Origin of the sequence: Pseudomonas sp. Irchel 3A18 (genome assembly GCF_900187465.1) — a bacterium.
Lineage (GTDB): Bacteria > Pseudomonadota > Gammaproteobacteria > Pseudomonadales > Pseudomonadaceae > Aquipseudomonas > Aquipseudomonas cichorii.
This window is the reverse complement of the sequence record NZ_FYDI01000007.1, coordinates 107178-222520: the sequence shown is the minus strand read 5'-3', so window position 1 is coordinate 222520 and position 115343 is coordinate 107178. Positions and strand designations below refer to the sequence as shown.

Annotated in this window: 71 protein-coding genes (2 of these 71 cut by a window edge); 34 read left to right on the top strand and 37 right to left on the bottom strand. The window is 59.9% G+C overall.

Going from position 1 to position 115343, the window contains the following annotated elements; genetic code table 11:
• From CKW23_RS16380 to CKW23_RS16355, 5 genes are all read left to right on the top strand, one after another.
• A protein-coding gene (locus CKW23_RS16380) for a helix-turn-helix transcriptional regulator (RefSeq protein ID WP_025260217.1) crosses the window boundary here: on the top strand, positions 1-536 show its 3' portion. 259 nt of this gene lie to the left of the window's left edge; 536 of the gene's 795 nt are visible here — the last part of the coding sequence; the start codon falls outside the window, past its left edge; it ends in the stop codon at positions 534-536.
• A gap of 354 nt (positions 537-890) precedes the next feature.
• The gene (locus CKW23_RS16370; RefSeq protein ID WP_025260218.1) at positions 891-2078 is read left to right on the top strand and encodes an acyl-CoA dehydrogenase family protein; all 1188 of its coding nucleotides are present in this window, start codon (positions 891-893) and stop codon (positions 2076-2078) included.
• A 261-nt stretch (positions 2079-2339) separates the two neighbouring features.
• The gene (locus CKW23_RS16365) at positions 2340-3266 is read left to right on the top strand and encodes an aliphatic sulfonate ABC transporter substrate-binding protein (RefSeq protein ID WP_176767554.1); all 927 of its coding nucleotides are present in this window, start codon (positions 2340-2342) and stop codon (positions 3264-3266) included.
• On the top strand, positions 3266-4108 hold the full coding sequence (locus CKW23_RS16360; protein WP_095067973.1) for an ABC transporter permease: 843 nt from the start codon (positions 3266-3268) through the stop codon (positions 4106-4108). The genes CKW23_RS16365 and CKW23_RS16360 overlap by 1 nt, the downstream gene beginning before the upstream one ends.
• Before the next feature lie 29 nt (positions 4109-4137).
• Positions 4138-4845, top strand: coding sequence for an ABC transporter ATP-binding protein (locus CKW23_RS16355; RefSeq protein WP_025260221.1), 708 nt, complete (start codon positions 4138-4140; stop codon positions 4843-4845).
• 72 nt (positions 4846-4917) lie between these two features.
• Here the strand turns inward: CKW23_RS16355 and CKW23_RS16350 are convergent, their stop codons facing one another.
• The 8 genes from CKW23_RS16350 to CKW23_RS16315 all read right to left on the bottom strand — a co-directional run bounded on the left by CKW23_RS16350 (position 4918) and on the right by CKW23_RS16315 (position 16365).
• Positions 4918-6129 carry an acyl-CoA dehydrogenase family protein gene (locus tag CKW23_RS16350; protein ID WP_025260222.1) on the bottom strand — a complete coding sequence of 404 codons (1212 nt, stop codon included), beginning with the start codon at positions 6127-6129 and terminating at the stop codon, positions 4918-4920.
• Between the two features lie 14 nt (positions 6130-6143).
• The gene (locus CKW23_RS16345; protein WP_025260223.1) at positions 6144-7853 is read right to left on the bottom strand and encodes an ABC transporter ATP-binding protein; all 1710 of its coding nucleotides are present in this window, start codon (positions 7851-7853) and stop codon (positions 6144-6146) included.
• On the bottom strand, positions 7850-8713 hold the full coding sequence (locus CKW23_RS16340) for an ABC transporter permease (RefSeq protein WP_095067972.1): 864 nt from the start codon (positions 8711-8713) through the stop codon (positions 7850-7852). The genes CKW23_RS16345 and CKW23_RS16340 overlap by 4 nt, the downstream gene beginning before the upstream one ends.
• Complete coding sequence (locus CKW23_RS16335) at positions 8710-9702, bottom strand: ABC transporter permease (RefSeq protein ID WP_038400406.1); 993 nt, start codon at positions 9700-9702, stop codon at positions 8710-8712. Before CKW23_RS16335 ends, CKW23_RS16340 begins: the two co-directional genes overlap by 4 nt.
• Positions 9699-11297 carry an ABC transporter substrate-binding protein gene (locus CKW23_RS16330; protein ID WP_236249416.1) on the bottom strand — a complete coding sequence of 533 codons (1599 nt, stop codon included), beginning with the start codon at positions 11295-11297 and terminating at the stop codon, positions 9699-9701. The genes CKW23_RS16335 and CKW23_RS16330 overlap by 4 nt, the downstream gene beginning before the upstream one ends.
• Positions 11298-11522: 225 nt before the next feature.
• Entirely contained in the window at positions 11523-12935 is a 1413-nt protein-coding gene (locus tag CKW23_RS16325) for an LLM class flavin-dependent oxidoreductase (RefSeq protein WP_025260227.1), read from the bottom strand.
• Positions 12936-12956: 21 nt separating this feature from the next.
• On the bottom strand, positions 12957-14222 hold the full coding sequence (locus CKW23_RS16320; protein ID WP_025260228.1) for an acyl-CoA dehydrogenase family protein: 1266 nt from the start codon (positions 14220-14222) through the stop codon (positions 12957-12959).
• 31 nt (positions 14223-14253) lie between these two features.
• Positions 14254-16365: a TonB-dependent receptor domain-containing protein gene (locus tag CKW23_RS16315; RefSeq protein ID WP_025260229.1), complete on the bottom strand. Its 2112-nt coding sequence runs from the start codon at positions 16363-16365 to the stop codon at positions 14254-14256.
• 598 nt (positions 16366-16963) lie between these two features.
• Between CKW23_RS16315 and CKW23_RS16310 the strand changes: the two genes are divergently transcribed.
• Both CKW23_RS16310 and CKW23_RS16305 read left to right on the top strand, forming a co-directional pair.
• Entirely contained in the window at positions 16964-18988 is a 2025-nt protein-coding gene (locus CKW23_RS16310; RefSeq protein ID WP_236249410.1) for a TonB-dependent receptor domain-containing protein, read from the top strand.
• Positions 18989-19219: 231 nt separating this feature from the next.
• Entirely contained in the window at positions 19220-20044 is an 825-nt protein-coding gene (locus tag CKW23_RS16305) for a class I SAM-dependent methyltransferase (RefSeq protein ID WP_025260231.1), read from the top strand.
• A 40-nt stretch (positions 20045-20084) separates the two neighbouring features.
• Here the strand turns inward: CKW23_RS16305 and CKW23_RS16300 are convergent, their stop codons facing one another.
• From CKW23_RS16300 to CKW23_RS16280, 5 genes are read right to left on the bottom strand one after another with little or no spacing between them, the layout of a single operon-like run.
• Positions 20085-20840 (bottom strand): ABC transporter permease, encoded by a 756-nt coding sequence (locus CKW23_RS16300; protein WP_038400412.1) that lies wholly within the window; start codon positions 20838-20840, stop codon positions 20085-20087.
• A gap of 5 nt (positions 20841-20845) precedes the next feature.
• Entirely contained in the window at positions 20846-22045 is a 1200-nt protein-coding gene (locus tag CKW23_RS16295; protein WP_025260233.1) for an ABC transporter substrate-binding protein, read from the bottom strand.
• The gene (locus CKW23_RS16290) at positions 22011-22856 is read right to left on the bottom strand and encodes an ABC transporter ATP-binding protein (RefSeq protein WP_025260234.1); all 846 of its coding nucleotides are present in this window, start codon (positions 22854-22856) and stop codon (positions 22011-22013) included. The genes CKW23_RS16295 and CKW23_RS16290 overlap by 35 nt, the downstream gene beginning before the upstream one ends.
• The gene (locus tag CKW23_RS16285) at positions 22853-23923 is read right to left on the bottom strand and encodes an acyl-CoA dehydrogenase family protein (RefSeq protein WP_025260235.1); all 1071 of its coding nucleotides are present in this window, start codon (positions 23921-23923) and stop codon (positions 22853-22855) included. Before CKW23_RS16285 ends, CKW23_RS16290 begins: the two co-directional genes overlap by 4 nt.
• 22 nt (positions 23924-23945) lie before the next feature.
• On the bottom strand, positions 23946-24506 hold the full coding sequence (locus tag CKW23_RS16280; protein WP_025260236.1) for a carboxymuconolactone decarboxylase family protein: 561 nt from the start codon (positions 24504-24506) through the stop codon (positions 23946-23948).
• 103 nt (positions 24507-24609) lie between these two features.
• On the opposite strand from CKW23_RS16280, the gene CKW23_RS16275 reads away from it, so the two are divergent.
• Positions 24610-25521, top strand: coding sequence for an AraC family transcriptional regulator (locus CKW23_RS16275; RefSeq protein ID WP_025260237.1), 912 nt, complete (start codon positions 24610-24612; stop codon positions 25519-25521).
• A 506-nt stretch (positions 25522-26027) separates the two neighbouring features.
• On the opposite strand, the gene CKW23_RS16270 is transcribed toward CKW23_RS16275, so the two are convergent.
• A complete protein-coding gene (locus tag CKW23_RS16270) occupies positions 26028-27116 on the bottom strand; it encodes a GNAT family N-acetyltransferase/peptidase C39 family protein (RefSeq protein ID WP_025260239.1) in 1089 nt (362 codons plus the stop codon).
• Between the two features lie 117 nt (positions 27117-27233).
• Between CKW23_RS16270 and CKW23_RS16265 the strand changes: the two genes are divergently transcribed.
• Positions 27234-28790: a RimK family protein gene (locus CKW23_RS16265; protein WP_236249409.1), complete on the top strand. Its 1557-nt coding sequence runs from the start codon at positions 27234-27236 to the stop codon at positions 28788-28790.
• Positions 28791-28816: 26 nt separating this feature from the next.
• Entirely contained in the window at positions 28817-29752 is a 936-nt protein-coding gene (locus CKW23_RS16260; protein WP_025260241.1) for a magnesium transporter CorA family protein, read from the top strand.
• Between the two features lie 68 nt (positions 29753-29820).
• Here CKW23_RS16260 and CKW23_RS16255 read toward each other — a convergent pair whose 3' ends face one another.
• Together CKW23_RS16255 and CKW23_RS16250 are read right to left on the bottom strand one after the other, a co-directional pair.
• Positions 29821-31515: a cyclic peptide export ABC transporter gene (locus CKW23_RS16255; RefSeq protein WP_025260242.1), complete on the bottom strand. Its 1695-nt coding sequence runs from the start codon at positions 31513-31515 to the stop codon at positions 29821-29823.
• Positions 31516-31675: 160 nt separating this feature from the next.
• Positions 31676-32704, bottom strand: coding sequence for a TauD/TfdA family dioxygenase (locus CKW23_RS16250; RefSeq protein WP_038400415.1), 1029 nt, complete (start codon positions 32702-32704; stop codon positions 31676-31678).
• A gap of 354 nt (positions 32705-33058) precedes the next feature.
• On the opposite strand from CKW23_RS16250, the gene CKW23_RS16245 reads away from it, so the two are divergent.
• From CKW23_RS16245 to CKW23_RS16235, 3 genes are all read left to right on the top strand, one after another.
• Positions 33059-35146, top strand: a complete 2088-nt coding sequence (locus CKW23_RS16245; protein WP_095067969.1) for an amino acid adenylation domain-containing protein — start codon at positions 33059-33061, stop codon at positions 35144-35146.
• 18 nt (positions 35147-35164) lie between these two features.
• Positions 35165-36109 carry a syringomycin E biosynthesis L-threonyl-[L-threonyl-carrier protein] 4-chlorinase SyrB2 gene (gene syrB2, locus CKW23_RS16240; RefSeq protein WP_025260245.1) on the top strand — a complete coding sequence of 315 codons (945 nt, stop codon included), beginning with the start codon at positions 35165-35167 and terminating at the stop codon, positions 36107-36109.
• A gap of 66 nt (positions 36110-36175) precedes the next feature.
• Positions 36176-37384: an alpha/beta fold hydrolase gene (locus CKW23_RS16235; protein ID WP_025260246.1), complete on the top strand. Its 1209-nt coding sequence runs from the start codon at positions 36176-36178 to the stop codon at positions 37382-37384.
• 262 nt (positions 37385-37646) lie between these two features.
• Here the strand turns inward: CKW23_RS16235 and CKW23_RS16230 are convergent, their stop codons facing one another.
• Positions 37647-38255, bottom strand: coding sequence for an aspartyl/asparaginyl beta-hydroxylase domain-containing protein (locus CKW23_RS16230; RefSeq protein ID WP_025260247.1), 609 nt, complete (start codon positions 38253-38255; stop codon positions 37647-37649).
• A gap of 430 nt (positions 38256-38685) precedes the next feature.
• Between CKW23_RS16230 and CKW23_RS16225 the strand changes: the two genes are divergently transcribed.
• The 3 genes from CKW23_RS16225 to CKW23_RS16215 all read left to right on the top strand — a co-directional run bounded on the left by CKW23_RS16225 (position 38686) and on the right by CKW23_RS16215 (position 68897).
• Positions 38686-54843 (top strand): non-ribosomal peptide synthetase, encoded by a 16158-nt coding sequence (locus tag CKW23_RS16225; protein ID WP_095067968.1) that lies wholly within the window; start codon positions 38686-38688, stop codon positions 54841-54843.
• 1 nt (position 54844) lies between these two features.
• Positions 54845-68449, top strand: coding sequence for a non-ribosomal peptide synthetase (locus tag CKW23_RS16220; protein ID WP_095067967.1), 13605 nt, complete (start codon positions 54845-54847; stop codon positions 68447-68449).
• A gap of 73 nt (positions 68450-68522) precedes the next feature.
• A complete protein-coding gene (locus CKW23_RS16215) occupies positions 68523-68897 on the top strand; it encodes a cupin domain-containing protein (protein ID WP_025260250.1) in 375 nt (124 codons plus the stop codon).
• 47 nt (positions 68898-68944) lie between these two features.
• Here the strand turns inward: CKW23_RS16215 and CKW23_RS16210 are convergent, their stop codons facing one another.
• Positions 68945-69970: a hypothetical protein gene (locus CKW23_RS16210; protein WP_025260251.1), complete on the bottom strand. Its 1026-nt coding sequence runs from the start codon at positions 69968-69970 to the stop codon at positions 68945-68947.
• Between the two features lie 344 nt (positions 69971-70314).
• Between CKW23_RS16210 and CKW23_RS16205 the strand changes: the two genes are divergently transcribed.
• A complete protein-coding gene (locus CKW23_RS16205; protein ID WP_074569138.1) occupies positions 70315-70530 on the top strand; it encodes a hypothetical protein in 216 nt (71 codons plus the stop codon).
• 118 nt (positions 70531-70648) lie between these two features.
• Here CKW23_RS16205 and CKW23_RS16200 read toward each other — a convergent pair whose 3' ends face one another.
• The 8 genes from CKW23_RS16200 to CKW23_RS16165 form a co-directional block, all read right to left on the bottom strand.
• On the bottom strand, positions 70649-71650 hold the full coding sequence (locus tag CKW23_RS16200) for a Rieske 2Fe-2S domain-containing protein (RefSeq protein WP_025260253.1): 1002 nt from the start codon (positions 71648-71650) through the stop codon (positions 70649-70651).
• A complete protein-coding gene (locus tag CKW23_RS16195; RefSeq protein WP_025260254.1) occupies positions 71647-72786 on the bottom strand; it encodes a hypothetical protein in 1140 nt (379 codons plus the stop codon). Before CKW23_RS16195 ends, CKW23_RS16200 begins: the two co-directional genes overlap by 4 nt.
• Entirely contained in the window at positions 72783-73937 is a 1155-nt protein-coding gene (locus CKW23_RS16190) for a hypothetical protein (RefSeq protein WP_025260255.1), read from the bottom strand. The genes CKW23_RS16195 and CKW23_RS16190 overlap by 4 nt, the downstream gene beginning before the upstream one ends.
• Positions 73925-75283: a F390 synthetase-related protein gene (locus CKW23_RS16185; RefSeq protein ID WP_025260256.1), complete on the bottom strand. Its 1359-nt coding sequence runs from the start codon at positions 75281-75283 to the stop codon at positions 73925-73927. The genes CKW23_RS16190 and CKW23_RS16185 overlap by 13 nt, the downstream gene beginning before the upstream one ends.
• Complete coding sequence (locus CKW23_RS16180; protein WP_025260257.1) at positions 75273-76127, bottom strand: MBL fold metallo-hydrolase; 855 nt, start codon at positions 76125-76127, stop codon at positions 75273-75275. Before CKW23_RS16180 ends, CKW23_RS16185 begins: the two co-directional genes overlap by 11 nt.
• Positions 76124-77131, bottom strand: a complete 1008-nt coding sequence (locus CKW23_RS16175) for an NAD(P)-dependent oxidoreductase (RefSeq protein WP_025260258.1) — start codon at positions 77129-77131, stop codon at positions 76124-76126. The genes CKW23_RS16180 and CKW23_RS16175 overlap by 4 nt, the downstream gene beginning before the upstream one ends.
• Positions 77131-78150, bottom strand: a complete 1020-nt coding sequence (locus CKW23_RS16170) for a 3-oxoacyl-[acyl-carrier-protein] synthase III C-terminal domain-containing protein (protein ID WP_095067966.1) — start codon at positions 78148-78150, stop codon at positions 77131-77133. Before CKW23_RS16170 ends, CKW23_RS16175 begins: the two co-directional genes overlap by 1 nt.
• An 88-nt stretch (positions 78151-78238) precedes the next feature.
• On the bottom strand, positions 78239-78628 hold the full coding sequence (locus CKW23_RS16165; protein ID WP_025260260.1) for a hypothetical protein: 390 nt from the start codon (positions 78626-78628) through the stop codon (positions 78239-78241).
• Positions 78629-78915: 287 nt separating this feature from the next.
• Here CKW23_RS16165 and CKW23_RS16160 point away from each other — a divergent pair, with 287 nt between their 5' ends.
• Both CKW23_RS16160 and CKW23_RS16155 read left to right on the top strand, forming a co-directional pair.
• On the top strand, positions 78916-81663 hold the full coding sequence (locus CKW23_RS16160) for a DUF2339 domain-containing protein (RefSeq protein WP_371856573.1): 2748 nt from the start codon (positions 78916-78918) through the stop codon (positions 81661-81663).
• A 2-nt stretch (positions 81664-81665) separates the two neighbouring features.
• Positions 81666-83042 carry a DUF3999 domain-containing protein gene (locus tag CKW23_RS16155; RefSeq protein ID WP_095067965.1) on the top strand — a complete coding sequence of 459 codons (1377 nt, stop codon included), beginning with the start codon at positions 81666-81668 and terminating at the stop codon, positions 83040-83042.
• A gap of 73 nt (positions 83043-83115) precedes the next feature.
• Here CKW23_RS16155 and CKW23_RS16150 read toward each other — a convergent pair whose 3' ends face one another.
• From CKW23_RS16150 to CKW23_RS16120, 7 genes are all read right to left on the bottom strand, one after another.
• Positions 83116-83511, bottom strand: coding sequence for a hypothetical protein (locus CKW23_RS16150; protein ID WP_025260263.1), 396 nt, complete (start codon positions 83509-83511; stop codon positions 83116-83118).
• A gap of 17 nt (positions 83512-83528) precedes the next feature.
• A complete protein-coding gene (locus CKW23_RS16145) occupies positions 83529-85148 on the bottom strand; it encodes a DUF2300 domain-containing protein (protein WP_095067964.1) in 1620 nt (539 codons plus the stop codon).
• A gap of 1 nt (position 85149) precedes the next feature.
• Positions 85150-89724, bottom strand: coding sequence for an alpha-2-macroglobulin (locus tag CKW23_RS16140; RefSeq protein WP_095067963.1), 4575 nt, complete (start codon positions 89722-89724; stop codon positions 85150-85152).
• Positions 89721-90386, bottom strand: a complete 666-nt coding sequence (locus tag CKW23_RS16135; RefSeq protein ID WP_051427733.1) for a DUF1175 family protein — start codon at positions 90384-90386, stop codon at positions 89721-89723. The genes CKW23_RS16140 and CKW23_RS16135 overlap by 4 nt, the downstream gene beginning before the upstream one ends.
• On the bottom strand, positions 90356-92131 hold the full coding sequence (locus tag CKW23_RS16130) for a DUF2138 domain-containing protein (RefSeq protein WP_025260267.1): 1776 nt from the start codon (positions 92129-92131) through the stop codon (positions 90356-90358). The genes CKW23_RS16135 and CKW23_RS16130 overlap by 31 nt, the downstream gene beginning before the upstream one ends.
• A 36-nt stretch (positions 92132-92167) precedes the next feature.
• Positions 92168-92938 (bottom strand): YfaP family protein, encoded by a 771-nt coding sequence (locus CKW23_RS16125; RefSeq protein ID WP_038399870.1) that lies wholly within the window; start codon positions 92936-92938, stop codon positions 92168-92170.
• Positions 92939-93017: 79 nt separating this feature from the next.
• Entirely contained in the window at positions 93018-93560 is a 543-nt protein-coding gene (locus tag CKW23_RS16120) for a hypothetical protein (protein ID WP_025260269.1), read from the bottom strand.
• A 433-nt stretch (positions 93561-93993) separates the two neighbouring features.
• On the opposite strand from CKW23_RS16120, the gene CKW23_RS16115 reads away from it, so the two are divergent.
• The 5 genes from CKW23_RS16115 (at position 93994) to CKW23_RS16095 (ending at position 99889) form a co-directional block, all read left to right on the top strand.
• Positions 93994-95625, top strand: coding sequence for an ABC transporter substrate-binding protein (locus CKW23_RS16115; protein ID WP_025260270.1), 1632 nt, complete (start codon positions 93994-93996; stop codon positions 95623-95625).
• Positions 95622-96572: an ABC transporter permease gene (locus tag CKW23_RS16110; RefSeq protein ID WP_025260271.1), complete on the top strand. Its 951-nt coding sequence runs from the start codon at positions 95622-95624 to the stop codon at positions 96570-96572. The genes CKW23_RS16115 and CKW23_RS16110 overlap by 4 nt, the downstream gene beginning before the upstream one ends.
• Before the next feature lie 4 nt (positions 96573-96576).
• Entirely contained in the window at positions 96577-97494 is a 918-nt protein-coding gene (locus CKW23_RS16105) for an ABC transporter permease (RefSeq protein ID WP_025260272.1), read from the top strand.
• A complete protein-coding gene (locus CKW23_RS16100) occupies positions 97491-99131 on the top strand; it encodes an ABC transporter ATP-binding protein (protein ID WP_025260273.1) in 1641 nt (546 codons plus the stop codon). Before CKW23_RS16105 ends, CKW23_RS16100 begins: the two co-directional genes overlap by 4 nt.
• Positions 99132-99271: 140 nt before the next feature.
• The gene (locus CKW23_RS16095; protein ID WP_025260274.1) at positions 99272-99889 is read left to right on the top strand and encodes a glutathione S-transferase family protein; all 618 of its coding nucleotides are present in this window, start codon (positions 99272-99274) and stop codon (positions 99887-99889) included.
• 26 nt (positions 99890-99915) lie between these two features.
• Here the strand turns inward: CKW23_RS16095 and CKW23_RS16090 are convergent, their stop codons facing one another.
• The gene (locus tag CKW23_RS16090) at positions 99916-100731 is read right to left on the bottom strand and encodes a glycoside hydrolase family protein (protein ID WP_236249415.1); all 816 of its coding nucleotides are present in this window, start codon (positions 100729-100731) and stop codon (positions 99916-99918) included.
• Positions 100732-101364: 633 nt separating this feature from the next.
• Here CKW23_RS16090 and CKW23_RS16085 point away from each other — a divergent pair.
• Complete coding sequence (locus CKW23_RS16085; protein ID WP_038400420.1) at positions 101365-101604, top strand: hypothetical protein; 240 nt, start codon at positions 101365-101367, stop codon at positions 101602-101604.
• A 53-nt stretch (positions 101605-101657) separates the two neighbouring features.
• The gene (locus CKW23_RS16080; RefSeq protein WP_038400421.1) at positions 101658-104357 is read left to right on the top strand and encodes a glycoside hydrolase family 3 protein; all 2700 of its coding nucleotides are present in this window, start codon (positions 101658-101660) and stop codon (positions 104355-104357) included.
• A 16-nt stretch (positions 104358-104373) separates the two neighbouring features.
• Here the strand turns inward: CKW23_RS16080 and CKW23_RS16075 are convergent, their stop codons facing one another.
• The 3 genes from CKW23_RS16075 to CKW23_RS16065 form a co-directional block, all read right to left on the bottom strand.
• A complete protein-coding gene (locus tag CKW23_RS16075; protein WP_025260277.1) occupies positions 104374-105024 on the bottom strand; it encodes a TetR/AcrR family transcriptional regulator in 651 nt (216 codons plus the stop codon).
• A gap of 138 nt (positions 105025-105162) precedes the next feature.
• Positions 105163-105354, bottom strand: coding sequence for a hypothetical protein (locus tag CKW23_RS16070; RefSeq protein ID WP_025260278.1), 192 nt, complete (start codon positions 105352-105354; stop codon positions 105163-105165).
• Positions 105355-105454: 100 nt separating this feature from the next.
• Complete coding sequence (locus CKW23_RS16065; protein ID WP_095067961.1) at positions 105455-107446, bottom strand: sigma-54-dependent Fis family transcriptional regulator; 1992 nt, start codon at positions 107444-107446, stop codon at positions 105455-105457.
• Positions 107447-107638: 192 nt separating this feature from the next.
• Between CKW23_RS16065 and CKW23_RS16060 the strand changes: the two genes are divergently transcribed.
• From CKW23_RS16060 to eboE, 8 genes are all read left to right on the top strand, one after another.
• Positions 107639-108661, top strand: a complete 1023-nt coding sequence (locus CKW23_RS16060) for a Gfo/Idh/MocA family oxidoreductase (protein WP_025260279.1) — start codon at positions 107639-107641, stop codon at positions 108659-108661.
• A complete protein-coding gene (locus CKW23_RS16055; protein WP_095067960.1) occupies positions 108658-109449 on the top strand; it encodes a TIM barrel protein in 792 nt (263 codons plus the stop codon). The genes CKW23_RS16060 and CKW23_RS16055 overlap by 4 nt, the downstream gene beginning before the upstream one ends.
• A 60-nt stretch (positions 109450-109509) precedes the next feature.
• Entirely contained in the window at positions 109510-110430 is a 921-nt protein-coding gene (locus CKW23_RS16050) for a sugar ABC transporter substrate-binding protein (protein ID WP_095067959.1), read from the top strand.
• 384 nt (positions 110431-110814) lie between these two features.
• The gene (locus CKW23_RS16045; protein ID WP_025260282.1) at positions 110815-112698 is read left to right on the top strand and encodes a 3-dehydroquinate synthase; all 1884 of its coding nucleotides are present in this window, start codon (positions 110815-110817) and stop codon (positions 112696-112698) included.
• Positions 112695-113579 (top strand): UbiA family prenyltransferase, encoded by an 885-nt coding sequence (locus tag CKW23_RS16040; RefSeq protein ID WP_025260283.1) that lies wholly within the window; start codon positions 112695-112697, stop codon positions 113577-113579. The genes CKW23_RS16045 and CKW23_RS16040 overlap by 4 nt, the downstream gene beginning before the upstream one ends.
• Positions 113576-114331 carry an EboA domain-containing protein gene (locus CKW23_RS16035; protein ID WP_038399872.1) on the top strand — a complete coding sequence of 252 codons (756 nt, stop codon included), beginning with the start codon at positions 113576-113578 and terminating at the stop codon, positions 114329-114331. The genes CKW23_RS16040 and CKW23_RS16035 overlap by 4 nt, the downstream gene beginning before the upstream one ends.
• 53 nt (positions 114332-114384) lie before the next feature.
• Positions 114385-115269 carry a TatD family hydrolase gene (locus CKW23_RS16030; protein ID WP_025260285.1) on the top strand — a complete coding sequence of 295 codons (885 nt, stop codon included), beginning with the start codon at positions 114385-114387 and terminating at the stop codon, positions 115267-115269.
• A protein-coding gene (gene eboE, locus CKW23_RS16025) for a metabolite traffic protein EboE (RefSeq protein WP_025260286.1) crosses the window boundary here: on the top strand, positions 115266-115343 show its beginning. Its footprint extends 1149 nt past the window's final position; only the first 78 of its 1227 coding nucleotides appear in the window; it begins with the start codon at positions 115266-115268; its stop codon lies off the right edge, out of view. Before CKW23_RS16030 ends, eboE begins: the two co-directional genes overlap by 4 nt.

Genomic DNA, 115343 nt, shown 5'->3' with positions numbered 1-115343 from the left:
TCCTGCAGAATGTCATGCAGATGGACGCACCACTGCTGATCCAGCTCAAGGTCCCCTCGAACACGCAGAATCCGCAGTACACGATTCACCAGTGCAATCTGGTTTCGAGCCGTGGTGAGCAGCGATGGATCATCTGCTTCTATCGCCTGCCGACCTTGCGACCGTTCTCACTGAGCGAGTTGTCACTGCTCAAGAGCCTGTCCGACACACTGCTGCCGCTGGTCGAGCACCATGCACAACTTCTCGCGCAACCCGTCACTCGCGTAGCAAGCACGGCACGTGTCGAACCCGAGCAGGAAGCAGAAGCCGCCTCGATGCACCAGGCTTTCAGCGGTCGCCTGGCACAGGATGCCATCATTTTGTCTGCACGCGAACAGGAAGTCTGCCTCGGCCTGCTGACCGGGGGCACCGTGCCGGAGATGGCGCAACGACTGCGAGTCAAGGCCAGCTCGGTGGAAACCTACCTCAAGCGAGCCACTGTGAAGCTGGGCATCAGTGGACGGCATGGCTTGGCAAGGTGGATGGCGGGGGCCTGATTCACTAATACCCAGTGGGAGCGCCGCCCGATCCGCTCTCACTGGGCAATCTCCACATCAAACAGCCACTGTTGCCCCGCCAACACCTGAACAACAGAGCACGCCCTCAAACAACATCGCCACTGCACCTCCATTCATAAACCCCATATAAATCAGCCCATTACACTCTGGCACAGGACTTGCCACCTGAGCGATGCAGCTCTGATCACGGAGCCTCATCACAAAGGAATCGAACATGAGTGGACTATTGAAGGTCATCGCTGTTTCAGGTGGGGCCTCTCTCCCTTTTATCCCGACAGCCTGCCCGATGCTGCCAGACAACGGGCTTGAGTCTGTCTGCGCAGGAGGATGCCTGTGACCTCTCCTCTGTCCGCTTCCTTCGCTTCACCTCTGTTACTGGCCCGCAATCTGGCGACGGATTTCGCCAGTAACGCTGCCGAACGCGACAAGAACGGTGGAACGCCACTGGCCGAACGCGATGCCCTGCGCCGCAGCGGGCTACTGGCCCTGAGTATCCCGACCCGCTTTGGTGGCCTGGGTGCCAACTGGCAGGAAACCTTCGACGTGGTACGTGAGTTCGCCAGGGTCGACAGTTCCATTGCCCATGTCTTCGGCTTCCACCACCTGATGCTGGCCACGGTCCGGTTGTTTGCCAGCCCCGAGCAATGGCACCCGTGGTTCGAGCAGACAGCCCGGCAGAACTGGTTCTGGGGTAACGCGCTGAACCCTCTGGACACCCGAACCGTGATGAAGACCTTTGACGGCTGGCGTGAGTTTTCCGGGCGCAAGAGTTTCTGCTCCGGGGCCAGCGACTCGGAAATGCTCATCGCGTCGGCGGTGGATGAGAATGCCGGTGGCAAGCTGGTGATTGCCGCGATTCCCAGCGGTCGCACCGGCATTACCCTGCACGACGACTGGGACAACATGGGCCAGCGTCAGACCGACAGCGGCAGCGCAACCTTCGAGCGGGTGCGTATCGAAGAATCGGAACTGCTGCTCGATCCGGGCCCGCTGAGCACCCCGTTTGCCTGCCTGCGTCCGCTGATTGCCCAGTTGCACTTCACCAACCTGTTCCTGGGCATCAGCGAAGGTGCCTTCGAGGAAGCCCGGCAGTACACCCTCAAGGAAAGTCGCCCGTGGTTCACCTCCCTGACCCGGGACATCAGCGAAGATCCTTATGTCTTGCGCCATTACGGCGAATTCTGGGCGGCTCTTGAAGGTGTGCGTGCCCTGGTGGAGCGCGCCTGCATACAACTGGACGAAGCCTGGAACAAGGGACCGGACCTGAGCAGCGAAGAACGTGCTCACCTGGCACTGTCCATCAGCAGCGCCAAGGTCGCAGCGACTCGCACAGGTCTGGATCTGTGCAGCCGACTGTTTGAAGTGACCGGTGCCAGGGCCACACATGCTGCCCTGCGACTGGACCGTTTCTGGCGCAACCTGCGCACCCAGACCCTGCACGATCCGCTGGATTACAAGCTGCACGAGCTGGGCGACTGGGCCTTGAACGGCAAGCGTCCGACACCGACCTTTTATTCCTGAGCGAGAGCTCTGCGAGTGGTGGTGGAAGCCGCAACTGTCCGCCAGGCAACAGTTGTTCAGCATTATGCCTTCGGCTGCACAGCCCCGTTTCAGCCCAGATTGCGTGTAACGTCCACGGGCCGTGGCCTGCAGCATATGGCATGACACCTGCAATCGCGTCATGACTTCCCAACCCTGACTGGATACCACGCGATGCGTCTGATTGATCTGGCCTTGCCCCGCCTCCCTCGCTCTCTGAAGCTTCTGGCCTGCTCAGGCCTGATGGCACTGGCCCTGAACCCGTCGGCCCGCGCCGAAAATGCGCCTGAGGAAGTGCGTCTGGATTACGCCTACTACTCGCCTGTCAGCCTGGTGCTCAAGCACTTCGGGTGGGTCGAAAAGGCGTTGCCGAACTCAAAAGTCAGCTGGGTGTTCAGCCAGGGCAGCAACCGCTCGCTGGAGTACCTGAACAGCGGTGGCGCCGACTTCGGATCGTCGGCCAGCCTCTCGGCGGTGCTGGCACGGGCCAATGGCAGCCCGATCAAATCGGTGTATGTCTACAGCCGTGCCGAATGGACGGCATTGGTGGTGCGCAAGGACTCGCCCCTCAAGAGCGTGACCGATCTTAAAGGGAAGAAGATCGCCGCGACCAAGGGCACAGACCCGTATCTGTTCACCCTGCGCTCACTGGCCAAGGCGGGCCTGGAAAAGAATGACGTGGAACTCCTGCACCTCCAGCATCCGGACGGACGCACCGCGCTGGAGAAAGGCGATGTCGACGCCTGGGCCGGTCTTGACCCGCACATGGCCGCCAGCGAATTGCAGGCCGGTTCGCGCCTGCTGTACCGCAACAAGGACTTCAACAGCTATGGCGTAATCAGCGTAACCGAGGCCTTCGCCAAGGCCCATCCACAAACCATCACTGCCGTGATCAAGGCCTACGAACAGGCACGTCACTGGGCCATCGCCCATCCGGAAGAGTTCGCCAAACTGCTGGCTGACGAGTCCAAGCTGCCGCTGGATGTTGCCAAGCTGCAACTGACCCGTACTGACTTGTCTGCGCCTCAACTGACCGACAAGGATATAACCGCCTCCAAGGCTGCCGCACCGATTCTGGTGTCCGAAGAACTGGTCAAGCGCGGTGTCGATGTCAATCAGGTCATCGATCAACTGATCGATCCGTCCTTTGGCAAGGCCAGTATTGAGTGATGAGCACTTCCAGCAAAGCCCTGGCCGGGGCTAGTCCGGCAGAGCGCCCGGCCAGCCGTGCGCTCCAGTGGCGACGTCGGGCCAAAGGCCTGGCCTTGCCGCTGGCGATCATCCTGCTACTTGAAACCGTGGTGCGCCTGGGCTGGATCGCTTCCTACCAGATGCCCGCTCCCAGCGAGGTGGCGCAGACCCTGTTCCAGCTCGCCGATGGCGCGTTGTGGAAACACATCGGGGCGAGCCTGTCACGGGTGCTGGCCGGTTTCTTTATCGGCTCCGCACTCGGGTTGCTGTTTGCCGCCTGGGTAGGGCTCAGCCGCGAGGCCGAGGCCTGGCTGGAGCCGACCTTCGCCAGCCTGCGGGCGATCCCAAGCCTGGCATGGGTCCCACTCTTGCTGCTGTGGCTGGGAATTGGTGAAACCTCCAAGGTCACGCTGATTGCCATCGGTGCGTTCTTCCCCGTGTACCTCAACGGGGTCGCAGCGATTCGCAATATCGACCGCAAGCTGGTGGAAGTCGGGCGCATGTATGGTTTCAGCCGCACGCGCCTGGCCCGGCGGATTCTCTTGCCTGCCGCTTTTCCGGGTGTGTTCACCGGCCTGCGCAGCGCCCTGAGCCTGAGCTGGATGTTCCTGGTCGCCGCCGAACTGATCGCAGCCACTCGTGGCCTGGGTTATCTGCTCAGCGATGGCCGGGAAACGTCTCGGCCAGACCTGGTGCTGGCGGCAATCATTGTTCTGGCGCTGCTCGGTAAAATCAGCGACGGCCTGCTGGCTGGCCTGGAAAAACGCTGGCTGGCCTGGCGTGACACCTTCGACGGCGCAGACTCTGGAGCCCGACCATGACTCAGCTTCATCACACGACGGCAGATCAGATGCATCTGCTGGACCTGCATGTCGAGCACAAGGCTTTCGGTGATACCGCCGTGCTCGGTCAGCTTGAGTTGCGTCTGCAACCGGGGGAAATCGTCAGCCTGCTCGGCCCAAGCGGCTGCGGCAAAAGCACGCTGTTGCGTCTGGTTGCACAACTGGATCAGGACTTTCGCGGACAGTTGCGCAAGCGTCCCGACGAGGTGGGTTTCGTGTTTCAGGAGCCACGGTTGATGCCCTGGCTGACGGTTGCCGAGAATATCGGCTTCAGTCAGGACAAGGATTACGACCGCGCCCGGGTCACCCGCCTGATTGACGAAGTCGGCCTGACTGGCTTTGCCGACGCGCTGCCCAAGGCGTTATCGGGCGGCATGGCCCAGCGCGTGGCCATTGCCCGCGGGCTTTACGGCCAGCCGCAGCTTCTGTTGCTGGACGAACCCTTCAGTGCGGTCGATGCCTTCACTCGCTTCAAGCTCCAGGACCTGCTACTGGATCTGGCCCAACGTCACCATATTGGCCTGCTGGTCGTGACCCACGATGTCGATGAAGCGCTGTACCTGAGCCATCGGGTGCTGGTGATCGGCAACCGCCCCGGCACCGTCATCAGGGAACTGACCGTCCCTCTCACCTACCCCCGCGACCGCAGAGACGAAACCCTGGCAAAGCTGCGCAGCCAGGCGCTGGAGTCACTGCATGATGCGCGGGTGATTTGATATTACGTCGCGGCCAAGGCCCCTCCAACGGATTATGAGGGAGGGGCCTTGGCCGCGACGGGGTATTAAAACTCAAAACAACCCTGAGGTCGGCGGCTCTGTGCCCTTGAGCTGCCAGGCTCCCACCACTGCTGCTTTCCAGTGTCGCGGATTATGGTTGGCCACGGTGCGTGCATTGCGCCAATGGCGATCAAGGTTATGGCTGCGGCCTGTCGTCGATGCCCCGCCCACATCAAACAAGGTTTCAGCAGCCTTGAGCGCAAGTTCAGCGACCAGATACTGCGCCTGCGCGACTTCCACGGCAGCCTGTTCGACGTCTGCATGCGCCCGTTGCGCAGCCCAGGCCCGATCGATGGCTTCCGCGGCTTTGAGCACCAGTGCTTCGGCAGCGTAGGCCCGAGCGGAAATATCGCCCACGGCCAATTCCACATAGGGATCGTCCACCGAACGACTGGCGCTGCTGTGCTTGATCGGCCGTGCATGCTCCCTGGCAAAACGGATCGCGTCGTCCAGTGCATTACGTGCGATACCGGCCTGCACCGTGCCCAGGAACAGTTGCAGGAACGGCGTGACGATAGTGCGCTTGCCCTCTTCCACCGTGCGGGTACGAATATCGCTGGCCTCGACCCTCACGTTCTGCAGATGAGTCGTGCCACTGGCCGTCAGACGCTGGCCCATGGCATCGAAGTCATCCAGCAGCACCAAGCCTTCGCGATCACGAGGCAGAATGAACGACACCGGCTGCTCGTCTTCATCCAGCGCCACCGCGCTGACCCAGTCGGCAAACAATGCACCGGTGCTGTAGAACTTGCTGCCATTGACCCGGTAATGATCTCCTTCGCGCACCAGCCGTGCAGCAATCGCCCCATTGGCTCCACCCAGTTCCCAACCGGCATTGCCGATTACCGCGCCCTCAAGGTAACGGGCAAACCAGCGCTGGCGCTCGGCCTCGGCATCTTCAGTTGTGGAAACCAGCAGCCCTTCGACAAAGGCAAGACCGGGGCGCAGGGCCTGGGCGACGTTTGAGTCCACCGAAGCGATGCGCAACAGCAGTTCGATGACATCCCGTACGCTGCCGCCAGGGCCGCCATGGCTTTTAGGGATACGCACGGTATACACACCGGCAGCAGCAAGCTGGGCGATGGCCTTGAAAGGCAATTGCCGCTCGCGTTCACGCTGTGCCGCACCGGCGCCGATGGCTGGCAGCAGCGCAGTGATGCGGGCTTGCAGTTCGCTGACGCTGGCAGCAGGCGGCTGCGGGGTAAAACGTTGAAACGTGGTCATGGGCAGTCCTCAGCCTAGATGGCGATTTTCCAGAGACGTGATTCATCGAACACGTCGAAAGCTTCGTGTTCCGGGTCCAGCGGCGGTACCACCAGTTCCGCGCCGCTCCCGGGCAGGCACGGCACCGAACCGAGCAAACGCTGGGTGTATTCATGGGCGGGCCGAGTGAAAAGCTGCTCCGCCGGAGCCAGCTCGACGACCTGGCCGTGGCGCATCACCAGCACGTTGTCGCTGACGTGACGAATCACCCCCAGGTCGTGGGAAATGAATAGATAGGCCAGCCCCAGTTCCTGTTGCAGATCGGCCAGCAGATCCAGCACTTGTGCCTGTACCGAAACATCCAGCGCCGACACCGGTTCGTCGCAGATGATCAGCTTCGGTTCGCTGGCAATCGCTCGGGCAATGGCCACACGCTGACGCTGGCCACCGGACAACTGCAAAGGACGTCGCAGGGCCAGCTCTGGCGGCAATCGCACCTGCCCCAGCAGATGGGTAATCCGCGCCGGACGCTGGCTTACCTCGACGCCCGCAACATGCAATGCATCATCAAGGATTTGCATCACGTTCCAGCGAGGATCGAAGGAGCCGAGGGGGTCCTGATAGATAACGCTGATTTCACGCCGTAGTGGCCGCCGCCGTTTTTCATCGATGGCATTGCCAGGCAGGTTCCAGGGGTGGCCGCGGTACAGCACTTGCCCGGCATCGGGTTGCAACAGGCCAAGGGCAATGCGGGCTACCGTGGTCTTTCCCGAACCGGACTCGCCTACAATGCCCAGGGTCTGCCCGGCGCGCAGCTCGAAACCGACGTCCTGTACCACCTGACGAAGCTGGCCATCAGGCCCCAGATAACGCTTGCCCAAGCCTTGAGCCTGCAACAACACGTGCCCCGCTTCGCCACTTTTGACGGGCGATGTCGGGCGTGTCACTCCAGACAAGCGACTCCCGCGAGGGTGTTCGGACGGCACGGCGGCCAGCAACTCACGTGTGTAAGGATGTTGCGGCTTGCTCAAGACTTGCAGCATCGGCCCTTGCTCGACCACTTCGCCATGGCGCAACACCACCACGTCATCCGCCAGTTGCGCCACCACCGCCAGGTCATGGCTGATGATCAGCAAGGAAGCGCCACGGGCCTTGATCTGCTGGAAGACTTCAAGAATCTGTGCCTGCACCGTGGCGTCCAGCGCGGTAGTGGGCTCGTCGGCAATCACCAGCGCAGGGTCCATGGCCAGGGCGCTGGCAATCAACGCCCGCTGGCGCAAGCCACCGGACAACTGCCCGGAGCGTTGGCGGGCGCGTAACGCAACATCTGGCACACCAACCCGCTCCAGCAACTCCAGCACACGTGCGCCACGCTGCTGCCGATTGCCGAAACCATGGGTTTCCAGCACTTCGAGGATTTCCTTGCCCACCGGACGCAACGGATCGAGGGACACCAGCGCATCTTGAAGGACAAAGCCGATGTCCTTGCCACGCACGCCCCGCCACTGACGCTCGCTGAGAGCCAGCAGATCGTGCTCACCAAAACTCAGCCGCCGCGCCGCCACTTCAGCGCGACTGCCCGCCAGGCCCACCAGACTGCGAGCACTGACGCTCTTGCCGGAACCGGACTCGCCCACCAGCGCCACACAACGTCCGGGTGCCAGCGTAAAGGACAAGTCCCGCACCACGTTGCGGCCTTCAAAGGCGATGCTCAGGCCTTCGACAATCAAGGTCTTGTCACTCATGGCAGGCTACCCTCCAGACGTTGTTGGATATAGCGGCCGGTCACGGTGGTAGACAACGTGGTCAACACAATGAACAGGCCCGGAAAGAACGTGAGCCACCAGGCATTGGCGATAAAGTCACGGCCCATGGACAACATGGTTCCCCACTCGGGCGCTGGCGGTTGCGCGCCCATACCGAGAAAGCTCAGTGCCGAAGCCCAGACAATCGCCTGACCAACGCCCATGGTCAGGGTCACCACCAATGGGCGCATGGCATTGGGCAGCAACTGGCGCAGCACGATGCGCGAAGTCGGATGCCCCAGCGCCCGCGCCGCTTCGATATAGCCGGCATTGCGCACGGCCAGAACCTGACCGCGAACCATTCGGGCATAACCGGGCGCAGCCCCCAGCCCGGTGGCAACAATCAACGGGCCGATGCCGCTGCCGAATACCGTCACAAACAACAAGGCAAGCACCAGGCTCGGAAAGGCAAACAGCACTTCCAGCAGCCAGCCCACCCAGCGATCAACCCGCGCACCACCCAGGCCGCCCAGCAGCCCGAGGGCAATGGCAATGCTCATCGCCAGTGCCGTGGCGGCCACACCGATAAACAGACTCTCGCGGGTGCCATAGACAATCCGGGCAAAAATGTCACGCCCTGACTGATCGGTTCCCAGCCAGTGCGCCCAGCCCGGCGCCTGAAACGCCTCGCGAGGCACGATGGCCAGTGGATCGATGCGGGTGAACAACTGCGGTGCCAGTGCCGCCAGTATCAGCGCGGCAAGAAACAGCAACGCCAGGCTTGCGCCCAAAGGTGGAAGGTGCAAACGCCGTTGACGGTGCAGCGGGCCGAAGGTCTGATCAAGAGTCAGGTCGCTCATGAGTTCGGCTCCTGTTGCCGTGGGTCAATCCATTGATAAAGCAGGTCCACCAGAATATTGGCCAGTACATAGCCGGCAGCCACCACCAGGCTGATGCCGATCACCAAGGGCAAGTCCTGGGCCTGTACTGCCTGATACAACTGGCGACCGACCCCCTTACGGGAAAAGATCACCTCGCAGACCACCGCACCACTGATCAACGCACCGATAGCCCAGCCGGAAAGCGACACGCCCGGCAGCAGCGCATGGCGCAAGGCGTGTTTGAAGCGCACCGCCAGATCGCTCAACCCCCGGGTGCGGGCTGTCAGCACGAAAGGTTGATCGAGTGTCATTTCAAGGGACTCACGGGTGACCTGAGCAATGAAGCCCGCCAGCGGAATGGCCAGAGAGAACGCAGGCAGCACCAGACTTGCCAGGCTGTCGCTACCCGCCGGTGGAAACCAGCGCAGACCAAAGGCAAATACGGCCAGCAGCACTACCCCAAGCCAGAAATGCGGCAAGGCGGCACTCAGGGTTTCAACGAATGACGCAGCGCCACCGATCAGTCGCCCGCGCCCGGAAGTGATGACCGTCAACAACAGGACCAGCACCCAGGCCAGCGCCAGTGAGGCCAGGGTCAGTTCCAGCGTCGCACCGCCCTGCTCGGCCAGCACGCGGGTCACCGGCTGATGCTGGGAATAGGAGTTACCCAGATCCCCCTGTAGCAAGCGGCCCAGATAGACCGCATATTGAACCGGCAACGGCTTGTCGAGGCCGTATTCCTGGCGCGTGGCTTCGATGGTTTCGGCTGTCGGGTTGCCGCTCGGGCCACCGAGAATGGCCAGTACCGGATCGCCCGGCATCAAGCGCAGGGCAAAAAAAGTCAGGGTTGCCACGGCCCACAGCACCAGCACGCCGCCCGCCAGACGAATGGCAGCACGGCGCCCGAGAGCAGTCAGGCGTTGGCGACGCGGATCAACCGCATCCAGAGACGTTGCGCTTGCACTCATTTCGTCACCCATGAGTCATAGAGATAAGTCACCGCCAGCGACGGCTCCAGGCGCACCCCGTGTGCGGTCTTGTAGATGCCCAACCGGGTGCTTTGCGGATAAGTGGTCAGCTCCAGGTATTGCGCAGCGATCTGCTTCTGGGCTTCGTAATAAATCGTGCGGCGCTGTTCGGGGTCCTGAGTGGCCAGAGCGCTTTCGATCAGCGCGTCGAATCCGGGATCGGCATAACCGGCGGTGTTCTGGTGATAGCCACCAACCCCGGCAGGCTGTACAAACGCAGAACTGAAAATGATCCGCAGCACATCGGGGGTATTGGTGTTCCAGTAGCCGATGCGGATGTCGTAATCCCAGGCGGCCTGACGCGCCGTGGACTGCACGTCGCTCATCTGTTCCATCACCAGATCGATGCCGACCTGACGGGTCGTCGCCTGGACCTGCTCCCACAAGGTCACCTCCGACGGTGGCGTACGTGAGCCGATCAGCACGACAGCCCGCAGACGCTTGCCGTCTTTGGTGCGATAACCCTCGGCGTCACGACCGGTCCAGCCTGCCTCGTCGAGTAATCGGTCGGCGCGGGCCGGGTCGTAGTCCTGAACACGCTCGAAGTCGGGGCTGTAGAACGGCGTCGCCACACTCAGCGGACCGCCCGCCCTTTGAAACTCGCCGAAATAGACACTCTTGAGCGCGCCCTCGACATCGGCGCTACGCACAAATGCCTCGCGCACCCGCAAATCGTCGAAGGGCGCGCGACGAATGTTGAAGGTGCCATTGGTAGGGTTGCCCGGACGCTGGGAGATGATCAGTTTCAAGTCAGGATTGCGCCGCGCCGCTTCATGGGACTCCGGTGGCAAAGCCTCGATCACGTCCACTTCACCGGCCTGCAGCGAGGCAAAGCGTACCGAAGGCTCCTGGATGAATTTCCAGACAATACCTTCCAGATAAGCCGGCCCCTGATGGCGAGCCGTGGGCGGTGCCCAGTTGTAGTCGGGATTACGGGCCAGCTGGACGTGGCTCTGCCGCTCCCACTTGACCACCTTGAACGGCCCGCTGCCCACCGGGCTTTCGCAGTTGGCATCGCGGCTGCGGGCCAGCGCCGTGGGCGACTGAATGCCCAGGAAACCCTGGGCCAGTACTTCCAGAAACGCGGCATAAGGCGTAGCCAGATGCACGATGGCGGTGTAGTCATCCACGACCTCGGTGCTGCGGTACTGGCGAATGTAGCCACCGGCGGTGCTGGACTGGGTCTTGGGGTTGGTAATGTGTTCGAGGTTGGCCTTCAGGGCTGCCGCGTTGAATGGCGTGCCGTCAGTGAAATGCACGTCATTGCGCAAATGGAAGGTGTAGCGCAGGCCATCGGCCGAGACTTCCCAGCTCTTTGCCAGCCAGGGACCGATCCGGCCTTCGCTGTCCATGGACACCAGCGAGTCCAGATACTGCTGGGCGACGAACACCTGGGGCATGTCGCCCGCCACATGAGGGTCGAGACAGGTGGGCTCGCGGTCAGTGGCGTATACCAGCGTACCGCCATGCACCGGCTGATCGCTCTGGGTCGCGACGTTCTCGGCACGCTCACAGCCAGTCAACGCCAGGGCCAATGTCGAGGCGGCAAATAAAGGGATAAAAGGACGGATATCGAATTTCAAGATCGCTCCCGGGGATGACAGGTCCGATGGCTTTGCATAGGCGGTTACCGGGGTATTGCAGGTCCCGTGCCGACTCTCAAACCATTGAATTAATTGACTTAAAAACAAAGTCCAGTGGTGAATGACCAACAAAATGTCCATGGGCTGTTGCTGTTGCAACAGCCGCGGACTGTGGGTTCATGACGGTTCTGCCGCCGCAAAGCGCAGCGGCTGCAAGGGCTGACTCAATGCTGCCGGGTCGCGGTAGCGCGCTGCCGGATGGTTGTTTGGCAAGCGCGCCTGCCCTGCTCCGAACAGCCGCTCGCGCAAGGTTTCGCCGGGGGTGTAGCGCTCACGAAAACGACCGCGCCGCCGCAGTTCAGGCACCACCAGGTCGATGAAATCCCGGGCAGTCTCGAACGACAGGTACTGGCGCAGGTTGATGCCGTCGATACCATCCACATCCAGCCAGCGCTCGATCTCGTCGGCGACGACTTGCGGAGTTCCAGCGACAAAGTAGCGATCCTCTTGCAGCCCGGAAAAACTGCCAAGCATTTCACCCACCGTGGTATCCGGGTCAAAACGGTTGAGCGAGCCCCAGCCGATATCGCCGCGCTTGATGATGCTGGACAGTCGCTCATGGGGTGGATACGCCTTCAGGTCTATGCCCATCTGGGCGTGGGCCATACCGCCGTCGGCGCTGATCAGGCGTCGATAGCTGTCGAGCTTGGCCGACACTTCTGCATCGGTGCGCCCGACGATCACCCCCGCCTGAACAATGAACTTGATGCCCGCCGGATCACGGCCCTGCTCCTCGGTGTTGCGGCGCATGGTGGTGATATTGCGCCGCACGTCTTCGTGGGTGATGCCGCCGGTAAACACCACTTCGGCATGTCGCCCCGCGAAAGCCGAACCTGCCGCAGAACCCGTGGCCTGGAACAGCACCGGCGTGCGCTGGCGCGACGGCTGGCACAGGTGCGGGCCGGCGACCTTGAAGTGTTCACCGACATGGTTGATATAACGCACCTTGGCCGGATCGGTGTAGATGCGCTGCTCACGGTCCTGAATCACCGCATCGTCGTCCCAAGAGCCTTCCCACAGCTTGTAGAGCACGTCGAGGTATTCGTCGGCGATCTCGTAGCGATGGTCGTGGGGCACTTCCTGATCCAGCCCGAAGTTACGGGCAGCGTTGGGCAGGTAGGACGTGACGATATTCCAGCCAACCCGGCCCTTAGTCAGGTGATCCAGGGTGCTCATGCGACGGGCAAAACTGAACGGCGGCTCGTAGGTGGTGGAAAAGGTCACGCCGAAACCCAGCTCACGGGTTACCGCTGCCATGGCCGGGACCAGCAGCATCGGATCGTTGCTGGGCACCTGCAAACCTTCGCGAAGGGCAGTTTCCGGGCCATTGCGAAAGCGATCGTAAACCCCCACCACGTCGGCCAGAAACACCCCGTCGAAAGTGCCGTATTCCAAGAGTTGAGCCAGTTCGGTCCAGTAGTCCAGATCGTTGAAGCGATGGCGGTTATTGTCCGGGTGAACCCACATGCCATGAGTGATATGGCTGACGCAGTTCATCTCGAACAGGTTGACGTGCAATTGTTTGGGCATAGCGCTCTCCTTGAATGGCGTTCAGACCGCGCTGGCTTCGTCGACAGCGCCCTGCCCATCAGCCTTGGCATGCAATGCTCGCCAGGCCGCTGTCGGGCTGACACCGTTGAGGTAGTAATTGCCCAGCGCCTGCTCGCGGTAGATCGCCGGGTTGTGGGAAGCCAGGGTGCGTGTGTTACGCCAGTGCCGGTCGAAATTGCGCCGGGTGCTGGTGGCCGAGGCCCCTCCGACTTCAAACAGCAACGTGCTGGCTTCCAGCACCTGGGCCAGAACAATCTGCTGGGCCTGATAGGTCTGTACTTCCGCTTCGGTATAAAGCTGCTCGACAACCACACCTGCCTGTTCGGCCTCGTACACGGCTTGCAGGCTGTGGCCGATGGCGGTGACCTGTGCCTGAGCTGCAAAGGCCAGGCTCGACAGGCGACCGATGACCCGCTGCACCAGCGGATCGTCGACCGGTCGGGACTGACCAGGAATGCCGAAGGCTCGTGTGCGGCCCTGCACGAAATCCACGGCATCGGCCAGCACGCCACGTGCGATACCGGCCAGGGTTGCCAAGTGCACGGTCTGATAAAAAGCCGTCAGGTAGGACTCGGCGCGCAGTTCGCCTTTCTTGAAGCGGCGCAGAATGTGCTCTGCTGGCACCTCAACGGCATTAAAGCGTGTGGTGCCGCTGCCGGTCAGGCGCTGGCCAAAACCGTCCCAGTCATCCAGCACCTCGACGCCCTGCGCCCTGGTCGGCACAGACAGGCTGACAACGTCATCACCCTCATTGGCGATGGCTGCCACCCAGTCGGCATAGAGCGTGCCGGTGCAGTAGTACTTTTGCCCGTCCAGGTGATAACCCGCGCTGGCATCTCCAGGCACTCGCGCTTGCAAGGCTACGGTGTTGCTGGAGCTGTCGTTGCGTTCAGCCATCGCAGCGCCCCACAACTCGCCTGCGGCCACCTTGGCGAACCAGTAGGCCTGGGAGCTGGTTTCACGGGATGACAGCCGTCCTTCGACAAAACCCAGGTGCGCCCGCAGGATTTGCGGCAGGTTGGAGTCGGCTTCCCCCAGACGCACCAGCCAGTGCAACAGTTGTGGCAGGCTTGCGCCCCACCCGCCATATCGGCGCGGAACCCGCAACGCGCCGAACCCGGCCTCACGTAGCCAGCCAACCGGCTCATGGGCCAGCTGGCGTTGCTGCTCGCGCTCTACGGCGCCCGCGGCAATCCGCGCAATGATCGGCGCGAAGCGCGCTTCCAGTTCAGCATCGGTAATAGGCAGTTCAGACTCATGACTCATGGCAGTTCCTTGCATTCATGGATAACGGCGTTCAGAACCGGAACGCCACCCCGGTCGTCACCGAGAAAGCGTCACCCGGATAGAAATTCGCCGAGTCCTGGCCATTGGCGTTGTAGGCCGTATTGGCGGCAGTGGCGTAACGCTCGTCAGTGAGGTTGCGCAGGTCGGCGAAGACCTCCCACTTCTTGCTCGGTGCCTGATAGCCGACCTTGGCTCCCCAGAGCACGTAGGACGGTGCCTGCCAGCTATTGGCGTAGTCGACGTAGTAACTCGACGCGGCACGCAGGTTGAGCGAGGCGTAAAAGCCGCTTTGCTGGCGATAGGCAAGTTCGGCCTGATAGACATGACGTGGCAGGCTGGGCAGCTCGTTGTCGCCAAAGGTGTCGTCGTGGCGGTAGTGGAAATCGTTGAGGGTGTAGGCCTGACGCAGGTCAAGGGTGTCGCCGTTGGCACCCGACCAGAGCAGCGCGCTCAAGCCGGCCTCAATGCCCTGGTGAATGGTCGGGCTGGCATTAGACGTGGCGGTGAGCTGATCCTGAGTCGCAGTGGCTTGCTGCACCACGACGGTCAACAGCTCTTTCTGAACCCAGGAACGGTAAAGAGTCAGGCTGCCATCGAAAATACCCTTGCTGCCGCGAATGCCCACCTCGAAAGTGGTCGCCTTCTGCGGCCTGGCATCGAACAGATAAGGGTTGCCGGTGCTGCCCAGTTGCCAGGTCACCGGCGGATCGATGCTGCGGCTGACATTGCCGAACACCTGGAAATCCGGCGTCAGTTGATAGCGCAGGCCGATACGTGGCGCGATGTCGTTCTCGGTGTATTCGACACTGTCGGGAAATTCACTGGTGTTGATGCGGGTGCTGTACTCGATCTCGGCCTTGCGTTTGATCGTGATGAACGACACCCCCGAAGACAGCCATAGCCGGTCAGTCAGTTGCAACTCATTGCCAAAACTCAGCACCGTGTCCCGGGAGCCGGTGTAGTTGGTTTCCTGCAATTGGGTGCCGGTGCTGGCGCTGTGGGATTTGACGTCGGCCAGATAGGCCCGCGTGTTACTGAAGATGATGCTGCTGTCGCTGGGTAAGCCGAAAAAGCTGTCGCCGGTACGGAAATAGCGCAGGGTCAGGTTTATATCCTTGGAACGCCAGTCCTGTGGCTCAACGGCGTAGCGCCAGCCGTTGAGCAATGGGTAATTGTTGTAGGCCGCCCCCACTTCAAGCTTGCCACCATCGTCGAAAGTGTAAGTGGTCTTGTTGGCCAGAAACGTGGTGCCGTCCTTGCGGCGTCCGGTGGGTACAAGGTTGCTGCGCGGGTCGTGTTTGAGCTGCTGGCGAGTCAGGGTATTGCCGTTGATGAGGTCCTCTTCCCGGTACTTGAGGAAAAAGCGCGTCTCCAGTTTCGGGCTGAACACATGCCCGAAGTTGGCCGCCAGACCACGGGCCTCGTTGGAGGCATGGTCCTGATAACCGTCACGCTCGTTGTGCTGGATATTGATGTAGTAATCGCTGTCACCGACCACGCCGCCAGTGCTCAACTGCTGCTTGCGATAACCGTAGCTGCCGACCTCGAAACGGGCGTAATTACCCGGATCGGTACGCCCGGTCTTGCTGACGAAATTGATCGCACCGCCCAGCGACAGGGCTGCATATTCCGAAGCATTGGCGCCATACAGCACTTCAGTGTGATCCACGGCCTGCATGTCCAGGAAGTCTTCCTGGGTTCCACCGGGGCCAGTGATCGGCAGACCGTCGAAGAGGAACTTGGTCCCCAGCACATAACCTTGATAGAAGGTATTCAGGCCGGAGCCACGGATGGAAATCTTGTTGGCACCGCTGCCACTGGTGGCCTGGGCGAACACTCCCGGTTGCAGGGCAAGCACATCCTCGGCACTGCCTGCCTTGCCCTGCTCGACCTGACGGTTATCGACCACTGCGGTATTGCCGGCCACCTTCTGCAAGCGCTTGCGGTCCTTCTGCGCCTCGCTTGCGGCAGTGCCGGTAACCGTCACTTTGCCCAGCGTCGTACTACCCGATTCATCGGCCGCCTGGGCAAACGGGCCGAGCAAGGCCAGCAGAATCGGCACGCTGGCGGCGCTGCTCAGATGGGGTAAATAACGTCCGCTTTTTCGTTTTATCGCCTGCACGGCAAGTACTCCTTAATTGACAGGCCGATATTCAAATGGCCACTACTTGACCGACTTTGAACAGCGCCAACCGTTATGAAAGTTCACAGTGCAGATGTCGTGCCAGCAATTTAATAGTGGTTTTTCTCTATACAGACACCTTTTAACAAGTTGAACAACCGTACAAACTGACTGATTGATGTTGCGCTGCAAACAGTTGATCGGCTCTGAAGCATGAAAAACCTGCGAAGGCTCTGAATCAAAAGGCGTAGCGGGGTTTTCGCTGTAAACAGATGCAATTCATACACGCTAACAATCCGTAATATGCATATAACCACTACTGTTTACCCTGCAACAGCCCACCGACAAACTTTACGATTTTTAATCACTTCTTTATCAACACCTACGTCCAAACACCAACTTTACGGGCATCTAACATCTGGCACAGAACCTGCTCAAGGCCCAAGACTGGCCTGACTATGCCCATAGAACGCCGATACCTTTTAACGACGAACTTGGGAGACATAAATTGCACGCTATACAACAGGACCGATTGCGTCTGGCCATCCGCCACGCCTCTTTCACAATGGGGCTGGGATGCGCCTTGATGATTCCAACCATGACTTGTGCCGCAGACTCAACGCTGAGCACCGTCACCGTCCAGGGAAGCCGCCAGTCTGAAGCCGAAAACGCCAGGAGCCAGCTAGCCGAAGTACCCGGCGGCACCAGCGTGGTCGACAGCGAAGAAGTAGCAAGAGGCCGCACCGCCAACCTGCAGGACACCCTTGGCTATCAGCCCGGCGTGTTTGTGCAATCCACTGGCGGTAACGACGCGGCGAAAATCTCCATCCGGGGCTCCGGTGCCAACACCTCGCCCGGTTACTTTCGTGAAGGCATCAAGTTCTTGTTCGACGGCCTGCCGATCACAGGGCCAGGAGGCACACCCTATGAATTCCTCAATGCCTCGGGCGTGAATTACACCGAGATATTGCGCGGTGCCAACGCCTTTCAGTACGGCGCATTGACCCTGGGTGGCGCGGTGAACTTCGTCAACCACAGCGGCTATACCGCACCGGGCCTGCGCTTGCGCGCAGAGGTCGGCAGCTACGGTTACCAGAAGCAGACGCTAAGTGTCGGCGGTGTGGAAGGCCCGCTGGACTACTACCTGAACGTCGACAATTACCGCAATGAAGGCTATCGCGACTACAGCCTGTCCAAGAGCTCCGGCGTGGTTGCCAACCTGGGTTATCGTTTCAGCCCGAAACTGGAAACCCGCCTGATGCTGCGCTACCGCGACGAGTTCCACGACGACCCCAGCGCCACCACCCTGGATGCAATCAAGCACAACCCCAGACACGCCAGTGCCACGGCCGAATCCAGTGGCGCTGGCAGCCGCAGGCCCGGCAGCCTGTGGCTGGGCAGCAAAACCCTCTACACCTTCGACGACGATGCACGCCTGACCCTGGGCTTCGCCTATCACGACTATGCCCACAACAATAATCCGAACAGCCCGAGCAACCCCAGTTACTGGGACTGGCATGACCTGAACCTGCTTGCAAGCTACGAGCGCATCGATAGCTGGTTTGGCCATGAAAGCCGCAGCTCCATTGCCTTTACCTCCACCCAACATCTGCGTGGAGAGGTCAATTCGACGACGGCATCGAAGGTTCCGCTCAAGCAGGTCAACTACAAGGACTCCTCCGACCGGGTCATCTCCCTGGGCAATGACCTCAACCTGATCGATCGCCTGTGGCTCACCAGCGGCGTGTCATTCATCAATGTGCGGCGCAAGGTCAATATCGATCAGGCGGTCAATCCCAACACCACGACTTTCGCCACTCACGAGGACTACGACAACTGGAGCATCGCCCCGCGCATCGGCCTGCGTTATGAACTCAACCCGCAACTGCAGGTATTCGCCAACTTCAGCCGCTCCATCGATCCACCGGCTTCGTGGGAGTACTCAGGCTCCGGCCCGACCACGCCTTATATCCGCACGTTGGTAGAACAGAAAGCCAATACCTTCGAGGTGGGCATCAAGGGCTCGTCCGGGATCTTCGACGGCAGCCTGGCGCTGTATCGCTCATGGATTCATGATGAGCTGCTGAACGTCCAGTTCATCGCCGCAACCTCGACCTCCGCAGCAGTGACCGGGGCCTTCAATGCCTCACCGACCATTCACCAGGGCGTGGAAGCGGGCCTCAATACCCGGCTCTGGGAAAACCCTCAGGGTGACCAGTTACGCTGGCGTCAGGTGTACACCTGGAACGACTTCCACTACCGCAACGACGAAGCGTTCGGCGACAACTCGTTGCCCGGCATCCCGAGCCATGTTTACCAGGGCGAGTTGCAGTACCGGCATCACGGCGGCGTTTACACCGGTGTGAACGTACAATCAGCCTCGCGCACCGCAGTGGATTACGCCAATACCTTCTATGCGCCCTCATACACCATTTGGGGAGCAAACATCGGCTACGAAGCACCCAAGGGCGACTGGAAAGTTTCACTGGATCTCAAGAATCTGGCGAACAAGGCCTATGTCTCGGCAGTGACGCCGCAGTACAACGTGGCCGGGGCCGATACGGCGTCGCTGTATCCGGGGGATGGAATCGGGGCTTATGTGGGGTTTGAAGTGAGGTATTAAGACTGATGCCACCTGTAGGACCGGATTTATCCGGGAAGCGGCCTGTAAATCCACTGCATCTCCTGGATCAGGAAGAATGTCTTCCCGGATGAATCCGGTCCTACACCGGCTGCGTGAAGACGCAGCCCGTACAACCCGCCCGGTTCTATCCTTAGCGCCACAAAGTCTAATTTTCCAGACCGATCTGCCATTACAGTCGATACCGGTCATAGACGCATTTTAAGGACGATCATGAACGCCAGGATTTTTGCTTTAGGCTTTTCCACCCTTCTCGCTTCATCCTTCAGCCAGGCGGCTGCACCCGATACCTCGATCAGCGATACGCAGTACAAGAGCGTGCTGGAAGGTTCATGGCGAGCCAAACAGAACAGTGTGCGCGACAGCCATCGTCACCCGCAGGAAACCTTGAAGTTCTTCGGTTTGCAGAGCAACCAGATCGTGATCGAAATCACGCCCGGTGGCGGTTGGTACAGCGAGATTCTTGCGCCCTTGCTCAAGGAACACGGGCATTACATTGCAGCCCTGCAAGCGCCCTCCTCGGGTGACTATTACAAGAAAGCTGCCGACAGTCTGAAGCAGAAATTCAAGGCCGATCCAGAGCGCTACGGCAAAGCGGAATTCATCGAGTTCGATCCAAAGACACCCGTCTTCGGCAAACCCGCCTCGGCCGACCGGGTCCTGACGTTCCGCAACGTGCATAACTGGGTACTTGCCGATGATGCACCGCAAACATTCGCGGCCTTCTTCAAGGTCCTGAAACCGGGCGGAGTGCTGGGTGTGGTCGACCACCGCGCCAAAGACGGCACCGACCTGGAAAGCATCAAGAAAAGCGGCTACCTGCCCACCGATTACGTCGTAAAACTCGCTACCGATGCGGGTTTCACGCTGGAAGCGCAAAGCGAGGTCAACGCCAACCCGAAAGACACCAAGGATTACCCTGCGGGCGTCTGGACACTGCCGCCAGCGCTGAAACTGGGTGAGCAGGACAAGGCCAGGTATGTGGCGATTGGCGAGTCGGACAGGTTTACGTTGAGGTTTGTGAAGCCGGAAAAATAGCGTCGCAGGCAAGCCCCCTCACACAAGGTGGGCTGCCCCCTCAATGCGCCCACCGTCGATGCAGCCCCCGCGCCGCCGCATCCAGCATGAACCCCAGCACGCCAATAATCAGCACCATGGCCATCAGCTCCGAATACGCCAGTCGATCACGGGTATCGAGGATGAAGTAGCCCAACCCGGCGCTGACACCGAGCATTTCACAAGGCACCAGCACGACCCACAGGATGCCGATGGACAATCGGGTGCCGGTCAGTACGTGCCCCAGAATGCCTGGAATGATGATCCTGCGCAGGGTTTCCCATCGCGTGGCGCTGAGGCTTCGGCTCAGTTGCAGCCAGCGTGGATCAAGCTGGCGTACACCTGCCACGGTATTGAGCAGGATCGGCCAGACGGCGGCAAAGGTCAGCAGGAAGTAGATCGGCTGGTCGCCAACGCCCATCAGCATCACCACCACCGGCATCCACGACAGCGGCGAAATCATGCGCAGCAGTTGAAAGGCCGGATTGGTTGCCGCTTCCAGCGTCCGGGAGCCGCCAATCAGCAAGCCCAGCGGGACACCGATCAGCAGCGCCAGCAGCAGCCCGACGAAAATACGCTTGAGGCTCACCCCTATGTGTTCGTACAGCTCAGCCCGCCCGAGCAATTCCCACAGGCTGGCAAAGGTCGACTCCGGCGAAAATCGCTCTGACAGACCACCCGTTTCACCAAAGACGCTGACGCCCAGCCACCAGAGTGCAAGCAGGCATAACAGACCGGACAGGCCTAAAAGCGCATGCCCGGTGGTTGAACGTTTCACCTCGCTCAAAAGCCGAACTCCTCGGTACGCTCGAAGTTATTCGCCAGCCCGAAGGTTTTCAGGCCGCCACTGGCCTCGATGCTGTTGCGCACAAAGCGGTCGTCCACCAGGTCCCGTGCTGCAAACTTTGGATCGAGATTAGCGAGAAAACCCTTGTCGCCTTCGATCAGGGTGTCCTTGAGGCGACGCACCAGTTCTTCCGTATAGCTAGGGAACGGATAAGGCTGGAAGTCGATGCGATGTTCGTCCCACTGCGTATGCTGGATGGCACCGCTGGCCAGATAACCCTGTCGCTCGCTGGCCTGTGGCGCAAGCACCCGGTCCAGCACCGATTGCGCATGCGGCGTGTAGCGGTTGGCGCCGTCCTTGGAGAGCAGCTTCGCCGCTTCGGCTCGGTTATCCCGGGTCCAGGCCTGAGCCTGAACGATGGCGTTGACCACTTTTTGCGACCACTCCGGGCGGTTGTTCAAATCATGCTCGTGCATGAACACCACGCAGCAGGCGTGATTGCGCCAAAGGTCGCCGGTAAAGCGCTGGATGCGCCCGACCTTGAGGTCTTCGGCCAGGGCATTGAACGGTTCGGCGACGATGTAACCGGCAATCCGCTTGCTCGCCAGGGCTGGCGGCATATCGGAAGGCGGTAGCACGATCAGGTTCACTTCGTTGGCGGCCAGTGTGGCAGTGGCCGCCTTGCTCACCGGCACCAGGCCGTTGTCGCGCAGCAGGTTCTGCAACACCACGTTATGCACCGAGTACCAGAACGGAATGGCCACCGTCTGCCCGCCCAGTTGTCGAACCTCGTTGATCTGCGGCGCAACGGTCAGGCCCGAACCACCCACATGGTTCCAGGCAACCACCTTGGCCGGGACTTTGCTGCCATAACGTGCCCAGACGGTCATTGGCGATAACAGGTGAATGACGTTGACCTGACCGGAAATGAAGGCCTCGATCACCTGCGCCCAACTGCGCAGCAGCACGGGACGTTCGGCCTTGACGCCTTGGGCCTCGAACAGGCCATTGTTGTGAGCCACCAGCAACGGCGTGGCGTCGGTAATAGGCAAGTAACCAATGCGAACGGGGGCATCCGGCTCAGCAGCCGCCCTCGCTTCCAGGCTGTTGAGCAACGGCAAGGCACCGGCTGCGGTCAGCATGGCGCTGAGTTTCAGAAAGTCACGACGTGTGTGAGTGAAATCGTCCAGGCACATGGCCATTCTCCGGCAAATCCAGCGATTGAGGGTGACGTTGCGGATTGCGGCTCGCCCGCCGAAGGGTTTTGAGAATATCGATACGCAGAGCGCCCAGTTCATCTACCAGTTCGGCACGAGGCTGAGGCAACTGGATACGCCACTCGCCGAGAACCCGCGCCGGGGTGTTGCCCAGTAGCAGGATGCGGTCGGAAAGCAGCAGCGCTTCATCTATGTCATGGGTAATCAGCAACGCTGCGGTGCCATGCCGGGCGATCACCCTGAGCAACAGTTGTTGCATGTCGGTACGGGTGACTTCATCCAGCGCACCGAAGGGCTCATCCAGCAGTAAAACTTGTGGCTGGCGTGCCAGGCAGCGTGCCAATGCTGTACGTTGCGCCATGCCACCGGAAAGCTGCGCCGGGTAATAGCTGCGAGCGTGCTCCAGGCCGACTTCGCCAATGGCCTGATCGATACGCCCCTGACGCTCGCTGTCTGTCAGTTGCGGCTGACGGGCAAAGTCCAGACCGAAGGCGACGTTCTTTTCAAGGTTCAGCCACGGCAACAGGCTGGGGTCCTGAAAAGCCACCGCCACTCGTGGATGAGGACCTTGCAGCGGTTCGCCAAGCAGGCTCACCGTGCCTTCGCGAGGGACCTGCAAACCGGCCAGTACGCGCAACAGGCTCGACTTGCCGACCCCGCTCGGCCCAAGAATGGACACGATCTCGCCCTTGGCCAGTTGCAGGTCAAAGTTCTCCAGCACGTTTTGCCAGCCATTGTCCCGTTCGTACCCCAGGACGATGGCTGAAGCCTGCAACAGGAGTCGGCTCATGCGGCGTTTTCCCCGGCGTGTCGGCGCAGCTCGGCACGTAGCTGTACCAGGCTTGGCGTGACAATCGGCAAAAAGGCCGACTCGCGCCAGCGCCGTGCAAAAGCGCTGCCGTATTCACACAGGAAAGCCTTGCCGCCGCTGGCCTGAAGCTCCAGTTGCACGGCATTGGCGGCAGACTCGGCCAAGGCAATGCGCAAGCGAAACAAGGCAGCGGGCTGGGTCAGGAAACGGCCGTCGAGCAAGCCGCGCTTGAGATCACTCACCGCGCTCTCCAAATGGAGCCGGTATTCGTCCAGCTCGCCACGCAATACCGAACGTGAACCCTGCAAATGACTGTCGACTTCCTTGAGGGCACGTCGTGCCAGACCAATCGACATCCCGCATTGCAACCCCAGAAACGCCGGCCGCACTGCTGGCAGAAACTGCCTGGCATCGCCATGCAGCAGCCAGTCGTTGCTCAACTGGACATCCTTGAAATCCAGGGCCGCCGTGTTGGTCGACTGTAACCCCATCAATTGCAGATCGTCCGTGCGTTGCAAACCGCTGACCGATTGCGGAATCGCCAGGATAAACGGCTTGCCGCCCTGTTCATGCTCAATGGCAGCAGCCACCACAAACCCGCTTTTGCGCAGGTTGGTGACCCAATGCAGGCGGCCGTTCAATTGCCAGTTGCCAGCCTGTTCACGGGCACTGACCTGCAACGTCTCGATGCCCGACAGAAACTTCATGGCATTGGAAAGGCCGGTGGCTCCCGCCAGACCACCACTGAGCAAATCCGGCAACAGACGCTGACGCAATGCCGCATTGGGGCTGTGCAGCAAATACTCGATAAAAGCCCGCTGGCCCCACAACACGAAAGCCGCGGCCAAGGAATGACCGGCGACTTCTGCAACCGCTTCCACCGCATCGCTCAGGTCACCGCCTCTGCCCCCTTGAGCCGCATCAATCCCCACACCCAGCACATCTCCGGCCACCAGTTGCGCCAGCACCTGTTCCGGGTCCAGGCTGCCAAGGTCAAGCGCAGTGGCATGTGTGTCCAGCCATCGGCCTGATTCGGAGTCGAGCATGATGTTTCTCCCGTGCCGCGTATTAATGTTCAGGACCTTGCCACTGGTACTGGGCCAGTTCAGGGTTGAGCGGTGTTCTGGCAAAGACATTGGCAAAATTGCACAAGGTCGCCAGGCTGACACCCAGAATCACTTCCAGCGCATGACCCTGGCTATAACCGGCGGCCAGGAACGCTTCATAAGTGCTGTCGCTGACATTGCCGCGAGTCGCAATGACGGCGCGGGTAAAGTCAGCCAGTGTTTCGAGCTTTTCCTCAGGCAACTCGCCACGTTCACGCAGGGCATCGACGACTTCCCTTGGCAGCTTCGCCTTGTTGAGCGCCACTGCGGTATGGCCTGCCACACAAAAACTGCATTCATGTGTCGTGGCAGCAATCAGTTGTACGACTTCCCTTTCGGCCAGACTTAGCTCAGCCTTGGCGTTGAGCCCCGAAACGGTGAGGTAGGTTTCCAGCGCCGCAGGTGCATTGGCCAGCACGCCAAGCAGGTTAGGAATGAATCCGGAAGTCGCCTGGGCCTTTTCCAGAAAGGGCCTGGCCGCTTCGGGAGCGCTTTGCACGGAGTGAACAGTGACACGAGACATGGAGTGGACTCCTTGATACAAGATGGGTCCCAGTCTGTTGGTTATAAGAATTTCAATCCATATTCTAAAGTCGCAATTACTTGCTCCTGAGTGTTTCCCTTAGATGATTTCATCAAGTCCTGTTATCGATTGGTTATTAGAAAGCCTTGAGCTGGATGCCAACCTCTTCCACGTGGGTCGCTACTGCGGCGGCTGGCATGCCAGTACCCATGGCATGGCGCGGGCCAGTTTCCATCTAGTGGTTCAGGGCAATTGCTGGCTGCATATCGAAGGGCATGAACAGCCAAAACGGCTCGACACAGGCGATGCGGTGTTTCTGCTGCGCGACCTGGACTATCGGCTGTCGAACGAGGCACAACCCGAAGACGCCCGCCGCCAGCCGCGTATAGAGATGCAGGCCCTCAACAGCAGTGCAGCCGATGGCGTCGGGCTGGTCTGCGGTTTTTTCCATTTCCAGTCAGGCCTGTCGTCACTGCTGATCGAAGCCCTGCCCGACTGGCTGATACTGCGCGCTGACGAACCGTCCTCCGATGCCGCTCGCAGCCTGTTCCAGCTGATCCTGCAGGAATGCCAGCGGCTACCGGCACCCTCCTCGTCAATCCTCGAACGCCTCAGCCACCTGCTGTTTCTGTATGTGCTCCGTCAGCACGTTGCCGACAACCCGGCACTGGGCGGCATGGTTGCACTGGCCAGAAACCCGGCGTTTGCAGGCCTGCTGGCAAAAATGATCGAACACCCGGAGCAATCCTGGGGCCTGGAAAGCATGGCCGCCTGCACCGGCCTTTCACGCTCGGCCTTTTTCAAACGCTTCAACGAACTGGCCGGCCAGTCACCGGGCCAGGTCCTGCTCGCCCTGCGCATGCGCCACGCTTGTCAGCTCCTCAAGGCGAACAAGACGGTTGAGCAAGTGGCGACTGCCGTGGGGTATCAATCGACTGCGGCGTTTACCCGGGCATTCAATAAAGCGATCGGGGTACAGCCGGGGGCTTATCGCAGGCAGCATGAGGGGGGTTGAGGGGGATGTCGTGTAATGCCGATCAGTTAAGCTCATAAATCACTTTGTGAGAGGCCGCTTGCTGGCGACTTCAGTGTACAGGCGCAGAATATCTGCCGGTTTCACAGGCCTTTTTCGCCAGCAAGCTGCCTTCCAAACGTTTTGCTTGTACCTTAACTGATCGGCATTACGCCTATAACGCCTGCTTACCCCCGTATATCTTTTGACGAATAAAACACCACACTCCCGTAAAGACTCCGTATAGATAATTGCTATCCCCCGTCCTTGCATTACCCTCCAGGCTTCACATTCTGCGGGGAGATCAATAATGGAAAACTCGGACCTGGGCTTCATGATCATCATAATGATCGGGCTCTTTGGATTTGCTTCGTTCCTTTTTGAATTTCTTGGCGCACGTTACTCCAAAAAGAACAAACCACGCTAAATCAAAAGCGAAACGTCCTGATACGTGACAGGCGCACCGTTGATAAGGATGCGCCTGTGTCCATTTCTATATCGCCAGACATTCAAAACAGCACTAATGCGGCCCTGACTTTATCTTTGCCAAATACGCTCATCCGCTCGAACTCCTGATGCGTCAAGGGAACGTGTTGGCAGTCCAGGCGCTGACGGTATCGACCATGGTCCAGATCGGGATCATGCAGGTACACGAAGTCTTCATCACAGCCCGTTATGACCACCCAATGCGGGGCCTTGGAGCGTGTCAGCCGGTAGCTGCTGATCAGGACGATGGGGACGCCGCCCTCGGTGAAAATCCGTGGCAGGTCCAGGCGGCCAGACCGGGATTGTTGTACCCCGCTGGCTTGCAGCTCCCGGCAAAATGCGTCATGCACCAGGCGCATGACCGACTTCTTGTCCTCGCGACGTACGCCATCCAGAAACAGCGGCCCTGTGCGACTCACTTGCAGCCGTACATCGAACCCGCGTCGCCAGGCAGCCAGTGCGAGGCCATGGGGGCTGCAACCGCCGTGACCGGAGGTCATGAAAATAGTCGTGGCTTCGCGCCACAGTTGAATTTCCTCGTCCCGGGAAAAGGTTCGATCCGGATTGAGGGCCTTCATGGCCATGAGCAATGACGCCGCGCCACAGGTAAATTCGGTTGTCTGGGAGTAATACGGAACCGCCATGACGCTGCCTGCAACCGGCAAAACGATACGCTTCTCATAACGTAGCGCACGGGCATGGTCCTGATAATAATCGTCCACTTCGGCAAAGAGCCGGTAACCCGCACGCTCGTAGAGACGGATAGCTGCCGGGTTGTCGGGGCGGACCTCAAGACGCAGGTGCGCGCACTCGTGCTCAATGGCCAGTTGCTCTGACTGCTGAAGCAGTGCCAGTCCAAGACCCGCTCCCCTGGCCCGGCTGTCAATCGCCAGTGAATACAGCCTTGCCAACGAGGTGCCGCGATGAAAGAGCACCAGTGCATACCCCATCAGGCCCTGATCGTCTTCGGCGACCAATAACCGGGCGTGGGCACGCTGAATCATCCACAGAAAGTTGCGTCGGGACAGTCGATCCTGCTCGAAACATTGATTCTCCAGAAGTTCAAGAGCCGGAATATCTTCGGCGACAGCAAAGCGGTAGTTAACATTCATGGTTTTACCGTAAATAAAGCGTAACGACAAAGGACAGACCTGCTCAAAACATGTTTTATAGAAAACACTTACACGGCAAAGGCCCCCTTTATCATGGTTTCGGTGTATTCAAACGTAATGGAAATATTACCAAAGGTCGAGTTCAATCTACCTTCAACGAAAGAAACCCCGACCGCACTGTTTGCCCCTAGCAAGTTACTGGTTATTGTCGAGCGCCGTGACGACTGGCTCGATTATTTACCCAGCGAAAGTATAGTAACCGCCCAGGAATACCTTGAAGACAAACGCTATAAAAACCCCGGCGGGCAAGTTCAAGTCATCAACCTGTGCCGCAACTATAAATACCTTGGGCACGGTTACTACTGCTCGTTATTGGCAGAAGCACGGGGCCATAAAGTCATCCCCTCGGTCAAGACCATCAGCGAACTGACAAAGCGCTCGCTCTACGGCCTGGCACTTGAAGACCTGGACCGCGTACTGGATAACGCCATCGCCGATCACCCCTATGGCGAAACCGAAGGGTTTACGCTGAGTTTTCATTTCGGCAAAACCGACCTGATAGCGTTGCAAGGTCTGGCACAACAGCTGTTCGACACCTTTCCCGCACCCATCCTGCAAGTGGAGTTCATCAAGAACCAGCGTTGGCATATCGCCGGAATCAAGGTAGGAGCCCTGCACAAGCTGCGGGAGGAACAGCAACACGATTTTGCCCATGCGCTGGACACCTTCAATCGGCGCATCTGGCGTCAGCCTGTTTCACAACGCCAATCCCGTTATGACCTGGCCATTCTCCATGACCCGGCAGAGGCCCTGGCACCTTCCAATCCTCTGGCCCTTCAGCGTTTCGTCGATGCAGGTCAGCGCCTTGGCATTGATGTGGAGCTGATCGAAAAGAAAGACTATGCGCGGCTGGCCGAATACGACGCACTGTTCATCCGTGAAACCACCAGCGTGGCCAACCACACGTATCGTTTCGCCAAGAAAGCCGAGAGCGAAGGCCTGGTGGTCATGGACGACTCGGCTTCGATCCTGCGCTGCACCAACAAGGTTTTCCTCACAGACCTGCTCAACAAACACAATCTGGGCATGCCCGCGACCGAGATCCTTTATCGCGATCGACTACACGATCTGGAACAGGTGGGCGAACGCCTGGGGTTTCCTGTGGTACTGAAAATCCCGGACGGCTGTTTCTCCCGTGGCGTGATCAAGGTAGAAAACCAGGCCGAACTCGCCAAAGCGGCAGCCGAACTCTTCGAGCATTCGGTATTGCTGCTGGCTCAGGAATACCTCTACACCGAGTTCGACTGGCGTATCGGCGTGCTCAACCGTCAGCCTCTCTATGCCTGCCTGTACTTCATGTCCAAAGGGCACTGGCAAATCTATAACCACAAGGCTCAAGGCAGCGAAGTCAATGGCCTGTGCGAAACAGTCCCCATCGAAGACGTACCCCCGGATGTGGTCAAGCTGGCCGTGGACGCCGCCAGTCTGATCGGCGACGGACTCTATGGCGTCGACCTCAAGCAAACCGACAAGCGTCTGGTGGTCATCGAGGTAAACGATAACCCCAACCTGGATGCCGGGATCGAGGATGCCTGCATTCAGGACCAGCTATACGACCGGATACTGGAGGAGTTCGTCCGTCGTCTAGAGCTCAAGCATCAGGCCCATGGTTAATCAACCTTTGCAGTAGAGACGCCAGAATGATTGAAAGCTATAGCCTCGATGCCGGGGCGCTACACGCAACAACGGCCGAGGATGCGCCGCTATTGTTATGCACGGACCCTACAGCGCAGGAGCGGGATTTTCTGCATCGCACCTTCAAGGTCGACGCCCATATGCTGGATTCGGCGCTGGACCCTGACGAGGTGTCCAGAATCGAATTCCATGATGGTCAGCTCTTTCTGATCTGGAAGCGGCCGGAAAGCTATTCGGGCACAGCGGCCATGACGTTCGAGGTGTCGTCCTTCGGTTTGATGCTCTCACCCGAGAGCCTGGTGGTGATTTCTGCGGGGAATTCACTGCTCAGTGCAGGGGGCACCCATCGCCCCTTGAAAAACCCGCTCGATATCCTGATCGATTTGCTGTTCAACAGCGTGCACCACTATCTGGGACACTTGCGGGTGATCAAGCTGATCGCCCGAGAACTGCACAAGAAGTTCGACACGTCTCTGAACAATCAGCACCTGCTGCACATGTTCAATCTCAGTGAAAGCCTGATCTATTACATCAACGCGATTCAGAGCAATGGCGCGGTCCTTGAACGCTTGCACAATCACGCCGAGAAACAGGGGTTTCCCGCTCATTTCATCGCGTTGCTGGACGACCTGATAATCGAGAACGATCAGTGTTACAAACAGGCCAGAATCTATTCCACCGTGTTCGCCACGCTCATGGACGCCCGAGGCAACATGGCAAACAACAACATGAACTCGATACTGCGCAACCTGACCGTGGTCAATGTGGTATTCCTGCCGCTGAACCTGATCGCCGGTATCGGAGGCATGTCTGAGTTCAGCATGATCACGGCGGGTTTCCCGTGGTGGATATCATTCCCGGCACTGATTGTGGGCATGCTGCTTCTGAGCCTGTTGATGGTGGTAGTGCTCAGAAAATCGTTCTTTCGCAGCGGCACCTGACGACAGCCACAGGTTGTACCCGGTAGAAAAAAGCCCCGCCATCAGGCGGGGCCAAAGAGTCGCAAGCCTCAGGCCTGCTTGTCGCGAATACCGCAGTGAACATCGGAAGCGATCTGGCCGTCGGACAGCTTGATGATGCGGTCAGCCAGCTGGAAGTACTGATCGTCGTGGGTGATGATCAGGATCGTCTTGCCACGGCGTTTCAGGTCAGGCAGCAGTTCCTCGTAGAAGAATCGCTTGAAGGGTGGGTCCTGATCCGCAGCCCATTCATCGAGGACGTAGACCGGTCGGTCTTCCAGGTAAGCACAGACCAGCGCCAGGCGCTTCTGCTGGCCATAGGAAAGTGCCTTCAGCGTCGAATAACCGTGCCCTTCGATCTTGATCTTGTCCGCCAGCCCCAGAGTTGTCAGGTATTTTTGCGCCAGCGCAGTACTCGCTTCCTTCTCGTCAGGACCGATCAGGCGGTTGAACAGGTGGAAGTCAGAGAACACCGCCGAGAACATGTCTCGATAATCGCTCCGATTCTTGTCGGTAACGTCTACACCGTCGCGCTGTACCTGGCCCTGGCGCGGGATGTAGAGGCCGCACAGCACTTTGGCCAGGGTGCTTTTGCCACACCCGTTGCCGCCGACGATATAGATGAGCTCTCCGGCATGAATATCCAGGTCAACAGGCCCCAGGGCAAAGCCCGAACCTGCATCGGCATTCTGGTAATCCATCTTTATGCCCTTGAGCGAGATGGTATTCCAGGCTTTCTGCGGGAAGTGCAGCAATTTGGGCACGTCCGCTTCCACAACCTGTGGGTGCTTGTCATTGATACTAAAGCCGAAGTCCGCCAGCCGGCTGCTTGCCACACGCCCTTGGGCCAGAATCGGCATGGCGGTCACCAGCAGAGAAAGCGGCCCCATGATATAGAGCACGGCCAGAATGCTGGCTGTGAGCACGGAGGGGTCCAGGGCTGCCACTTTCGGCGCGGCGAACAGCAAACAGCCCAGCAGTATCGACAGGGTGAGTTGCCCCACGTTGTCACCGGCCGTGAACCAGACCCGCTCGATAAAATTGAAACGCGCCACTCGGGTCGAGGAAGCGTCGATGGCCGAGCGACTGAACCAGTTACGGCGGATGCGGTTGAGCTTCAGTTCCTTGAGACCGAATACCAGCGCATGGGTGTATTCGTTGAACGAGGTGAATTCGTCACGCACCCGGCTCGACACCTTCACGCCACTGCTGAAGAAATACAGATAAAGCACCACGCCCATGAACATCAGTGACAACGTCACCGCAAACACCACCCAGGACAGGTAGGCCAGGTAAGCGATACCAAACAGAAACACCGTGGTTTCCACCAGCACCGTAGGCATCACGACCAGGGTGGTATTGAGCTGGGGAATGTCATTGGTGAGCATGGTCAGCACATTGGCCGGGCCGCGTTTGTCCACTTCTTCAAGAGGCGTGCGCAGAATCTTGCGGCACAGCGCGATGCGCAGCCGGGTCATGATGTGCATGCTTGCATAAGCCGGAAAGAACGCCGCAGCATTGCGAAAGATGAACGCGACGGCGCTCAGGCCGATAAACCAGTACAACACATGGGTCCGCGAGCCTTCCATGTGGATGGCCTGGTTGATCACGTTGACCACTGCAATCGAAGCGACCCCGCTGATGACACCGGTCACCAGGGTAAAGAGGGTCAGCCAGGGATGGCTGCGCCATAACAGGCGCATGATCGAACCCGGACTGGGCTTTTTCTCTTGCTCGTTGCTCATTGCTCAATATCCTTGGATGGACGGGCCAGATGGCAGTACCGATTACCAATCGCTGACGCATGGGCGCCAGCACGTTCGGGAAAAACAGTGAAAGATCAGGACAGCCAGTGTACGGACGCGTCAGCTCGCGGCTGTCCCGGACTCCGAGTACAAGCGCCAATCATTTGCTCGGCCAGACAGCGTCCCGCGTGGTCATCTCACCCATGGCCACAGCGATGAGCCGCGGCTCTTCATAGGGGTCACGGGCATGTGCCGCGAGCATGTTGTCCAGCATGATCAGGTCACCCTTCTGCCACTGGAACCGCACAGCACAAGCCTCATAGGCCTCGCCGACCAGCGCCATGACGTCATCCTCAATCGGGGTGCCATCGCCGTAGCTGACCATGCGCGGCAGGCGGTCTTCACCAAACATGTCGAACAGGTCTTCACGCATTTCCTCACCCAGGCAGAACGGGTGATGCAACTGGACCTGATTGAAAAAGGCCGCCTGGCCGGTGACAGGGTGATGAATGACCGCTGGGCAATGGGTGTGAATCTGCAGGGTGTCGGCATCCAGCCACTCGAACGCCGTACCTTGTTCGCGACAGCGGGCCTCTGCCACTTCGGGCTTGTCGGTGCCGAAGAAGCTCTGCCAGCTGGGTTCTACGCCCGAGGTAAAGGTACGGATGTAACGCAACGCCTTGCGCTCGAACTTCTCGACCACTTCGCCAGGCAGTTGCAGCAGCATCTGGCGAATGTCCACCAGCGGTGTGGCGCCACCCACTTTCGAGGGCAGCTCACAGTAGAACCACTGCTTGCGTGGCCAGCTTTCCAGGTGTGAGCTTTCGTTGTGATAGAGGATCATTTCCCGCTCGGGATAAGGCGTGGAGCGATACACATTGCGACCGCCCTCCTTCTTCGGCAGATCGCCATACCCGCCGTGCAAGCCCGGTGACAATGCTTCGGCAAAACTCTCGAACAGGGGCACGCTATCCAGGCCGAAACCCCGAAACAGAATCGCTCCGTGTCGGCACAACAGTGCTTCGATGCTTTCACGGTTTTCTGCGGCCCAGGCCAGCGGTTCCAGCCCGGCTTCGGCAGGCTCTATCACCACTGGCAGGCTGCTGGCGGGATCCAGCAGCGACAGGCGCACCTTTTTGTCACCGTGGCTGTCGGGCCAGCGCAATGACTCGATAGTTTTCGGCTGCATACCAGCAGGCAAATCGATGGTTTCAAGGTTCATGCATAACTCCCGGGCGATGAATATCGAGGGTCGTGCCCGTTCGAGAAACCTCCCTTGCCGGCACGCTTTGCGCCAGCATGTAAGCATCGCAGGACATGCCTGTCTGTCACCGCAATCAGGGACATTGCGGCCCTTTCGCTGTGTCACCGACTGTCCCCATTTCCCTCGACAGACACCTTTGCGGGATGGGTGCTGAAATGCCTCCGCTGCGCAAATACGAGCGGTTCGCAAGTACCTCACAACTCTTCGGTACGGGCTGCAGAACCTGGTTTCGAATGCGTCCAGCGCACTGCAACTTGTGATCAAACAGGAGTGTTATTCATGCCGATCAACCCGACAGGCGAAAGGGCAGACAAGCTGTCAGCCCCACTGCGACCCGGCGCCTTGCTGCACGAATTGTTCAGTGCCAGGGCCAGAGAATTTCCCGAAAGAACAGCGTTATCCGATGAAACCCGAGCCGTCAGTTACGCAGAGCTCGACGCAGCATCTTCGGCGCTGGCAGCCAGCCTGCGCAAACGCGGCGTCAAGGACGGCAGTCTGGTCGGCCTGTGCCTGGAGCGTAATGTCGATCTGGTCATTACCCTGCTCGCCATTCTCAAGGCCGGCGGTGCCTATGTCCCGGTCGATCCGGCCTACCCTGCAAAACGCATCGAGCACATCGTTCAGGACAGCGGTCTGCAACTGATCGTCAGCACCAGTAATCTGTGCAGCATTCCCAAGACGCCTTCACTGCAAGTGCTGCTCCTGAACGAGCTGCTTGCAGAAAAGAGCCCTGGCGAGTTCAAGGCCAGCAGCGCCGATGCGTCTCAGGCTCCGGCCTATGTGATCTACACCTCGGGCTCCACGGGCGAACCCAAAGGTGTGCTGGTAACCCATGCCAACGTGAGCAGCCTGCTGGAAAGCACCCAACGCATTTACCATTTCACTCACAACGATATCTGGTCGATGTTCCACTCCATCGGCTTCGATTTCTCGGTCTGGGAAATCTGGGGCGCTCTCGCCCACGGTGGCCAGGTTGCCGTCGTGCCTTACGAAATCTCCCGCTCACCTGAAACCTTCAGGCAGTGGCTGATCAGCAATCAGGTCACCGTCCTGAGCCAGACGCCGTCGGCCTTCCGCGGTCTTGACGAAGCAGACAGTCAGGCCAGCAAACGTCTGTCGCTCCGCTACGTGGTATTCGGTGGCGAAGCATTGCCGGCGACCGTACTGCGTCCGTGGGTCGAACGTCATGGTGACGCGCTGCCAGCCCTGATCAACATGTATGGCATCACCGAAGCCACCGTGCATACGACCCACAAACGGGTACGCGCTCAGGACCTTGAAACATCGGCCACCGTGTCTGTAGGCAAACCGCTGGATGGCTGGACCCTGCACCTGCTGGATGAAAAACAGCAAGCGGTGAACACAGGCGAAATCGGCGAGCTGTATATCGAAGGCGCCGGGCTGACCCTGGGCTATCTGAATCGCCCGGGCCTGACGGCCGAGCGCTTTGTAACCCTGCCAGGCAGCGGCATCCGTGCCTATCGCACCGGCGACCTGCTCAAGCTCGACGAGCATGGCGAATACCTCTACGCCGGACGTAGCGACCAGCAACTCAAGGTTCGCGGCTTCCGTATCGAGGCTGGCGAAGTCGAAGCCGCCCTGCAGTCGAGCAAGAGCATTTCCGCCAGTCACGTTACCGCCTATGACTACGGTCAGGGCGATCTGCGACTGGTGGCCTACGTCGTTCCTTCCGATGGTTCACAGACGGTGACTCAGGAACTGCGCAGCGAGCTGGCGGCACTGGCCGCACAACAGTTGCCGGACTACATGCGTCCTTCGGCTTACATTGGTCTGGCGACACTGCCAGTCACCGCCCACGGCAAGATCGACAAACAGCAACTGCCTTCGCCGCTTGAGCACACCAGCACCACAACCGATCAGGGCAACCTGTCGGAACAGGAGCTGTATGTACTCAAGGTCTGGTCCGATGATATCGGCCTCAAGGGCATAGGCCTGAACGACGATTTCTTCGATCACGGCGGTACCTCGCTGGCCCTGATCCGCTCCCTCAGCCTGCTCAAGGCTCACTACAAGGTCGACCTCAACCCCGGCGTTCTTGCGGACGGAGCCACTGCCAAGGTTCTTGCCGCCAGCATTCGCAACTCCCTTGCCAAAACCGAGCAGGGCAACCTGTCGGAACAGGAGCTGCATGTACTCAAGGTCTGGTCCGATGACATCGGCCTCAAGGGTATTGGCCTGAACGACGATTTCTTCGATCACGGCGGTACCTCGCTGGCCCTGATCCGCTCCCTCAGCCTGCTCAAGGCTCACTACAAGGTCGACCTCAACCCTGGCGCTCTCGCGAACGGAGCCACTGCCAAGGTTCTTGCCGACAGCATTCGCACCTCCCTTGCCAACGCTCATTGACCGAAAAGGAACACGCACATGTCTGAAGTAGCAATCAAGCGATTCCACCTTTCCAAGGAAGAACGCGCCGCATTCGAAAAAAACGGTTTCATCGGTCCTTTCACGGCCTATGACCAGGACGAAATGAAGGAAACCTGGAAACGCCTGCGCCTGCGTCTGCTGGATCGCAGCCATGCGGCCTATCAGGATCTGGATGCGATCTCCGGCGGCACCAACATCGCCAACTACGACCGCCACCTTGATGATGACTTCCTTGCCGAGCATATCGGCCGTCCGGAAATCTGCGACCGCATACAAAGCATTCTGGGCCCGGACGTACTGTGCTGGCGTACCGAATTCTTCCCGAAATACCCGGGCGATGAAGGCACCGACTGGCACCAGGCAGACACCTTCGCCAACGCCTCGGGCAAGCCACAGATCATCTGGCCTGAAAATGAAGAGTTCGGCGGCACCATCACTGTATGGACAGCCTTCACCGACGTCAGCATCGCCAACGGCTGCCTGCAGTTCATTCCCGGCACCCAGAACAGCATGAACTACGACGAAACCAAGCGCATGAGCTACTCGCCGGAAACCTCCAACTCGCTGGTCAAGGAGGGTGTACGCCGTGGTTTCTTCGGCTACGACTATCGCCAGTTGCAGATCGACGAGAACTGGAAGCCTGACGAAGCCAGCGCCGTGCCGATCCAGATGAAAGCAGGCCAGTTCATCATCTTCTGGTCGACCCTGATGCACGCCTCGTATCCGCACAGCGGCGAAAGCCAGGAAATGCGCATGGGCTTCGCTTCCCGTTATGTGCCGTCCTTCGTGCATGTCTACCCGGACTCCGATCACATCGAGGAATACGGCGGCAAGATCAGCCTGGAAAAATACGGTGCGGTGCAGGTCATCGGCGATACCACTCCTGACTACAACCGCCTGGTAACCGAAACCACCCGCGGCAAGAAGTTCAGGGAAGACTGAGTCATCGGCAATTGAGGCGGCAGGTCACCACATATGTCTGATATGTCTGGTAAGGAGCGTTTAACCATGTCCAATTTCACCGACGCGGCGACGCGCCTGTGCGAGGCAGTCAGGATGCTCCGGCATCTGGCGACCCACCTCCCCGAGCCGATTCGTATCGGCTTCCTCGGGGCCGAGGATGATCGTTCGATCATCGCCGGCCCCGGCGTAGCAGCAACACAAAAGGCAGTCAACCAGGCTTTCGAGCGCCTGGGCATTCGACATCTTGAATATCACCACGATGCGATTGCAGAACTGTCCTCCTTCGAATTGTTCATCAGCAGGAAAGTCAGCGCTGCGCTGGATTTCAATTACGAGTTGTTCGGCGCTTCGGAGCCGGATCAGACGCAACAGGCGCTGATCCGGGATTTCGACTTCAGCCCTCCTCTGCCCGGTATCGCGAGATCAAGCCTGATCACTCGCGACGGCGTCCTGCTGAACACTTACGCCAGTGCCAACCGGCAACTGGCCCCGATTGTCCTTGCCCTGCCCTGCGGCCTGCCTTTCGAACTCTGCCGCGAATGGTTCCAGGCGCTGGGCGAGCGTTATTTCGTCATGGCCTGGGAGACTCGCGGGCTATTTGGTGCCTGCATCGACTTCGATCGACTGCAAGTGGATGCCGATGCCCAGGTGGCTGATCTATTCGCCGTCATGGATCACTTTGGCCATGACAGCGCGCACCTGATGGGAATCTGTGGCGGCGCGGCCATCGCCCTGTGCGCGGCCGCTGCCAACAGTGAGCGGGTGCGTTCGTTGAGCCTTTGGCATGGCGACTACAACCTGGCCGATGACAACCTGCGCACGGCCCACCAGCGCAATTTCGAGTGGTTGATGGAGGCCGCCGCAGCGGACCGCAACGAAGCAGGCGACCTGCAGATGCTGTTCGTCGATCAGGCCACGCTGGTCACCACCCCGGAACCCATTGCCCATGTGGCGCTGTTTCCGTACACCAATCCGGAGCTGTTCTACCGCTACTCGAAACTCAACGATGCACTGAACAAGACGGACCTGAACGGGCTGCTCGACCAGATCGTCATGCCGGTACTGGTGGTGGCTGGCGACAGCGACCAGACCACGCATATTGGCGGCTCACGACACATTGCCCAGAGCATCGACGGGGCACGTCTGCATGTGGAAGAGAATGGCAGCCACCTGGCGTTTTTCGAGCATGCCCCACGCTCGTGCGCTACCGCGTTTCATTTCATGAAAGAGCTGGAAGAACCCGCACTGACTTAAATCACAACCGTATTTATGTTCCGCCTTTACGGCGGCCCCCTTTTGTTTCGGCAAAAAGGGGGGGAAAACCATCCGCTCCGGTTCGGCCCCGTCTTGTGGCGGGGCCGAACCGGAGCAGTGGCTTTGGTTACTTTTACCGAAACCAAAGTGACGCGCCGTAAAGGCGCAAGACGGCCTCAAGCCGAACCATGAATCTGGAAACACCTGCTCCTCTTTGCTGCGCGACAGCGCGGCGCCGAGGCAGCGGGTGATCTCCTACCACTCACACCATATGCTGTTCGCGATAGAACTCCATGTACATCACCGTGCGAACACCGCCCGATGCGTTGACCGCGAAATGATCGAGTGAGCCGTCAAAAACCACCAGGTTGCCGTTGACGCTCTGGCTGAACTGGCCATTGACGTTCAGGTAGTTGTAATTCTGCTCGACAGGCGCATCGATGGTCAGCTGCATGTGCAGCAAGCCCTCTTCCCAGGTACCACCGTGGGAGTGGGTGCCCAGGAAGACATTGGGCTCCAGGCGCAGCAATGCACACAGTTTGATGCCCGGTGTGTTGCTCAGCAACTCCAGGGTACGTGGCATCTTTTCCCGGGCATAGGGAATGGGCTGGTCGTAGGCCACCAGCGCGTACTGGGTCCAGTTGGTCATCAACTGATCGTTGTCGCCCCACCCCCAGAGCCAGCCGTACTCGCCGCCGTTATTGACGTGCTCGGTCAGTTCCTCGAACAGCTCGGTGATGGACTTGTTGACGCGATTTATTTCGAGGGTCGGGGCATTCAGAGCCTGAAACTCGTCACGAATCACTTCCCAGTTTCTGGCCAGGTTTTCAAGTTGCGGGAAGCGGCAGGCTTCATAAAACGACGGGCGCATGGCGCCTCCTTCATCAGCAATTATTGGAAGACCTTCAGGTGAGGTCATTTGCCTTTCGCCACGCGAATGCAGGGCGATAAAGCCATTTGGCCTGCCACCACCACAGACTGTCTGCCACCGTAATCGGGTACATCGTTCCCCCATGAAGCGCCTGGCGTTTGTCCCCACTTCCGGCGACATACAGTGAGCAAGCGTTCCTCTAATTTTCAGCCATGGCTCCCCGGAAGCGCCCGGAACCCAGGCACGAGATGGTTTGCTCGCTTGCGCATTCCTCTCTCGAAAAGCCGGTTCACCGACAGCGACCGCCGAGACGACTTTTTTGACCGAACCTCATGATTCGTCACGCCGATGGGTAATGTCCGCATTACAGCCTGGCTGCCCACCGCCCGTAGACGAGCCTTCACTGACTGCGCGATACAGGTGATCCGACATGGCCTCGTCCACTCCCCAGATGCTTGAACAAGAAACCCCGTCGTACGGGCTCGCTTCCGTACAGCAAGGTATCTGGCTCGATCAAATGGCCCATCCCGAATTGCCCTACTACAACATCGGCATGGCAATGGAGATCCGTGGCGAAATCGACGTGCCGCTGTTCGAGAAGGCCATCCAGCTGGTGGTGGAACGTCACGATTCCCTGCGCCTGAGTTTCGGCGTGCAGGACGGAGTGGCCTGCCAGCGGGTTCTGCCTCAGGTCGATGTAGCGCTGGAAGTGGTGGATTTTTCCAACGAGCAGGATCCTGAGAAAGTCGCCAGGGCGTACCTGCGTGAAGAGTTTCGCCGCCCTTTCCCGTCGCTGACCGGCGTACTCTGGAGCGTTCGTCTGGTCCGTTGCGGGCCTCAGTTGTATTACTGGCTGACCCGTTATCACCACCTGATGACCGATGGCATCAGCGTCATGCTCATGGGTCGCGCCGTTGAACAGGCCTATAACGGGTTGCTGATTGGCGAAGACGATCCGGCCCAGGGTCCTTCCTATCTATCTTTCCTCGAAGAGGATCGTGGCTACCTGGAATCGAGCCGTTTCGAGCGGGACCGGGCGTTCTGGCAGGAAGTCTTCGCCGAGCTGCCACCGCCGCTGCTGCAACAGCGTTTCGCAGTACCGGGCAGCGGCATTGCACCGAGCGCCCAGGTGCAGACGATGATGCCGCGCAAGCTGTTCAACGATCTTGCCGAGTTCGCCACAGGCCAGGGGTTGTCCCTGGCTCACGTGTTCATGACGGTCATCAGCACCTATTTCTGCCGCACCACCGGCGTCGACTCCATCGTGATCGGCATGCCGGTACACAACCGCACCAATGCCCGGCAGAAAGCGACTGTGGGCATGTTCTCATCGGTCAGCCCGATCCGCCTGGAAGTCGACACCCAGGCTTCGCTTGTGGATCTGATGCAAGTCACGGCGGCCCAGTTGCGCCGTTGCTATCGACACCAGCGCTTCCCGATTGCCGAGCTCAACCGCACCCTGAAGCTGGCCCAGGAAGGTCGTCGGCAGTTGTTTGACATATCGATCTCGTTTGAAAGCCTCAATGGCGACGCAACGCTGGGCGGTCAGGAAACCGAGATTTTTACCCAGGACAACGGTTACGAACGTCTGCCACTGGCAATCTTCGTCCGTGACTACCATGCCTCGGATGACGTTTACCTGGACTTCAACTTCAACACCGCCTTCTTCACTCGGGAGGAAGTCCAGATCATTCAAGGCCGCATGGTGTCGATGTTCGAAGCGCTTATCGAACACCACGCACTGCCTGTCGCACAATTTCCGATCATGCCGCAGACCGAGCAGGATCGCGTGCTGCATACCTTCAACGCGACCCGGCATGATTACCCTCGCGACGAACTGATCCATGGCCTGTTCGAGCAACAGGTCGAGCGTACGCCTGACGCTGCTGCGGTCAGCGATCACAACGGCCAGTCATTGAGCTACGAAACGCTTAACCGACGCGCCAACCAGTTGGCCCATCAACTGATCAAGCAAGGCGTAACACCGGACTCCCGAGTCGCCGTGGCCCTGCGCCGCAGCAACGAACTGGTGGTGGCGCTTCTGGCAATCCTCAAGGCCGGTGGTGCTTACGTGCCGATAGATCCGGACCTGCCAGACAACCGTCGGGACTACATGCTTGACGACAGCTCTCCCGTGGCGATGCTGACCTGCGAGGCCTTGCTGGATGACGTCGCCCGTGCAGATATTTCCGTGCTGCTGGTGGACGAAAATGTCGACCGCTCTGCGTTCCCGGATACCAACCCGAACCCGGCATTGCTGGGCCTTGAAGCCACGCACCTGGCCTATGTGCTGTATACCTCCGGCTCTACCGGCAAACCCAAAGGCGTGATGAACGAACATCGCGGCGTAGTCAACCGCCTGCTCTGGGCCCGCGACGAATACCGGGTCAATGAAACCGATCGTGTACTGCAGAAAACGCCTTTCGGCTTCGACGTGTCGGTCTGGGAGTTCTTCCTGCCTTTGCTCACTGGTGCTCATTTGTACATGGCCCGCCCCGGCGGCCATCAGGACCCTGGCTATCTGGCCCAGGTGATGCGCGAACAGAACATCACCCTGCTGCATTTCGTCCCTTCGATGCTGGAAGTGTTCCTGGAGCATGGCGACAACCAGGGCTTCAGCGCACTGAGTCGTGTGCTGTGCAGCGGCGAAGCCTTGCCTCGCAGTTTGCAGAAGCGTTTCGAGGAACAACTGGCACCGGTCGAGCTGCATAACCTTTACGGCCCGACGGAAGCGGCCATCGACGTCACGTCATGGCAGTGCCTCCCGAGCGACGAAGGCGACAGCGTGCCCATTGGCCGACCTATCGCCAATATCCAGATTTACATCCTCGACCCCCATGATCAGCCGACACCTGTAGGCGTGGCTGGAGAGATCAACATTGGCGGCGTGGGGGTTGCCCGTGGCTACCTGAACCTGCCTGAACTGAGCGCCGGACGCTTTGTCCGTGATCCGTTCTCCACTGACCCGGATGCCCGTCTGTACAAGACCGGTGACCTGGGCCGCTGGCTGGATAACGGCGCGGTGGAGTACATCGGGCGCAACGACTTCCAGGTCAAGATCCGTGGCCAGCGTATCGAACTGGGCGAGATCGAAGCCAAGCTGGCCTTGCACGAGGCCATCAAGGAAGCCGTGGTACTGGCCCGCGACGAGGCCTCAGGAGAGAAACGTCTGGTGGCCTATTTCACCTCGACCAGCGACTCGCCACTGGATATCCGTGAGCTGCGCGATCACCTCCAGGCCCAGCTTCCCGCCTACATGGTGCCTGCGGCTTATGTCGGCCTGGCAACCCTGCCGCTGACCGGCAATGGCAAGCTGGATCGTGGCCTGCTGCCTGCACCGACCGCGAGCGACGTGATCAGCCGACGCTATGAAGCGCCTCAGGGCCAACTGGAAAGCGCCCTGGCCGAACTGTGGCAAAACCTGTTGAAGGTTGAACAGGTAGGACGCGAGGATCATTTCTTCGAGCTGGGCGGCCATTCGTTGCTCGCCATTCAACTGATCTCCCAGATGCGCCAGCAACTGTCCATCGAGCTGGATCTGGCCGAGCTGTTTGCCCACCCGACCCTCGCTGATCTGGTAAAAATGGCAGCAAGCGCCGGTAAAAGCAGCCTGCCGGACATCACGCTGGCTGACCGTGACGCCGACCTGCCCATGTCCTTCGCCCAGCAGCGCCTGTGGTTCCTGGCACAGATGGAAGGTGCCAGCGAGGCCTATCACATGCCGGCGGGCCTTCGCCTGCGCGGCGTACTCGATGCTTCAGTACTGCAAAACGCTCTGGACCGTGTGGTGGAGCGTCATGAAGTATTGCGCACACGTTTCGTGCCGCATGCCACCGAGCAGGCAGTGCAAGTCATCGATGCCAAGGGTGCAGGCTTTACCCTGAAACGCATCGACCTGTCGGGTCAGGCCGATGTAGAACTGCAAATGCAGACTCTGGCTCGTCAGGAAGCTCTGGCACCTTTCGATCTGGAGCGCGGCCCACTGGTACGTGGCACCCTGATTCGCCTGGGTGAAACCGAACATGTGTTGCTGGTGACCCTGCACCACATCATCTCCGATGGCTGGTCGATCGGTGTGCTGACCCGTGAAGTGGCAGCGCTCTATGACGCCTTGCGCCAGGGCCATGTCGATCCCTTGCCGCCGCTTGCGCTGCAATACGCCGATTACGCCGCATGGCAGCGCCGCTGGCTGACCGGCGAAGTACTGGAGAAGCAAAGCCGCTACTGGAAGGAAACCCTGGCCGACGCACCAGCTCTGCTTACCTTACCCACCGACCGGCCACGTCCGGCGGAGCAGAACTACAACGGCGCCAGCCTGCCGGTGAACTTTGACGAAGAGCTGACCCAGGCACTCAAGACCTTGGGGCAACGTCACGGCACAACCCTGTACATGACCGTGATGAGCGCCTGGGCTGCATTGCTCAGCCGCCTTTGCGGCCAAGACGAAGTGGTGATCGGCTCGCCCATGGCCAACCGGACCCGTGCCGAAGTCGAGCCCTTGATCGGCTTCTTCGTGAACACCCTGGCGATTCGTGTCGACACCTCGGGGCAACCCGATGTCGGATCGCTGCTGGCACGGGTCAAGGCCCAGACCCTGGCTGCCCAGCGTCATCAGGACCTGCCTTTCGAGCAGGTCGTGGAAATCGTCAATCCATTCCGCAGCCTGTCTCACACCCCGATCTTCCAGGCCATGCTCAGTTGGCAGGACACTGGCGTCGGCCAGGCCGCACTGGGCGAGCTGCAACTGGAAGACCTGGGCCTGTTGAACGACATCGCCAAATTCGACCTGTCCCTTGATCTGGGTGAAGACAACGGGCGCCTGAGCGGCAACCTCGAATACGCCACTGCCTTGTTCGATGAAGCCACGGTTCAGCGTTATCTCGGTTACCTGGAGCGCGTCCTGAGGGCCATGGCCGCCGACGACAGCTCCGTCGTGGAACATATCGCCCTGCTCGACGCCAATGAGCGTCAGCAGGTCCTGCAGGATCTGAACCCCGCCCGCACGCCCTACCCTCACGACCAGACTATCCATCGTCTGTTCGAGGATCAGGCCGGCCTGCGCGGCGATGAACTGGCGGTGGCTTTCGAGGGCCAGCGTCTCAGTTACAGCGAACTCAACCGGCAGGCCAACCGCCTGGCCCATCATCTTATCGGCCTCGGAGTCCGACCAGACGACCGGGTGGCGATCTGCGTAGAACGCAGCGCACGAATGGTGGTGGGTCTGCTGGGTATCCTCAAGGCTGGCGCAGCCTATGTGCCGCTGGACCCGGATTATCCTGAGCAACGCATTGCCTACATGCTGCAAGACAGCACGCCCTCGGTGCTGGTCAGCCAGCACGAAGTACTGGGGCGCGTGCCACAACTGACGATTCCGCTGGTGCTGCTGGACGAGCCCATCACGGGCCGCGATGACAATCCGGTCATTACCGATTTGCGGCCCGAACATCTGGCCTATGTGATCTACACCTCCGGCTCCACAGGCAACCCGAAAGGCGTGATGGTCGAACACCGTGCGCTGGTCAACTACAGCCTCGATGCAGCCCGTCTGTTCAAACTGAGCACCCGGGACACTGTGCTGCAACAGAACACCCTGAACTTCGACCTTTCCATCGAAGAAATCTTCCCGGCCCTGCTGTCAGGCGCAACCCTGAAACCGAGTCGCAACCTGTTCGGTACCCGCCAGGAGGACGACGAGCCAGTCGCGACCATGGTGCACATGACCGCCGCCCATTGGCACACAATGGTGGGCGAATGGCACCTGAATGCTGCCCTGGCCGAAAGACAACTGAAAAACGTGCGCCTGATCAACGTGACCGGCGATGCGTTATCTGCACAAAAGCTGCAGCAGTGGGAAGGCATCCGCCCGTCCCATGTAAAGCTGGTCAATACCTATGGCCCTACCGAGGCGACGGTGTCCTGCACCGCCGCCTATGTTCAGGGCTCTGCCGAAGCCAGCGAAGCCAGCGGCAATGCCACCATCGGCACCCCCATGGCCAATACCCGGATCTACCTGCTGGACGGGCAACAACAGCCTGTCCCTTTTGGCGCTTCGGGAGAAATGTTCATTGGCGGCGATGGCGTCGCCAGAGGCTATCTGAACCTGGATAGCGTTACCCGGGAGCGCTTCCTGGCTGATCCGTTCAGCGATCAGCCGAATGCACGGATGTACAAGACCGGCGACCTCGCCCGCTACCTGCCGGATGGACGCATCGAGTACCTGGGCCGTAATGACTTCCAGGTCAAGGTACGAGGCTTCCGCATCGAACTGGGGGAAATCGAGGCTCGTTTGGGCAGCCTGCCGGGGATCAAGGAAGCGGCCGTCATTGCCCGCGCCGATAGCGCAGGTGAAAAACGCCTGCTGGCTTATGTGGTTCCCCATGAAGGCCAGAGCATCGATGCTTCACAACTGCACGCGCAACTGACGCCGCTGCTGGCTGAATACATGATGCCCGCTGCGTTCATGAGCCTGTCGGCCTTCCCGCTGACCGCCAACCGCAAGCTGGACCGTCAGGCGCTGCCCGAGCCCACCGCCGATGCCTACGCCAATCGCGTACACGAAGCGCCGGAAGGTGCCACCGAAACCCTGCTGGCGCAGGTCTGGCAAGAAGTTCTCGGCGTTGAAGCGGTCGGTCGCAACGATCACTTCTTCGCCCTGGGCGGACACTCACTCAAAGCCGTCAGCCTGATCGAGCGCCTGCGTGAGCAAGGGCTGGTGGCCGATGTACGAGCGGTCTTCAGTGCCCCACTGCTGCGGGACATGGCCAAGGCCATCGACGGCAGCAGCGACTCGCTGTTCGTCGCCCCGGCGAACCTGATTCCCGATGGCTGCACGGCGCTGACACCAGACATGCTGCCGCTGGTGCAATTGAGCCAGCCGCAACTCGATACCCTCGTCCGGCGCGTGCCGGGCGGCGCAGAGAATATTCAGGACATCTACCCGCTGGTGCCTCTGCAGCAGGGCATTCTCTATCACCACATGCTGGGGCATGAAGGCGACGCCTATCTGGTGCGTTCGATGATCGAGTTCGACGACCGTACCCACCTGGATGCCTTTCTCGATGCCTTGCAGCAGGTCATCGACCGCCACGACATCCTGCGCAGTGCCGTGCAATGGAGCGGTCTGCCACAAGCGGTGCAGATCGTGCAGCGCCAGGCCACCTTGCCGGTCGAGACACTGGTACTCAAAGGCAACTCGACAGCCCTTGAACAACTGCAACAGGCCAGCGACCCGCGCCACCTGCGCATGGACCTGACCAAGGCTCCGCTGCTCAGTGCCCGGATCGTCCAGGATCCGCAATCCCGGCGCTGGCTGCTGGCATTGCTCGATCATCACCTGATCAGTGACCACGTCAGCCTTGCCATCATTCTCGAAGAAATCCAGACGATCATGCAGGATCGCAGGGATAAGTTGCCGGTGCCGCTGCCATACCGTGATTTCGTTGCCCAGACCCTGGCCAGTACACCAGAGATTCACGAAGCCTATTTCAGCGAACGCCTGGCAGTCATCGATACACCGACCGCGCCTTTCGATCTGCTTGATATACAAGGCGACGGAGCTGACGTCAGCGAAATCAGCCAGTATCTGGAGCCGGAACTGGCACAGGCCATCCGCGAGCAGTCCCGCCGTCAGGGCATGACACCGGCCGTGTTGTTCCACGCCGCCTGGGCACAGGTTCTGGCCCGCTGCACCGATCAGAGCGACGTGGTGTTCGGCACGGTGGTGTCGGGTCGACTGCAAGGTTCGTCCGGCTCCGAACGGGCGCTGGGGGTTTTCATCAATACCCTGCCGGTGCGTATCAGCCTTGCCGGGCAAGGCACTCAAGAGCTGGTCAGGGAAGTGGCCCGGGATCTTGGCCAGTTGCTGGGTCACGAACAGGCTTCCCTGGCGCTGGCCCAGCGTTGCAGCGGTGTTCCGGCGTCCCTGCCGCTGTTCACCACCCTGCTCAACTATCGCCATCAGACCGATGGCGGGTCCCTGGCCAATGACGAAGCCGTACTGCAATGGAATGGCGTGCGCTTCCTCAGCAACGAAGCACGCACCAACTACCCGATTGAAGTTGCAGTGGCCGATGAGGGCCAAGGATTCTCCCTGACCACCCAGACAGCCGCTGGCGTCGATCCCCACAGGGTCGCCAGCTATTTCATTCAGGCGGTCACGACACTGGTGGAAGCTCTGGCACAGACGCCGCTGCGTCTGGCAGAAACCCTTGACATCCTGTCCGAAGCCGAGCGCCAGCAGGTGCTGACCGGTTTCAACCAGACCGCCAGCGACTTCGGTACACCTCGCCCCTTGCCGGTGCTGTTCGAGGAGCAGGTCAAGGCACAGCCCAATGCCATTGCTCTGGTTTACGAGCAACAGCAGCTCACCTATGCCCAGCTCAACCGCCGCGCCAACCAGTTGGCCCAGCGTCTGCTGGTGCACGGCATTCAGCCTGAACAACGGGTCGCCATCTGTGCGGACCGTGGCGTCGAGATGATCGTCGGTCTGCTGGCCGTGCTCAAGGCCGGCGGCGCCTATGTACCGATCGACCCCAACCACCCTGCCGATCGCATCGCCTTTATTCTCAAGGACAGTGCCGCTCGCCTGTTGCTGTGCCAGAAAGCCCTGACACCTCACCTGCCTGCGACACGCTATTGCCCGGCGCTGATTCTGCTCGATGAGCATGACCCGGCACTTATCGACAACGACCCACAATACGACGAGAACTTCGACCCTGAATCCTTGGGCCTGACAGTCGAAAACCTGGCTTATGTGATCTACACCTCCGGCTCCACCGGGCAGTCCAAAGGCGTGATGGTCGAACACCGTTCAGTGTTCAACTTCAGCCACGTCATGGCGCGTACTACCCACGCCCATTGCCCGCCACAGGCTAATGTGGCGCTCAATGCCGGGTTCTACTTCGACATGTCCATCAAGGGCATCGCCCAGCTGTTCTTCGGTCATCGCCTGATCATCATTCCATCGCTGATCCGTGCCAGCGGCCATGAACTGCTGGATTTCCTCGAAAAACATCAGGTCCATGCCTTCGATTCCACACCGTCGCAACTGGATACCCTATTGGCGGCTGGCCTGCTTGAGCGTCGCAGTTATCAACCGGTCAGCGTCCTGCTGGGTGGTGAAGCCCTGAATGCCGCAACCTGGGACAAACTGCGCCAGAGCCGGAACATTCATTTCTACAACATGTACGGCCCGACCGAATGCACAGTGGATGCATCCCTCGGACTGATCAGCGAACTGGGCGAGCGCCCGAGCATCGGCAAGCCGCTGTCCAACATGCAAGTGTTGGTACTCGACAAGCGTGGCCAGCCAGTGCCGGTGGGCGTGACCGGCGAGCTGCATATCGGCGGTGCCGGTGTGGCCCGCGGTTACCTGAACAACCCGCAGTTGACTGCACAGCGTTTTGTCTCCAACCCGTTCTCCAGTGATCCACACGCCCGCCTGTACAAGACTGGCGACCTGGGTCGCTGGAAAGCCGACGGCAGCCTGGAATATGCAGGCCGCAACGACTTCCAGGTCAAGATCCGCGGTTTCCGTATCGAACTGGGCGAGATCGAAAGCGCGCTGCTGGCCTCTGCCTCGGTGCGTGAGGCCGTGGTGATTGCTCGTGAAGACAACCCGGGCGAAGCCAGCAGCAGCCGCTTGGTGGCCTACGTCTGTGGCGAACCGACTTCTGCCGAAGAACTGCGGGCACGGTTGATCAAGCGCCTACCGGAATACATGGTCCCCAGCGCCTTCGTGCAACTGGACGCCATGCCGCTGACCGCCAACGGCAAGCTCGACCGCCGTGCCCTGCCCGCTCCGGGTCAGGATTCCCTGGCCAGCCGTGCCTATGAAGCGCCACAGGGCGAAGTGGAACAGGCCATTGCCAGAATCTGGCAGGAGCTGCTGCACGTCGATCAGGTCGGCCGCAATGACGGTTTCCTGGAACTGGGCGGCCACTCTCTGCTGAGCGTTCAGTTGCAGGCCCGACTGCACACCGAACTGGGTGTTGAAATCGATCTGCGCACGCTGTTCGCCCAGTCCTCGTTGCAGGAACTGGCGGCCTATGTCGCCAAGGCCGATCACTCCCGCTCGCAACCCATTCCTCTGGCGGATCGGCAGCAGCCATTGCCGGTGTCCCTGGCCCAGCAGCGTCTGTGGTTCCTCGACCAACTGGACCACAGCGCCGGTGCTGCCTATCACATTCCGGCACTGCTGCGCCTGAACGGTGAGCTGAACCGCAATGCCCTTCAACAGGCGCTGGACAGAATCATCGAACGCCACGAAAGCCTGCGCACAACCTTCGAGCGCCATGGCACACAAGTACTTCAGCGTATTGCAGCACCAGACAGCATCACCATTAGCGAAACCGCGATCAGCCAGGCGCTGGACAACGAAGCCCTGCAACACATGGCCGCACAGGAAGTGAGCAAGCCTTTCGATCTGGCCAAAGGCCCGTTGTTCAGGGCTCATCTGGTACGCCTGAGCGATAGCGAGCATCGACTCTGGGTAACCCTGCACCACATCATTTCCGACGGTGTCTCCATGGGCGTGCTGATCGATGAGTTCAGCGCGCTCTACAATGCTTTCGCCAAGGACGAGGCCGATCCGCTGCCTGCTCTGGCCATCCAGTACGCCGACCATGCCGTCTGGCAGCGGGAGTGGCTGTCGGGTTCACGCCTTCAGGCGCAAAAAGATTACTGGCAGCAGCATCTGCAGGGCGCACCGACCCTGCTCGAACTGCCTACCGACCGCCCTCGTCCGCTGGTCCAGAGCCATGCAGGCGGGCAATACAACGTCGTGCTGCCCACCGAGCTGACATCCGGGCTCCGCGCCCTGAGCCGTCGTCATGGCAACACCCTGTTCATGACGCTGATGGCGGGCTGGGCAGCATTGCTGTCACGCCTGAGCGGACAGACCGACATTGTGGTCGGCACCCCGGTCGCCAACCGGCAACGCGAGGAAACCGAATCGCTGATCGGCTTCTTCGTCAATACCCTGGCGATCCGTGTACGGCTGGACGACGAACCAAGTGTCACGCAACTGCTTGAGCAAGTGAAAGCCAGCACGCTTGGGGCTTTCAGCCATCAGGAACTGCCTTTCGAGCATGTGGTGGAAACCCTGAACCCGGAACGCAGCCTGGGCCACAGTCCGGTCTTCCAGAGCATGCTGGCTTTGAGGAACGGCGACGCCGAACCGGTTCTGCAACTGCCGGGGCTGACGCTGAGCGCTGAGCATTACGAGCACCGCAGCACCCAGTTCGACCTGTCGCTGTCCCTGACCGATGACGGCACCGACCTGACCGGCAGCGTGGAATACGCCAGCGATCTGTTTGACGACAGCACCATCGCCCGTTTCATGTCCCACTTCCAGACCTTGCTGGAAGGCCTGCTGGGTAACGATCTGCAAGCGGTCAGCCGCCTGCCGCTGCTCAACGAGGAAGAACGCGAACAAGTGCTGCATGGCTGGAACGCAACCGAGCGGCCGTTGCCGGGCAATCCCTGCATCCATGAACTGTTCGAGCAGCAGGTCCGCAATCAGCCTGACGAACTGGCACTGATCTTTGAAGATCAGCACCTGAGCTACGCCGAACTGAACGCCGAAGCCAACCGCCTGGCCCATTACCTGCTGGCCACCGGTATTCAACCCGATGACCGGGTGGCACTGGCCGTCGAGCGCAGCCCGCGCCTGATCGTCGCTTTGCTGGCGATCCTCAAGGCAGGTGCGGCGTATGTGCCGCTGGACCCGGCTTACCCTGCCGAGCGCCTGGCGTACATGCTGAGCGACAGCACGCCGCGGGCCTTGCTCTGTGAGCACGGTGCCCTGCAACGTCTGGGCGAGTTACCCGCCGACCTGCAAGTGATTGCCCTGGATGACGAGTTCCAGCCCTGGACCACGCTCGATGACAGCAACCCGGATGCTTCGGCACTGGGCCTCAGCGCATCGAACCTGGCTTATGTGATCTACACCTCCGGCTCCACCGGTAAACCAAAAGGCGTAATGCTTGAACATGCGGGCCTGCGCAACGAAGTCGAGGCCATCTGCGGGCTGACCGGCCTGATCGCGGGTGAACGCTCGCTGCAATTCGCCTCGGTCAACTTCGACGCCTCCACCGAAGAGATTTTCGGCGCACTGGTCAGCGGTGCCACGCTGGTCTTGCGCAGCGATGCCTGGCTCACCTACGCCAGCAACTTCTGGGCCTTGTGTGCAGAAAACAGTCTGAATGTGGTGAGCCTGCCCACACGCTTCTGGCAACAGCTGGCTCAGGACCAGAAAGCGCCGATTCCCGAGCATGTGCGGGTGGTGGTCATCGGCGGCGAAGAATTGAGCACCGAGGCCGTTCAGCAGTGGTTTGCACGCGCCGGTCATACCCCGAGACTGCTCAATACCTACGGCCCGACCGAGGCGACCATCGTGACGACTGCGGCTGAAGTCCGGCCACAGGACACCCCGAACCGCTGCATCGGACGGCCACTGGCCAATACCCGGGTCTACGTCCTCGACCGCCATGGCGAGCCGCTGCCCACCGGCGTGGTCGGTGAGCTGTATATCGCGGGTGCCGGGGTTGCGCGTGGCTACCTCAACCAGCCGCAAATGAGCGCCGAGCGCTTCCCGGTCTGCCCGTTCAGTGAAGATCGACAACGCATGTACCGCACCGGCGACCTGGGTCGCTGGCTGCCGGACGGAACCTTGCAGTTCCTGGGGCGTAACGACGATCAGGTCAAGATCCGGGGCTTGCGCATCGAGCTGGGTGAAATCGAAAACGCCCTCGCCGCCTGTTCGGGCGTGCGTCAGGCGGTGGTCCTGGCCAGAGATGACAGCCCGGGACAGACCAAAGGCCTGCAACTGGTCGCCTACCTGTGCGGCGAATCGCTGGTCGTGGAGCAATTGCGCACGCAACTGCTCGAACGACTTCCCGAGTTCATGGTGCCCAGCGCCTTCGTTCAACTGGATGCCTTGCCGCTGACCCCCAACGGCAAGCTCGACCGCCGCGCATTGCCGGCCCCCGATCAGCAGGCTTTCGCCACCCGCCGGGACGAAGCGCCACAGAGCGAGACCGAAATCCTGCTTGCCACGCTCTGGCAGGAACTGCTGGGGCTGGAGAAAGTCGGTCGCCATGACCGGTTCTTCGAGCTGGGCGGTCATTCGCTGATGGCGGTCACGCTGATTGATCGCCTGCGTCAATTGGGCCTGAATGCTGACGTGCGCAGCGTATTCACCGCGCCAAGCCTGCATGAACTGGCCGCAACCCTGCAGCACGGCAACGTATTGCAATTCGAGACCCCGGCCAACCCGATAAAGGACGGTTGCACGGAACTGACCCCGGACCTGCTGCCGCTGGTAGAACTCAGCCAGTCGCACATCGACCGAATCGTCAGTCAGATACCCGGCGGCGCGGCCAATATTCAGGACGTCTACCCACTGGTGCCTTTGCAGCAGGGCATTCTGTTCCACCACCTGCTGGGCCAGGAAGGCGACACCTATCTGGTGCGCTCGGTTCTTGAGTTCAGCGAGCGGGCCACCCTCGATGCATTCCTGGATGCCCTGCAACAGGTCATCGACCGCCATGACAGCCTGCGCACCTCGGTGCACTGGAACGGCCTGCCGCAGCCGTTGCAAGTGGTACAACGCACAGCGCAACTGACCGTCAGCAACCTGGACTTCACGGGCGACGACATTCGTGGGCAACTGGACCACGCCACTGACCCGAGTCGGCTCCGTATCGACCTGGGCAACGCACCACTGATCCATGCCCATGTCACCCGGAATACGGGAAGCTGGTTGTTGACGCTGCTCGACCATCACATCATCAACGACCATGTCAGCCTGGGCATCGTCCTCGACGAAATCCGTACCATCATGAAGGGCGACGCCGACCTGTTGCCTGAGCCACAGCATTACCGCGAGTTTGTCGCCCAGACCCTGGCCAGCCCGGTGGAACTGCACGAGGATTATTTCCGTCGGCGTCTGGCAGACGTGGACAGCCCGACGGCACCATTCGACGTGCTGGAGGTAGAGAGTGATCTTCAGAATCACATCCTGACCCTGGACGAAGACTTCACCCGACAACTGCGCACCCAGGCCAGAAACCGTGGCGTGCTGCCTGCCACGATCCTGCATGCAGCCTGGGCAATGGTGCTGGCACGTTGTACAGCCCGCGACGACGTGGTGTTCGGCACCGTGCTGTCAGGCCGGCTGCAAGGCGGTGCCGGGGCGCAAAGTGCCGTGGGCATGTTTATCAATACCCTGCCGGTGCGCGTGCAACTGGCAGGACGCAACGTCCAGGAATTGATCAGCGCAACGCATCAGGACCTGAGTGAGCTGCTGGGTCATGAACAGGCAGCACTGACCACCGCCCAGCGTTGCAGCAGCATCGAAACCGGCACCCCGCTGTTTACCGGCCTGCTCAACTACCGCCAACACGCACAGGCTGATGGACTGGCGGACTGGCCGGGCATTCGGGTCCTGACCGATGTGGACAATGGCGACTATCCGCTGTCGCTGTCGGTGGACGACTATCCGCAGCACCTGAAACTCACCCTGCAATGCGTGCCGGTCATCGGTGTTCAGCGTATCGCTGACATGACCCTCAAAGCCTTGAGTCTGTTGGTTCAGGCTCTGGCGGACAGCCCTGGCACCGAGCTGGGCGATCTGGACCTGCTGCCGGATGAAGAACGCCAGCGCGTGCTGGTCGAACTCAACCGGACCCAGGTTCCTTACCTGCAAGAAGCCCTTATCCACCAGCTCTTTGAAGCCCAGGTGCAGCGCCAGCCCGAGGCCATTGCCGTGCAGGCCGGCGAGCTGAGCCTGAGCTATCAGGTACTCAACCGTCAGGCAAACCACGTTGCCCATCAGTTATTGGCGCAAGGTCTTCAGCCGGATGATCGGGTTGCCTTGCTGCAGGAGCGTGGCCCTGAACTGATTATCGGCATGCTCGGCATTCTCAAGGCCGGTGGTGCCTATGTGCCGCTGGACCCCAACTACCCGACCGAGCGACTGGCACATATCGTCACCGACAGCGCACCGAAGGTCCTGCTCAGCAAGGCAGAACTGCTTGACTCACTGCCTGAACTGTCGATCCCGACACTGCTGATCGACGCCGAATCCATTGCACAGGACAGCCCCGCACAGGAGCACAACCCGGATCTGGCGTTGAGTTCCAGAAACCTGGCCTACGTGATCTATACCTCGGGTTCGACCGGCCTGCCCAAAGGCGTAATGATCGAGCATCGCAGCCTGGTCAATTACAGCCTGGACGCAGCCAGCCTGTTCGAGCTGACATCAGGCGACCTTGTGTTGCAGCAGAACTCGCCGAACTTCGACCTGTCAGTCGAGGAGATTTTCCCGGCCTTGCTGGCAGGTGCCACGCTGATGCCGACCCCGGACATTTTCGGCACTGACGGCCTGAGCAGCGAATCCGCGCCAACGGTGTTGCACATGACCTCGGCCCACTGGCACAGCCTGGTCGGCAACTGGCACCCACAGCCGGAGCGCGCACTGGCCTGCCTGGGCAACGTGCGGCTGATCAACGTGACCGGCGACGCACTGTCGACACAGAAGCTGGAGCAATGGGCGCAGATCCGGCCGGTTCACACCCGACTGGTGAACACCTACGGCCCTACCGAAGCGACCGTGTCCTGCACCGCAGCGTATGTCGGCGAAACAGCAGGCGATCCGGATCTGCAATCGCCGACAAGCATCGGCAAGCCCATGGCCAATACCCGCCTCTATCTGCTGGATGCGCACTTGCGCCCGGTGCCTTTCGGTGTCGCGGGGGAAATTTACATCGGTGGTCATGGGGTCGCTCGCGGTTACCTGAACCTGGAAGCCACCAATGCCGAACGCTTCCTTGTGGACCCGTTCAGCGACGAAGCCGATGCGCGGATGTACAAAACCGGCGATCTGGCCCGCTACCTGGCAGACGGCAACCTGCAGTTCATAGGCCGTAACGACTTTCAGGTCAAGGTCAGGGGCTTCAGGATCGAACTGGAAGAAATCGAATCCCGGCTCAGTCGTTGTGCCGGAATCAAGGAAGCCGCAGTCATTGCCCGCGAAGACATACCCGGCGAGAAGCGACTGGTTGCCTATGTGGTCGCCCAGACCGGTCAGTTACTCAGTGCCACGGCCCTGCGCGAAGAGCTCGCGCCGCAACTGGCCGAATACATGCTGCCCAGCGCCTTCGTGATCATCGATGCAATGCCATTGACCCCCAACGGCAAGCTCGATCGCGCACGGCTTCCAGCACCGGATCAGCAAGCCTTTGCCCAGCGCACCTATGAGGCACCCAGCGGCGAAACCGAGCAATTGCTGGCGACCATCTGGGCCGACCTGCTCGGCGTTGAGCGCATCGGTCGCAATGACTCGTTCTTCGAGCTGGGTGGCCACTCCCTGACAGCGGTGCAACTGAGTCTGCGGATTCGTGAGGAAACCGGCGTCGACATTCCTCTCAGAACTCTTTTTGAACAGAACTCGCTGATGGCCCTGGCCGACCACATCAACACCTTGCAACTGGCGCTGTACGACGCCGACGACCTGCTCGCGCTCGAACAGGAACTGGCTTTGCTCTCTGAAAGCGACCTGCTCGCTATTGTCTCCAAGGATGCCTGAATTGAACGACCGTAACGAAAGTCTCGACCTGTTGAAACGCGCTGCCCTGCTGCGCCTGCTCCAGCAACGCGGTGCCAGCCGTACAGAGCGTGCGCCTCAGGATGCAATCGAAGCGGCAGACCGCAGCGCCGCGCTGCCACTGTCGTTCGCCCAGCAGCGCCTGTGGTTCCTCGACCAACTCGATCACACCGCCAGCGTTGCCTATCACATGCCCGCGGCCTTGCGCCTGACCGGCACGCTGGACAGAGCAGCACTCAAGTCTGCACTCGACCATCTGGTGGCGCGCCACGAAAGCCTGCGCACGACCTTTGAACAGAAAGGCGAACAACCGGTGCAGGTCATCGCTGCTGCCGACAGCGGCTTTGTGCTGGTGGAGCAGGATTTGCGCGGCCAGCCCCCTGAACAAGCACGCCTGAGTGCCACCCGGCTCAGCGAGGCCGAGGCTGCGGAGCCTTTCGACCTGCTCAAGGGGCCGCTGATTCGCGGTCGCCTGCTGCAAGTGACCGATGAAGAACACCTGCTGCTGATCACCCAGCACCACATCATTTCCGATGGCTGGTCCATTGAAGTGCTGGTCCGGGAGTTCTCGACCCTTTATGAAGCCTTTGTCGGCAACCAGCCCAATCCTCTGCCGCCCTTGTCGATTCAGTATGCCGACTACGCCGCCTGGCAACGCCAGCGCATGAATGGCGACCTCCAAGCGCAACATCTGGAGTTCTGGCGCAATCACTTGAGCGGCGCGCCAGCCCTGCTGACGGTGCCCACCGACCGGCCGCGTCCGCCGGTGCAAAGCCATGAAGGCAGCACCCTGAAATTCGCTCTGCCCAAGGAGCTGTCTCGCGCAATCGGTGCCTTTGCCCAATTGCGCGCCGCGACGCCATTCATGACCCTGATGGCCGCCTGGGCCGTGCTGTTGACCCGCATGAGCGGCCAGCAGGACGTGGTGATCGGCACCGTTGCCGCCAATCGTGACCGCCAGGATGTACAAGGGCTGATCGGCTTCTTTGCCAATACCCTGGCGTTGCGTGTCCGTTTGCAGGCTGACCCGAGCCTGGATGAAGTCATGGCCCAGGTGCGCAACCTGATGCTGGAATCGTCGAGCTATCAGGACACGCCATTCGATCTGGTGGTGGAAGCGCTCAAGCCACCGCGCAGTGCCAGCCACAGCCCGATCTTCCAGACCATGCTCTACACCAATGCCGGCAACGACTCGGAACAGCTGCGCCTGCCGGGCCTGACTCTGGAGTTCCTGTCTTCGCGCCAGGAAGACACCCAGCACGATCTGTCCCTGCACATCGATGAGGGCGGTGAGCAACTGGTGTGCAGCCTGTCCTACTCAACGGTACTGTTCGACGCATCGACCATCGAACGGCTTTCCCGACGCTTCGAGCGGGTGCTGCGCTATTTCACCGATGCGCCACAGACCCGAGTAGGCGCAATTGATCTGGACCCGGATCTCGATCTGCCTCAGGTGCAGCCGACCGGCCACGATGCACTGGAAACACCACTGTCCTGGCACCAGGAACGTATCTGGTTCGTCGACACCTTTGAAACCGGCTATCTGTATGCCGCCAACCCGATCTACCACAACATTCCGCTGTTGCTGGAGCTAGACGGAGAGATCGACAACAGCGCCCTGCAAACGGCCCTCAATAGCCTGATGGCCCGCCATGAAATCCTCCGTTGCCGGGTCCTCAGCGATGGCGCCAGAGCCTGGCAGCGTTTTGAAACGAAGGCCGCACTGCCCCTGAACTGCCTGCAAGCCGCAACCGGTCAATGCACCGCCATTGCTCTGGAAGATGCAGCGCAACCGCTGCACATGGACGGCGGCGGACTGGTGCGGGCGACGCTGGTACAGGACGGAAGCCGGAAGTCGGTGCTGGCCATTACGGTTCATCACTTGCTGGCCGACCGGGCTTCGATGCAGATCATCAAGCGCGACGTGCTGGAGCTTTATGACGCCGCCTGCTCGGAGCGCGAGCCGCAACTTCCAGACCTGCCGGTCACCTATCGCGATTTCGCCCAATGGCAGCGTCAGTTGCCTGCCGCGACCCGTGAATCCCTGCGCTCGTTCTGGGCCTACCAATTGCGCGGCAAGCTGCAGCCCATGGAACTGCCCCTAAACCGGCCACGTGCAGCGGTTCATGTCTTCACACCAGCCACTCATGCTTTCGAGTTCACGGCCAGGCAGGTCAAGGCCGTGGAAGCCGTTGCCCGCCGTGCCGGGGTTTCCACTCAGAGCCTGGCACTGAGTGCATTCACCGCCCTGCTGCGTCGTTATGCCGGGCACGACGAACTGGTAGTCGGAACCACCGCTGCCTGCCGTGAAGACCAGGCCTTGCAAGACATGGTCGGCCCGGTCGGCAACCTGCTGGTGCTGCGCGGTGCCTGTGATGAAAACACCTCGCTGCAAGGCCTGCTGACCCAGACCGCGACCAGACTGGCCCAGGCCCACAAGCACCGCTACATGCAGTTTGACCAACTGGTACTGGCCATCAACCCCGACAAGGACATGAGCCGCACCGCGCTGTTCGATGTACTGTTCAACTTCGAGCAGGCTCGCCAGACGCCTGAACAGGTTGCGGGCCTTGGGGTTCGCACCCTGGAAACCAGCCTGGGTTACGGCAAGAACGACCTGCACCTGCTGATCGTCGCCAGCGAAGCTCAGTGGCAGGGTCATATGACCTACAACGCCGACTTCTTCGATCAGGATTTCATCGCGCAACTGATGCAGCATTTCGTGCGTCTGCTGGACGCCTTTGCGGGCGATACCGAACAGGCGGTGGATGACATCCCGCTACTGGATGAACAGGAAAAACTCCTCCAGGCCTTGCACTGGAACGACACCGAAGCCGCTTACCCGGCGAATGCAACGCTGCATCAGTTGTTCGAGGCGCAGGTTCTCGCTACACCGGAGCACATTGCGGTCAACAGCGACGAAGGCCAGCTCACCTATAAAGCCCTCAATGAGCGGGCCAACCGTCTGGCCCATCGCTTGCGTGCCAGCGGGGTCGCTACCCAGGAGTTGATCGCCATTCTACTGGACCGCTCGCTGGACATGATTGTCAGCACCCTGGCCGTGCTCAAGGCCGGCGCGGCCTATGTGCCCATCGACCCGGCCTCGCCTGCCGATCGCATGGCCTACATTCTGAAAGACAGCGGCGTGCGCAAGATCATCGCCCGGGCAGACACCGCCAAGTCATTAGCGGACACGGCCCTTGAAGTCTTCGATCCTGCCCCGTCGGACAAAGAACGCAGCACCGCCGCCAACCTGGACAACCTCACGGCGCCGGAACACTTGTGCTACGTGATCTACACCTCGGGCTCCACCGGCCAGCCCAAGGGCACCTTGCTGGAACACCGCAACGTGGTACGCCTGCTGCACAACAGCCGCAGCCCTTTCACCTTTGGCAGCGACGATGTCTGGACCCTGTTCCACTCCAACGCCTTCGATTTCTCGGTATGGGAAATGTTCGGCGCCTTGCTGCACGGCGGGCGTCTGGTGCTGGTGCCGGAACCCGAGCGCCGCGATCCGGCGCTGTTCCTCGATTTCCTCGAACGCGAGCAGGTCACGGTCCTCAACCAGACACCCTCGGCCTTCCTGCCACTGAGCGAAGCGGCGCTCGGACACAAGGAAACCGCTCTGCGCGCCTTGAAATACGTGATCTTCGGTGGCGAAAGCCTGGAAGTGAACCGTCTGGCAGCGTTCCATGGCGCTTTCCCCGAGGTGGCGCTGGTCAATATGTACGGCATCACCGAAACCTGCGTGCATGTGACCTTCAAGCACATCAAGGCCGACGACATCAACGTCGGCATTTCCAATGTGGGACGGCCGATCCCCACCACTGTGACCTACGTCATGGATGGCAAACAGCGCCTGCTGCCGGTGGGCGTACCGGGGGAAATCTGTGTGGGCGGCCTGGGTGTGGGCCGTGGCTATCTGAATCGCCCGGAACTCACTGCCGAGCGCTTTATCAACGACCCGCTGCGCCCTGGCGAGCGCCTGTATCGTTCGGGCGACCTGGGCAAACTGTTGAGCAATGGCGAAATCGTGCACCTGGGCCGTATGGATGCGCAGGTCAAGATTCGTGGTTTCCGCATCGAGCTGGGGGAAATCGAAGCCAAACTGCTGGCCTGCGACGGCGTGCATGAAGTGCGGGTACTGGCCCGCGACGATGCCCGCCAGGGTAAACGCCTGATCGCCTACCTGATTCCCGAGCCGGGCGCTGCGATTGAAGTGGCGGCCCTGCGCAAGCAGTTGGGTGCGACCTTGCCGGACTACATGGTGCCCAGCGCCTTTGTCAGCCTGAATGCCTACCCACTGACCGCCAACGGCAAACTGGATCAGGACGCCCTGCCCGCTGCGGGTGTGGACTCAATGTCCGAGCGCGGCTATGAAGCGCCGCAGGGCGCAACCGAACAGGCACTGGCACAGATTTATCAGGAACTGCTGGGAGTCGAGCGCATAGGTCGTCGCGACGGCTTCTTCGAGCTGGGCGGTCATTCGTTGCTGGCCGCGCAACTGGTGTCACGTGTCCGTCAGGTGCTGGGCGGCGAACTGATGCTGCGTGAGCTGTTCAGCCATCCTACCGTCGAAGAACTGGCCAGGGTCATCCGCACACTGGCCCCGTCCACAGTTGCCGACATTCAGCCCGTCGACCGTGAAGCTCCGCTGGTCCTGTCCTTCTCTCAACAGCGCCTGTGGTTCCTGGATCAACTGGACCCCAATGCCAGCATCGCTTATCACATGCCGGCGTCCCTGCAATTGCGCGGCGACCTGAACACTCAGGCCTTGAAAGCGGCACTGGATCATCTGGTGGCGCGTCACGAAGGGCTGCGCACCACCTTCAAGCGTATCGGTGAACAGCCGGTTCAGGTGATTGCCGCCACCGACAGCGGTTTCAGTCTGACCGAACACGACCTGCGCGCCCTGCCTTTCGAGGAAGCGCAATCCAGCGCGGCACGTATCGCCCAGCGCGAAGCGGCAGCACCTTTCGACCTGCAGCAAGGCCCGCTGATTCGCGGCAGCCTGGTGCGCCTGGCCGATGACGAATACCGCTTGCACATCACCCAGCATCACATCATTTCCGATGGCTGGTCCGTGGGTGTATTGGTCAAGGAATTCGCACAGTTCTATGAAAACCTCAGCCAGGGGAATACGCCCTCGCTGGAACCACTGGCGATCCAGTATGCCGACTATGCCGCCTGGCAGCGTAAAACCCTGGCTGGCCCGCAACTGACCAGCCAGCTTGAACAATGGCGCGAACACCTCAGTGGCGCGCCGACCCTCTTGACCCTGCCTGCCGACCGCCCAAGACCGGCACTGCAAAGCTATCGCGGTGCCGATGTGCCACTAGCACTGAGCCCGCAGTTACTGGCCCAGGTGGAACGTTGCTGCAAGCAACACGACGTCACGCTGTTCATGGTCCTGCTCAGCGCCTGGTCGGTGTTGATGGCACGGCTGGGCAACGAGCGCGATGTGGTGATCGGCGTGCCGACAGCCAACCGTGGCAATGCGCAGGTCGAATCCCTGATCGGCTTTTTCGTTAACACGCTGCCGGTACGGGTGCAATTGCAGGACAGCCCGAGCGTCGGGCAACTGCTGGTGCAAGTCCGGGATACGCTATTGGCGGTCCATGAACGTCAGGAGGTGCCTTTCGAGCATGTGATCGAAGCCTTGCAACCGCCTCGCTCCCTGAGCCATAACCCGTTGTGTCAGGTTGCTCTATCCCTGAACAACACCCCGGACGATGGCCCGCTGAACCTGCCAGGCCTGACTCTTACAGCATTGAATCAGGCTCAGGAAACCTCGCAGTTCGACCTGATGCTGTCCCTGGCGGAAAACACCGGGGAACTGGGCGGTGCCATTCAGTACGCCACCGACCTGTTCGACCGCGCAACCGTGGAGCGCTTCGCGCAATCCTTCCAGGTCTTGCTGGAGGCCTTTGTCAGAGACAGCGAACAACCGGTTATGGCCTTGCCGCTGCTGACGCCAGCCCAGCGAGAAGCGCATCCGTCACTGCGCCCGCCTGTGGCGAGCTTCAACACGCCTGCCCTGATTCATCAGCGCTTCGAGCAAATGGCGGAACAACAGCCGCACGCCATTGCACTGCAATTCGCCGAACGTCAGGTCAGCTATCAGGAACTCAACCGTCGGGCCAACCGCATCGCCGGGCAATTGCTGGAGCTGAACGTCAAACCCGACGATCGGGTCGGTATTCTCGCCGAACGTGGCGTGGACATGCTGTGCGCCATTCTCGGTGTGCTGAAAGCCGGTGCGGCGTATGTGCCACTGGACCCGGCCTACCCTCAGGCACGCCTGAATTATCTGCTGGAAGACAGCCAGCCAGTGGCCCTGCTGGCCCAGCCCGCCAGCCTGGATGCCTTGGGCGCTCGTCCCGATATTGCGCTGATCGAGCTCAACCCGCAAACCAGTCCCGGAACGGCAACGGACGCGACCCTGGACCGCAACCCGACGCCGGACCTTGGCCCGCAGCACCTCGCTTACGTGATTTACACCTCCGGCTCTACCGGGCTGCCCAAAGGCGTGCTGGTGGAGCACGGAAATGTGGCTCGGCTGTTCGATGCAACGCAAAACAGTTTCAGTTTCGGCAGCGACGATGTCTGGACGCTGTTCCACTCATTCGCCTTCGACTTCTCGGTCTGGGAGATCTGGGGAGCCCTGGTCTACGGCGGCAAGTTGGTGATCGTGCCCACCGAACTGGCACGCTCGCCGGACGACTTCCATGCACTGGTCTGCCGTGAGCAGGTCACTGTGCTGAACCAGACGCCGAGCGCCTTCCGCCAGTTCATCGAAGCCGCCGGGCGCAGTGGCGAAACACACAGCCTCAAGGAGGTGATTTTCGGCGGCGAAGCCCTGGACGTTCGTACCCTGCGCCCCTGGACGCAGAACACGCCGCTGACCCGCACCCGACTGGTGAATATGTACGGGATTACCGAAATCACTGTGCACGCCACCTTTCATGCCGTCAGCCAGGCTGAAATCGATGCAGGCGATAACGGCCTGATCGGCGAACCGCTGCAGGACCTGTGCCTGCGCATTCTGGATGCCTTCGGGCAGCCGGTGCCCGTCGGGGTCGAAGGTGAGATCTACATTGGCGGCGCAGGTGTCGCTCGCCATTACCTGAATCGTCCCGAGCTGAATGCCGAGCGTTTCATCGCCGATCCGTTTTCCGCCAGCCCCCAGGCACGCCTCTACCGTACCGGTGACGTGGCGCGTTACCGGGCCGATGGCCAGGTCGTTTACGTAGGCCGCAACGATTCACAGATCAAGATTCGTGGTTTCCGTATCGAGCTGGGCGAAATCGAATCCCGTCTGCAAGCCTGCGACGGCGTGCGTGAAGCCGTGGTGATCGTGCGTGAAGATGCGCCCGGTGATAAACGTCTGGTGGCTTACCTGATCGCCCATGAACAGGCGACGCTGGAGTCGTCGGCCCTGCGTTCGCAACTGGCCAGTACCCTGGCCGAGCATATGATCCCGAGCGCTTTCATGCCCTTGTCGGCCTGGCCGCTCACCACCAATGGCAAGCTGGATCGCAACGCACTGCCCGCGCCGGATCGCACCGCAACGGCAACCCGCGAGTACGAAGCACCCGAAGGCGCGCTGGAAATTGCCCTGGCCTCGGCCTGGCAGGAGCTGCTGGGTATCGAACGAGTGGGTCGCGAAGACCACTTCTTCGAGCTGGGCGGGCATTCGTTCCTGGTGATCAGCCTGATCGAGCGCCTGCGCCAGAGCGGAATCGTGCTGGATGTGCGCAGCGTCTTTGCCGCACCGACACTCAAAGCCATGGCGGCGGTACTGTCCACCGATACCGGGACTGTCAGCGCTTCTATCCCGCCAAACCTGATCCCTGACGGCTGCACGGACATCACTCCAGACATGCTGCCACTGGTCACGCTCACCGAAGCGGAGATCGAGCAGATTGTGGCCGACGTGCCAGGCGGTGCCGGCAATGTCCAAGACATCTACCCGCTGTCGTCACTGCAGGAAGGGATTCTCTTCCACCACCTGTTGCAGAACCAGGGCGATGCCTACCTGATGCGCACCGTGGTGAAATTCGATCAACGCGAGCGTCTGGACGAGTTTCTGGCGGCGCTGCAAAGCGTGATCGATCGCCATGACATCCTGCGCACGGCCCTGCGCTGGTCCGGCCTGCCGAAACCGGTGCAGATCGTGCAGCGCCAGGCAACGCTGCCGGTGAATGTGCTCGACAGCAGCCAGGCTGCCGATCCGTTGCAGATGCTGCATGAACACACCGACACCCAGACCCTGAGTCTGGATCTGCAACAGGCGCCGCTGATCGCGGCCTACATGACCTGGGACAGAACACGGGAGCAATGGCTGCTGGCGCTGCTGGATCACCACCTGATCAGCGATAACGTGACCCTGCGCCTGATCATGTCGGAGATCTACGCCATCCTGCATGGCGAAGGTCACAGCCTGCCGCCGTCCCATCCTTACCGGAACTTCATTGCCAAGGCGGCCATGGTTTCCCAGGAAGAGCACGAAGCCTATTTCCGTAAACTGCTGGGCGACGTGGACGAAACTACTGCGCCCTATGGCGTGCTGGATGTTCAGAGCAGCGGTGCCGGCAATACCAAGGCCATCCGTTACCTGAGCGATGAGGTCAGCGCAGCCGTTCACCGCGTGGCCAAAATCCGTGGTGTGCCCAATTCCGTGCTGTTCCATGCGGCCTGGGGGCTAGTGGTCGCGGCCACCAGCGGACGCGACGATGCGGTATTCGGCACAGTGTTGTCGGGCCGCTCCCAGGGTGCCAGCGGTGCCGACCAGGCACTGGGCATGTTCATCAACACCCTGCCGATGCGCATTCGACTGGAGCAGAGAAGCGTCAACGACATCGTCCAGGATGCCTATCAGCAATTGAGCGAGCTGCTGACCCACGAACAGGCTTCACTGGCCCTGGCCCAGCGTTGCAGTGCGGTCGATGCCTCGATGCCGCTGTTTACCGTCATCCTCAACTGCCGTCATGGCGAGATGATCACTGCCGATGGCAGCAATATCGCTGAATTCGACAAGTGGGACGGTATCCAGTTCGAGGCTTCGGAAACCCACACCAACTATCCGATCGAAATTGCCGTGGCGACTGAAAACGGTGCAATCTCGCTGACCTCCCAGACCGTGGTCGGTATCGACCCGCAACGGATTGCCGATTATCTGGCACAAGCGGTGACTGTGCTGGTGGAAGCGCTGGAACATACACCGCAACGTCTGGCCGATACCCTCGACATCCTGCCTGTGGCAGAGCGCCAACTGGTGCTGAACGGTTTCAACCAGACCGCCAGCGACTTTGGCAGCCCTCGCCCTCTGCAGACCTTGTTCGAGGAGCAGGTTCAGGCTCAACCGGATGCCATCGCTCTGGTTCACGAGCAACAACAGCTCACCTATGCCCAGCTCAACCGTCGGGCCAACCAGTTGGCCCAGCGTCTGCTGTCCCACGGCATTCAGCCGGAACAACGGGTCGCCATCTGCGCGGAACGCGGTATCGAGATGATCGTGGCTCTGCTCGCCGTGCTCAAGGCTGGCGGCGCTTATGTGCCCATCGACCCCGATCACCCGACCGACCGTATCGCCTTTATCCTCAAGGACAGCAACGCTCAGGCATTGCTCTGCCAGCAGGCTCTGGTCGCTCACCTGCCTGCCGAGTCCTGCCGTCCGGCGCTGATCCTGCTCGACGAGCATGACCTTGCATCGGTCGATAACGATCCGCAGTACGACAGGAACATCGACCCTGCCGACCTCGGTCTGACCGCCGAAAACCTGGCTTATGTGATCTACACCTCCGGCTCCACCGGGCAGTCCAAAGGCGTGATGGTCGAGCACCGTTCGGTGTTCAACTTCAGCCAGGTCATGGCACGGACCACTCACGCCCATTGCCCGCCACAAGCCAATGTGGCGCTCAATGCCGGGTTCTACTTCGACATGTCCATCAAGGGCATCGCCCAGCTGTTCTTCGGTCACCGTCTGATCATCATTCCGCCATTGATTCGTGCCAATGGCCATGAACTGCTGGATTTCCTCGAGAAGCATCAGGTCCATGCTTTCGACTCCACGCCTTCGCAACTGGATACCCTGCTGGCGGCTGGCCTGCTGGAACGTCACAGCTACCAGCCGGTCAGCGTCCTGCTGGGTGGCGAAGCCCTGAATGCAGCAACCTGGGACAAGCTGCGCCAGAGCCGGAACATTCATTTCTACAATATGTACGGCCCGACCGAATGTACGGTCGACGCCTCGCTGGGCTTGATCAGCGAACTGGGCGAGCGCCCGAGCATCGGCAAGCCGCTGTCCAACATGCAAGTGCTGGTGCTCGACAAACGTGGCCAGCCAGTGCCGGTGGGCGTGACCGGCGAGCTGCATATCGGAGGCGCCGGTGTGGCACGCGGTTATCTGAACAATCCGCAAATGACCGCTGAACGCTTCTTCAGCAACCCGTTCTCCAGAGAGCAGCAGGCTCGCTTGTACAAGACCGGCGACCTGGGTCGCTGGAAAGCCGACGGCAGCCTGGAATACGCTGGACGCAACGACTTCCAGGTCAAGATTCGCGGCTTCCGTATCGAACTGGGCGAAATCGAAAGCGCGCTGCTGGCTTCTCCAGCGGTGCGTGAAGCGGTGGTAATTGCCCGTGAGGACAATCCGGGCGAAGCCAGCAGCAGCCGGTTGGTGGCCTACGTCTGTGGTGAGCCGACTTCTGCCGAGGAATTACGCGCCCTGCTGCTCCAGCGTCTGCCGGAGTACATGGTGCCCAGCGCCTTCGTGCAACTGGAATCCATGCCACTGACTGCCAACGGCAAGCTCGACCGTCGCGCCCTGCCCGCTCCGGGTCAGGAATCGCTGGCCAGCCGTGCCTATGAGGCACCACAGGGCGAGGTGGAAGAAGCCATTGCCAAAATCTGGCAGGACTTGCTGCATGTGGAGCGAGTCGGCCGTAACGATGGCTTCCTGGAACTGGGTGGCCACTCCTTGCTGGCAGTGCAATTGCTCTCCAGGCTGCGCCGCAAGCTCGGCACCCGGCTGACCTTGCGTGAGCTGTTCGACGCCCCGACTGTACGCGGTCTTGCAGCACGAGTGGAGTCAGCATCATCCGAACAGAGCCAGACCATCCCGCTGGCCAACCGCAAGGAAAAGCTCGCCCTGTCGTTCTCGCAACAACGGTTGTGGTTCCTGGATCATCTGGACCCGGCAGCCGGTGCCGCCTACCACCTGCCAGTGGCCCTGCGCCTGAGTGGACAACTGAACCCCGATGCCTTGCAGGCCGCCCTTGACCGTCTGGTGGCCCGCCATGAAAACCTGCGGACTTCGTTTGCACTGGTCGATGGCCAGCCGGAACAGAAAATCGCACCTGCGGACCGTGGCTTTTCGCTGACGCGGCATGATCTGCGTCAGTTATTGCCCGAGGAACGGCAACAGGCCATCGAGCAACTGGGCGAAACCAATGCCAGTACTCTGTTCGACCTGTGCAACGGACCGCTGCTCAGGGGTTGTCTGGTACAGGCTGGCGATAACGAGCATGTGCTGTTCATCACCTTGCACCACATCATCTCGGACGGCTGGTCCAACAGCGTTCTCGCCCACGAGATAAGCGTGCTCTACAACGCCTATAGCCAAGGCAACAAGGACCCGCTGCCAGCCTTGCCGCTGCAATACGCCGATTACGCCGTCTGGCAACGGCAGTGGTTGCAAGGTGCAGCCCTGCAGGCCCAGACCGACTTCTGGCACAAGCATCTGCATGGAGCACCCGCCTTGCTGAACTTGCCACTCGACCGGCCTCGTCCGGCGGTGCAGAGCTATGCCGGCGGCATCATCGACTTCGCCTTGCCCGACGGGCTGAGCGAACAGTTGCGTGCCTTCAGCCAGGCACAGGGCACCACCCTGTTCATGACCCTGCTTGCCGGCTGGTCGACCCTGATGACTCACCTCAGCGGTCAGGACGACGTGGTGGTCGGCACACCGGTTGCCAACCGCCAGCGTACCGAGCTGGAGCCTCTGATCGGGTTCTTCGCCAACACCCTGGCCTTGCGGGTCAAGGCCGAGCGTGAGACGAGCGTTTCCCGGTTGCTGGTCGGTATCAGGGACCTGACCCTGGCGGCTTTCAATCACCAGGATCTGCCTTTCGAGCAAGTGGTCAGCGCGTTGCAGCCAACCCGAAGCATGAGCCATAGCCCGTTGTTCCAGGTGATGCTCAGCCTCAACAACACGCCTCCAGCCCCCCTGACGCTGCCGGGTCTTGAGATCGAGTCGCTGGAAAGTGCTCATCACACCACCCAGTTCGACCTGTCACTGTCCCTCACCGAAGACCAGGGCACTCTATACGGCAGCATGCAGTACGCCAGCGACCTGTTCGATACCGCCACGGTGCAGAACATTCTCGATCTGTTCACCCTGAACCTGGAGCATCTGGTCGCTGATGCGCGGCAGCCGGTCGGCAAGCTGCTGGAGCAGTTGCCAGCACTGGTGCGTGCCGATTCCGCGCCGCACCTGCCGGCCTTGGCACTGGATGCACAGGAGGCAGAAGCCTTGCCTTATGAAGCCCCCCAAGGCGATACGGAGCTGGCCATTGCAAGCATCTGGCAGGAACTGTTCAAGACCGAGCAGATCAGTCGCCATGATGACTTCTTCAAACTGGGCGGCATCTCTCTGATGGCCGTGCAAATGACCTCAAGGCTGCGCAAGGTGCTGGGCAAGACCATCGCGGTTCGCGATCTGTTTGTCGAGCCCACCGTGGCCGGTTTCGCCCGGACGCTGGACCAGAAGGCTGGTCAGGCAGCACAGAACAATCTGGTACCGATCCGTCGCAACGGCAGCCAGCGCCCATTGTTCCTGGTCCACCCGCTGGGCGGCGAAGTGCAATACGCCCGGGACCTGGCACCGGAGCTGGATATCGACATGCCGGTCTACGGGCTGGCGGCCAGTGGCTTCGCAGCCGGTGAAAAGACGCCGACCACGATCCAGGCACTTGCCGCCAGCTACCTGACAGCGATTCGCGCCGTGCAGCCCAAGGGGCCTTACCGGATTGCAGGCTGGTCCGCTGGCGGTCTGATCGCCCACGAAATGGCGCATCAGGCCATTGCCGCAGGCGAAACCGTCGAGTTTTTGGGGATTATCGACACCTCGGTCCACAAGACGGCGCCTGCCGGGCAACCGATCAGCGAAACGCAGTTCCTGCTGGAGTGGCTGCCAGAAAGGATTGAGCCAAGCATCAGGCATGAGCTGGATGCCCATGCCGCCGCCAACCGGATCGATCAGATGCTTGTGCTGTGCCTGGCCAATGACCTGCTGCCGCAGGAGCTGGGCAAAGACATCGACGCTCAGTCACTGCGCACTCACCTTAAGGTGGCCCATGCCATCCGTCAGGCGGTCGATGCCTATGTCAGCCCGGTGACGGCGGTGAACGTATCGCTGTTTACCGCCAGGGATCAGGAGCGCGTCGATGCGGCACTGGGCTGGAGCGAGCTGCAGGGCGACCGTGTGCAGATCACTCCGCTGCGCGGCGAGCACAACACGCTGGTAACTGCGCCCTACGTCAGTGCACTGGGCGAGGCCATCACTCTGGCCTTGAAGCGTCTATAACTTCCAGCAGCACCGGCGGCCTGGCGCAACAAACGCCAGGCCGCCATTCTCTGGATTGAAGCGAGGGTTTTCTGTGAATGGAGTATCTGCAACGGCCATCAACTTTGCCGACAAGTTTTCCCTGTTTTCGGAGCAATGGACACCCAAGGTCATCGCGCAGATGAACGACTACCAGTTCAAGCTGGTCAAGGTCGAAGGCGAGTTTATCTGGCATAGCCATGCCGATACGGATGAAGTCTTTATCGTCATTGAAGGCGAGCTGGAGATTCACCTGCGCAATGGCAAGGTCACGCTGGGAGCGGGAGAAATGTATGTGGTCGGCAAAGGTGTCGAGCACAAGCCTTGTGCGGCGCGGGAAGCCAGGATTCTGCTGGTCGAGCCCCGTGGCGTCATCAATACCGGCGAGCATACGGGCGACATGACTGCCGAGAACGATCGCTGGATCTGAGCGTGCTCCCGCACACTGCGCGGGAGCCTTCAGCCTGAAACTCCGGGTTAGGAAACCACCGCCTTGACGGGCGGCTGGGTACGACGTCCCAATACACCGGCACCTGCGGCCACCAGACCGGAAATCACCATCGTGATCAACAGTATCCAGGCAGCCTGGGAAACCCGCTTGGCAGTCACTTCGGCGGCCTCACGGGCTTTCTGTTCGGCCTGGGCCTTCAATTCCTCATACTTGGCATAAGCCTCGCGATAGCTGGCCTGGGCCTGATCGACGATCTGGTTGGCCTCTTCATCGGTCTTGTTGCCACGGGCCTTGATCAGATTGACCATGGCCTGACGGTCGGCTGCATCCCAGACCTGATCACCCTTCTCCTTGATGCGATCCATCAGGCTGCCCAGTTGCTCATCGGCCTGCTGAGGGTTCTGCGCACCTTGTCGGGCAGTATTCTGCGCGTCCTGCTGAGCGGATTCGGCCTCCTGGCGAACATTGTCGGGGTTCAGTTCCGGCTTGCCGGTCTGGCGCATGGCCGTTTCGATTTCACCCCGGATATCGTTGAGGTTGAAATCGATACCTTGCGCACGCAGTTGCTCCTGGATCCTGTCACCCAGTGCAGGTGCGACCTGAGCGATGCCGCTGCCCAGTGCAGACATGCCGCTGCCCGCCAGATTCAGCCCACCGCGCACCACGCCCGTGACAGCGCTGGAAACCAGATAGACAGTGATCAGAGAAACGCTGGCCCACACCAGCAGACCATGGAATGCGCCCTCGCGCTGAGCCAGGCGCCCTGCAGCCCAACCGCCGACGAACAGGGAGATCATGGAGCTGGCGACCAGCCAGATACCGGCACCGGTGCCGATCCCGGACATGGGATTGGCTTCTTCTATCGGATCGATGCTGGCACTGCCGATAGCCGTGCCCAGCAGGTTCAGGAGCAATGAAACAACCATGGCCAGCACGACACCGGCCAGTATCGCACTCCAGGAAATACGCTTAAGCACTGGCGCAATGGTATGAGCATCCTGATGGACATAGGCGGGGTCGGCGCCCGGAGTAATACGGTCATCGCGAATCATGGTGGTAGTCCTTGAAGTCAGTGGCAGAACACGCAAGACGTCTGCGCTTAGTCCAGTGACCTGAAGGCGAGCCAGGAAGTTTAATACTTCCGTCGAATAATCCATAAATAAGCAAAGACGTTACAACAGGTGTTTCATATAAGCGCAGCGAGCCGGTTCATTGATATTACACCCTGCACTTATTCGTTATTAAAGTATTCCGCAATCATACCTTTTCTAACACTATTGTAATAATCGGCTCACCTTCCCGTTAGCATCCGCACCGTATCATCACCCTCATGTCCTCAGGAGCGATTGCACGCTGCTCAGGTATCAGTCATCAAGCCATACAGAGGGTCATGATCATGAAATTGCTCAAGTCGATGGTTTTTGCAGCCGTTGCACTGTCCACTACTGCTGCTTTCGCTAAAGACGGAAGTGAGCGTGCAAGCCAGGCCGCTCATAACATGCGCATTGCTCAAGAAGTGCGGTTCAACGAACAGAACCGCAATGAAACCTCACCACTTGTCAGCGTTGAAAAGACATCTCGTGCTGAACAGATGAAGAAGTCGGAAGGCTGAAAACAGAGTTGTAAAAATTCACCTTTATGGCCTTACAGCTCCTTTGGTAAAGGTGAATCTTCAAGCGTCCTCAGGGACGCTTTTTTTGCGCCGGGATCTTCGCGAATGAAGTGCACCATCAAAGCCAGATATCCAATTGCCGTTCTTCAAGAACCAACGGTTGTCCATGTTCCAGCAAACGCCGGATTCCCGGGCCAAGCAGATCCTGCGGGCCATCCAGCGGCCTCGCAGGAAATGCCTGGAAACGTCGCTGATTGGCGCTGACCTGCTGGAGGATCTGTCGGTCCTGGCGCAGGATGACCCGAAACGCCTTTTGCAGAACAAGACGTTTGATCGCAGCCGGCAGCCAGCCTTGTGCCGTGGCAATCCGGGCAAACACGCGGAGTTGTCCATCGCCACACGGAGTCAGCCAGGCGCTGGCAAGCAGGCTGAGGCCGTCGCGGCGGTCGCGATATTCGATTTCCGCCAGGCCCGGCAGCCGGAAGCGGCCCATGCTGCTGCCCCGCTCGCCCTCGAACAGTCGCGAGATCAGCCCTGACTGCTTGCCTTCCTCGCTGTACAGCGCCTCAATGCCATCGGCCAGTGGCCGGACCCGGGCACTTATTTTCTGCCGTTTGAGGTCGTGGCGTATCCAGCCGGCGTGGACGAAATGGGTATGGAACCCGTCGAGGAAGTTTTCCGCAGCGTCCTGCAGCGAGCACTGCACACTGTCCGTGATCCAGAACGTGTCGAGTTGCTGCTTTTGTTCGGCAGGCGCAACCGGCGGCATTGCAGGAGGTTGCCCGCTCAGGCAGACCCACACCAGACCATGGGCTTCGCAACTGGCCAGGCTGTCGAGCAGCGGCTTGCTGCCTGGCGCATGTTCGGTGCCGGGCACGCGGGTACAACGTCCGTCAGCGGCAAATCGCCAACCATGATAAGGACATTCGATCTGCCCGCCACGGACCTTGCCCGCGCTCAGGGGCGCAAAACGATGCGGGCAGCGATCCGGCAGCGCAGCGGCGCGCCCGTCATCAGCCCGGAAAAGCACCAGCGGCGTGTCGTATAACTGGCACGCCAGAGGCGTGCTCTTCAATTCGTGGCTGAGCGCGACCGGCCACCACTGGGCAAGAGGATTCATAACTTGAGTTTCTTCATCAGAGGCACGCCAATGCCATGCAGCAGAAAACCGAGCAACGTCCACACCAGCCGACGGCCCCGGGACAGATGGGCAACGTGAACCAGGCTGTATTCGATCTGCGGCTGACCACCGCGCAAGCGCTTGAACCCGGCGGCACCAGAACTGAAATTCAATACCTGATGCCGTTTGGCCGCTTCCAGCAGGCACAGGCAGGTCAGTTGCCGATACAACCCCGTCTTTTGCGGCAGTGCCGTGTCATAACCCACGATGGGAGTGCTCAGGGTCGTGTCATTGGCAAACCAGCCCAACGCGCCGTCGATACGTCCTTCGGGGTTGCGCAAGGCGCGAATGTCGAGCCAGCCTTCGCGTTGACCGTGCTGCATCCAGCGGGCGCTGTAGTGCGGATTCAGGATGCAGTACTTTTCCAGATAAAGCAGGTTGTAGAGGTGTTCGATACGCTGAAAATCAGCGTCGCTCAGCACTGATCCCGGCACGACTTCGTAGGGTGCACGTCGCAAGAGCGTGGTGTCCATACCCACGTTGTGGTGCTTGAGAAATTCAGCCTCGTCCCCTGCCCGGCCATCGAACAGATAGACCTGGCGACTGGGAATACTAAGGTAGCCGAGAGCCTGCAGATGCTTGCGCAATTCCCTGTTGCTGAAGTCGTTGATGGAGCGAAAGCATAAGGCGTGATCCGGAAAAGCCTGCTGCAAAAAGGCGCTGATCGCCGACAGTTCGGCGACATTCCACTGTGCAGGATAAAGATTGGTGGACAGCAGCCAGTTGTTGACCTGCACCAGCCTGTCGACCCTGGCCGACTTCAGTAAAAGATCAACGCTTCGGGTCAGCAACTGCAATGGCCACGTCAGCCAGGGTCGACCAAGGCGCTTGAGCTCTTCCCGTGCATAACCACTGTAGGCCGTGCGGGGTGAAACCACGTAGCAGTTATCGTCAGGTTCACTGCCATCGTTGATGCTGACCGGAAACTCCTGAGTACCGGTGTCGAGCAGCGCCATGCGGGTGCTGACATTGCCGATCAGGCCAGCGGTGGCGCAGGCGCGGACGTAGTGCCGGGCATGGCTGTCGTCCGGGCTGGATTGCTCGCTGAGGAGTTGTTCCGGGAATAGCAGCTTCATCGCGGACGCTCGCTCAGCGCCTGACCGTTCCACTCGATATCCGCCGTGGAGGCTGCCAGCAGACCGCAGCGTCGGGAAACGGAGCGGGAGATGATTTCTGCAAGGCTCAGCACTTGCGCGCCCAACGGCCAGAAGTCGCCCTTGTGCACGATCACATCCCGGGCCGCGTTGTAATCGCGCCAGAATGCCTTGTTCAACAGCCGTTGCGGGGCTGCCAGCAACAACATGGCCAGTGCAATCATGCGCGGATCGCCCGTCGGCTCAAGCACCTTCCCGGATGCCTCACTCAGGCTGCTCACCAGGGACCTGCGCTGATCGTCGAACAGGTGCACGCCGCTGGTCGCTCGCGGATTGCATTCCAGCACATGGAACCGGCCCTCGCGATCCTCGATAAAGTCAAAGCCCACTTGGCCGGTGTAGCCGGTTTCCTGGCCGAACTGTTCCAGAAACCGGCGCACGGCTTGCGGCGCGGCCGGCTGGAAGTAGATCCCCGAGCCACGGCCCACGCGGTAGCATGGCTGGTAGCAACTGTGGGCGCGCAGTTCGCCATTGATCAGCACGCTGAAACTGCAGAACTCTTGCCCGTCGATAAACCGCTGCGCCACCCAGGGTGATGCGTTGTCGGGTTGAACCTTGCTCAACTGACTGGACGACGGGCGAATCAGGGTCTGGGAGGCAAAACGCGAATACGCCGGTTTGAATACCCATTGCCCTGCTTCAGCTGCCAGTGCCAGCACGGCTTGACGATCCGTCAGCAGTCGGGTTTCGGGAGCCGCCAGCGCCCAGCCCTGGGTCATGGCGGCGAACTGGCCTTTGTGATGCAGGCGATGCAACAGTGCAAAGTCACTGGTCAGAACACGGCACAGCGGTGCCAGCCGCTCAAGACCGTGGGACAGGTAGAACACTTCTTCGCAGGTGGGCAGCAGCAGGTCGATGCGCCGGGTTTCGATCACTTTCGCCAGGGCTTCGATCCAGGCGGCCGGATCCTGCCTTGGCTCCGGCAGGCGCACGAAATGCTGTGCCGAGCGGCTGAAACGACTGAGTGGCTGGCCCAGTGAGTCGCCAACCATGACGCTCCATCCGGCTTCGTCAAAAGCCCGCGCCCATTCCAGGCAGGCTGGCGCACGCGCCCCGAGAATCAGTACGCGCATGGCAGGCCCTCGGGCAATTGCAACAGTTTCAGACGTCGACGCTTGGCATGTGGCGGTGGCGCCTGCCAATGGCCAAAGCTCAACTCGGGTGGCTGCAAAGTATGGTCAGTGCACAGTGCGTGAACACTGTCGGTCAGTGCCTGGCACAAACTGGCGTAATCATCACGGGCCAGCAGGTTGACTTGCCAGTGAAGACCCTGCTGATGGATTTCATATTCCTGAAGCGCTGAGCCATGCATCAGCAAGGCGCGACGAATGACATCGGGATAAAGCGCCTGCAACCGGTCGCCTGCAAGGCTGGGCAGCCAGAGAATGTCATCGGCACGGCCTTCGACAGCCGCAATCGCCCGCTCGACTCGCCCGCAAGGGCAAGGTGCCTGGGCGACACGCAGAATGTCATTGAGCCGGTAACGCACGATCATCTGCGTGCGCCGGGAGAAGTCGGTGATGATCGGCTGAAAGCGCGTATGCCCGGTATCCAGCCATTGCGGCTCGATATGCAGGTGGCTTTCGTTCAGGTGCAAGGTGCCCTGCTCGCAGGTGTAACCCAGAAAACCTTCACTGGCCTGATAGATCTGCTGCGGTGCGACACCGAAGGCCTTGAGCACGGCATCGGCATCATCGCTTTCGAGCACTTCGGCCACCGACAGGATATGCGTGGGCCGTATCGTCAATTGTCCGCTCCGCATGGCCTCGGCCAGCCCCCTCAATACAGTGGCCGGAGCCACCAGCACATCGGGATTCTGCGCATTGAGGCGTTCAAACGATGCCTCAAGGCCCAGGGTCAGGTCGTGAAAAGCAAAGTCGATACGGCGACTGGACAAGGTGGTGTAGAGACGGCTGTTGGCGCGCAGGAAAAAGGCAATTCCCAAGGGCTCGCGCCAAAAGCACAGCAAGCGCGGCAGGAAGCGACGCGGCAGGGTTCGCGCCAACAGGATGCCAGCCCAGCGCTGACGCTCCAGTGCACTGACCAGAAACACGCCCTGATTGCCGGAGGTGCCGCTGGAAAGCCCCACCGTCATATCGCCCAGGGTCGGGCTGAAATCCCTTGATTCTTCTGCCTGACGTGCAATGGGCAAGACCTGTTCCAGATTCAGGCCGCGGGTGTTGAACCCGGCAAAGTCGCCCATCAGAGTGGCCTTGTCCATCAAGGGAAGGTCAGCCAGATCGGTGATGTGCAAACCTTTGAAACGCTGCGCCTTGGGCAACACCTGTTGCAGGAAATGTTTCAACTGCCGGGCCTGCCAGGCTTCCAGTTGCTCGCGCCGGGTGAAGCGCAGCCGGTAGCGGCTGTTGATGAAACTCAGGACACTGCGCAGAGCCCCCATCAGCTTTTCACTGCTCATGAGCGAATGCCTCCCAGGCCTGGGTGCAATGGGACGGCAGCACCGCTACGGCAGGCTCTCGACGAATCAAGGCGCCAAGGTCGCTGTAGGTCTGGCGGTATTGCCTGGCATCGTGACTGACAAAGTGCAGCGCGGGCCAGGCAGGCAGGCGCTCGGCGCGGCAGGCGGGAACCGACCAGCAGGCGTCGGCCACCAGAAACACCGGACGCCCATCGGCATCGGGGATAAACAGGCCAAGCTGGCCTTCACTGTGTCCCGGCAGCGGCACGCCGATCAGGCTGCCGTCGCCCAGCAAGTCGAGGCCCTGGCTGAAAGGTGTCATCCATTGGGGCAGCGCAACCTTCCTGCAGTGGTCGGCAAGAGTCACCCGCGATCCGAAATCTTCCGGCAATAATCCGGGCAAGTGACCGCCAAGTGTGGCGCGCCAGCGGGAGCCGCGCAGGCTTTCGATCTGTCGGCGGTCGGCATCCAGCGCAATGAACGATGCCTTGGGAAAATCCCTCAGCCCCGCGATGTGATCGCTGTGGAAGTGGGAAATGATCAGGGTACGAATGTCATCCGGGTGAATACCAAACTCGTTCAGTTGAGCCAGCAGTTGCTCCTGCGCGGGCAATTGCACCGGCACCGCACTGCGATACAAGCGCTCGGGCAGCGCCTGGGTCGCCTTGAAAAAGTGTTCGGCGTAACCGGTGTCGTAGAGTATCCAGCCCGCATCGGGGTGGCGAATCAGGCCGCATAATGCAGGGAAACGGGTCGGAGCAATGCGCCCGCCACGATCGGCCATGCATTCCAGGTGTCGGCACCAACCGGCGCGCAATACGTTGAGGCTGACGGTACGGCTCAACCTTGTGCTCCTTGCCGGGCCAGCCACCACTGAGCGTGCTGGCGAATGCCCTCTTCCTGAGTCATGACGGGGCGGTAACCCAGTTCGTTGCGAATGGCGTCGAGGTTCAGGGTCTGACTGAATGCCAGCACGCCAGCGCCATAACGGGTCAATAAGGGCTCGCCGCTGCCCGTCAGTCGGGCGCGGGCTTCCAGCACCCGCGCCACGGTGTCCACCAGTCGCCAAGGCAAATGCCGGGTGCGCAGAGTCAGGCGAAACTGCTCGGCGATACGCTGCAGCAAATCCTCGAAAGCCAGTGGCGTGCCGTTACTGACGTTATAGGTGCACACGGCCCTGGGCAGCGGCTGGCTCAGGCTCAGTTCCACGGCATGCATCAGATTGTCGACGCAGGTCAGGTCCAGTTGCGCCTGGCCGCCACGCATCAACGGGATTCGTCCACGCTGCATGACCCGCAGCAAGCGCGGCAACAACGTTCCGTCCCAAGGACCGAAGACCGCACGAGGGCGCAGGATCACAGCTTCGGCGAGCCCTGCTTCATGTATACGTGTTTCAGCCAGTGCCTTGCTGCGGGCGTATTCGTTGACCGCGGGTGGCAGCGGATCGTTTTCGCGAATGTCCAGACGATCACGAAAGGCAAAGTACAGACTGGGCGTCGATAGATGCACCAGACGCTTCACCTCGTTAATGCGACAGGCCTGAAGCACTTCATCGGTGGAGTCCAGATTGGCCTGGGCAAAGGCTTGCGGCGTTCCCCAGGGTGAAGACAATGCCGCGCAATGGACAATGACGTCACAGCCTCGGGCGGCTTCGCCCAGTGTATTGGCCGCCTCAGGCGTGCCATGCTGCAAGGGAAGCCAGCTCACAGCACCGGGGCTGTGGTGAATGACTTCAGCGGCTGCCGCCGGGTTGCGACCGCTGAACTGCACCTCGAAGGCCCGGGAGGCCAGTCGCCAGACGATATGTCGGCCAATGAACCCAGTGCCGCCAGTAACCAGAACTTTCATCAGTACTCCAGGATCATGCCGCCAAGCGAAAGGCCCGCGCCGGTGCCGATCAGCATCAGCGTCTGGCCGCGCAGGATACGCTGGTCGCGAATGGCGATGTCCAGCGCAGTGGGCAGCGAAGCGGCCACCTGATTGCCGTGCCGGGCAAAGATGTCGATGACCTTTTCCGCTTCAAAGCCCAGGCGTCGGGCCGCATGGTGCAGCGCTTGCTGGCTGGCCTGATGAGGGATGACCCAATGGATGTCATCCTGAGCCAGCCCGGCCTGGGTCAGCAGTTCATCCATCAGCGTGGGCAAGTGCCTGGCCGCCAGGCGATACACGTCCTTGCCCTGCATGGCAAAACTGGTCAGCGGCTCGAACGGTATATCGATACGGCGTGGGTGAAAACGCGAGCCACCGGCAGGGATCTGACACAGGTGCGCGCCTTCGGAAAAGGTCTTGAGGCTGGAGGCAAGGATTTTCGACCCACCATCACTGACACTCAGCACCACGGCGGCAGCGCCATCGCCAAAAATCCCGCCGACTTCGACCTGCTGCCAGTCCAGACCGCACGAAGCGATATCCGAGCACACCAGCAGAATGCGCCTGTAACGCCCGGCAATCAGAGGCCATGACAAAGTATCGATGGCGGCGAGAAAGCCCAGACAACTGGCATTGATATCCATGGCTGGAATGCCGGACTGGCCCAGCCCCAGTTCTCGGTGCAGCAAGGCAGCGTTGCACGGCAGGCCCTGATCCATGGTGCCGCTGGCACAGGCGATCAGGTCGATCTGTTCCAGCTCGACACCGGCCGCACGCAAGGCATGACGCGCCGCAATGGCACCAAGGCTGGCGGCGGTTTCGGTACGGCTGGCGACATGCCGTTGGACCACGCCGCTGATGCGCTCCACACTCCCCGCCACCAGGCCCAGCTCGACATCGAGTTCGGCACTGGTGACCCTCCGTTCGGGCAAAGCGTGCCCGGAACCCAAAATGACCACGGGTCGTGGCGGGAGTGGTAAAAGCGGTGAAGTCTGCATTCAAATTCCGTTTGGCGAGGATAAAGCATCGTCTGATAAAGCGGCGGAATAGGCTAACAGGTTATTGATGGATATACGCGCTGTACGCTTACAGTGTCGGCTTGGGCACGGGCGTGTCTGGAATGGACTTGGCGTTCCTGGGTTGTTTCGGACAGCCTCCGGATATGCCCCATTTGGTAATAATGCCCCCTTCAACAAGGAAGCGTTGAACACATCGGGAATATCTGGGGTTATCTCCACTCGCGCCTGCAAGCCAGACATACTCATAAGAAATCATGCTTGCTGCACCTCCCGCCATTGGAAAGCTGTTTTGCGGCGTCCCCCAGGACATGATCAAATCGTCCAGGGACGAACCTACCCAGGACGCCTGCACGTCATCCGTCGTCTGAAAACGCTGGTTATACAGCAGGTTTCCCAGAGGTGAATTGGCACACCCGCCAAGCGTCAGGGCCGACAGAACAATTATCAGGAACCTCATATCCCAAACTCCATTAGTTGTTACGACAGACTGGTTTTTCCGTTTCTGGATGAGGCGCTACAAGAAGTGCGCAGGCCGTTATACGGTCTAGCTGGTGGTCGGAAAATAGTACAGGTGTACTATTCAAGCAGGCTCGAAATCACTCTAAGTTGCTCAATACAATGATTGACTGTGCAATGCGTCAATTCATATCCGGCTGTTCAGTACTATCATTTCAACTATCGCCAAACGCTCGAAGGTGAGCGGTTCCTGGTCTAAAAGGATGTCGCCGCGTGCTGCTCACTCTTCTGGAAATCGGGCTGGAAACGTTTGAATACCTTGTCGAGAACCCGCCTTATGCCTGGTTCTTTGGCCTGTCCCTCGCTCTCCTGGCTGTGGGCATCTGGCTGAAGCAGCAAGTTGCAAGTCTGCGCACAGAATCCGTCAGACAAAAAGAACAGATCGAAACCCTGCAGCAACGCCTTGCGCGCCTGGAGTCGCCCCTCGCCATGCCTGAAGCGGCACAGGCCACGACGCCGCTTCCTGACGATACGATTATTGTCGCGACCCAGGACAGCGGGCCGGAACTGCTCTGGGACTTGCCGGAAGAATTACCCGCTGCTGCGCAACCTGAAGCTGACATCAAACCGACCGCTCAACCTATTGCACGGCCGAACCCGCTGAACACTGCGTTCGAGGCTGCGAAACACTGGCTGCTGGGTGGCAATACCGTGCTGCGGGTTGGCGCAGTGGTGCTGTTCATGGGGCTGGCGTTCCTGCTGCGCTATGCCACTGAAGGCATCGTGGTGCCGATCGAGGCCCGCTATGCAAGCGTCGCCGCCAGCGCCATGGCGTTGCTCGGCCTGGGCTGGTGGCTGCGTCAACGCAACGCCAACTTCGCCTTGATGATGCAAGGCACCGGAGTCGGCGTGCTGTACCTGACGGTCCTGGGTGCCATTCGGGTGCATGAGCTGCTGGACCCGAGCCTGGGTTTTGTCTTGCTGGTGGCGGTCATGCTGTTCTCGACCATGCTGGCCGTCACACAAAATTCGCTGGCGCTGGCCTGCGCCGCCACGATTGGGGGTTTTGCAGCGCCCATCCTGTCGTCTACCGGCCAGGGCAGCCATGTCATGCTGTTCAGTTACTTTGCCCTGCTCAATGCCGGGATTTTCGCCATTGCCTGGCTCAAGGCCTGGCGCTTGCTGAACCTGATTGGCTTTGTCGGGACCTTCGGCATCGGTTTCGCCTGGGGCTTGCGCTCGTACAAGCCGGAGCTGTTCTGGAGTGTCGAACCGTTCCTGATCCTGTTCTTCCTGATGTACCTGGCCATCGGCCTGCTGTTCGCCCGGCACAAACTGCAGGAACGCAATGATGCGCCCGATGATGACAGCCGCGAATCGATGCTGCGCTGGTCCAGGCGTCAGGGCGACTATGTCGATGGCACGCTGCTGTTTGGTACGCCCCTCGCAGGCTTCGGCCTGCAATATGCGCTGACCCGCGACATGGAATTCGGCACCGCTTTCAGCGCGCTGGCGCTGGGCCTGCTGTACATGGGCATCGCTCGCCTGCTTTCCGGTCGGGCACCGGGTCGTGCGTTGTTGCTGGTGGAAACCTGCCTGGCACTGGGCGTCGTGTTCGCGACACTGGCGATTCCGCTGGGGCTTGGCGCGCAATGGACCACCAGCGCCTGGGCCATCGAGGGTGCGGCGATTTTCTGGCTGGGCCTGCGTCAGCAACGCGTGCTGGCACGCGGCTTTGGCTTGCTGTTGCAGGTTGCTGCGGGGCTGGCGTTCATCCATCAGATGTTCCAGTGGTACTCCCTGAAGCTGCAAGGCGATTTCTGGACGCCAATGATCATCGCCCTCGTCGCCCTGCTCAGTGCCTTGTTCGTCCATCGCATCAAGACTCTGCGTTACCTCAAGGACAACGTGCTGTCAGGCATGCTGCTGGTCTGGGGCAGCCTGTGGTGGGGTCTGGCCTGTGTCATCGCGCTCATGCGTTTCTCGTCGCACACCCTGTTCCCGACCTGGTTGCTGCTGTCGGTGGCCGCCAGCATAGGCATATGGACCTTGCTGGCCCTGCGTTGGCGCTGGAGCGGGCTGGCGGCGCTGAGCCTGTGGCTGACACCCGTCAGTTGGGTCCTGCTGATCAGCGCAATGACCGACACTTATCACCTTTTTGCCCATTGGGCCTGGGTGGGCTGGGGCGCATTGCTGGCCGTGCATCTGTTTTCCCTGCGCCGCCTGGCAGATCTCCTGCCCCGCAAGGCGCAGTCACTGGCCCATATTCTGGGTTGCTGGTTGACCCTCTTCATCCTGAGCGTTGAGCTGTTCTACGGCATAGACATGCTGGTCAGCTCCAATGCCCCTAACAGCGCGTGGAACGCGATGGGCACATTGCTGCCCAGTCTGTACCTGCTTGCAATGGCCTCCAACAGAACCTGGATCTGGCCGGTGACCGACCATGCCAGGGCTTATCGCGTGTGGGCCGCACTGCCCGTGGCGCTATTGCTGCTGGCGTGGTTCTGGCTGACCAACTCTTACAGCCGTGGCTACGCCGAACCTCTGCCTTATGTGCCCTTGCTCAATCCGCTCGATCTGACCTTGTCGTTCGCCCTGCTGGGGATAGTGAACTGGACCCGCAACAAGCTGCCACAACTCGCAATGACCGTACCGCGCGCCGAGCGGCTGGCGGTGATCATTGCAGGCGCTTCGCTGTTCGCTCTGGTTACCGCCATGGTGCTGCGCACGGCCTGGCATTGGGCCTGGCACGAAATCGACCCCATGCTGGATCAGGCGGTGCTGTCCATCGTCTGGACCCTGATGGCACTGGCCTTGATGATCGGCGGCCATATTCGCCGCCAGCGTGAGATCTGGATCACCGGTGCGCTGTTGATCGGCGTCGTGGTCGCCAAACTGTTCCTGGTCGAGTTGAGCGACCGGGGAGGCATGGCACGCATCGTGTCCTTCATCGGTGTTGGCGTTCTGCTGTTGGTGGTGGGTTACTTCGCCCCGCTTCCACCGAAAAAACCGTCAAACACTACGCAAACACATTGATCATGAGGATTGCCTTCTTGAGTCATCAACCGCTGTTCAAGATCGTGCTGTGCAGCCTGGCCCTGCTGGGCTCGCCCCTCGCCAGCGCTCAGGACAACCCGGCCGACTTTGCCAGCCACACGCCTTTGAAACTCAACGGCGGCGGCCCCTGGTATCGCATCGAACTGCCACTGACCGTGCAGCTCAACTCGCGTCAGAGTGCTCTGGGCGACTTGCGGGTCTTCAACAGTGAAGGCCAGGCTCAGGCTTATTCGCTGGCCTATGACCCGATTCAGCCACGGCAGGAACCGGCGCCGGTTTCAGTCAAATGGTTCCCGCTGTACAACAGCGCAGACGCTGCCGACAGCCCCCCCAAAATCCGTGTTGAACGCAGTGCCAGCGGCACGCTGGTCGAAGTGCAGCCGCAAGGTGCCATTGAAGCGGGCGAAGAAGTGCTGCGCGGCTGGCTGCTGGACACCAGCGCCATCAAGCAGCCCCTGAAACAACTGATTCTGGACTGGAGCACCGAGCGTGAAGGCTTCCAGCGTTTCAGCATCGAGGCCAGCGATGACCTGCAACACTGGCAAGCCTGGGGTGAAGGCCAGGTCGCACGCCTGTCGTTTGCCAACGATGTGGTGCAACAGCGCCAGGTCAATCTGCCGGGCCGCAAGGCGCGTTATCTGCGCCTGTTGTGGAATACGCCAGACAGCGCGCCGACGCTGACTTCCGCGCAACTGCTCAGCGTCAGCAGCGACACACCGCAAGTGCCTCTCACCTGGTCGCAACCGCTGGAAGGCAGCCTTGAAAAACCCGGCACTTACCTCTGGCAATTGCCCGCAGCCCTGCCCGTCGAGCGCCTGAAACTCGATATCGCCCAGGCCAACAGCCTGGCGCCCGGCACCTTGTACGGACGACCGGACAGCAAAAGCACGTGGCAGACGCTGGGCAACGGCCTGCTTTACCGTCTGACACAAAATGGTCAGGACGTGATTCAGGATGAAATACAGGCCTCCGGCACAGTCGTGCGCCAGTTGAAACTTGAAGTGGATGAACGCGGCGGCGGTCTGGGCAGCCAGCCACCTTCCTTGCGGTTTGCCGTACAGGCGCCTCAGGTCGTGTTTCTGGCACGGGGCAACGGCCCGTTCTCACTGGCGATCGGCAACCCGAGCGCCAAGCCTGCCAACCTGCCGCTGGCCACCCTGATCCCGGACAACAACGCCCGGAAGATGAGCAGCCTGAGCAGCGCCGAGCCGATGAACGAACCGGTCAGGCTGGCACAGGCCGCCGAGAGCAGCATCGACTGGAAACGCATTGGTTTGTGGGCCGTACTGGTGCTGGGCGTGGCTCTGCTCGGCTGGATGGCCTTGAGCACCTTACGTACGTCTGCCCCCAAGCCCTAGATTCGTGTGTCACTTATGATCCAGCCACCTGCTTTTTGAAATCAGCCTCTGGACTGATCCATCAAGCCACAGATCATTCTTTAGGCTGGAAGATCACCTTGACCGGTGTGTTCTGCTTGTAAGTCCAGCTCCGGGGTCCATCACCCGGTTTGAACCCCGGATACCAGGCTCTGAGTTCGCTATCACTCGCCCATTGGAGTTGTAACTGATCGGGTTTCGGAGATTCGGGGGTGTCGATATCAAACTGTGCCCAGGCTTCCACGGCGGATTGGCATGCTGCCGATACGCCAACGTCAAGAACGGAAACCTGTAGCTTTTCACCCCATGTCATGGACCCGCTCTCAGGGCATCGGCGAACTTCGACGTGATGCTTTCCATCGGGCGAAGGCAGACTGGAAACCAGTTCGTTGGGGCCGCATCCCGCCAGGGCAACGGACAGCAAGAGCAGGCATGGAATCATTTTCTGCATCACAGCACTCCAGGGATCTATTCCAGCAAAAGACGCCGGGCCAGACCTTCGATATAGGTTTCATCCTGACCGTCAGGGTGCGCTTCAAAGGCCAGGTGAAGGTATTCATGGGTGAGGTCGAGGCGGTCCTGAAGTGACAGGACGCCACGCACGTAGATACGTTTGCGTTCACGGTCGACATAGGGGTTGCCGAAAGCCAGCTGGCAGACGGCAAATGTGCTGACTTCGTTGTAGCCCGCTTCGCTTTCGAGTCGTTGACGCCAACCCCGACGCTGGTTTTGCAACCAGTCCTGGGCGGCTGGAAGCGCCCGGCAGGATGCGACCGGGTTGTCCCAGCGACTGAGACTGGTGCGCGGGTATGCGTGCAACAGAATGGCGTCGTAACGCTGACCGGCCTCGGCCTGATCCACAGCTTGCTGCCAGGAGAGTTTGTCGGAACCAGGCTCAGTGGAGTGATAGGTGATGTTGCTACCGGCCACCACCAGGTCACTGGTCCAGGCCGCGATCTGGCGGGACTCCGCAGAGGCCGGGCGTGGGGCGACGCGCTGGCGATTGCTGCTGTCATCGATGGCCAGACACTCGCCGTTACGGCTGGCATTCTGCAACAGGTAAGTGCGAATCGCGACGGCCAGGGCCTTGGCCGCTTCGGGCGGATTGGCCGAGGCTTCACGCTGGAGCACGCGGGCGACGTATTCCTCACGGTCCAGGCGCGCGACCAGCTTGTCCTTCAGCAGAAAGAGTTCGCCGTCGCTGTGTATATCCAGTTGATTGCCATTGGCGAACTCGACGCGATAATCCCCCAGCAAAGGCCCCGACTCCACAGCACGGCCCGGGGCAAGAACGCGCTCCACCGGATAACGTGAAAACAGGTTCACTTCGACACAACGCCCCGGCTCCGCAGGCCAGCCTGCTGGAACGACCGAAGCGATGGCCTCGCCGTAGTTGCGCAAAACCGTCTGGCTGGTGCCGCGCCCCTGGGCCCAGACAGGCGTGCCATCCACTGTCCAGCCGGCAAACCCGCCCTGACGCACCCCACTATCGCGATCCTCGAACCAGCTCCAGGTTTTCACCCGCAACCGGCCGCCCAGCTCGCCCACAACATTGCCGTCAGCCGCGTTCAGCACTACATCCAGCAATACCCGCCTCGCCTGCTCCTGCGCAGGCAACACCGCCAGCATCCCGAGCAGTTCGGCCACGGGCACCTGTGCAGCAGGCTGCAACGACTGCAGGCCAAGCAGCCATTGCGGGGCTTTGCGTGCTTGCCAGTACGAGCGCCAGTCAGCTTCGGAGATGGCCAGGCGTTGCGGCTCGAAGTACAGACCACAGGATTTCACCAGAGCCTGATCGCGCTCGACCTTGCCACCGGTCGTGCAGCAATACACTTCCTCTTTCGACTGGCCGCGACACTCATAGGCCGGTTCACTGGCGCCGGTGTCCACCAGCCATGCGTAGACAAAGAGTTTCCAGAGGCTGCCCAGATGCGTCTGCAAATCCGCAGGCAACGGCTCTCGCGACAGCAGTCGGGTCTGGTTCAAAGACAGCAGTTCCCCCTTGAACCCCATCTGCAAGGGCTCCTCCTGCGCGGTTGCCAGCGCAGGGAGCAAAAGCAGTACCAGCCATGACAGACGCCGGATCATGTCAGTTGACCTTGACCTGACCATAAGCGGGTTTCGTTTCCAGGGCCTGATTCTGCGGCGCATAGACCTGAGTGAAACGCACCGGCGGCAGCTTGAACTGGCCTTTTTGCGAGAAGCGCACCAGATGCCGTACCCGCAACTCGCCGCTCAGGGCGTCCACCGGAATGGCGTAAGCCATTTGCCCCGGCTCAAAGCGGGCCTTTTCCAGCGCCGTCGGTTCGGTACCGGCCTTGCCCTGCAACTTGATGCCCCAGGTGGTACGCTCCACATCCGCACCCGGTGGCAGCGGCACCTCGATCATGCCGTAGCGCAGCGGCTTGGCGGCCTTGCTGGTGATGATCACCTCGTCGAGGTAAAGGCTGTCACTGGACAAGGGTTTACCATCGACCGCTTCGAGGCTGAACTTGAACGCTTCGTCACCCGGTACAAGGCGCGACAGGCGACGGGTGATGGTCACTGCCATCGGATCGATTGCCGGTTGCCGGGTCTGATAACTCAGCAAGGCCCGCAGCGGACGCTCCTGGGTCCCGGACAACGACAATACGGCAGGCACAGGAGTAGCCCCCTGCCAGATCCAGTACATTTCACCGCTGTCGCCATATCGTTTCTTCCAGCCTTCACCCGGCGCCAGAGCGATGGTGGGCGAAGCCTGCTCGATGCTTCGCTGCAACCAGCTCAGGGCCAGGGCACGCTCCAGAGTCGATTGCTGTGGCAGCAGACGTTGCAGCAAGGCGTGAGCGCGGCCCTGATCGAAGCCTTGAAGCGACAGGTTCAAGGCTTCGGCAAATGGCTGGGAACTGACCGCCAGACGTTGCTGCGCATCCGGCAGTTGGCGGCTGAAAGCATCAGGCAACGTCACCTTCGACTGCCGGGCCAGGGAAGCGGTGAGCGCACGCGCCGCCGCCAGTCCCAGTGCAGAATCCGGGGCACTCATGACCATGCTGTCTTCGCCACTGTCCAGCAGGTTCGCCTGAGGGCCCTCACCGGCTTTCGCCAGATCATCCATCAGGCCGCTGAGCAATGTGTTGACAGGCAATTGCATTTGTCTGGCGAACGACAGGATCAGCGCACGCTGGAGCAAAGGCGTGTTTTTGGCCTGCTTCGCATACACCTCCAGCACCCGCTGCCAGTGCTCCGGCGGCAGGTGCAGCTCCAGAGCCTTGCTGGCGTGCCAGTCGGCGTAATAGGCGTAGGCGGTCAGGAATGCATCCGGCTCAACGTCATAACCCCACCATGTAAAGCTCGCCGAAGGACCGGCCATTTGCACCAGTCGCAAGCGACTGTTCTGCATGATCAGGCGCAGGCGATCCCTGACTTGCGGGTTCGACGACAGGATCGGATAGGCCATGCTCAGCGGCAACAGACGGCTGGCCGTATGCTCGACGCCGCCATAGGGATAGCTCAGCAAATCGTCGAGGGCCGAACGGAACAGCGCTTGCGGGCTGTCATCCAGGCGCAGGCGGATACCGGTTGCATCGCCGGGCAAGGTCAGCGGATTGTCGCCACTGATTGCGTCCAGGCTCTGGTTTTGCGTCACCTGCCAACCTTCACCGGTTGCTATCAGGTTCACGGCCAGTGCATCGGCGACTTTTCCTTCCTGAACGAGTTGCGCCGTCCACTCGCCACTGGCCAGTGCAAACCCTGGCAGCGCGATGTAGTTGATGCCCTTGTTCAGGGTGACGGGCACACGCTGCTCGATACCGGCGTAATGCGTCACCAGCTCGGCCTTGATGGGTTTATCCGCCTGACTGAAAGCGAACACACCCAGATCAGGCTGGTCGCCTGCGCGGAACCGCGTCGGGCCGCTCCATTTCAGGTACAGCGGTTTTTCCGACCGTACAAACTGCTTTTTCTGCCCGACCTGACCGTTCTGGTCGATGGCACGGGCCGTGATGCGCCAGCGGGTCAGCGAGTCCGGCATTTTGAAGGTAAAGCGCGTCTTGCCGTTGGCATCGGTCACCATTTCGGGTTCCCACGCTGCGGTGTCGACGTCCTCACGACGCGGCCGCTCCAGCACTTTCACGCCACGCTCGCTGCGGTTGGCCTTGCCCGGCGCCGTCGGGTTGCCCGGCAATGCCACGTCGTAACTGATGAACGACAGGCTCGCGCTGGTACGCACGTTATTGCGGCGCGGATGGTAAAAGAACTGGTCGATGGTCGGTGCGATTTCCGGTTGCAGCGCGTAGACCATTTCGTCTACCACGCTGACCGTCAGGTGCGCCGGGACCGGCTTGCCAGCGAAGTGTGTGGTCAGGTCCACCGAAACGATATCCCCCGGCTGGTAATCTTCCTTGTCCGTGGCGATGGCGACGTCTATCTGCGGCGCAACCACCTTGATACCGGCGTTCTGGAAGCTGTACTGGCCACCCTTGGTGTACAGGACCGAGAAGGTCAGGTTCGGCGCAAAGTTATCCTTTACCGCAATTCGCGCACGGTATTGGGTTTCGTTGAGCTTCTCCATCGTCAGCCAGTCGCCGCCCTTGGACAGCAAGGCCGTGGCCTCGACCTTGTCACGTTCCAGGGACAGCAGCGCATCACTGACCGGCTCGGGGAAAGTGATCAGCGCCAGGGCCTCGTCGCCCACCTTGTAGTCGGGCTTGTCGAAGATGATTTCCACGGTGCCCGGCACGGCCTTGACACCGTCGCCAGTCACAGAATGTCCGGTGGCCCCCAGCAAGCGGCCATGCTCGTCCAGCAGGGTCAGGTTGTAGGTGCCCGGACGGTCGAAACTCAGGCTGAAATCCTTTGCTGTAGCCGCAAGCTTGTCGCCGCCACTGGCCTGGTCTTCCAGACGAACCCATTTGTAGCTGCTCGGCGTCATCGCCTTGAGCGGCTCGTTGCCGCCTTCATTCTGATAGCTGAAAGCAACCTTCTCGCCCGCGGCACTGAATCGTTGGGGAGCAGTGAGACGGAAACTGGCTGCGCCACGATCGATCAGGATTTCCCTGGTGGTCTTGACCCGATACGCCGCGCCATCGCTGGCGAACACGGTCAGCATGTAGCGGCTGGGCTTGTCGGCAGCGGGCAGATCAAGAGGCGCATTGCCCTTGGCGTCGGTGGTCAGTTCGGTGCTGGTCAGTTCCACAGGGAATTGCCCGAGGTATTGCAGTTCGTTATCGACCGTGGACAACTGCTGGGCGCGCAGGCTCAGGGTCACCTTGGCATTGGCCACCGGCTTGCCGTCCGGGTACAGCAGCACCAGATTGCCTTTTACCGGCTCGCCGGTGCCGTAGTCCTGTTTGTCCAGATTCAGCGACACTTCAAAGTGCGGCTTGATGTATTCCGCCACCCGGAAGGCGCTGCTGTAGGCCTGGTCCCTGTAGCTGAAACGCAATTCATAACCGCCCGCAACGGCGTTGTCCGGCAACTGGAAACGCCCCTGGGCACCCGACACGGCGTCGAACTTCAATGGCAGCGATTGCAGTGCAGTACCTGTGGCGTCGAGCACTGTCACGTCCACATCGGCAGCGGTCGGCGCGACGGAATCACGGGCGTTCTTGAACTCGCGGCCGACGATTTTCAGCGACACCCAATCACCGGGCCGGTACATGGGCCGGTCGGTAAAGGCATAAAGCTTGGTGTCGTAGATTTCACTGTCGTAGTAGAAGTTTTCCGAAACGAAGACACCGCCCTCTTCGTCTTCACCAATCACGAACGAGCGTTCGGGGCTGACGTGTTTCAGTCTCAGCAAGCCATCGGTGCCGGTGGCACCGCTGCTCATCACGCCAAGGCCATCGGTCCACAGCACATTGACCTTGGGTGCCGAGCCGCCGTCCTGCTTGCGGGCGGCCCAGACCAGAAGCTCGTCACCGGAAATCTTGCTCACGGCCACGGTATTGGAAACGAAGACCATGGTCGTGGCCCGGTACTTGCCGATCAGCGCCTCCACCAGATACAGGCCCGGCTTCAACTGGCCCAAGGGGATATAGACGTTACCCGGCACGACCGTGACGAACTTGCTGGACGAACCGCTCAGGTCCACGCCAGCCGGTGGCTGGATCGGCTTTGCTTCCCACAGCGGATAACGGAACTGGCTGACAACCGGCAAACCGGGGATCAGGGCAAATTGGGGTTGAGACTCGAAAGGTGTCGGCGCAGCGATGGCATTGCCCATCTTCAGTTCAGGCACTTCCTCGGTCACCTGCTTGCGGGACTCGTAGGAAAACGCTCTCTGCATCACACGACGGGAAGTGCGATACCAGTTGTCCCACAGGTAAGCCAGGGTGTTGGACAAGCCTTCGCCCTTGAACTGGCCTTCACTGACCACGCGGTGCAGGTTCTTCTGCCGCTTGAGGAAATCCAGCGGCTTGTCGATGCGGTACACGCGAATGTCTGCGCCGCCGTAAGGCTCCATGCGAAACCGGCGATAGTCACGCCCCGGCGCTTCCAGGCGAACCAGCGCCTGTTCATTGCTGGAAAAACTGCTGTCCGCCAGCAGGAAAAAGCTTTCACCGGGCACCGGGCTATAACCGCTGGGGGCGACGCTGTCCTCGGCGTGGGCATTGGCCACGGGGACCAGCAGCGCCAGAAGCAATGAAATCAGAGAGCAGATACGCAACATGCGGGCACCGGTCATTGGGAGAGAAAGTTGAGTCGATAGACGCCGATGAAATTGGGGTTGGCAGCGTCGGGTATCCATCGGGTGTCCTTCCATGTCATGAGTTGCTGCAGGCTCGCGGAGCGCATGCCGTTGTCAGTGGGGGTTGTGGTGCCGGTGTGGTAGGCGATGTAGCGGCCCATCCAGATCATCAGGTGCTGGTCATCGCCCTGATCGAAAAACATCAGGTCGCCGGGGCGGGCCTGGGTCACGTCGCGCCCTACCAGATGGCTGTTGAACTGGATCAGTTTGATTGCATTCACATACGGGCCGACCTTGCCGCCACCTTGCTGCCATTGCTGGGCGAGCCCTCGCTGTGCCTCAGTCAGTTGCAGTTCAGGCGGCAGGTAACGGTTCGACAGGCCATTGCTGCGCAGCCATTTCTCGTCATGAACCTTCAGCGCCTCGTTACTGGCGAAGCGCACCAGACCGGCGCAATCCTGCTGATACCAGCGCGGGCTGGGGCCCTGGGCCAATTGTTCCTGAGCGATACGCACGAACCAGGCACGAAACACCTGGGATTGCTGCGCATCGAGCGGCGGCACGTCACTGGCAAATGCCCGGCTGCCCAGCAGCATCGTCAACAGGACAAGTCCTCGAACCAGCCTGATCACAGGGCTTTCCACTCCAGCGGCAACCATTGCCAGTGGCCGTCGGGCTCGGTGCCTTCCGGCAGCGTGAGTGCGTACTTGCCGTAACCGCCGAGCTTGCGCAGCTTGGGAATCAGATGGGTCTGTGCGGCGTTATAAAACACCGGTTCCATGTCCTTCGGCAGGCTGCCGAGGGTTTCCTGCTGCATCAGTTGCGCCATGGAGCCGGGGTTGAAGTAAACCGGCACCAAGGAGTCCTTGGGCAACACATCGGCCAGCGGCGGGAAACGCTTGTCGAGGGTGCCGAGGGCTTTGTCCACGAGCTTGTCGTCGAGGGAAAACAGCAGCGTCGAGCCATGACGTGCCAGGCTGACTTTCATGAAGGCCTTGCCGGTGATGGCGTCCGGGTTCTCGGCATTGCGAGCCAGATACGGGCCGAAGTTGGTGCTGACCTGACGTTGCCATTGGCGGGTTTCACCTTCCTGCTTCTCGACCACCGGGAATACTTTTTCGGCGACGTTGGCCTCATAGGCTCCGACCATGGAACCGAACAGGTTGCCCAGGTCTGCATCCAGACTTGGGGCTTCCTTATGCTTGAGGCTGGCAACCAGAAGTGGCGTGTACAGACGCGAGTCGGCGTACCAGCACAGGCCTGCCGAATCGGAGATGTGCTCGGTCAAAGCCTGGGCCACGGCATCCTGCGCGCCCAGTTTGACCAGCAGCGGCTTCTGCTGGGTGGCCGCCAGCGGCAAGGCCACGCAGGCGCTGGCACCGATGGGCATGGCTTGCCAGATGGGTTTGAAATTCAGATCGGGCTGGTTCTCCAGTTCGTCCATGGCCAGGAAACTGTGCCAGCCCTTGTCGTCCATCTCGAAACGCAGGCCGGCGAAGTTCGGGATAAAGCGCTGATAACCCATGGCCAGGACACTGGAGTTGACCGACAGGCGTTGTTTGACCTCAGGTTTGCGCGGCTCCAGGCCAAAGGCTTCGGTGAACAGTTTGTCGCCGTTGAGCAAAGCGGCCATGGCTTCGGTGGAAACGCTGCCGGGTGCAAGCGAGGAACCGCTTTCCTGCTCCTCGGACGGGCTCATGCCGGAAGAGGTCGCTTCATGGGTAGCGGTGTCCGGCCCTGCAAGCCTGGCCGGGTTGGACAGCACCACCAGTTTGTCGCCGCGGGAAGCGAATACCAGCGACTTGCTGGCGTTGTAGCTGAGCTGATAGAGCGGCACCTCGTCAGCCCCCACTTTCAGCACACCGATCTTGTTCAACTGAGTGTCGTACAGCACCTTGAGCAGCGGCTCCAGGGTCTTGGCCAGACCTCCGCGGTCCATGACCATCAGAAAATCCTTGAGCCGGCCATCCTTGCCACGCCACAGGGCGATATCTGCCGGCTGATCGAGAAGTTGCTCGATCAGGGTGTCCTGCAGCTTGAGGTCGTATTCGTAGATGATTCTGCGCAGGCTGCCGATCAGGCCGAGGCGATCGGCATGGGTTTCGTAATAGAAGACGAAATCTTCGGTCAGGGTTTCCTTGAGGAACGGCACTGCCAGCAGGTCTCTGGGCAACTGGCTCAGGGACCGGGTTTCCAGCAGGCCGTCCGGGCGGCTCATGCCCAGTTTGTCACTGGCAATTGCAGCCACCGGCACCTTGGGTGTGTGCATGAACCAACCCATGGCGCCGGCCACTCCCGCCACCAGACACAACCCCGCCAGCAGCAATGGCCCGCGACGGGATGATTTGACAACAGGCGTTTCGGCAGGTTGGGGAACCGCTGTTGAAGTCGAGTTATCGCTCATGTTCACAAAACCCAATTCATCCATGGGACGGGATGATCAATAGTTGAAAGTCTTGACCAGCAGCAGGTCACCAATGGCACGCAAAGGCACGATGAAGGTTTCGCGCTTTTCATCGACGGTATTTTCGTTGAGCACCAGGCTTATCTGTGAAGTGATGACTTCCTGTTTGTTACTGGCTTCATCAAAGTTGTAACCCCCGTTGCCGAAGTTGCCCCAGTAGTTCACGTAAATCAGGTAAGTGCCCTGCATGGGGGCGGTCATGGTGAACATTTCCGGGCCTGGCCCGTCGACGCCGTCAGGGTCCAGGCCGCCACCGTTGGTCAAAGCCGTGTGCCCGAAAAACGCATGCTGCCCGTCGGGGGTCACGATGTGCAGGTCGAGTTCGGCCTCCGGGTCGTCCCAGCCCAGCACAACGCGAATCCGCGCCGGGGTTCGCTGGCTGTTGGCTTCATAGAACTGAACACGCTTGAGAGACTTGCCTTCCGCACTGCGCACCTCAACGCTGTTGGAGCCTGCGCCAAATGCATAAGGCCGGGCGAAACGCCCTTCTTCGTCGGTGTAAAGATTCAATGGGTTGCCATTGACAGAGAGCACATGGGGACCGCGCTGTTTACCGATGGCCTTGAGCTGGCCTTCGATCATGGTGCGATTGCGCTCCACGCCCCGGTCGATGGGGGGCGTGGGATAAGCGACACTAGGGTTTTCACTGCGGTCCAGAAGGCCGTGGTAGCGCCAGCCGCCCACAGGCTCCGAAAGCGTGGCCGATGGCTCGGCCCATGCGGTGGATGCCCAGGCAAACGTGGCCATGAGCGTTATCAAACGACCTTTCAAGGTAAGCTCTCCAGGAAAATCATGACGTCTGAAAGGCAGACGAAAATCCGGGCATTCAATTGACCACGGCACCCGACGGCGCAGGCTCGTCAGGTATGGGCTCATCAGGAACAGGGCCTATGGGGAATGTGCCCATGTCGGCGATGTCACTCGCCTCTGACGGGCAACCACGGCCATCCGTGGTCGTAACGACGATCTCGCCATCGAGATACCAGTACGCCATGTTGTTGTCGTCTTCTTCGTAATAACAGAGCGCCATGCGGCTGCCATCCAGCGCCGCAAGAATAGCCCAGTTCACGGAACCACCACTGCGCCGATCCCAGCCTGAAGCGAGCAAGCGATCATCGACCTTGAGAATCGGGCTGATCATGTCTTCACCCAGCACCGCATCACTGACCATGGCCGAAGGTGCCGCCTTGATCACGGCTGCGCGAACGTCAGGGTCCTCGATGAAGGCGGTGCCATTCACCTTTTCCCATGGATACTTGCCGATATAAGCCTTCAGGGGGGTGTGCGCCTGTTCCTTCCCGGCAAGGGCAATGCCTGCGGCCCCTGAAAACAACACGCCCAGAACGGTCCCTGTAAGCAAGCGTTTCATACCACTTCCTGATCAATACTACGGTTCGGGAAAATTATCTTCAGCCTTCGCACAAGGGCCAATTCTGCCGGGAATCTACCCTCACAGATAATCCCGGCCAATAGTACGGATGTGCTATCCCCGTATTCAAAATCGCCCATTCCCTATCAATAGCTTGAACAGGCCCTGAGAGCTTTATTAATGGCGCAAGGCAGCACGCTGCCGAAAACAGGCGAGGCCCGCCCTCTAAAAATGTTAATTAAGAATAATAAAAATCGTATAAATCACAAAAATGTATATTAGCTTAAAACCAAAAAGACTTTTACAGCCTCTTCTCAGACGAATAAGGTCTTAAAACCAGCCTGAAGCGCTGTTCGACTTGAAGAGGATTTCTCATGCAGCCCAACCAACCTTCGGCACTGCCAGGCAACCCCGCGGACCAGGGGACACAGCAATGATCAAAAGCCCTCTTCTACCGCGCCTGTTGTTCGCCGCTGTGACTGCCGCCACTCTTCTGGGTTGCTCCCCTGCCGGTCAGGACAGCCAGGCAGGCAAGACTCTCAAAGTCGCTTTTTTCAGGGATAACACCATATTGGTCAGCGTAGATCCCTTCCAGGTCTACTGGCTGGAGCATCGGGTAGTGCTGCGCAATATCGTCGAATCATTGACCGATCAAGACCCACAGACCGGCAAGATCATTCCCTGGCTGGCAGAGCGCTGGGAAGTGAGTGACAACGCGCTGGAATACACCTTCCACCTGCGCAAGGACGTGACCTTCAGCAACGGTACACGCTTCGATGCTCATGCGGTGAAAGCTGCTTATGACTCAAACAAATCTTTCGCCGCCCAGTTGCCGAGCACCTTTGGCGCGACTTATCTGGCGGGCTACGATCACGCCGAGGTCTTGGACGACTTTACCGTCAAGCTGGTGCTGGCCAAGCCCAATGCCGGCTTCCTGCAAGCCACGTCCACTACCAACCTCTCAATTCTAGCTCCGGAATCCTACAAGCTCAGCGCCAAGGAGCGCTCGCTGGGCGCGATCATTGGCACCGGGCCTTTTGTACTGGAGCGCTACACACCGGAAAGCGGTCTGCTCCTGACCAAACGCAAAGGCTACGCCTGGCCATCAGCCAATGCCCAGAACAAGGGCGAGGCGCATCTGGATAAGGTCGAAGTCAGTTACGTGCCGGAAGAAAGCGTGCGCAACGGTCAGTTCGTACAGGGCCAGGTCGATATTCTCTGGCCGCGCAACCCGTTCTCCGAAGTGGACCTGAACCTGTTCAAGTCCAAGGGTGCCACCATCCAGAGCCGTTCCTTGCCTGGCCCGGCCTTGAATATCTACCCCAACACCCGTGGCTCGCGCATTCTGGCCGATCGCGATGTGCGTCTGGCGCTACAGAAAGGCATCGACCGCAAGACATACGCCGCCACGGTTTATAACCCTGAGTTCCCGGTGGTTTCGGGCATCTATGACATCACTACGCCCTATTACAAGAATCAGAGCGACAAGCTTGCCTATGATCCCCAGGGAGCCGAACGCCTGCTCGACGGTGCGGGCTGGCAGAAAAATGCCGATGGTTATCGCTACAAGGACGGTAAACGGCTGAAGCTTTCCTACAACCTGTCACCTTCCGAAAGCGCTGGCGATGTGCTGATCCAGGATCAACTGCGCAAGATCGGTATCGAACTCAAGCTCAGCGTCGTGACGACGGCTGAATGGGCGGCGACCAACGCTGCAGGCAACTACGACCTGACTTTCGCCTATATGACCCGCGCCGACCCGATCGTTCTGCAGAGCATCCTTGATCCGCGCAGTGCCAACAGTTCGACCCTGGCGACCAGCCTTTACGAGCCGCAAACGCTGCCAAGAGCACTGGAGCTGTTCGATGCCGGGCTGACCGCTACCCGCAGCGAGCAACGGGCGCAAGCCTATGGCGACTTGCAGGACCTGCTGATCGACGAAGGCTCGGCGTTCCCCGTCTATGAGCGGGTCTGGCAAGCCGCGACGGCCAAGAAGGTGCGCAATTTCCACTGGACCGCCGAAGGTTTCGCACTGTTCAACGACATCGAGATCGCAGCACCATGAGCCGTTACGTCCTTGGCCGGATTGCCCAGGCGCTGCTGGTACTCTGGGGTGCCTACAGCATCACTTATTTCATTCTGTATCTGCTGCCCGGCGACACACTGTCCATCATGCTCAGTGCCTCCGGGGTCGAGATCGATGCTCTGTCAGAGCAGGACCTCGCCCAGGCCAGGTCCTATTACGGGCTGGACCGCAGCGCCTTCGAGCAATATGTCGATCTGTTATGGGGTGCGATCCACGGTGACTTCGGCAATTCACTGACGCTCAACCGCCCCGTTTCAGAAGTGCTGGTCGAGCGGCTGCCGCAAACCATGGCGCTGGCGGGCCTGGCGATTGTCCTGTCGCTGATTGGCGGGGTTGGTCTGGCTTACCTCACCGCTTACGTGCGCTGGCAGCCGTTGAAAGTTGCCCTGTCGCGTCTGCCTTCGCTGGGCTTTTCGGTGCCGGTGTTCTGGATGGGGCTGTTGCTGATCCAGTTGTTCGCCTTCAGCCTCGGCTGGTTTCCGGCAACCGGCAATGAGGGCTTTTCCAGCCTGATATTGCCTGCGGTCACCCTGGCGATTCCCAGTGCAGCGGTGTACGCCCAGGTGCTGTTGCGCGGCTTTCAGGGTGTGTGGAAAGAGCCCTACATCATCACTGCCTACGCCAAAGGCCTGAGCCGCGCTCAGGTCCAGGCACGCCATGCGTTCAAGAACGCGGCCTTGCCCCTGCTGACACTGATCGGCCTGCAAGTGGGCAATACCGTTTCCGGCGCCGTGCTGGTGGAAACCATCTTCGCCCGCTCTGGGATCGGTCGTCTTGTCCAGGAAGCGGTGCTGCGCCAGGACATTCCGGTGGTACTCGCCATCGTCGCCGTCTCGGCTGCCGCTTTCGTTGTGGTCAATCTGATCGTTGACCTGCTCTACCCCGCGCTGGATCCGCGCATTGCCCACACGCCAAAGGTCTCCTGACACCATGACCATTTTCGATACTCGCCTTGCACGCCTGGCTCGCCTTGTCAGCCGCAATGAAGCGCAGCCTGCGACCCAATGGCGGCGGCGCAGCAGCCTGAGCCGGGCTTTCGATTCGGCTCTACCATTGTTGCGTCGCCCCGGATTTCTGCTGGCCGTGGCTATCGTTGCCTTTGCATTGCTGGCCGCCATCGCGCCGACCCTGCTCAGCAGTTATGCGCCCTACGCCACCTCGCCCGCCGACAAGCTGACGCCACCCAATGCCGAGCACTGGTTCGGCACCGACGAGCTGGGGCGCGACCTTTATACACGCGTCGTGCATGGCTCCAGCCTGTCGGTACAGGCAGCCTTGCTGGCCGTCGGCATCGCCATGGCCGGCGGCCTCAGCCTTGGGGTGATTTCCGGTTTTGCGGGCGGTCGCATCGATGCCGTGATCATGCGTTTCATCGACGTATTACTGGCCCTGCCCGGCCTGCTACTGGCCCTGGCCATCGTCACCGCCATCGGCTTCGGCACCATTCCGGTGGCCATTGCGGTAGGTGTCGGGATCATTCCCGGCTTCGCCCGCACCACCCGCGCCGAGGTGCTGCGCGTCAAGACCTTGCCCTACGTCGAAGCGGCACGCCTGGGTGGCGCAAGCTGGACCCGGACCTTGCTGCGGCACATCTTGCCCAATGCCTGGGGCCCGGTAGCCGTGCTGGCCACCCTGGATTTCGGCGCAGCGATTCTGGCCACTGCCGGCCTGAGCTTTCTTGGCTTTGGTGCAGAACCACCCGCCGCCGAATGGGGCACGCTGATCGCCAATGGTCGTCACTTCCTGATGACCGCGCCCTGGGTTTCGTTATTGCCAGGCCTGTTTCTGGTGGCCGTGGTGTTCAGCTTCAACCATATCGCCCGCACTCTGGAAGAGACTCAACGATGACTGACACGCCGCAACTGATCGATCTCCAGAACCTGAGCGTGACCTATCGTTTCAACGGGCAGCTCACCCAGGCAGTGCGCAACGTCTCCTTTCAAGTGGCCAGAGGCGAAACCGTGGCGATTGTCGGCGAGTCCGGCTCCGGCAAGTCCACCATCGCCAACTCGATTCTCGGCCTGCTACCGGATAACGCGACCATCACCCACGGCGAACTGCGGGTCGATGGCAACGACCTGAGCCACGCTTCTGAACGGGAAAAGCGGCGGATTCGCGGCAGCATCATCGGCCTGGTGCCTCAGGACCCGATGGTCAGCCTCAACCCGACCTTGCGCATTGGCCAGCAGATTGCCGAAGCGCTGATCCAGGCCCACGGTCGACGCTACCCGGCCATCGACGCCGATGTGGTGGAATTGCTGGAACAGGTCGGCCTCGACAAGCCGGTGCTGCGCGCCCGGCAATACCCACACGAGCTGTCCGGCGGCATGCGCCAGAGGGTGCTGATCGCCATCGCGCTGGCAGGCAATCCCCGCCTGATCATCGCCGACGAGCCTACCAGCGCTCTGGATGTCACGGTACAACGCAAGATTCTCGACCACCTGCAACGTCTGGTGGGCGAGCGAGACATTTCCCTGTTGATCATCACCCACGACCTTGGCGTGGCAGCGGATCGCGCAGACCGGGTGCTGGTGATGAAAAGCGGTGAACTGGTGGAGCAAGGTCCGCCACGGCAGATCCTTGTAAACCCCGAACACAGCTATACACGCGCATTGATTGCCGCCGCGCCGGCTTTCGGCCAGAGAAAAAGCCCGGCAGCACCACGCCCTTCTTCGCCAGACACTACGCCGCTGCTGACCCTGAGCAATATCGGCAAGACCTATCGCCTGCCTTACGTGAAAGGCGAAGACGCCGACTTCCAGGCTTTGCAGGACGTCAATTTCAAGGTTTATCCGGGCCAGACACTGGCCATTGTCGGCGAATCCGGCTCGGGTAAAAGCACGGCATTGCGCATCGCCCTGGGCCTGGAAAAGCCCACCCAGGGACGGGTGCTGTTCGAGGATCGCGACGTCACCGACCTCGGCTGGAACGAGTTCAGGCCATTGCGGCGGCGTATCCAGCTGGTTCAACAGAACCCGTTCGGCGCCCTCGACCCACGCTTCACCCTGTTTGAAAGCATCGTTGAACCGCTGGTTTCCTTTGGCCTGCTCAAGGGCCGGGCACTGGAACAGGCGGCACGCCAGTTGATCGAGCGGGTTCATTTGCCGACGGCTTACCTGGACCGACTGCCTCGGGAACTGTCAGGCGGGCAAAGGCAGCGGGTTGCGATTGCCCGAGCCCTGGCCCTGAAACCGGACCTTTTGCTGCTTGATGAACCGGTCTCGGCACTGGATGTTTCCGTACAGGCGCAGATCCTCGACCTGCTCGTCGAGCTGCAAAAAGAACTGGGCATCGCTTATGTACTGGTTTCCCACGACCTTGCGGTAGTGGCCAGTGTTGCCCATCAGGTACTGGTGCTCAAACACGGCAAGACCGTCGAGCAAGGCCTGGCCAGCGATGTCTTCGAGCGGCCCGAGGCGGCTTACACTCAAGAGCTTATTGCCGCGATACCGGGTCGAAGCCTGGAATTACAGGCTGCGATATAGGATTGATGCCGATCCGTTAAGGCATACCTCCCATGGCCCGCCTCATAAAATAATTTATGAGGTGCTGAAAATAACTTTGTTGGCGACTGACCCAGCAGACCTCTAGGATGCCTTATCGCTCATCGCCTCAAGGAAAGACCATGATAAGGCTGCATCATCTGAACCAGTCTCGCTCCATCCGCATTCTCTGGCTGCTGGAGGAGATTGGCGCGCCGTACGACGTCGAGTTCTACCGCCGCGACAGCAAGACCCATTTTGCACCCGAGTCCTTGAAGGCGATCCATCCGCTGGGCAAATCCCCGGTGATCGAACTGGATGGCAAGGTCGTTGCCGAGTCCGGCGCCATCACCGAAATCCTCATCGAACGCTTCGCACCGCACCTCGCGCCTGAAAAACACACCGCAGACTATCTGGACTACCTGCAATGGCTGCACTTCTCCGAAAGCTCGGCCATGCTCCCGCCACTGTTGAAAATCTTTGCCCAGCGCGAAACGGCCACCCTTTCCTTTCTGCCCGGCTATGCGCAGGTGGAATGCGAAAAGGTCTTTGGCTATCTGAACAAGCAACTGGAAAACAAGACATTCCTGGTCGGCGAAAAGCTCAGCGGAGCAGACTTCATGATGCTGTTCGTGGCAGAGCTGGTCGAGCGACTGGAGAAGCCGGAGGCCTACGCCAATATCCAGCGCTATCTGGTCACCCTGAAGAACCTTGATAGCTGGAAAAGTGCGCAGGCCCGTGAGGCAGAGGCTTACAGGTAAGCTCAATTACATCCTGCTCAGAAGACTCACTCGGCGAATGGCAGTGAAAGGTAGTGTCGGCCCAACTCCGTCAGCGTTCCCTCGTTACTCAGCAGGCTTGAAAAATGTGGGTCATCGTTCATCCGCCCGGTGAACCACGCATAACGGAACACGTCAGCCCGGCTCTCGCAGATGGCAACCATTTCGGTCATCTGCTGCTTCTGCTTTTCGAGTGAGTCGATCTGGACACCATCCGGCACGGAATGCCAGTTGGCAAATTCGGTTACCCAGAACGGCTTTCCAAATCTGGACAGCCTGTCGAGCATTCCTGACAGGCCATAGTCGTACCAGTGAAAGGCCAGGTAGTCGATTTGCGGCTCTCTGTTCTGGTTCTGCGCCCGATAGGCCGCATAGAACGCATCCAGCCATACGACCGGGTCCCCATAACCGCTCATGGTTCCCCAGTTCATGGCAGGACCGACCAGCTTGACGCCAGTCTGGGCGGATATCTGCTCCAGTCTTGGCCAGAACCGGGCTGCCGCTTCGGGAGTCATGTTCGCCTGATCCAGAAGATTAGGCTCATTGATGATCAGCAGATATCGAATAGCGGGATGTGCGAGCAGGTACAGCTTCAACTGGCCGTCATCGACATTCGAATTCCAGACCATGGGGATGAAGTCCACCCCGTACATCGATGCATAGTCATACGAAGCCAGCCGATCGTGAGGCTTGGGACTCCAGTTGTACCACCAGCTGATTCCGGGAGCCAAAGCACTCAAGTCTGCTGGATACGCAATGTCATAGGCGATCCCGCGCTTTGCACTTTTTGTGGCAGCCCAGGCCGATGAGCTCAATACCAGCATCAGCAGCACACAAAAGAATCGTGCGCAGCGTTGTCTTGCAGCGTTTTGCAAAATCATGGGCTGATCTTCCATAGATAATTCAAAGGAAATTCTTATTCAGATCATCCAACGACAGCCACTCTTCCCGCCCTGCTCCAGCCGGATATTAATCACTTATCTTATCCACACTTCTTGAAAATCCACCCCAAAGCCCCTGACAACTAACCCTGGAGAAAACCCTAACTAACCCATTCACAAACCTTTATTTAACACACAAAAAACCACCATTTAATTCCAGCTACAACAGCATATCAGACCACTAAACCTAACAGCAATTAGGTTTAAAAATTAGCAAAACAAACTCATAAACCCACTAAAAAACAGCAACAAAACCCATAAAAACCAAAAATAAAGCAATAAAAAATCAAAAAAAGGCGTTTTTAGCAAAATATTTTCGGAACAATCCTTAAAAACAAACACCCATAGCCATGCGCCAGCATTTCCAACTAGCCTCATAAAATATAATTTCTCACCCGCTGAACTTTTAATCCTCTTCCCGGACTTAACATGCGGCCCTCAGGCGGAACTTCTGCATTCCGCGATCAGCCGACTCAACACTTATCCTTTATCGAGACCCCATCGATGACTAGACCCCTGCTGTCTGTTGTTAGCGTATTACTGCTGGGCGCCTCCAGTGTCGGCCCGGTTTGGGCAGACTCTAAAGCGGTCGACACACATCATTCGGAACAAGCTGTTCGTGAACAGGTGGATAAACAAAGGGAGCAACTTTCGGGTGCCAACAAAATTGCCACGCCGGTTGAAAAAGGATCGTCCGCACTTCTGCAGGCCCCTGTAGATACAGAGGATGCGCCCGCTCAGGTGCAGAAACCATGAACATCGGCTCCCATGATTCCTTCAACTCCCGCCTCCATCATCAGCCAAAAAGGATGCTGCCCTTGTCAGCCCTCAAACACACGCTGGGCTTGAGCATATTGGCCATAAGCGTCTCGCAGGCCAGTATTGCCATGGCCGTGACGCCCATGACCGGCAACGAGGTAGAAGCCCGTGTCGGTGCCGTACTGGATAACATGAGTGTCGCGGAAAAGATCAACTTCACCCGCGTGGATGACGGGCGCATGATTCCGCGCCTGAGCAAGTGGGGAATGGAAGGTACCGTCGCGTATGACTCGGCGATGGGCGTGCATGTCAACAATGCGACATTCGGAGCCCAGTACCCGGCTCAATCCGCGCTGGCGGCCACCTGGAGCATCAACCGCGCCAAGGAGTTCGGCCTGGCAATCGGGTACGAAACCCGCATCGCGGGCGGCCAGCAAATGCTGTCTCCGGGCGTCAACCTGTATCGCACGCCTTATGCAGGACGTACCGCAGAGTATGTGAGTGGCGAGGATCCATTCCTTGGAGCCGTGCTGGCACCAGCCATCACCAACGGAATCCAGGTCCAGGGCATACAGGCTGCCGGCAAACACTATGTTGCCAATGAACAGGAAGCCAACCGGCATTACGTCGATATCCGCGTTGATGAGCGCGCCCTGCGCGAAATGTACCTGCCCGGCTTCGAATCGATGGTCAAGAACGCCAATATCGCCTCGATCATGTGCGGCTACAACAAGATCAATGGCGACTATGCCTGCGAGAACCACCACCTGATCACTGACGTTCTCAAGGGTGAATGGGGCTTTCAAGGCTTTGTGATGAGCGACTTCAACTCGGTGCAGGATGCCTTCAAGGGTGCATGGGCCGGGACCGATATCGATATGCCGTCCGGCCTTCAATTCACCGAGGCCAAACTGCTTCCTTACCTGTGGAGCGGGCAACTGACTCAGAACGTCATCGACGACAAGGTCAGACGCAACTTGCGCGGTCTGGTGAGCTACGGTTTCGACAAACAGCTGAACAAGGCCCAGACCCTGGAGCATCCGGAATACGGCATGCGTGCGGCGCTGAATATGGCCCGCGAGTCGACTGTGCTTTTGCGTAATGAAAAGACCGCGAAGGGAACCCCTCTGCTGCCACTGGCCCGTGATGCGAAAATCGCCGTTATCGGCGACCTGGCCATGCAGCCTCCGGCTTCGCCGTTCGGTACTGCCAACTCGCCACCCAACACCTATGTGACAGAACTCAGCGGCCTGCAGCAACTGGCTTCAACAAGCTCGAATATCGAGTACCTGCACGAGATGAGCCTCAACCCGAAGGCGTCTGTCTGGTATCAGCCGGGCAGTGGCCAGAACGGCATCAGCAACGGCGGGGTAAAAGCGGAGTATTTCTCCAATACGGAGCTTTCCGGATCACCTGCCCTGACGCGTGTGGAACCGGGGGTCAACCTGAACTGGGTCACCAATACCAACACCACCGATACCGGCACTACCACCGTTTCGGGATTCACCCCCGCAGCCGGATCCTTCTCGGCACGCTTCACCTCCACGATCAAGCCGACCATTTCCGGCGAACACGTTTTCAAGGTTCGTGCTGACGGCGCTTACAAGTTGTGGGTGAACGACGAACTGGTTCTGGAAAACGATGGCACGCAACAGTCGTTCGATCTGATCAACGCGCTGGTGACTTCGGGCAAGACCGCCCGACTGCAAGCAGGCAAGGAATACAGCGTGAAGCTGGAATATCGCCGCCTGCAAGGCAACTTCACGACGTTCCTCGGCGGCCTGGCTGGCGTTCAGATGAGCTGGGCGTCTCTGCGACCGCCTAAGGATCTGTCCCGATACGACGCAGTCGTCATTGCGGCCGGTACCAATCATGAATATGAGGGCGAGTCGATTGACCATGCCTACGAGTTGCCCGAGTACCAGTCGGACCTGATCACCTACGCAACCAAGGCCAACCCGAACACTGTCGTCATCCTCCACAGTGGCGGCGGGCTGGATATGCAGCCTTGGGCCAACAAGGTCGGTGCCAGTCTTCATGCCTGGTTTGCAGGTCAACAAGGTGGTCAGGCAATCGCCGAAATCCTGTACGGCAAGGTGAACCCTTCGGGCAAGCTGCCTATCACGATCGACAAAAAGATCCAGGACAACCCCAGCTACGCCTCGTATTCCGATCCAAAACAATATCGAGGTGACAACGCGCTGACCGAAATGACCTACAGCGAAGGCATTTACCTGGGCTACAGAGGCTATGACAAGAAGCATGCGAAACCGCTCTACCCCTTCGGATACGGGCTTTCGTATACCAGCTTCGCGTACAGCGACCTGAAACTGTCGACCAACGTCATGACTCCGGGCAACACCATTGACGTGAAATTCACGGTGACCAATACCGGCGACAAGGCCGGCTTCGAAGTCGCGCAGTTGTACGTCCGTCCAGTGGCGCCAGCGGTGGACCGTCCGGAAAAAGAACTCAAGGGGTTCAGCAAGGTGTACTTGCAGCCAGGCGAAAGCAAGACCGTCAGCATCCCGATCGACTCGCGTTCACTGGCTTATTACGTGGACAAGACGGCCAGTTGGGATGTCGATGCCGGCAAGTTCAAGATTCTGGTGGGGCCGGACTCAGAGACTCTGCCCCTGGATCGCACCCTGATCACGCTGTATCCAGAGCACCTGACCACCCGCGACAGCAACCCGTTGCCGCTGCCGTTGCGCAAGGCCGTACAGGTAAGCGCCACCCAGGCATTCTGATGACAGGCATTCAGGCTCAGGGATGAGCCTGGATATCCTTGCCCAGACGACGAAGGTAAATATCGAAAACAGCCATGACATCCACGTCCTGAGGACATCTCAGCCACTGGATCTGCAAACCGTCCATGACCGAGAAGATTTCCTGCGCCAATGCCTTCACATCGATATCAGCACGAATCTCTCCCGCCTCTTTCAAAGCCGTCATGTGCCCACGTGCGTGCTGATGAGTGAGGTGAAAACGTTCCTGGTACCAGGCCCATGCAGGGTGAGCCTTCGACATGCTTTCCATATTCATGACCAGCGATGCCTGGCACTCGAAGGCATCTTCGATACTGAAGCCCATGCTCTGCCTCAGGAACCTGAGGAAACCTTCAAGCGTCATCTCCATGGTCAGCTCATGAAATCGCGAGACGACCCTCTGATCCCTGCGCTCCAGAAGCGCGTTCAGCAAAGCCTCTTTATTCGGAAAATGGTGCAGCAACCCTACGGTTGTAATGCCGACAAGTGCCGCGATATCGCGCATCGAGGCGCTGGAGTATCCATCCCGCGCAAAAATGACGGTGGCCGCATCCAGCAACGCCGTTCTGCGCATCTCACCCTTCGGCGCGCGACGACGCTTCGGCGCAGTCTCCTCAACCGATTCATTCCCTGATTCGTCAACTGCCATAAGGATCCGCTAACACACTCATTCAAACTGTCCCGACGTCTTGTAATACCCGACTCCACGGAGTCAGGCCAAGGAGGCGACAAGATACGCTAGCGCTGAGGGCATCGCCAAACGGGTAAAGTGCCAAGACGTAACGAATTACATCAGGATTGCTAAAACTGTAATCGCCAAGACGGCAATACCTATCAAAGACGTCAAAGTGGCCTGCGCGGTTTCTGCAAACAAGGAGCCTTTCACTGGGTACTTTCCCAATGTGAGGGCCTTCATCACAGGCCAGCCGACAAAGTAGCAAACAGCTCGAAAAACGACTTCAACCAGTATGTCAATCACAGCCGACGATCCTTGATCTGCTTGAAAAGAGAACGGGCCGGTAAATTACCATTACCTCATGGGTTGCCGAAGGCCTGATTGGCTGAACATTCAGGCCAGCCTAACGAAAGGCATCGGCGCTGAGCCCGAATCGGTTCATTTTGTTATACAGCCCGCCCCGGGACACTTTCAGTTGCTTTGCAGCCAGCCGGATATTTCCGTTGGTGTGCTTAAGCGCATCAATAATCGCGTTCATTTCATGGGCTCCCAGGTCCGGGGCATCATTGTATTCAGGTCGTGAAGGGGGTTGCGGCCGGAGCGATGCCTGCAGGATTTCCAGAGGCAGGTCGCCTGGCTGGATCGATGCGCTTGCCGCCAGATTGGTAGCGCGCTCGAGGGTATTTTCAAGTTCGCGCACATTTCCCGGCCATGAATACGCCATGAGCGCGTCCAGCGCCGGGGTGGAAATACCCGACACGGACTTGCGCAGTGACTGCGCACAGCGGTCAAGAAAGTGCTGTGCCAGAAGGGAAATATCCTCCTTGCGCATCCGCAATGGCGGCACGGTGAGGTTCAGGACATTGAGTCGGTAATAAAGGTCTTCCCTGAATGCACCTTCAGCCACTGCCTGGCTCAGGTTACGGTGGGTGGCTGCAATGATCCGGACATCCACCTGCCGGGACTTTCTGGCGCCGACGCGAGTCACCTCGCCCTCCTGTAAAACCCGCAGCAGGCTGACCTGTGCATCAAACGACATGTCACCGATTTCATCGAGAAAGATGGTGCCGCCATCAGCCAGCTCGAACTTGCCCGCAGAACCGCCACGGGCAGACCCGGTAAACGCGCCTTCAACGTGACCGAACAGCTCGCTTTGAACCAGTTCCCGGGGAATGGCGCCGCAGTTGACGGCCACAAAAGGACCACTGCTACGGTCGCTGGCATTATGGATGGCCTGAGCGAACAGTTCCTTGCCGGTGCCACTCTCGCCGAGAATCAGCGTGGTGGAGTCGCTGCGACTCGCAATCCTGCCAAGGCGCAGCGCGTCCTGCATGACTCTGGAGTGTCCCTGAATGCTGTCGAAGGTATAACGAGCCTGAGCCCCCATGATGCGGCGGGTGATTTCGCGGATGCGGCGGTTTTCACGCAGCGACACGATCCGTCCGCCCTGCCCGGTCAGGCAGACCGAAACCAGGCACACCAGTTGAGTGCCATCGTGAAGCTGAAAGGTACAGTCCAGATCCCGTAAGGCTTCGCCCTGACGCTGCATGATTTCTTCGTTCAGCTCACTCTGCCCGAGTTGCAGGAACGGACGCTCCAGCAGTTCAGGTCCGACCCGGAACAACTGGCGGGCATAGCGATTGAGCGCCTTGATGCAGCCCTTGTCATCAAGAACCACGAGGCCTTCATTGAGCACTTCCAGAACGCTGCGCTGCTCGTCCAGCAGGATCTGCAACGCCATCTGCCGCGAAACGGCCTCAGCCGCTGCCTGCACGGTACCCAGGGTATGGAAGTGAAACCATCCCAGTTCGGCTGTCAGGGTCAGGATCGCCAGGGTTTCACCACTGGCATTGCGAATCGGCGCCGCAGCGCAATGCATTCGGCGCTGCCGCAGGCCATTGGCAAAGTTCTCCTCGGCCAGCACGTAGACCAGGCGATCCTCGGCAATCGCCAACCCGGTGCAGTTGGTGCCCTGAATGGATTCCAAGAGGCGACTGCCCACCGGCGTGATGTCCAGCCCGCAGAAACTCAGGGTCGTGCCTTGAGGATCGGTGAGGTTGATATGGCCTCGAGGGTTATAGGCGAGCAGACCGCGCATCACTTCCTGGGCGGTTTCGATCAACAAGGCGTTAACGCTCAGCTTTTCAGCCAGATCCGTCGGGGTGACGAACCGGTACTCGGCATCTTCAGGGTCGATTCCCTTGTCGATGCTGCGCCGCCATGAAGCCCAGATCACCGGCCTGACCACAGGATGAGGATCGACCCTGCCTGCAAGACACTCCCGCCAGGCCTGTTGCAGTTCGAGCATCGGCCCGTCATTCAGGGCCAGCGGACCGATGGCGGTGATGTAGTCCAGTTCATTCTGGGGCAAGGTCAGGAACGAATGATCGGCCATTTGCAGCTCTCGAAGTGTTCATTTCTTTGACATGTCATTGTAGACATGTCTTTCAAATAGACACTCCTACATGCGCACAAACAGATATTTTCATTACATATCAATACCTTGAGAAGTGGCACAGGGCTTGCTCTCCCGTCCATAGAGCGAAGTGAGTTCACTCGCTCGCCCCATGACAACAACAAGGAACGCATGCATATGAGCAAGATCATCCGCCTGGGACTCATCGGTGCAGGCCGCATGGGCAGTTTTCACGGCCAGACAGCCGCCCTGCATATTCCGGGAGCCTGCCTGGCTGCCATTGCCGACCCGACACCGGGACAAGCCGCTCGCCTGGCTGAAAAATTCAATGTGCAGAAGGTCTACACCGACCCGCAGCAATTGCTGGATGATCCTGATATCGATGGGGTTCTGATTGCGGCTCCGGCTCGCAGCCATGCTGAACTGGTCATCGCAGCCGCACGGGCCGGAAAAGGCGTTTTTTGCGAAAAACCCATGGCAATCACACTGGATGAAGCCGACCGGGCCATCGCTGCAGCCGCCGATGCCCAAGTGCCTTTGCAAGTGGGGTTCAACAGGCGTTTTGCCAGAAGCTTTCGCCAGGCGCATCTGGATGTTGTCTCGGGCCGCATCGGCACACCGCAACTGCTGCGCTCAGTCACCCGGGACCCGGCATTGAATAATCCGGCTGGCATCGGGCAGTGGGTGATTTTCCTGGAAACACTGATCCACGATTTCGATGCCCTGCTCTACCTGAACTCCGGCGCCAAGGCCGTGGAGGTGAATGTCATGGCCGATGCACTGGTCGCTCCGGCCTACAAGGACAAGGGCCTGCTCGACACCGCGGTGGTAACGATTCGTTTCGATAACGGCGCCATCGCCACTGCCGAGGCCAATTTCCAGGCAGTCTATGGCTACGATGTGCGGGGTGAGGTCTTTGGCAGTGCAGGCATGCTGACCATGGGCAGCGTTGCCCAGTCCGAACTGGTTCGTTATCTGGCCGATGGCATCCAGGCCGACACCCAGCGCATGGACACCGACCTGCTGCGCGATGCCTACATTGCCGAACTCAACCACTTTGCAGACTGCCTGCGCACGGGCGAAAAACCATTGGCAAGCGGTGAGGATGCCAGAGCGGCACTGGCCATTGCCCGCGCCTGCATCGAGTCAGTCCAGCAGGGCAAGACGATCCGGATAGCAGGAGAACAGCCATGAGTTTCTGCCCCTTCACACTGGCCGTCAGCGCCGAAATGGTGTTTCTCGACCTGCCCTTCGTAGAGCGCGTTCGACGCATCCATGAGCTGGGTTTCAGTGCCGAAATCTGGGACTGGACCACCAAGGACATCGCTGCGCTGAGTGCCACCGGTGCTGATTTCACCTCCATGAACGGTTATATCTGGGGCAACCTGACAGACGCCGAAGATATTCAGCGCTTGCTGGACAGCGCCAGAGAATCACTGGCCGTTGCCGAGCACCTGAACTGCCCCAGCCTCAACCTGCATGGCACCGGCCTGGATAACAAAGGCCTGCCGGTCAAACCCGTCAGTCATGCCAATGGCCGGATGTGGCTGAGCGCCTGCAAGACTCTGGAAAAGATTGCCCGCCTGGGTGAAGAGCATGGAAAAGTATTCCTGCTGGAAAACCTCAATACTCAGGTTGACCATCCCGGCACGCCTTTCGCCAGGGCCGAAGACACGCTGGTCCTGATCGAAGCCGTGGACAGCCCGCACCTGAAAATGAATCTGGACCTTTATCACGCACAAATTGGCGAGGGAAACCTGATCGAACTGATCCAGCGTGCCGGAACGGCCATCGGCGAGATTCAGGTGGCCGATGTACCGGGACGCATGGAGCCGGGCACCGGCGAGATCCATTACCCGGCCATTGCCAAAGCCCTGCATCACATGGGTTATCAGGGCGTGGTGGGGCTGGAAGGCTGGGCCAGCGGCGATCCGGTCATTGCGCTGGAGCGCTTCCGCCAGGCTTTTACCCTGTCGGCGTAACCACCCGAAGCATTGATCCACTGATGAATTTCAACTCATAAGAACAAGAGGAAAACCATCATGCGTCGCTACTTGTTTGCACTGGCCTCTCTGGCACTGCTGTTCAGCCACAGCGTTTTTGCCGATGCCCGGATCGGCGTCAGCATCGCCAAGGTCGACGACAACTTCATGACCTATGTGCGCAGCGGTCTGAACGATGCCGCGAAGAAGGAAAACGTACAGATTCAGTTCGAGGATGCCCAGGGCGATGTGGTTCGCCAGCTCAGCCAGGTCGAGGGTTTCATCAGCCAGAAGGTGAATGCAATCATTGTCTTGCCGGTCGATACCGCCGCCGCAGTCAATATCACCCGTGCAGCTACAAAGGCCGGAATACCGCTGGTCTACGTCAATCGCCGCCCCGACCAGCGCCCCCTGCCCGCCGGCGTGGTCGCCGTAGCCTCGGAGGACATCCAGGCCGGGCAACTGCAAATGCAGTACCTGGCGGAAAAGATGGGTGGCAAGGGTAATCTGGCGATCATCATGGGCGATCTGGTGCAAAACGCCACCCAAGGCCGGACCGAGGGGGTCAAGCAGATTCTGAAGAACTACCCGGACATCAAGATCGTCGGCGAACAGAGCGCCATGTGGCAGCGCGACAAAGGCATGGACCTGACCAGCAACTGGCTGCTGGCAGGAGTCAGGATCGATGCCGTAGTCGCCAACAATGATGAAATGGCTATCGGGGCCGCCATGGCCTTGAAGCAGGCCGGACAAGGCTCGACCCCCGTGGTCGGCATCGACGGTCTGCCCGATGGACTGGCGGCCATCAAGCGTGGCCAACTGGCAGCATCGGTGTTTCAGGACCCCAAAGCCCAGGCCAGCAGCGCCATCACTGCCGCGCTACGGATGATCAAGGGCGAAACTGTGGAGCCCGATATCTGGGTACCTTATCAATTGATCAAGCCGGAGCAGGTAGAGGAGTTCGCGCAACATTTCAAATAACTTCGGGTAAAGCGCTCACTGAATGAGTGGCCGAGTGTTGCGGATAAATCCGGGGAAGATGACGCTCTTTCCATTGCCGCGACACTTGGCCAAAGCCCAAAAAAGACGATAACGAATCTCATTTATAAATAAAAAATAATCTCAATAACAGCAATTATTACCCCACAAGAACTTCTTTGATTCCCTCCAGAACTTCCTCCGCAAATTCTGTCATTTCACATACTTGCAAAACGCTAGCACTGAACTACATTGCTATTGATTCCAAGCCTGAACACTCAGGCGCCCTACCCGTTTGGTTGTAGAGACAGGAGTAATGCCGGCCCCGGATGCAGTTTGAAATATCTGACAAGGACACTCAGTCATAACAATCAAGAGGGATGCTTGATGAAGCATAGTCAGTTGTACCGTGCACTCTCGAAAACAGGAGTCGCCGGAAGTTGGTGGCTATCCTTGCTGTGTTTTTCGATTCTGGTCATCACCAGTTTTCTGTTGTTTGGTGAGCAGATCGAACACTTCCTGACCGGTTTGAGCCTGACGACTCCATCAGACCCCATTCAGAAGTTAAACCTCGCCCTTCTGCTGATTGCGCTGCTTGCGTTCGATGTCGTACTGCCTGTGCCCTCCAGTATCGTGGCGCTGATGGCGGTGGCGTTGCTGGGCAGTGTCGGCGGTTATCTGGTCATTTTCATTGGGCTGTGCCTGGGTGCCGGAATGGGCTATGCCCTGGGGGCCGGTTACTTGCGACTGCTGTCCAGGCGCCTGGCGGTCAACAAGCGCAGTAGCGGGCAACTGGCCTATCAGCTCAGTACCCTGTCGCTGATCTGTCTTCGTGGCGTGCCGGTACTGGCCGAAACTTCGGTGGTGGCCGCTGGCATGCAGCGCTATCCGCTGCGTCAGTTCCTGCTGGTCACTACTCTGGCGAATGCCGGGCTTGCACTGGCCTACAGCGCCATCGGCACCTATCTGATGGAAAAAAACGCACTGTTGGCCACGGTACTGGCCAGCATGGTGTTGCCCGGCCTGTTCATCGCCGGTCGCAGCCTGGTGAAAACCATAAAGAGCCGCGCTGCAAAAGACACCGACAGTCCTTTGCAGGGCCGTTTCGAGGTCAGTTACAACTATCCGGTGGTTTTTACCGATCACCTGTTTGACCCGAAAAATGACTGCTTGCGTGCGCAACTCACCGCTGAGAAGGCTGGCCAGATAACAGTATTGATCTTTGCCGACGAGCAACTGCTCAAGTCGTCGCCTCACCTTCTGCCGCAGATTGATGCCTACTTTGCCGCGCACAGCAATGACCTTCGTTTGCAGACCGCGCCCATTGCGGTGCCTGCAGGTGAACTGAGCAAAACCCCGCAAGTCCTGCACCGGCTCTATGAACACATGTTGCAGCACGGGCTGGACCGGCATTGTTATGTGCTGGCCATGGGCGGCGGTGCCGTGCTGGATGCCGTGGGCTATTCCTGCGCCACCTTCCATCGTGGCATGCGCCTGATTCGTATCCCGACCACAGTGCTGGCCCAGAACGATGCCGGTATCGGCGTCAAGAACGGCATCAACGCCTTTGGCCAGAAGAACCTGCTCGGCGCGTTCTGCCCGGCCAATGCGGTGATCAACGACTTTCAGATGCTGCTCAGCCTGTCCCAGCGAGACCGGATCGCCGGATTGGCCGAAGCCGTGAAAGTCGCTGCCATCAAGGACTCGGCCTTTTTCCAGTGGATGGAGCAACAAGCCCAGGCGCTGGCGACCTTTGAACACAGCGCCAGCCGTTACGCCATCCGCCGTTGCGCGGAGCTGCATCTGAGGCATATCACAGGCGCAGGCGACCCGTTCGAGCGGGGCAACGGTCGGCCACTGGATTACGGACACTGGTCCGCCCACAAGCTGGAAAACCTGAGCCAGCACCGCTTGCGCCATGGTGAAGCAGTGGCCGTGGGCATGGCCCTGGACGCGCTGTACGCCAATGCGGTGAAGCTGCTGTCGGACACCGATACGGAGCGCCTGCTACACCTGCTCGTGCAACTGGGTTTCAGCCTCAACCCACCGGAACTGTTGCTCAAGGACGCCCAAGGCCGCTCGCTGATCGTGCAAGGGCTGGAAGAGTTCAGGCAGCACCTTGGCGGTCAGCTTTCCATCCCGATGCTCACCCGCCTGGGTGAATCCACCGATCTGCACGAGATCGATTTCGCCCTGATGGAGCAGGCTTTGCAGCGCCTGTCGTCCTACAGCACATCGCCCCTCGGCTGGACCAAGAGTTGCCCTGAATGAACCAGACCTCCTTGAAAACCTGGATGACACTGGGCCGTGTCTCCAATCTGCCGACGGTATGGACCAATACCCTGGCAGCCGCATTGTTGGCCAGCAGCGCTGGCGCCCTCGCCCCGCCCTCGCTGCTGGTCTGGGGCCTGCTGCTGGTGGTGCTGTCGCTGCTTTATCTGTTCGGCATGCTCTTGAACGACCTGCTGGATGCCGACTGGGATCAGCAACACGATAACCCGCGCCCCATTACCCTCGGACTGGTCAGCCGCCAGCAGGTCGCACTGGCTGTCGGCGCGCTGATTCTGGTGGCGGCCGTCGCGATACTGGGCCTGAGCCAGTTGATCGAAGAACCGGACTGGCTACTGGGCAGCGCGGCGCTGTTGCTCGGCTTCATCCTGGCCTACAACATTCTGCACAAGAAATACCCCCACAGCGTCTGGCTGATGGGCGCCTGCCGCTCGGCGCTTTACCTGACAGCGGCTGCCAGTCTGAGCGTACCGCCGGAACCCATCTGGCTTTGCGCAGCATTGCTGGGTGCCTACATCAGTGGCCTGACCTACCTGGCTCGCCAGGAACATCGCAACCAGTTGCTCAGCCGCTTCCCGCTGATTCTGATGCTGAGCCCGCTGATTCTGGTCAGCTACGCCAGCAACGGCATGTTCTGGCTGGTACTGCTGATCTGGCTCGTCTGGCTGGGACGCAATTACTGGCGTCATCTGGCCAACCCGCAGCATCGTCAGGTCCGTGCGTTCATCGGCGCCGGTCTGGCAGCACTGCCGCTGTTCGACGCCATGGTTCTGGCCCTGGCGGATCAGCCATGGGGCAGCCTGCTGTGCGTTCTGGTGTTCTTTCTGCTCCCTCGCTTCCAACGCTGGATCAAGCCGACATGATCGAAATCGCCCCGAATGGACTTGCGGCACTTGAACTCAGAGACGAGATCCTGACCGAGCAGTTGCAGCGTTTCACCCGCCACCTGCCCATTTCCGAGTTGCAGTGGTGGGAAAGTACGCTGCCACAGATTGCGCAAAACCCGAGTGCCGATACGCTGGTGCTCCTGAGTAGCCAGTGCAAACGTCAACTGACTGAACAGCCTCAGGTCGACAGCGCTGTCTGGACCAAGGTGCAGCAAGCCCGCGTGCTGCTTCTGGCCCAGGCCCTCAAACATCAAGAACCGGGCAAGCGCTCACCTTTGCTGCGTCAGTTCTATGCCTGGGGCGACGATCAGGAAAAGATCGCCATCCTCAATGCCCTGGACTGGTTCGATGCCAGCGGGCAGTGCCTGGACCTGGCACTTCAGGCTGGCCGCACCCACAACAGTCAGGTGTTTGCCGCCATTGCGCTGGATAACCCCTTCCCGTCGAGCCACTACAACGAGCGCGCTTTCCACCAACTGGTGTTGAAGGCGCTGAGCATGGGCCTCGATATCCGGCGCATGCTGGGTCTGCCTGAAAGGCGTAGCAGCTCGCTGAACCAGCTTGCCCTGGACCTGCTGGAAGAACAGCTTGCCGCCGAGCGCCCGGTTTCAATCGGACTGGTTCACGTCATCGCTTTCGCGCTGCTCACAACGCCCCAACACCAAAGGCTTGCCCAGTTGAATCAGGCACAACGCCTGCCCGCCGAATGGGCCGGGCACTTTCGGTAACACCAAACCCTCATTCCCCAACGCTTGCCCTTTGCGCATTACGAGGATGTCCCATGCCCAAGTACTTCGATCCGCACATCCACATGGTAAGTCGTACCACGGACGACTATCAGAACATGGCCGCAGCCGGGATCACCGGGGTCATCGAACCCGCCTTCTGGCAAGGCCAGGCGCGCACCAGCCTCGGCAGCTTTGTCGATTACTTCGATACGCTGCTCGGCTGGGAGCGCTTTCGTGCCAGCATGTTCGGCATCCATCACTTCTGCACCATCGGCCTCAACCCCAAGGAAGCCAATAACCTCTCGATAGCCGAAGAAGTGCTGGAGATCCTGCCGCGTTATCTGGTCAAGGATGGCGTAGTCGCCGTCGGTGAAATCGGCTACGACGACATTACACCCGACGAGGATCGTTTTCTGGCCGCCCAACTGGAACTGGCCAAGCAGTTCCACCTGCCGGTTCTGGTCCACACCCCGCATCGCGACAAGATTGGTGGCACCAAACGCACTCTGGCGGTGATCCGGGAAGTCGACATTCCCGAAAACCTGGTCATCATCGATCACCTGAACGAGTTGACCCTGCCGCTGGTGATGGAAACCGACTGCTGGCGCGGCCACTCGATCTACCCCAACACCAAGATGTCGGAACAACGCATGGTGGCGCTGCTCAAGGAGTACGGCACCGAAAAAATGGTGGTCAACAGCGCTGCCGACTGGGGCATCAGCGACCCGCTCAAGGTACCGAAAACCGGTCAGGCAATGCTCGATGCCGGCTTTACCCAAGCCCAGGTTGAACAAGTGCTGTTCCATAACCCGGTGGACTTCTTCGCCCAGAGTGGACAACTGGACAAGACCCTGGTCAGCACCCCATTGCCCATCGACCAGCGCAAGCAATGGCAGGAAAACTCGGCCCTGCGTGGCCAGGAACCGGTGGTCAAATGAGCGCCGCGTCAGGCTGGACCGCCGCCCAGATAGGCTATTGCAGCAATGTGCATCCCGCACCCGGGCTGGCTGAG

What these genes read in the sequence shown, in the direction of transcription:
- CKW23_RS16365 (WP_176767554.1), top strand. Translation starts at nt 2,340, where the DNA reads ATGGCACTGGCCCTGAACCCGTCGGCCCGCGCCGAAAATGCGCCTGAG.
- CKW23_RS16360 (WP_095067973.1), top strand. Translation starts at nt 3,266, where the DNA reads ATGAGCACTTCCAGCAAAGCCCTGGCCGGGGCTAGTCCGGCAGAGCGC.
- CKW23_RS16355 (WP_025260221.1), top strand. Translation starts at nt 4,138, where the DNA reads ATGCATCTGCTGGACCTGCATGTCGAGCACAAGGCTTTCGGTGATACC.
- CKW23_RS16350 (WP_025260222.1), bottom strand. Translation starts at nt 6,129, where the DNA reads ATGACCACGTTTCAACGTTTTACCCCGCAGCCGCCTGCTGCCAGCGTC.
- CKW23_RS16345 (WP_025260223.1), bottom strand. Translation starts at nt 7,853, where the DNA reads ATGAGTGACAAGACCTTGATTGTCGAAGGCCTGAGCATCGCCTTTGAA.
- CKW23_RS16340 (WP_095067972.1), bottom strand. Translation starts at nt 8,713, where the DNA reads ATGAGCGACCTGACTCTTGATCAGACCTTCGGCCCGCTGCACCGTCAA.
- CKW23_RS16335 (WP_038400406.1), bottom strand. Translation starts at nt 9,702, where the DNA reads ATGAGTGCAAGCGCAACGTCTCTGGATGCGGTTGATCCGCGTCGCCAA.
- CKW23_RS16325 (WP_025260227.1), bottom strand. Translation starts at nt 12,935, where the DNA reads ATGCCCAAACAATTGCACGTCAACCTGTTCGAGATGAACTGCGTCAGC.
- CKW23_RS16320 (WP_025260228.1), bottom strand. Translation starts at nt 14,222, where the DNA reads ATGAGTCATGAGTCTGAACTGCCTATTACCGATGCTGAACTGGAAGCG.
- CKW23_RS16310 (WP_236249410.1), top strand. Translation starts at nt 16,964, where the DNA reads ATGACTTGTGCCGCAGACTCAACGCTGAGCACCGTCACCGTCCAGGGA.
- CKW23_RS16305 (WP_025260231.1), top strand. Translation starts at nt 19,220, where the DNA reads ATGAACGCCAGGATTTTTGCTTTAGGCTTTTCCACCCTTCTCGCTTCA.
- CKW23_RS16295 (WP_025260233.1), bottom strand. Translation starts at nt 22,045, where the DNA reads ATGTGCCTGGACGATTTCACTCACACACGTCGTGACTTTCTGAAACTC.
- CKW23_RS16290 (WP_025260234.1), bottom strand. Translation starts at nt 22,856, where the DNA reads ATGAGCCGACTCCTGTTGCAGGCTTCAGCCATCGTCCTGGGGTACGAA.
- CKW23_RS16285 (WP_025260235.1), bottom strand. Translation starts at nt 23,923, where the DNA reads ATGCTCGACTCCGAATCAGGCCGATGGCTGGACACACATGCCACTGCG.
- CKW23_RS16280 (WP_025260236.1), bottom strand. Translation starts at nt 24,506, where the DNA reads ATGTCTCGTGTCACTGTTCACTCCGTGCAAAGCGCTCCCGAAGCGGCC.
- CKW23_RS16275 (WP_025260237.1), top strand. Translation starts at nt 24,610, where the DNA reads ATGATTTCATCAAGTCCTGTTATCGATTGGTTATTAGAAAGCCTTGAG.
- CKW23_RS16270 (WP_025260239.1), bottom strand. Translation starts at nt 27,116, where the DNA reads ATGAATGTTAACTACCGCTTTGCTGTCGCCGAAGATATTCCGGCTCTT.
- CKW23_RS16265 (WP_236249409.1), top strand. Translation starts at nt 27,234, where the DNA reads ATGGAAATATTACCAAAGGTCGAGTTCAATCTACCTTCAACGAAAGAA.
- CKW23_RS16260 (WP_025260241.1), top strand. Translation starts at nt 28,817, where the DNA reads ATGATTGAAAGCTATAGCCTCGATGCCGGGGCGCTACACGCAACAACG.
- CKW23_RS16255 (WP_025260242.1), bottom strand. Translation starts at nt 31,515, where the DNA reads ATGAGCAACGAGCAAGAGAAAAAGCCCAGTCCGGGTTCGATCATGCGC.
- CKW23_RS16250 (WP_038400415.1), bottom strand. Translation starts at nt 32,704, where the DNA reads ATGCAGCCGAAAACTATCGAGTCATTGCGCTGGCCCGACAGCCACGGT.
- CKW23_RS16245 (WP_095067969.1), top strand. Translation starts at nt 33,059, where the DNA reads ATGCCGATCAACCCGACAGGCGAAAGGGCAGACAAGCTGTCAGCCCCA.
- syrB2 (WP_025260245.1), top strand. Translation starts at nt 35,165, where the DNA reads ATGTCTGAAGTAGCAATCAAGCGATTCCACCTTTCCAAGGAAGAACGC.
- CKW23_RS16235 (WP_025260246.1), top strand. Translation starts at nt 36,176, where the DNA reads ATGTCCAATTTCACCGACGCGGCGACGCGCCTGTGCGAGGCAGTCAGG.
- CKW23_RS16230 (WP_025260247.1), bottom strand. Translation starts at nt 38,255, where the DNA reads ATGCGCCCGTCGTTTTATGAAGCCTGCCGCTTCCCGCAACTTGAAAAC.
- CKW23_RS16225 (WP_095067968.1), top strand. Translation starts at nt 38,686, where the DNA reads ATGGCCTCGTCCACTCCCCAGATGCTTGAACAAGAAACCCCGTCGTAC.
- CKW23_RS16210 (WP_025260251.1), bottom strand. Translation starts at nt 69,970, where the DNA reads ATGATTCGCGATGACCGTATTACTCCGGGCGCCGACCCCGCCTATGTC.
- CKW23_RS16205 (WP_074569138.1), top strand. Translation starts at nt 70,315, where the DNA reads ATGAAATTGCTCAAGTCGATGGTTTTTGCAGCCGTTGCACTGTCCACT.
- CKW23_RS16200 (WP_025260253.1), bottom strand. Translation starts at nt 71,650, where the DNA reads ATGAATCCTCTTGCCCAGTGGTGGCCGGTCGCGCTCAGCCACGAATTG.
- CKW23_RS16195 (WP_025260254.1), bottom strand. Translation starts at nt 72,786, where the DNA reads ATGAAGCTGCTATTCCCGGAACAACTCCTCAGCGAGCAATCCAGCCCG.
- CKW23_RS16190 (WP_025260255.1), bottom strand. Translation starts at nt 73,937, where the DNA reads ATGCGCGTACTGATTCTCGGGGCGCGTGCGCCAGCCTGCCTGGAATGG.
- CKW23_RS16185 (WP_025260256.1), bottom strand. Translation starts at nt 75,283, where the DNA reads ATGAGCAGTGAAAAGCTGATGGGGGCTCTGCGCAGTGTCCTGAGTTTC.
- CKW23_RS16175 (WP_025260258.1), bottom strand. Translation starts at nt 77,131, where the DNA reads ATGAAAGTTCTGGTTACTGGCGGCACTGGGTTCATTGGCCGACATATC.
- CKW23_RS16170 (WP_095067966.1), bottom strand. Translation starts at nt 78,150, where the DNA reads ATGCAGACTTCACCGCTTTTACCACTCCCGCCACGACCCGTGGTCATT.
- CKW23_RS16165 (WP_025260260.1), bottom strand. Translation starts at nt 78,628, where the DNA reads ATGAGGTTCCTGATAATTGTTCTGTCGGCCCTGACGCTTGGCGGGTGT.
- CKW23_RS16155 (WP_095067965.1), top strand. Translation starts at nt 81,666, where the DNA reads ATGAGGATTGCCTTCTTGAGTCATCAACCGCTGTTCAAGATCGTGCTG.
- CKW23_RS16150 (WP_025260263.1), bottom strand. Translation starts at nt 83,511, where the DNA reads ATGCAGAAAATGATTCCATGCCTGCTCTTGCTGTCCGTTGCCCTGGCG.
- CKW23_RS16145 (WP_095067964.1), bottom strand. Translation starts at nt 85,148, where the DNA reads ATGATCCGGCGTCTGTCATGGCTGGTACTGCTTTTGCTCCCTGCGCTG.
- CKW23_RS16140 (WP_095067963.1), bottom strand. Translation starts at nt 89,724, where the DNA reads ATGACCGGTGCCCGCATGTTGCGTATCTGCTCTCTGATTTCATTGCTT.
- CKW23_RS16135 (WP_051427733.1), bottom strand. Translation starts at nt 90,386, where the DNA reads ATGGTTGCCGCTGGAGTGGAAAGCCCTGTGATCAGGCTGGTTCGAGGA.
- CKW23_RS16130 (WP_025260267.1), bottom strand. Translation starts at nt 92,131, where the DNA reads ATGAGCGATAACTCGACTTCAACAGCGGTTCCCCAACCTGCCGAAACG.
- CKW23_RS16125 (WP_038399870.1), bottom strand. Translation starts at nt 92,938, where the DNA reads ATGGCCACGTTTGCCTGGGCATCCACCGCATGGGCCGAGCCATCGGCC.
- CKW23_RS16120 (WP_025260269.1), bottom strand. Translation starts at nt 93,560, where the DNA reads ATGAAACGCTTGCTTACAGGGACCGTTCTGGGCGTGTTGTTTTCAGGG.
- CKW23_RS16115 (WP_025260270.1), top strand. Translation starts at nt 93,994, where the DNA reads ATGATCAAAAGCCCTCTTCTACCGCGCCTGTTGTTCGCCGCTGTGACT.
- CKW23_RS16110 (WP_025260271.1), top strand. Translation starts at nt 95,622, where the DNA reads ATGAGCCGTTACGTCCTTGGCCGGATTGCCCAGGCGCTGCTGGTACTC.
- CKW23_RS16105 (WP_025260272.1), top strand. Translation starts at nt 96,577, where the DNA reads ATGACCATTTTCGATACTCGCCTTGCACGCCTGGCTCGCCTTGTCAGC.
- CKW23_RS16100 (WP_025260273.1), top strand. Translation starts at nt 97,491, where the DNA reads ATGACTGACACGCCGCAACTGATCGATCTCCAGAACCTGAGCGTGACC.
- CKW23_RS16095 (WP_025260274.1), top strand. Translation starts at nt 99,272, where the DNA reads ATGATAAGGCTGCATCATCTGAACCAGTCTCGCTCCATCCGCATTCTC.
- CKW23_RS16090 (WP_236249415.1), bottom strand. Translation starts at nt 100,731, where the DNA reads ATGCTGGTATTGAGCTCATCGGCCTGGGCTGCCACAAAAAGTGCAAAG.
- CKW23_RS16080 (WP_038400421.1), top strand. Translation starts at nt 101,658, where the DNA reads ATGCTGCCCTTGTCAGCCCTCAAACACACGCTGGGCTTGAGCATATTG.
- CKW23_RS16075 (WP_025260277.1), bottom strand. Translation starts at nt 105,024, where the DNA reads ATGGCAGTTGACGAATCAGGGAATGAATCGGTTGAGGAGACTGCGCCG.
- CKW23_RS16065 (WP_095067961.1), bottom strand. Translation starts at nt 107,446, where the DNA reads ATGGCCGATCATTCGTTCCTGACCTTGCCCCAGAATGAACTGGACTAC.
- CKW23_RS16060 (WP_025260279.1), top strand. Translation starts at nt 107,639, where the DNA reads ATGCATATGAGCAAGATCATCCGCCTGGGACTCATCGGTGCAGGCCGC.
- CKW23_RS16055 (WP_095067960.1), top strand. Translation starts at nt 108,658, where the DNA reads ATGAGTTTCTGCCCCTTCACACTGGCCGTCAGCGCCGAAATGGTGTTT.
- CKW23_RS16050 (WP_095067959.1), top strand. Translation starts at nt 109,510, where the DNA reads ATGCGTCGCTACTTGTTTGCACTGGCCTCTCTGGCACTGCTGTTCAGC.
- CKW23_RS16045 (WP_025260282.1), top strand. Translation starts at nt 110,815, where the DNA reads ATGAAGCATAGTCAGTTGTACCGTGCACTCTCGAAAACAGGAGTCGCC.
- CKW23_RS16040 (WP_025260283.1), top strand. Translation starts at nt 112,695, where the DNA reads ATGAACCAGACCTCCTTGAAAACCTGGATGACACTGGGCCGTGTCTCC.
- CKW23_RS16035 (WP_038399872.1), top strand. Translation starts at nt 113,576, where the DNA reads ATGATCGAAATCGCCCCGAATGGACTTGCGGCACTTGAACTCAGAGAC.
- CKW23_RS16030 (WP_025260285.1), top strand. Translation starts at nt 114,385, where the DNA reads ATGCCCAAGTACTTCGATCCGCACATCCACATGGTAAGTCGTACCACG.